This is a genomic window from Neobacillus notoginsengisoli, from assembly GCF_003515685.1.
Lineage (GTDB): Bacteria > Bacillota > Bacilli > Bacillales > Cytobacillaceae > Bacillus_D > Bacillus_D notoginsengisoli.
In genome coordinates this window covers 173,014-260,797 of sequence record NZ_QWEG01000008.1, presented here as the reverse complement: position 1 = coordinate 260,797, position 87,784 = coordinate 173,014, and the positions used below count along the sequence as shown (strand labels likewise).

Here is an 87,784-nt window from a genome sequence, read left to right as displayed (position 1 = left end):
CATACACTTTTATAATCATAATCGATACCAAAAACGATTAAACGGCCTTAGCCCCATGGAATACAGGACTAAAGCCGCTTAGCTTGTTTTTATTATTTCCACTGTCTACTTGACAGGGGGCAGTTCAAAATGGAGTGTTCATCTTCTTTTTTTCTGTAGCTATGTCTGAACTCCTTAGTTTGATCAACCTTGATAATTCACCAAATATAATCCTTATTTTTCTATTATAAGTATAAAATGGATAAAAACGTATTGACTTCTATATTATCAACGTGAGAATATAATCTTAAAGATAATATTAGGAGGTATTATCCAAGTGGACATTAGCATTAAGGAAATAATGGATTGCATAGTTAACCCTGTTAAAAGCCAAATCATTCTTACTATCCAAAAAAAAGGTGAGTGTACTGCAAAAGATATATTATCATCCCAAAATGATATCCCACAGGCCACGCTCTATCGCACATTAAATCGTTTAGTAGATGGTGGGATTTTAAAAATTGTTGCAGAAAATAAAGTCCGCGCCGTAACGGAGAAAGTTTACGCATTGAACGAGAGCTTTTTGAATGTCAACCAATCTATTATTGAGCAAAATGATGGTGAAGCATACTTTAAGTTATTTACGAACTTTATGATTGTATTGATGAAAGAGTTTCAAAATTACGCTGAAAAACCCTCTATAAATATTGTTAAGGACGTATCTGGTTTCAGCGCAACACCTATCTATGCAACCGGTGAAGAAATGATTGAGATCGGAAATAAATTCAAAGAAATAATTGCACCTTATCAAACAAGAAACACATCGGTTAAGGGACAAAATATGCGTATTCTTGCAACGATTATAACACCCCCAAACGATAAATAAATGTGAGGTGATTGGTATGAAAAAAAAGAATAAAAGGAGAAATCTTCGTATGTTAGTCATTAGTATTATTGGAATATTGGTACTTTGCATAGGGATTATAGCCTTACGATTGATCTATTTGTCGAGTGCCACAAAGGGAGATTCTATTGCCAAATATGATAGCCCCAAGAGCGCACTTCTTATATTAGATATCCAAAATGACACCTTAGGAATATCTGAATACGGCAACACGGAACCGTTAATAGCTAACATCAATACAGCTATCGAATACGCCAATGACGCTAACATGGAGATTATTTACACAAAGCAAGAGTTTAAGGGTAACCCTTTGGATTCATTGATTTCTGGTGGTATGTACCAGGCTGATAGTGTTGGCGCTGACTTATATAACGAATTATCCATTCAATCGGATAACATTTTTAGCAAACTCCGCACTGATGCTTTTTCTGAGGAACATTTTGAAAGTTATCTCATAAAAAATAAAATTAATACCCTTTACATTGTTGGCGCAGATGCCAGTGCTTGTGTTTACAAGACAGCTTTGGGGGGCATAAACAGGGGTTATCGAGTTATTGTTTTGGAGGACTCCATATTTTCGGTAAAAAGGGATCTGCTCAATACAATGCTTGAGAAATATCAGACAAAAGGCATCGAGATAACTACTATTAAGAATTTTAATCAAACACAAGCCGTCGATTTGTGATAGTGCCAGGTGATTCATCCCTATCAACTTATGAACAGCTTTACTGCTCATTTATTGGGCGATGAATCACCTACTGCATTTTCACCCCTACTTTCGATCCCAATCATCCAAAGTTTAAAGATGCTTAATCACCTTACACGGAGTTCTCTCTGCCACAACATTGGGTGGAATATCCTTTGTTACTATGGTTCCTGAACCGATACACGTCACCTGTTTGCATTTCCTTAATCCTATCCACTTTTATCATATACCCTTCCGTTGCTTCATTTCACTGTTCTTCTCCATCTCTTCCGCAACTTGCACGGAATTGGCGTTTCCTTCATCCTTCAATTTTTCAATAATGTTCGCATAATCCAGATCATTTCGGTTCTGGCTTAATTTATAAGCTGCTTGGATTTCTTCCACCTTAATCTTAAATCCAACAATGCCTTTTAATTCATTTTGCAAAAGCTCAGTAGAAAGCTTATCCCATAACACTGGATTCTCACGATGCTGTTCATATTTTTGCAAAAGTACTGTTAAATCCTCTATTAGTTCATCTTTTTCTAAAATACTAGCTTTTCCATTCATATGGACAGCCTGATAATTCCATGTCGGAACATTTTCATGAGAATACCAGGAGGACGAAACATATGCGTGCGGCTCCTGAAACATCACAAGCACATTTTCACAGGCTTGCAGCGTTCTCCACTGGGGGTTTCCATAGGCCATATGCCCAGTAATGAAGTAATCGTCCCCTTTTTTGCTAAACCCAAAGGGTAAATGAGTGGCGATTGGTTTCCCTTGTTTTGTTGACACAATCGTCCCAAAAGAGTGCTTTTGCACAAACTCCCAGATTTCCTCGGCATCCGAAACCTTGAAGTATTTAGGAATATACATCTAAAACCCGCCTTTTCAAAAAGTTATGCCAAGGTCTATAAAAAATCAACATTCAATAAGTGTTTATACCTTTCTTTTCTTTCCTTTTCCAGCTTTAATCGTTCGAGTTTCGTTGTTCTTTTGCTTCTCTCTAGAGAAGATAAGCCAGTCGCCTCAAGCACGTTTAGTTCGATATGAAAAAGCCAATCCTTTACTTCTATACCGTTCGGATAATCAATCTGGCCTATATTCTCCTCTGCATCAACTTGAATGAATGTACCATCTTTTAAAAAGAACTTATAGCTTAAACCAATTGTCAGTAGTCCCTGCAAATCTCCCAGTTCACGATGCGTGATCTTGATTATTTCAGCACGCACTTCTTTGTCTTCAGAGGAAATAAGATCATTCACAAATGTTTTTTCATGTTTATCAAGATAAAAGTAATCAATGTCACCTACAATGAGAGGTTGGTCCAGTCCATACCAGTTTGGTTCCCATGTCAAAATCATATGACTCCCCTTTATTTTTCTAGTAAACTAAATTACCACGTTGTCCATAAAGAACTTCCACAAAAAATGGACAAATCCTTCCTGAGTTCACGGCCCATGACTCAAAAAGTTTCACCTCGTTTTGGCAAATTTACCAATAGTAGGAGTATAATTATGCTGAGGTGATTATTATGGTAATAAAACTGTTAGCACTCTCTTCAAAACCTTTGGTTGTTGTTCATTTAGCCATTCTGTACTTTTGGATTTTTGATTGGGAGAAATTAATGACAAAAGTCGGACTAATTAGTTGGGGCGGTTCGATTCTTTTAGGTGTAATCATTTATCTCCTGTATCGAAAATTAGTCATTACAGAAAAAAGGATTGTAGTAAGCAAAATAATAGTATTGGCTACAACTTTAATGACAGTACTATTAGGAGTTTTTACTCTAATCATCGAGTTTATCACCAGATCGATGCCATAGAAGGAGTGATTCACACACCAACTCTAGTCTATTTTAACACGCCCCTAACTGCCCGCTTGGCCCTTATTATTTTTATTGATGAGCTCCTGTACATGCGCTTTTGGGCTCCAGCAGTTAAATTTATAAGCTGGTTTCGTTTCGTACCCGAGCCGGCTGCAGACATACTGCATTCCTTCCGCTTTTTTCACCGCCCGGAAATGCTCGCACGTTGCACAGCAATGAAAATCTTTCATTTTATTATCCACCTATTCTATTCTTCTATTTAAAAGTTAACGTTTTGGTGTCTGTGAGGTCTGCTGTCTGAAGCTCTCGGCAGGTTCAGACAGAGAATGAAGCTGCAGGCCTTCCTTTGTCCGAAGATGCCTCTACTTCGGACAGTTTTTCACCAATAATGCCCGTTACTGTCCGAAGCTGACCTAAGTTCGGACAGAGAATGAAGTTGCAGGCCTTCCTTTGTCCGAAGATGCCTCTACTTCGGACAGTTTTTCACCAATAATGCCCGTTACTGTCCGAAGCTGACCTAGGTTCGGACAGAGATTGAAGACGCAGGCCTTCCTTTGTCCGAATATGCCTCTACTTCGGACAGTTTTTCACCAATAAAGCCCGATACTGTCCGAAGCTGACCTAAGTTCGGACAGAGATTGAAGTTGTAGGTCTTTCTTTGTCCAAAGATGCCTCTACTTCGGACAGTTTTTCACCAATAATGCCCGTTACTGTCCGAAGCTGACCTGGGTTCGGACAGAGAATGAAGATGCAGGCCTTCCTTTGTCCGAAGATGCCTCTACTTCGGACAGTTTTCCACCAATAATGCCCGTTACTGTCCGAAGCTGACCTAGGTTCGGACAGAGAATGAAGTTGCAGGCCTTCCTTTGTCCGAAGATGCCTCTACTTCGGACAGTTTTTCACCAATAATGCCCGATACTGTCCGAAGATGCAGAGCTTTATAGGCACCTGCTTATGTAGTAAATCCTTTCACAAACACATTTTAAAATGATTGTAACACGATACTCGGTCGCTAATGTACGTTACTTAAATAGGACAAGGAAAAATAGCTTACATTATCGGCGACTGCCTTATCTGTCAGAAACTACGATACCATGCTAATTCAATGATTACTTCCTGCCAAGTCGGGTATAACAAACTATTAGAAATCCTATATCATTTTTCTGAGGTAGATAATACATGCAAACGAGAATAAATGAACTGTTGAATGAAAATCGCCGTGAACTTTTGCAAAATTGGTCTAAAGAGTTACAGAATGCTATTCCAAATCCGGATTATTTAGAGGAAGGATTGGCAAATGAGTTATTCAGGATTATTTTTGAAAGCATAAAAAATTTGGATACGGAAACCTCTTCGGAATTGCATTCAGTATATTCGAGGCTGATGAATTTCAATATTTCCTTGAATCATATTGTTTATGGTTTTCAGGCTTTTCGAAGGGTTGCGTTAAAAACGCTGCTTCAGGAGGATTTGACAAAAGAAGACGTCCTTTATGTTTACAACGAGATTGACCGCTGGTTTGATCCAATTTTAGCTGAGATTATCAATGATTGTGCAAACAATTGGGAAGATGCTTTATTGAAGCAGAAGGAAGAAATCCTCGAATTGTCCGCACCCGCTATCCAGCTTTTTGAAAAAATTGTCGTCATGCCGCTCGTCGGGAGCATCAATGAAGAAAGAGCAACGACGATCATGGAAATACTGCTTGAAGGAATCGAAAAGCATAAGGCTGAGATTGTCTTTCTTGATGTTAGCGGGGTTCCGACAGTCGATACCTTTGTCGCTCAAACGCTGATCAACTCCACAAGAGCTGCAAGATTATTGGGAACGGAAAGCATCATTGTCGGGTTGAGGCCTGAAATTGCCCAAACGATTATCGGGTTAGGCATTCATTTAGATGAAATAAAAACATTTGGCTCCTTAAACAGCGGGCTTCAGTATGCGTTAAATAAAATGAATAAGCAGCTATAGGAAACGGGGACATGGAACTTCCCAAGTTAGGTTGCCCTCCAGCAGGCACCCCTGCTTTCTTATGGCTTTTTTCAGCTTTTCATAGATTCTAAAATTCATATCGGCAAAATAAAGACCTGTATTAATGCAAGTAGTTGTTAGAGAACGATAAAGAACAAAAGGATTGTAAGTACCACTAATGAAACAAGTGAAGCTGTCTTCGTATAACGGATGGCGTCTTCGCTTATTTCTGGCTCCTCTTTATACAACCACCTTTTGCCCCATAACATACTTTCTTCCGGATAAAAATAAGTCCATATTAAAGTGGCATACAATGGGATTACAACTAAGATGAAAAACAAAATTGTTTCGGCTACATCCACAGGATCGCCCCCTTTTTTCTTGTTAAATAACATACGTAAATAAGATCAAGTAGGATTCAAGAACTAAAAATATATGCACCTGAAATTAGTTGTTAAACGCAATCATCATGTAATATTCTGACTATTAACATTAGGAAATCCTCCCATAAACATTTATACTATAGCCAAGCATATTATGTGGACAGATCGCTAAAAATTGTTAGAGGAGGTGGTAAACAGTGCAAACATTCCAAAAGGTCACCGTTGAGGCAACAGTTCAAGCACCAGTTGAAAAGGTGTGGAGGTTTTGGACAGAGCCAAATCATATTAAAAAATGGAATAGTGCTTCAGACGAATGGCACACCCCTTTTGCCGAAAATGATCTAAGACCAGGCGGCAAATTCGTGTCAAGAATGGAAGCCAAGGACGGCAGTGCTGGTTTCGATTTTGGCGGAACCTATGATGAAGTAAAATTACATGAGGTTATTGCTTATTCAATGGATGATGGCAGAAAAGTAACCATCGCGTTCAAAGGTCAAGGAAACGAAACCGAAGTAATTGAAACGTTCGATGCGGAAACTACACATCCAATTGAGTTTCAACAACAAGGATGGCAGGCGATTTTGAATAATTTTAAAAAATATGTTGAGGAAACAAGCGATCAATCTTGAATGTGGAGCAAAGGACTTTTTGCAAAAAATGAAGCGTAAATAATGAAGGCTGTCGAGGGTTTCTCGGCAGCCTTCTGATTTGTATTGAATTTAGGTTCTAATCCTCTCCGATGATTCTTACTTCCCGTTCGAGGTCCACACCAAAATTTTCTTTGACCGTTTTTTGAACATGCTCAATCAGCGAAATATAGTCTTTTGCGCTCGCATTTTTCTTATTCACAATGAATCCTGCGTGTTTTTTTGACACTTCGGCATCCCCGATACTTACGCCTTGAAGATGGCTGTCTTGGATCAATTTCCCGGCAAAATACCCCGGCGGCCGCTTAAAAACACTTCCGCATGACGGATATTCCAAAGGCTGTTTCGATTCCCGCTGATGTGTAAGGTCATCCATCTTTTCTTTTATCTCCTCGTACTTCCCAGGTTGAAGAATAAATGTGGCTTCAAGGACGAGCAGGCCCTTTCTTTCGATATTGCTGGTTCTGTACTCCAAATCCAACTCTTCTGTATTCAGCTTGGTGATATTGCCTTCCCTGTCTGCAACAAGCGCGCTTTCAAGGACATTTTTTGTTTCACCGCCATAAGCCCCGGCGTTCATGTAAAGGGCTCCCCCTACAGTCCCCGGTATTCCGCAGGCAAATTCCAGTCCAGTCAGAGAATGCTCCAGAGCCATTCTTGATACATCAATTATTTTTGCGCCGCTTCCAGCCGTGATCTTGTTTCCATCGACTGAAATCTCACAAAGGTTTGTAAGGATTAGTACGATCCCCCTTATCCCTCCGTCTTTTATGATCACATTCGATCCGTTGCCAAGAATGGTAAGTGGGATATTTTCTTTTTTTGCAAAAGAAATCGCCCATGCCGCTTGCTCGTAAGTGTTCGGAAAAAGAGCAATATCGGCGCTGCCGCCCATTTTTGTATACGTATATTCCTTAAGCTCAGTGTTTCGCTTTATTTGTTCAGGTGAAAAAATCGTTTCCAGTATATCCATGATGACACTCCTGTTGTTTGGTTTTCATTTTCATTATACGGATTATTAAACAACAAGCAAAGACCGTAGCTATTACTTTTCCAGAAACCTGTTCCTTTTGCAAAATAAATCGCACATCAAAGTGCGTTCATTCTGAAATTATGCAACAATTAACTAAATGTACCTTGTCATCAGTGTCCTGATGCCGATTTCCAAGTCATTGAGGGTGACTGACATTATTCAGTGTTTAAATCATCCAGAAAAACGGAATTCAGAAAAAGCACAGTGATTGGGAGGAGGAAAACATACTTGAAAATCAGGGAACGGGGAATTAAGATTGGCCGGCTTCCAGTCGGCACGAAAAATTGCATTACCGATGTAGGAGGGGTCAAGGTTGGGCATGTGACGCTTGATTATCCTATTGAAGGCGACGATTATGCCTGCACAGGCGTAACAACGATTTTGCCGCATAACGGAAATCTCTTCAAAGAAAAAGTCACAGGCGCAAGCTATGTGCTCAACGGTTTTGGGAAAACAATCGGGCTTGTACAGGTCCAGGAGCTTGGGGTCATCGAATCACCGATCATGTTGACGAATACGTTTGGCGTGCCTGCCGTCACTCAAGGAACGTTGGAATACATGCTTGCAGAGAACCCCGAAATCGGTGACGAAACGGGTACGATTAATATTGTCGTCGGGGAGTGCAATGACAGCCGTTTGAATTCGATCCGCCGCATGCCCGTTAAACCTGAGCATGCAATGGAAGCAATCAAAAAAGCCTCGGATGACATTGCGGAAGAAGGGGCTATCGGTGCGGGGAAAGGCATGGTCTGCTTTGGCTACAAAGGCGGAATCGGTTCATCTTCACGAATCATCCGCTCCGGTTCGGCTACGTTTACAATCGGGTGCCTCGTCCTTAGCAATTTTGGGAATAAGGAAGAGCTGTTGAACTGGAGGTTTAGTTCGGACCTTGAGCCAAGTGTTCCTTCCCACCCTGAGCCGGCCGATGGCTCGATCATTCTCGTTATGGCAACGGATGCTCCGTTAAGCTCCAGGCAACTGTTAAGAGTGGCCAAAAGGTGCGGGATCGGCCTTGGCCGAACGGGCAGCCATTTCAGCCATGGGAGCGGAGATATTGTCATCGCGTTTTCAACTGCCGATAAGATTTCGCATTCTACTGATGAAATGTTCGAAACCCGAACGCAGCTCCGGGAAGACCATCCGGTCATGAACGAGCTTTTTGCCGGGGCGGCTGAGGCGGCGGAAGAAGCCATCCTCAACTCCCTGTCGCAGGCCGCCACAACAAAAGGCAGGAACGGGAATGTGGTTTATGCTTATCCTTTTGACAGTTAAACACTGAATTTAAGACCCTCCGTGAGAGGGTCTTCTTTTTTTAGGATGTGTTAAGTTTCCACGAAGAGTGGGAGGAGCGGGTCTCCTCGAAAATCAGGATTTATCCTCAATTAATCAAAACAAAGGTTTCAGCAATTATAATATTTCGATATACCCTTCTGTTCCATTCACACGAATTCGTTGCCCATCTTTTATCAGTTTGGTGGCATTCTCCACTCCGACAACTGCGGGCAAGCCATATTCACGCGCGATCACTGCTCCATGTGTCATCAGTCCGCCAACTTCGGTGACTAGGCCTTTGATGGATACAAACAATGCTGTCCAGCTAGGATCCGTAAAGGTGGTGACTAATATGTCACCATTTTCTAAATCAGCATCTTCCATGTTTAAGATGACACGCGCTCTTCCCTCTATCACTCCGGAAGAAACAGGCAGGCCTGCAATCGCTTCGGTTGGGATATTTTCTCGCTTGTACTCACCTGCAATAATTTCACCATCAGACGTGATCACACGCGGGGGAGTCAGTTTTTCATATAATTTGTACTCGTCTTTTCTCTTGCTAATGATCTGGCCATCCAGTTTATTTGTTCGTACGACTTCGTCAAGTTCTTCAAAAGTGAGATAGTATATATCCTCCTTTTCATGAATAACCCCCGCTTGCAAAAGACTTTCGGCTTCTTTCAATAAAGCTTGCTTATAAACGAAGTAGCGATTCACCATGAAGTATTTTGGATATTCCCTATAGCCACTGAAATTTCGAATCAGGTCGATTCTTTCTTTTGTTTCTTTAGCTTTTTGTTCACCATCCGGTAATTGCTTCAATCGAGCTAATAACTCTTTTTCTTTTTGCAACGCTTCCTGGAGTCCTTGTTCAAATTTCTGTTTGCTGGCGTTAGGCTCAAGGTTTTTGATGTTGCGCAGAATTATTGGGACAAGTGTAGTTGGTTTTTCGCTCCAGCGCGTTTTAGTCAGATCGATTTCTCCTGAGCAGCGCATTCCGTATTTCCATAGAAAAGCTAAGATGGCCTCTTTCGCTTCCCGCCCTCCATCAAATTTAACGAGGTCATCTACAAAGTTATCATCTTTTACATGGTGCAAATAATCAATTACTTCCGGATAAGGACGAATTACATCAGCGACATCCAATAGCGACAGACCCATTTCAGAGGTAATATTGTTTGCTACAGATTGAGAAAGCGTGTCTGCGGCGTTTTTTTCACCTAACCACTCCGCCATTTTTTCATTAATCCATGCTGAAGCACCCATAGCCGCCATAATCACAGCCGAACTTTGTGGGTTAAATAAAATCTTCTTTAGTTGCTGAATATCCTCGAGGATAAAGTCAACCAAATCCGGTCCTGATTTCGTTTGGATGTTATGTTTTAACTCTTCTATCGATGTTTGACCAGACTTAATCAAATCAGCAACGATGGCCGGATCGCTTTCAATTTGTGACTGAATACCTAAAGGCGGTGCCGCTTTATTATTTTTACCTTTACTCTGTTCTTCACTTGGTGACGATTTTATAAAGTCTCCTCGCTCGATAATGGTGGTGAGTGCGTCTTTTATGAGCGGATCGGATTTCCCCAGGATATTTAATACCATTTCCCTGCTGACAGGTGAAGAAAGATTAGGGGTAACATCAACAAACAACCGTCCACCAGCTTTACGCATTGGTGCAGGAGTCGTTAATAGATAAAAAGATAATCCCAGTGGTTTCATCGGGTCCGTCATCATTTGTTGATGCCCGACTGATACATAAACGTGGTTTTCTTGGGTCTCACCTGCTTCCGGGATAGGGAAAAGTGTTGTGATTGGCCGACTCTGGACAATATAAAATGTGTCATCACCCAAACACCATTCGATATCTTGCGGGAAACCAAAATAGGCTTCAATCTGTCTTCCGATGCGTGCCAGTTGTAAAATTTGTTGGTCAGTCAGTGTTTGAGTCTTTTGCTGAACGGGGTCGATTTGCCGGGTCTCTGTTCCGCCTTCTTTTCGTCCATAGATAGCCATTTTTTTGGCGGCGATCATTTTATCGGCGATTTCCCCATCCCGAACTTTATAACAATCGGCAGATACTAAGCCAGAGACGAGTGCTTCGCCAAGCCCAAAACTGGCATCGATCGATAGCAGCTTTCGGTTGGAACTAATCGGGTCAGCGGTAAATAAAATCCCTGAGGCCTGTGGAAGAACCATCCTTTGAATAATAACGGCTAAAGAAACTTTGCTGTGTTCAAATCCGTTTTGCATACGGTAGATGACCGCGCGATCCGTAAACAGCGAAGCCCAACATTTACGGATATGCTGCAAGATTGCTTTTTTGCCAATGATATTTAAATAGGTATCGTGCTGGCCCGCAAAAGAGGCATGGGGTAAATCTTCAGCAGTCGCACTTGAACGCACGGCATAAGCATGTTCATCACCAAGCTGGGAGAGATAGTGAGTAACCGCTTTCGCAACATCGGAAGGAATTGCTGCTTCCATAATGACTTGCCGAATCTTTCCGCTGATTTCACCAATTTGATCCCGATCTTCCACTTTTAGCATTGTCAGTTGATCCAACAAAGCCTGAACCGTTTCATTTTGTTCGATTGCTTTTTGAAATCCTACTGTTGTCACACAAAATCCCTCTGGAACTTGTATTCCTTCAATTTTTGATAATTCCCCTAAATTCAACCCTTTTCCGCCAACGAGCATGAGCTGTGTTTTACCCATTTCCTGAAAACCGAGAACCAAAGAGCTCATCCACATCTCTCCTCAATAGTAAGGTTTCTTTGATTTTAACAGCAGTCAATGATAACAAACAGTCTGTAATAACCATTTTTTTCATGCTATAATTAAACTGGGAAGAGCAGTAAGGAATTTTTTAATCCTACAACATTTGTTCCATGGACCCTGATTCACCATCTATCCCCAATAATATATATCAATTCTTAATCTCAAATTATTCAACGATGGATCTAGCAAGTCTAAATCCGATATCATCTATATAAAAATCAGGCATACTCTTTCGACGGCAAGTAGCTCCGCATCCACGTTCTTCTTCTGCCCAACTTCCTCCACGAATTATTCTGTAATTACCAAATGTCTCTTCATCGTATAAGTCCCAACACCACTCCCAAGTATTCCCGATCATATCATATAAGCCCCACTCATTCGGTTTTTTCATACCAACTTCGTGTATTCGTTCGTTAGAATTTTCTTTATACCAAGCAATCTCTTCAATTTCACCATACCGATATCCTTTTGAGTTTGCCTTACATGCATATTGCCATTCAGCTTCTGTAGGTAAACGAAAACCATTTGTATTATTATTACAATTAACTAATTTACCTTTATTATCAAAATCATAAAACTTGTCATAACCCAGTGCATCAGATAGTAAATTACAAAAATTCACTGCATCTATCCATGAAACATTTACAACAGGTTTTCGAGCCTCAGTTGTTGTTAATAGCTTCTCTCCCATAAAAATCGCATAAAGTTCTTCTGTCACCGCATATTTAGCAAGATAAAATGGCTTAATCCCAACATCCCAAATAACTTCCTTTAAATTTTTTCTAATACCCGGCATTCCTAATTTATAGTTTGAACTAATCCATTTTTGCTCGTTCCGAAAATCTCGCAGGCTGATTTCTCCTTCAGGAATATACACCATTAAATCTTTTATATAATCATTTAAGTTAGCTAACATTGTCCTCTCCTAGCCCTTGACTTAATGGTATTATTAAAGCTTTAGTTTTAAACCTTCATGCGTTGTTTTAAAACCTAACCGTTCATAAAACCTTAACGCATCTTGTCTTTTTTTATCAGTTGTTAATTGTACTAAATGGCAGCCACGTTCTTTTGCACGTTGAATTGCCCATTTTATTAGTTCAGTACCTACACCCCTTCCTCTAACAGACGCTGATGTTCTAACTCCTTCGATCGTAGCTCTCCATCCACCTTGATGTGTTATATAAGGGGTAAAAGTTATTTGTTGAACTCCAATCACTTTATTGCCGTCACAAGCGACAACCAACTCGTTATTAGGGTCAGCTGTAATAGCCTCAAATGCTTTTATATAATTATTAGGGAGTGGATGCTCATAACGTTCGCGTTTACTTCCCAAAACATCATCTGCAAGCATTGCAACAATACTTTCTAAATCCTTTTCAGTTGCCATTCTAAAGCTTATTTCTGTCTCCAATTGAATCCTCCCTTTAATTAACATTTTATTTATTTTAAGGTTCATCACCATAACAAGTGGTTTTTATAAGGAGTTGATTTCCGCTCCAAAAAGGAAAGCACCTGGGAATAATCATCGCAGGGACAGGCGGTTTTTGCCTGGCACGAGGCACTTCGCTTTCCGCGGGCGGTTCGGGGAGCCTCCTCGACGCCTTTGGCGCCTGCGGGGTCTCCCCTGACCCTTCCTCCCGCAGGAGTCTTCGCGCCTTCCGCTCCAATCTTTATAAAAAATAATAATGTTTTTATTAACCAGTACTTGTGGTGATGAACCTATTTTAATACTAACTGACTTCACGCTTAAAATTAATGATGTTTATTTTATACTATTCAATAAGTTCCACTTAAAGTTGCCGAATAATCCATCCTCCTAAACGAACTATCAAACTAAAAATAGCTAGATCAAACAGGTATACCAACTGTTATAAATAAAAAACTCCTCCACACTGCATACCTGCAATGGGAGGAGTTTTTAATTGAATTCACCAATGCTTCCCCGTAGCCGATTCATTGGATATGCCATCACGTCTGCTCAAATACAAACACAAACCGTCGAGAACAATGTGAACACTCTGGTCGAACAACGAACTTAACAATTGAATCGATTTTCTGTTATCACCCTCGTCCCCTCTTACAGTCCCTGGCACTACTACCGACATATCCGCGCTGCGAGCCAGATCGGATTCCAAATTGCTCGTAAACGCGAGGACTGTTGCTCCTTTTTCCTTTGCTTTTTTCGCATCGGAGACGACATTTGCACTTTTGCCTGAACCAGAAACGGCGACGACTACATCCTTTTCTTTAATGGCTGGTGTGATTGTTTCACCAACTACATAAACCTCATAGCCCAAATGCATGAGCCTCATCGCAAACCCTTTTGCCATAAGACCTGAGCGGCCTTCACCGACCACAAAGATTCTCTTATCCTTCGCCAAATGCGCCGCGGCCTCTGCGAGCGATTGCTCATCCACTTTTGAAACGACTTCATTTATTTCTTTTAAAATGGAATCTAGCAGGTTCATTTTTCTCCCCCCACTAACGATTTGAACAGTTTTGCAGATTTATGAATACTAGCCGATTTCGTTATACTGCTGCCAACAATCGCTATTTCAAAATTAGCCTTCTTCATTTCAGCGATATTTTCAGGCTTGATTCCCCCGGCTACCGCCAATCTTGGAAAATCATGAATCTGCGCCAACGTATTTTCAATTAAAGCTTGTAAGCCTGTACTTTTATCGGACGGAAGATGCACACAAAGGATCCCGTCTGTAAACTGTTTCAGTTCCAATTGCTTTTCAGCTGACGTTTCAAGCAAGTCAATCATATAATCCTTTTGATATTTTTGGGCAACACGCTGGCAGATTCTGATTGTTTCCAAAGAAGCGGCGCCAAGAACGGTAGCGATATCGGCGCCAGCCTGATAGATCGCTTCAAATTCATATTCAGCTTCGTCAACTGTTTTAATATCAGCCAGTATGGCTTTGTCCGGAAATTCCCGCCTGATTCGCTTGACAGATTCAAGGCCAAAATCCTTGATCAGCGAAGTACCGATTTCGATAATATCAATATATTGTTCGGCCTCATGAATGATTTCGATCGCCTTTTCAATCGTTACCCGATCCACCGCTAATTGAAGCTTCATTATTGATGGCTCCTAATAAATTGGTCTAATTCTTCTCTTGTTGGAAGGCCTTCATTATCACTTACAAATGTGACCTGGATCGCTCCAATCGCATTCGCGCGGGTAATCGTATCCTGAATCGGCAGCCCCTCCAATTTACCTGTAATGACACCTACCGCAAAGCCATCTCCTGCTCCGACTGTATCGATCACTTTTTCGACTTTAAAGCCTTCCTGGTAAAAGCTTTCGGATTCAGTTCTGACATAAGCACCATTGCTTCCAAGCTTGACGATGACTTCTTTGACACCAAGATTCTGATAAAAATCAGCTATTTTCTCAGGATCATCCGTTCCTGTCAAAATCAATCCTTCCGAAACGCCTGGCAAAATCAAATCGGCTTTAGCGGCCAGTTCATTGATCACTTTCACCATGACTTCTTCGCTTTCCCATAAGCTTGGGCGAAGGTTAGGGTCAAAGGTAATCGTGACGCCATGTTCTTTTGCCCGGTCGATTAACCGGAAAGTGGCTTCACGGCAGCTTAATGATAAAGCCGGCGGAATCCCTGTTACATGCACGAGATCAACGCCAGCCAGCTTGATTTGATCAATATCAGCCGCGCTCATATGTGAAAAAGCTGACCCCTTGCGGTAATAAGCGACGTCAGGATCCCCTTCGGAAACCTTGCTCTTTAATTGAGTCGCTGTTTTGTAAATCGGGTCAAAGGTCAGGAACTCAGTGCCAATCCCTTCCCGATTTAAAAAGTTCTTAATATAATGTCCCATTGGATCTTGTCCAAGCTTCGTGACGTAGGACACGTTATGGCCCAACCGGGAAAGTCCTGTACAGACATTCACCTCTGCACCTGCGAGTGATCTCCTGAATAACACGACTTCTTCAAGCGGACCTTCTGTTTCCGCTGTAAACATCGCCATTGGTTCACCAAATAACAATACTTTACTCATTTGATTAACTCCTTGTGATCGTTGTAATTTCACTGAATAACTGATTCGCTGTTCCTTCATGATGAGGAAACAGCATTAACACATCGAAAACGAATGGATTAAAGCCAAGCCCCAGCAGTTCTTTTGCAAATTGCATTGCGGCAATCTCACTAACGGCCGACAGCTGTGATTTATATTGGAATTTCCCGAGTTTCCATAGGGTTATTTTCGCACTTTTTGTGAAAATATCAGCATTATGCTCTTCAATAAAATGAAACAGTTCGTGGGCGATTAAAAGCGCCTCCACATCAACATGATTAAGCAGGTGCTCGAGCTGATGTTCCTGGATCCATTTATTGACATGGTCAATATTATCTTTAAATAACGTAATGCTGTTTGGACTGTTAAACACGGCAAACATTATATAATTTTCTATGCCATATGAATCTTTCACACTTATTTTTGTATTCATCCCCGCTGCTATTTCCTTAACGGAATGAACGGGATAGTTTTGCCTTACTTGAACGGCTTGCTGTTTGCCGCATTCAATTGCTTTTTCGATCAGTTCCTGTTTTTCGTTTTCCGCCACTTTACGGTTGAGAGGGTCTCTGCTAAACGCATACTGACCCCACTCTTGATCCGTTATGTTTGTCAAAAAGTTCACTTTTTCAGCGATCATAGATCATTTTTTGCTCCGACGATAATGATTTCTTCATGTGGCTCCATCGTTGCTAATTCTGTATCAACGACCATGTATAACTGCTCTTTGTCCAGCATGCCCGTATAATCCAAGACTTTCCCGCCAATACATAGATAAATATCGGGGCTTAATTTAATATCACTCTTGAAGATGGCTAATGTTTCCCACATTTGGCCGATCACTTCTTGCGCCTGCGCGACGGTGCATTTTTCAGCGACTGCGTCCCCGCGTTGTACTTTAATGAATCCTTTTTTGTCGATGATTCTGACTTGTTTTGCGCCTTCTTTCTTCCCTTTTGCGGAGAAGACATAAATGACGTCACTTCTCGTAATCAATTCCGCTTCCCCAATCGGAACACCCATTGATTTGGCGGCGATTTCTTTCGCTTCCTCTTCGCTTAATGCCATTAACAAATCTGTTGCTTGAACTTCCGAGGAACCCATTGCAATCGCAGTGACTTTATTCGTCTGAGAATCAATTTCGATTTGTACCTCAACCGAATCTGGGACGGCTCCGTTGGCGATTGCCATGCCTTCCGCTTCTTTTTTGAGATCCGCAATATCTTTTTTCGTCGGTGATGGGATGACCCGTTCGACGACGTCACGAATCATTGCTAGGGCAACGCCAATAGAAGAAATAACCTCGGCATTTTCTGGAATGTTGTATTCCAATTCCATATTTTTGGCGGTGTATGGCATGAGAGATGCACAGCCTCCGCCAACGCCTACGAGGGAAATTTGGTCTTTTTCCAGCTTATATTTCTCCGCGAACTCTTCGATAACCGGCTTAATTTTTTCATACGATTTTTGTAAAATTTCAGCAGCCACTTCTTCGACTGTTTTATTCATATAGTTGGCGAGCGGCTCCATTGCTTTCCTGGCAGCCTCAGCGTTTCCATATGCATAATGTTCAGGATTTACATATCCTAATACGTTCGCTGCACAGCTATTTGTAATCGTAATCTTCTTGCCGTTTTTAAGTTTAATATAGACATAGTCATCTGGGTCGCCCTCTCTAGGCGTGAAAAACTCAACTTGTGGGTCGACGATTTCTTCAATCGGCGTAAAGACAGCGTAAGGCATCCCGCCAATATGGGCACTTCTTGGCCCGACGTCAACAATGCCTTCTCTGGATGCTCGGACCATACTGCCTCCGGCTACCCCCAATACGCGGACGTCCAAGGAGCTAATATACGTTGGATGGCCGCCAACGATGGAATAGTCAACAGCTGGGCGTCCATTTTTGATCACGCCGATGTTCGTACTCGTTCCGCCTACCTCGAAATAAATACCATTTGATGCCCTTAAATACATTAATGCGCCAACAACACTGGCAGCAGGGCCTGACAGCATCGTTAAGACGGGACGCTTTCTCATTTCGTCGATTCCCATTACTCCGCCATCACCACGCATAATCATTAACGGAACCTGAATCCCGGCTTGGCGAACGCTGCCTTCTGTACTGTTTGCCGTTTCAAGCATTTTTGGCAAAATGCTCGCATTAATGGTAGCTGTTCTCGTTCTTCGGGTCAGGCCGTACAGTTTACTGATTTCAGAGGCAACCGATACTGGAATGCCATGCTCATCAGCAAGTTTGTGGATTTCTTTTTCCTCGGTCAAATCATCGACACCAAATGCTTTGGAAGCAACAAAAACCCCTGCGCCTTCATCCCTTAATTCTGTAATTGTTTTTTTGATTGTATCCGGGTTTACTTCTTTTTGCTTCATGTAGCGATGGTGTGTCTTAATGATTCGGCCAGTACCTAAATCAATATCATCAATTTTCGTTTGTTTTTTTGCTAGCCAGCCGCCAAGGCCGCCACTTCCGATTCCAATTACCCCAACCTCGGCAACGTCACCCTCTAACAGCGCGTTTGTTGCTTGAGTTGTACTATGGGCGATAAAAATAACGTCTTCAGGATTAATATTGTTTTTTGTTAAACATAATTTAAACGCTTCGATTACCCCTTGTGCCACCCCGCTTGGATGATCATGGGTAGTCTTGACGGAACCTTTGCCGATGATTTCATGTGTTGCATTATCAATTGCGACGGCTTTTGTATGAGTTCCCCCAACGTCTATACCGACGCGAATAGCTCGTTTAGCCATTGTAACTCCTCCATTTCAAAACGTTATCACTTGCCGAAATCGGCTGTTCCCTCATCGGGGAACAACCGATTTCTTGCTGTGATTTTGCAAAAATTGTCCAGTGGTAATCACCGTGCATCCATTTCTTAGCCGAACATCAAATAGGCAATGGCAATATTCACGATGGCCACACTCCATGCCCATGGTACTCCTGAAAGCAAGAAGCTTTTTGTATCTGTTTTTGTATAGTTAATGGACCATAGGTTCCAAGATTGAGTAGGACAAGCTGAAATATTCATTGTAATTGTAGGAATATACATTAATGGGAATAGGAATGCCAATGGGAAGTCGCCTACTCCTGTTAAAATTCCGATTGTTGCAGCACCGGCACCAAATACGGTCAGTGGACCCCGGAATAAACCAAGCGGTGCAATGACCATGAAGAGAAGTGCAACCGTTAATGTGCTGGTTGGCATAACTCCGCCCAAAATACTTTCAAAGAATGGTGAAACGGCACCTGATACTTTATTGAACATCGGAAGAATGAATAGGAATCCAAGTAGTCCAGCAACGTCGACTACGCCATCATAGAAAGTTTTCGAAATAACTTTTTCAGCATCTTTGTAAGATCTAATTTTGCCAGTAACAAATAGCGCGAATAAAGCCGCTACAATGAACGCCGGAATCGGCTGCCAGTTAAATCCGATCGCAAGGACAACCGGTATTAATGGCGTGATAAGCGCAATTCCTGGTACATTTTGATTGTCACTGCTTGAAGCTGTAGCAGCCCAGGCACGGCTGACTTTTGTTTTGCGAAGTCTGACGGACAACATGAGAATAACAATGAGTAATTGAACTGCCATTGCTGTAAAACCGAATTTCAAATAGTTTCCATCGTACGGGAAATCTGTGAAAATTGCTTGCATTTGCTTAAATAATACGATGTTGACATACATACCGGAACCGACTGACATGATGTAGGAAGAAACAGCCAGGGATTTCGGGACACCGAGTGATAATAGAATTGGTAGAACAATAACCCCAATCGCGACAACTGCGCCCGCACCAAACGTACTTGTGAAAATTAAACCAGTCACGACTGACAATAGTACTGTTGTAATGAGCGGCTTATCCCCGCCGAGCTCAACAGTCATTCGGATAATCTTTGAAGCAACCCCGGTTCTTACTAACACTTGGCCAAACCAGCTACCAAACACAACGACAACGGCCGTCGGTCCCCAGCTTTCCGGTCCGCCCTGGAATATCTCCGTCATTGTTCGTTCCCAGGTAAGTTCTCCGCCAATCATTCCAAGCGTTGACCAAATAACCGCCATAACCAAGAAACCAATCATTAGGTTTCCGCCTCTTACTGCATAAACGATAAATCCGACAAACGTCAGTAATAATAAGATTCCAATTGTTAAGGCCATTCTGTTTTCCCCCCAGTAAATTATTTATCAATCGTTACTCACAGGTTCGTTTCAATCCCGCCACTATTTTTGGGGAATCACCTCCTGCATTTCTACTAGTTTATGAATCTCGGAAACCAGTACTTCTTTTGTGGAAATCGGATACTCTATCGCAACCGGTATTTCTTTTGGCAAAATCTCGATGATTTTCTTCCAATCGACTAGTCCGTCGTTCAACAGTCTGGTATTTTTCTCTTCGTCAATATCTTTGATGTGAATATACGTGACAAACGATTGAAGCAGTTTAGCGTTTTCAACCGGGTCTTCCCCTTGGAACAGCCAATTCCCGATATCGAAGGTAAAAGTAATCGGTCCACCCAACTGTTTCACTTCGGTCAGGAAATCAATGATTTTTTGGGACCTGCCATTGCTTTCCGTTTGATCATTTTCAACGGTGAGCTTAACGTTGTATTGTTCAGCCAACCTCGCAACCGCTTTCAAATCTGCTTCAGAAATTTGGCCATAGTCGCCAATATTCAATTTAATGGCGTGACAATTCATGTCATAGGCTTCCTTGTAATACACTTCAAGCGATTCTACATTTAGTTGCTGATTTTCATAGAGCACGTCAGGTATGGAGTAAAAGACTTTCATTCCATGCTGTTCTGATTTGTTTTTAATATCCTGCAGTTCTTGATGTTCTTTGATAAACTCTCTTCTCACTTCAATGTTTTTTAACCCGAGTTCATGAACCCAGTCGAGCATTTCACTTTGAGGTACGCCAGCTTTTAAATCTTCAAGATAGACAAGTGTATTAATGACAATTTGGTCTTTTTTCAAGTAACCCCACTCCACTCCTACTGTAATGCGTGCAAAATTTTCTCACATCTTTGTTTCAATACGTCCAGATTGCCGGCATGAATGCCTTTCGTTAAATAACCGCCCAGCCCGACCGCGAAGGCGCCGCTTGCAAACCAGTCGTTAATATTCGTATCATCTACTCCCCCGGTCGGCATCATTTCAATAAATGGCATTGGCGCTTTAATTCCTTTGATCATCTTCATCGATACACACTCACCTGGGAATAATTTCACCACATCGCTTCCTGCTTGGTAGGCCCGATATGCCTCGGTCGGTGTAGCAGCCCCTAGTGAGCAAAAAATCTCATGCTCTTTGCAATAGGCACCCACTTCTTCGACAACACAAGGAGAAACAACAAAATCTGCTCCGTTTGTGACCGCTAATTCAGCTTGTTCCATTGTTAATACGGTGCCTGCTCCAATGACCGCCTCCGGAAGTTCCGATTTCAGTGTCCGGATGAGTTCTTCCGCTTTCGGAAGGCTGAAGGTAATTTCCAATGTGGTAATTCCCGACTGTACGATGGTTTTACAGATTTCTCTGGCCTCTTCCAAATCATTTCCGCGAATAACCGCGATGATTTTTCCTTTCAGCTGTTTCTTGACTTCTTGTTTATTCAATTTTATACGCCTCCATTAATAGCTTCGGATTTGTAGAGCCTCGTTTAACAAGCTGTGCCGGCAACTCTATATATTTTGGTTCAAATTCTTCTTGTTCTTTGATGCGCTCGATTAATAGCTTGGCAGATTGAACGCCGCACTCATAGGATTCTTGGGTCAAGGTTGTAATTCCAGGGGGGATCAAGGACGCCCAACCCCAGTCATCAAATCCGCATATTCCCATTTGCGGCGAGATTTCTATATTTAGCCGCTTCATACCATGCAGGACCGTTAACAGGGTCACGCCGTTAACTGTAAAAATCGCAGCAGGTTCCCCCTTTGAAACGTTTACAAATTCCCTTAAACTTTCATCTGAATTTTGCGGATCATCTATATTGATCACATAGGTGGTCAAATTTCCATCCTGATTAAAATACTTTCTCATCGCGTCATTAAACCCTTCATGACGCTTGTAACGGCTGCTTATAACCGACATATCTTGGGTGAAAAATGCTACCCGTTTGTAGCCTTGCTCGGATAAATGTTTCACCAAATCGTAGGTGGCATCATAATTATTAGTCGCTACCGTATCCAGCACATTGGGAGTGCTTAAACTACGGTCAGCCAAAACAATTTTGATACCTTCATTTTTTAGTGATAAAAGATAGTCATCATTTTTGCCTGTAGTGTTAATAATTAAGCCATCTACTTTGTTATCCAATAAGGATTGAATGCTTTCTTTTTCATTTATTGGATCATTATCAATGTTTGCGAATAAGACGCTGTAACCCAATTGCTTGCAGTAATCACTTACTCCTTTTAACACAATAGAAGAAAACGGGCTTCCAATATCGGCAATGATACAACCAATGACACCGGAATTCTTCGCTTTCAAGCTTCTTGCCAGATTACTAGGGCGATAATCCAATTGGTCGATGACGTTTGCTAGTAATTCCTTTGTTTCTTCAGACATGTATTCATATTTTCCATTTAAATATCTGGATACTGTTGTTTTGGATACATTTGCTTTTTGGGCAACCTCATTGATCGTTACCCGGACTTTTTCCCCTTTGGACTTATGACTCATACCATCCACCTACCTCCTTTTATCTTTTGAAATAGGATGTTTACCGATATTTAGTAGTGTATCAATTTAGTTTATCGGTTTAGTGAAACGATTTAGTTAACCGGTTTACAAAAAGACAATGCTTTTTAACTAGCCAGTAGTCATAACTAAGAATGAATTTTATGTAAAGACTTTCATGGCTAAAGCGTTTTTTAGAAACCGGTTTACAAAAAACCAAAAAAATAAATTTAACGCGATTGAATGAGAGTGAAAATTGCCATTTATGACTGTTAACTTAAATCAATGAGGTGTTTAGAAACCGGTTTACAAAGTGCCGTTAATAAAATCCACTTCCATGTTTTGGGTATGATAAGTGAATAATTGTTGGCCTGTATGTAAAGGTACTTTTTAGAAACCGGTTCACAACATTACTAAAAGAAATAATATTCAATCTTGTTATCGCTTTCACATAAAAGTATATACCTTTGAATTTGGAATAGTCAATAAGGGAATCTGAAATTTACTATCTAAAAGTACTTTTTTTATATCCATTAAGTTTCTTTTTTTGTATATACCTTGTAAGTACCTGCCAATTTACTTTAATAGGCTTTCCCTCCTGTTTTCTCCATTAGCTTTTGTACTAGCTCCTTTGGATTCCAGCAATTAAATATGTAAGTTAGTTTCGTTTCGTACCCGAGCCGGCATACTTCATGCCTTTCGTTTCTTTCTCAGCCCGAAAATGCTGGCATGAGCGCAGCAGTGAAAATCTTTCAATTTGATTCACCTATTTCTTTTGCTTAAAATTAATAAGGTTTTTTGAAATTGTATGTAGCCAACTAGGACAATAAAGAATTCAACAAAAAGGGCGGTTAATCCTGTTTGGATCAACGCACCCTTTTTAATATTTTGCGAGCGAACCTAGACTTAGAAGAAGCCTTAGGGGATACTGACTAACTGAGCTTCCCGTGAGTGAATAGTGTATTCATCCTCCCACCCCTTACTTACCAACCTGCCCATGTACTGTATCCATAATCTGCAGTCCTTCCGAAAATATCAGTATTTCGGTTTCCATGACCTTCTTCCGCAGCCATTGCAGCTGCTTTGGTAGGATGAACCGTACCAAATGGATGGTTAGGCGGCGCATAGATCGAGTAAAGCTTCAGCGGAGTTCTGCCTGTATTGATCACATTATGCCATGTTCCAGCAGGTATCATGATCGCTGAATCATCAGAGACTTTTCTTTCAAAGTTTAAATTTTGTTTCGTCTTGCCCATTCTCACAATCCCTTGGCCTTTTTCAATACGTAAGAATTGATCAACGTTTGGGTGGATTTCCAACCCAATATCTTCGCCAACATTGATACTCATCAAAGTTACTTGAAAATGCCTTCCAGTCCATAAAGCCGTACGATACGTCTTGTTTCGCTTCGCTGCTTCATTGATATTAATGACAAACGGGTTCGGTCCATAATCTTTTAGCAAAACACTTCTATTACCGTTGGAAGAAGGCAGCCAGTTCGCATATTGGAACTCATTAGGAAATGGTCTGTAAACAGACTGACTTCCATAGTTATACATCGGCGCATGTGCATAATAAGGATGTTGATATGGATACATTTTTCTCAATCCCTCCACAGTTTATAAAATTATCCTATTCACTTGTGAAGGGAAGGTACTTAGTAGGGGGTTAAAAAGGAGCTGCCGACGCAGCCCCATGATAATTATTTCAATAGCGGAATCAAATTAAAAAAGCCGGAAGCTGTCCGAAGGTGCCCCATGTTCGGACTGAGAAGGAGGTCCCAGCTGGTTTATTGTCCGAAGATGCCTCCGCTTCGGACAGGGAATGAAGTTGCAGACGGTTTGCTGTCCGAAGATGCCTCCGCTTCGGACAGTGATTCACTAAAAATGCCACCAGCTGTCCGAAGGTGACCTTGGTTCGGACAGGGAATGAAGTTGCAGACGGTTTGCTGTCCGAAGATGCCTCCGCTTCGGACAGTGATTCACTAAAAATGCCACCAGCTGTCCGAAGGTGACCTTGGTTCGGACAAGGAATGATGTTACAGACGGTTTGTTGTCCAAAGATGCCTCCGCTTCGGACAAGAATTCACTAAAATTTGCCGCAGGCTGTCCGAAGGTGACCAAAGTTCGGACAGGGAATGAAGTTGCAGACGGTTTGCTGTCCGAAGATGTCTCCGCTTCGGACAGTGATTCACTAAAAATGCCCCCAGCTGTCCGAAGGTGACCCAGGTTCGGACAGAGAATAAGGTTGCAGGCAGTTTGTTGTCCGAAGATGCCTTCGCTTCGGACAGTGATTCACTAAAAATGCCGTCAGCTGTCCGAAGGTGACCCAGGTTCGGACAGAGAATAAGGTTGCAGGCAGTTTGTTGATCCGAAGATGCCTTCGCTTCGGACAGTGATTCACTAAAAATGCCGTCAGCTGTCCGAAGGTGACCCAGGTTCGGACAGAGAACTAGGGTTCAGGCGTTTCCTTGTCCGAAGATGCCTCCGATTCGGACAGTGATTCACTACAAATGCCGTCAGCTGTCCGAAGGTGACCTTGGTTCGGACAAGGAATGATGTTACAGACGGTTTGCTATCCGAAGATGCCTCCGCTTCGGACAGTGATTCACTAATAAAGCCGTCATCTGTCCCTGGCCGGCCTTCTTTCGCTAGAATAGTGACCAACTCCACCGTTTCATGAGCTTCCCTTGATTTTTTTTGCGGAGAAAAAATAAAAAACCCCACCGACCATCCAAAATGGTTCCCAAAAGACCAACCGCCAAAAGGTAGCATATGGGTCTAAATCAAAATCCAGTAGTTGAAGTGCGTGTAGGGAAATGGTGATGAAATTAAAAGCCCCATATAAAAATAAAAAAACTCCGCTAATTTTTGCCGTGTAGTAAAGTGTTCTGGTTATTTTCGGGTTGTTCCAATGAACGAGCAGCATTGCGAGTACGGCTGCTCCGAGAAGTTTAATGAAACCAGTCAGCCAAACGACCGCCAGGAACGAGGGAGACGGGTTTAAGGCAATCTCATAAATAGATCCGCCCAAAGACTTAACTCCCAACATTCCTCCCATGGCCCAATAAAAACTCATTACAGCAAAAATGACTGTCCAAATAATCCCAAGATTGATAAACCAAACATTTAACCTAATCATAAACCCCCCACTCATTTTTCCTCTCCCTTTAATGAATCCGTGTTCAAATTCAGGCTACTTAGTTTTTTTTATAGTAGATTCACTGTTAAACGTTTTTGGTGAAAGTAAAGTTCTTTTGAAGCTCACTTTCTTTCAGCACAATCCTTTCCGATAAATTAACCGTTCTCAAAACAAACTCTTTGACTCCGATAAATTCCGACTCCGCGATCAAGTAAAACCGCGATCCTCTTTTATGACCTTTAAACTTCCTTTTGAGTGTATATACCTTCATTGAAGAACCTACCTAATCTCATAACTTTTGATTTATCATTATATCATTTTGATGATTCCGTTATTGTGCTTTGGATCAACATAATAATATCTCAGAACATCACCATTATTTTCTAAAACAATTTAAAGTTTTAATAGAATTAGTTATTATTGAGAAAGAGGAATGATTTTCCAATCCCTAGAGAAATAATAAATGCATTTGAACGGTGGGAATGGTGTGGGAGAACAATTATTAAAAGCCGGCATATATGCCATCATTAACAAAACATTGAACCTAGTATATATTGGCGAAACTGAAGAAAATTTTATAGTACGTTGGATTGAGCATATTAGAAGAATACCTAAATTTTTTGACAATCATGACAGAACCATGTTGTACCTACATAAAGATACAAAATTTATCATCCTCAAAGAGCTTGACCCTCAATTTCATAACAGAAAATCCTTTTATCACTTTGAATCTGAAGCTGGCAGATTCTATAAACAAAAAGGTTGGATTATAATCTCTAACCATACTCCAGCAGATTACCTGGATGATACCACAAGAGAAAAAATTCCCAATTTGGAGAGGTATCGTAAAAACATTAAACAAATGATTAAAATACTAGGCCTTATCAATACAAAAAATAATAATATAGCAAGACTGTACAGTGGTTTATATAAAAAAGTTAATAAACAATTTAATACCGACTTATCTCAAAGAGATGGTAAAAATATTTTGGCTACACTAAAAAAAGGTGAACTGTTGTTTGTTATGATGGACCTATATCCTCGTTATGCAGTAAAGCACCTTGAAGTACACAGAACTGCCTTTAAAGAAATGGACAATAAACAGTTAAGTCTATTTAATTAAAGTTTTTTATAACAGTATTGCTAATTATACAGCCATATACTAATCTTCTTTTGATAAGAAAATGAAAACCCAAAATGGGGACTGTACTCGGTCATAATACCCGCTTGCTGTCCCGAATAACAAAGAATCGGGACTGCACTCGGTCATAATACCGCTCGCCTGTCCCGAATAACAAAGAATCGGGACTGCATTCGGTCATAATACCGCTCGCCTGTCCCGAATAACAAAGAATCGGGACTGCACTCGGTCATAATACCGCTCGCCTGTCCCGAATAACAAAGAATCGGGACTGCACTCGGTCATAATACCCGCCTGCTGTCCCGAATAACAAAGAATCGGGACTGCACTCGGTCATAATACCCGCCTGCTGTCCCGAATAACAAAGAATCGGGACTGCACTCGGTCATAATACCGCTCGCCTGTCCCGAAAGATTACCTAATTTTCATCCACCCGACTCATCTCAGGACTCAAACTATAGACTTCCTTCAGCACAAACTTCCCCTCGCCGCTGCGACTGGCTATTTCGTTCATGGCCTCGAGGTCGTTGAAGTGCCACCATTCCGAAGCCAGTGGGGTCAGTCCGGCGGTTGTGCAATAGGTTTGCAGTTTCCTGGCAGCCTCATTCTCTTTCATCGAATCTGTAAATTTAGCATTCTTCCAGGCTGTTGGAGACCTTGATGTGACGGGTGCAGTAAAAATAGCAGCTGCCACGCTCAGCTCATGCATGGGTGTGGGCATGTCGTACTCTGTATAATCGGTCACCGTTGTAACTGTGTAATCGCCAGTTGGCATCTCTTTTTTTGCATTTACCTTCACTAAACTAACATCGATGGCGTAGCCCATTTGATGATTGGAGACACCTTTTGTAATGAACCAGGCGATTCCCCATGGACCGGAATTGATTCCCGCCAAAACATCGCGGTCTCTCTTTGCCAAAGCACTCAGGTTGTTGACAACTGCCTGTTGCACTTCAAAAGGCCTGAAAGCTTCATAAATTTTAAGAGAGTTGCCTTCAGATAAGGCGTGCTGTTGCGCCTTGTGAATTTTTTTGGACATCTTATACAGAACCGGCATGATATATTCTTCTTTGCCAAGCCGCTCGTTAACTGCCTTTCCCTGATACAAAGCCCGGTTCGAAATATTAGGAATGCCCTTGCCTGATGATACAAATTTTGAAGAATACGTATTGGTATTGTCATAGATAATAGACGGAATCACATCAGGCAGGTTAATAAAGCAATATTGATGCGGCAGCCAGCCGGTCCGCGATCCCTGCCTGATCAACCACCATTCCCCAACTTCCTTCAAAATTTCAAAACCTGTGCCGGCCTTCATAGTTTCAACGGTTTCTGAATCGGATTTTGCCAAAGCCTTCAATTCCAATGGTACGGATGTATAGCCTGTCGCACCGACCACAGGCAGTTCCAGCTCACCCGCATACCGATTTCTTTCCTTCGCCTTTTTTTCGACGGGTTCCTTTTTTGATTTTGAATGCTGGGCCTCATGATTTGCAGCAGACGGTGTATTAACGCGTTCAGAACGCTTTCCACTTGGTTCCGCTGTACATGCAACAAGAAAAATGACAAGGATAATCCAGCATTTTTGCAAAAGAATCTTGCCTTTAAACATCGATTTTCCCCTCAACTTCGACTAGTTAAAAAATTATATATCTCAAAATATACAACAGGACCAGGTGAACCGGGTAGAAAAGGTAGAATCCCCATTTGATTAAATTGGATTTCCTGCCACGTTCCCCATTGTATAATAGCAGTAATGGAATGACCAAAAAGATGCCAAAGCGGAAGAAAGAGTCCAATCCCATCGAAAGGATGCCGGGGATAATATAGAAAACCGTGCCAATGGTTACATAGCTAAGCATTTGCATTTTGAAATTGCCCCGGAAGATGCCGAAAAACAAAATCCATAGCACCGCGATATAATTCCAGTCGGCTGTCCAGGCGAGCGCACAGCATAACCCGATCAACATGGCTTTTGCCGCTAGGGGAATTTTCGACTTCTGGCTAATATTCAGCGCAAAAAGCCCCATCAACAAGGACCAGAGGACACTTGTCGCCTGCCACCATTCTAGCCCTAAATACATGACAAAAGGAAAGTGTGAAATGACGGCAAAATAAAAAAGGCGGCTCGAATACTTCTTGAAATTGGACGTATAAAAATATCCTTCGGCAATGAAGTAACACATAATAGGTGCGGCGAGTCTCCCAGCAGTACGTACGATGCTGTCCAAAGTTGAGCCATCGGCAAGCAGCCAAATCGCTGTGTGGTCAAGTATCATTGCAATGATTGCAATCACTTTAATGGTGTTTGAGTTCAAAACTCGCATACTAATCGCATTCGATCTTAATGTACCAACGTTATGTATTTCCAACCCCTACACTCCTATTCTGTCGTTTTGCTTAATCGGTCCCCAACAGTTACTATTCCTTTCTAGGATGCTCGCTAAACATATTTTTCGACATGAAAAACTTCACTATGTTGGAAATACATAGAATAAGTCGTTTTATATCCTTTCTTGTGGAATTTGAAACCCGGCAGTTCACTAGAATGCTGCCGGGTTTTCGTTCAGTATTTTCGTAAAGACGCGGGTTCGTTCCCAAACCATTCGTTCCTGATTAGACGATGGCATTTGTTAAAAGCCTGTTCGATGATTTGCGTATTATTTGATAGAATCCGGATGGTGAAGCCAGGAACGGCCAGTCTCGAAATCCCCATTCTGTATTCATCGGATGACGGACAGAGCGACTCATATATTTTGTCAATCAATTCATCGGTCGTTTGTTCCCCAACGACGATCATGGAACCGAGATGCGTAGTTCCTTCCATGAATCCGAGCGAGTTCATATCCTGCTTGCCGGGCTGCAATTTCACATGATCATAGAGAAGCAGCTTTTCGTCCACATACACTTCATTGATTAGCTGCAGCGTGTCATAGCTGAAATCCTCGCCCTCCGGACTCCACCCAGGAGTAAGAATGTCGGAATACAACAGGGCGGAACTGCCATCAAGGTGGAAAACATTTTTTTGTTTGTATTTTGCATCTTTGTAAGCGATGAGTGGATCTGGCAAAAACTCCAGATAGCTCTTGTCTTTCAAAAACACCTCGGTCACTTGGTATGCATGGTCCTTCGGAGTTTTATAGACTTTTGTCGAAGATTGTGTTGTCAACGTCGCCTGGGCTTGGTCTTTCAATGAGACCCGGATGTGGTAGCGGTCGCCATCCAGGTATCCGCCACCAGGATTTAAAATGTAATAACAGACATGGCCGTTATCTTCTAGATAGAAGGGGCGCATAACTTTCAAGGCTCCTTTAAAAAAAGCCCGATTGGCAATCGTCCGCCCTTTCTTCTCTATCAGTTCCATGTCGAGAACGCCTGTCATTTGATCCATTCTAGGCCAATCCTTTAAGCAATGCGTTTTGCTGAATCCACTCAATGACTTGATCTAGTCCTTCGTCATTTTTCAAGTTCGTAAAGACAAACGGCTTGTCGCCACGGAACTGTTTCGTATCCTTTTCCATGACCTCAAGGCTTGCACCGACATGTGGAGCCAAATCCGTTTTATTAATTATGAATAAATCCGATTTGATCATTCCTTGGCCGCCCTTGCGAGGAATCTTTTCGCCTTGTGCGACGTCAATGATATAGATAGAGAAATCGACCAATTCAGGACTGAACGTAGCCGCGAGGTTGTCTCCGCCGCTTTCTACAAAAATCAGTTCCAGATCCGGATAGTTTCTCTTCAATTCCTCAATCGCTGCGGAGTTCATTGAAGTATCCTCACGAATCGCTGTATGCGGGCATCCGCCTGTTTCCACACCGATAATGCGGCCGTCCGGCAATACACCGTTCTCGGTTAAAAATTTTGCATCTTCTTTTGTATAAATGTCGTTCGTCACGGCAGCCATGCTCACTTCTCCATCCAAATGACGGGTGAGTTTTTCGACAAGCATTGTTTTTCCTGCCCCGACGGGTCCCCCTACTCCAATAATCACTGGTTCCATAAAAATACACTTCCTTTTCTATACCTATGACATAAAAATTCGTACATTTACGCGCTCATGTTGCATTTGCGATAACTCAAGCGCCGGGCAGACGACTCCAAAGTCAGATTCGTCCAGTGAATTGATTTTCTCCGTCGCTTCGATCAAAATATCTTGAAATTCCTTGATCGCTTTCTGGCCGTCCGTTTGTCCAAGCGGGATGGCCCGTACTGCATTTTGCACAAGGCTTGAAACGACGGAATATAAATAGAACAAAATGGTTGAGTCGGACCTGACCTTTAAGTGATGCCCGACAATGGTGAACACGATGGCCGGGTGTCCGTACGACACTCGGTCCCGAATCCGGCTTTTGTACGTGGCCAGCAGAGGAATCTCATATAAGGTTTCCACTAAAGACAGCATCCGTTCTCCGACTCTTTGGGTTCCGTCCCGTGTTTCTCTTGCTGCGTTTTGGGCAAACAGCATCTGATCAAGCTCCCAGATTTTCTCAAGGTCGTTTTCTTCAAGCGCTTCATAGACGAGCTTTGCGGCGAAGCCGTCCGAATAGACAAGCTGTTCGTTGAGATACACGCGAAGCCATTCCATGAACGTTTGTTTGTCATGGACTTTGTCTTCCTGAATATACGTTTCCAAGCCATATGAATGACTGAATGCTCCGGTTGGCAGGGTCGAATCACAAAGCTGGAAAAGTGAAAGTGTACTTTTATGCATGGCTATGCCCTATATGGCGGAATGCCTCTTTCACTTTCCGTTCTTCGCGTGTATATGGAATGTCTAACTGCTGAAGCAATTCCTCAACTAGATAGTCATATTGAACGAGCATGTCATTTTCTTCGAACTGCGCGGGGAGGTGGCGATTCCCCAGCTGATGGGCGATTACACCCATTTCCCGGATGCCGCGCGGGGAAATCACCAATAAATCATCGGAGAGCACATCAATGATGATGAGATTGTTGTCATCCATGTACAACACATCGCCAGCCAACAAGTCACGTGGTTCTTTCAGCCTAATCCCGATATCTGTTCCATGATCGCTTTTAACCCTTTGAATTCTTTTCACCAAGTCCGCGCTCTCGAGGTACACCTTTTCGATATGGCGCGCCTCAAGCTCGTCTTTATTTAAATCCTTAATATTCGTTACAATCTCTTCAACCAACAAGCCTCTCACCTCAAAATAGGAAATAGCGTTGCCCCATCGGCACTGTATCGATCGGTTTGGAAGTGATTAGTTCACCGTTCACCCGAACCTCGTATGTCTGTGGATCCACCTTCAACTCCGGTGTTTCGCCATTTAACTTCATATCCTTTTTAGTCAAATTCCGGATTCCTTTGACTGGCGCAATTTTCTTTTGCAATTGGAGTTTTTCATGCACTTTGTCGTCATAAGCAGCCTGAGAGATGAATGTGAATGCCGTACTTGTCAGAGCCCTGCCGAATGCTCCGTACATTGGGCGATAAATGTATGGCTGAGGTGTCGGTATCGATCCATTTGGATCTCCGATGACGCCTTGGACAGCGAAGCCGCTTTTGATCGTCATCTCCGGTTTTACGCCAAAGAATGCCGGGTCCCAGAGGATGATGTCAGCGACTTTTCCTACTTCGATGGAGCCTACATAGTCCGAAATTCCGTGCGTAATCGCTGGATTGATTGTATATTTTGCGACATACCGTTTCACCCGGTTGTTGTCAGAACGCTCGGAGTCTCCTTCTAAAGGTCCCCGTTCCTTCTTCATCTTGTCGGCGACTTGCCAAGTACGGAGGACGACTTCACCAACCCGGCCCATCGCTTGGGAATCTGAACTTGTCATACTGAAAATTCCCATGTCTTGCAGCACATCTTCAGCAGCAATGGTTTCCCGTCTGATCCGGGAATCGGCAAACGCGATATCCTCCGGTACGGATGGATTCAGGTGATGGGCAACCATCAACATATCCAAATGCTCATCAAGTGTACTGTCCGTGTATGGCAAGGTAGGTGTTGTCGAAGATGGCAATACATTCATGTAGCTCGCCGACTCGATCAAATCCGGTGCGTGCCCGCCGCCAGCTCCTTCCGTATGATACATATGGATGACCCGATCCTTTAAGACGGACATCGTATTCTCAACAAATCCGCTCTCATTCAAAGTGTCTGCATGAAGCGCGACTTGGACGTCGTATTTGTCGGCCACTCGCAATGCATGGTCAAGGGCGGACGGAGTTGCACCCCAATCCTCATGTATTTTCAAGCCAATGACGCCTGCACGTACTTGTTCAATCAGTGGTTCCTCTGACGCTGCCTGTCCTTTCCCTGTCAGTCCAATATTGATTGGCAGCCCGTCAATCGCTTCGAGCATGCGATGGATATTCCATGCTCCCGGGGTTGAGGTTGTCGCTTTCGATCCAGTTGCAGGGCCTGTTCCTCCTCCGATCAGCGTTGTCAATCCGGACGCAAGCGCTACCGGTACTTGATCAGGGTTGACGAAGTGGACATGTGTATCAATTCCGCCCGCCGTGACGATTTTCCCTTCCCCCGCAATGATCTCTGTTCCGGATCCGATGACAATATCAACTTTATCCATCGTCAACGGATTGCCCGCTTTGCCGATTCCGGAAATTTTCCCATCGCGAATCCCGATATCCGCTTTGTAAATACCTGTATAATCCAAGACGATCGCATTGGTGATGACCGTATCCGCTATTCCGTCCTCGCGTGTGGCCAGCGGATTTTGTCCCATCCCGTCCCGGATGACTTTCCCGCCGCCAAAAACGGCTTCGTCCCCATATGATGTGAAGTCTTTCTCAATTTTGATATATAAATCTGTATCAGCTAGACGGACGGAGTCTCCTGTTGTCGGCCCGTACAGATCGGCATATTGTTTTCTTGACATTCTGTAACTCACTTATTCTTACACCCCTTTTCGACTGATCCTTCGACTGCATTATGGAACCCGTACACCCGGCGTTCCCCCGCATAGCAAACCAACTCAATCGTTTTCTGATCTCCCGGCTCAAAGCGAACCGCAGCTCCTGCCGGAACGTTCAATCGCTTCCCGAAAGCTTCCTCCCGCTCAAATTCAAGGGCCTCATTCGCTTCGTAAAAATGATAGTGAGAACCGACTTGAATCGGGCGGTCTCCCGTATTCTTTACGGTAATATGGGTTACTTCCCTTCCTTCATTTGCGATGATGTCTTCATCGGCCAAAAAGTATTCGCCTGGTATCATGATGGTTCCCTCCTGCCGTTTATTTAATTGGGTTATGAACCGTGACTAACTTTGTGCCATCAGGGAATGTCGCTTCCACCTGGACATCCTTTATCATTTCAGGAACTCCCTCCATCACATCTTCACTTGTCAGGATGGTGGCTCCGTATTGCATCAATTCCGCAACCGTCTTGCCGTCGCGGGCTCCTTCAATCAACTCATAAGTAATCAAGGCGACAGCCTCTGGATAATTTAATTTCAGCCCGCGGCCCTGCCTTCTTCTGGCTAAATCAGCGGCAACGACGATCTGGAGCTTATCTATTTCTCTCGGTGATAAATACATCCTAAAACCCCTCCCTTACTCGTTCTATCACCCACTACCTTGAGATACCCTGTCTGAAATTAGCGAAACTTGTCGAACTTTAGATTAGACAGAAGTGCCTATTTTCCTATGGAAAGAAGTTCTTTTTTCTTGGGAGGTTAGAATGAAAAAGGGGAATCCGATGTATTTTTAGGTTAAAACGGTTTATTTTGCGGGTAGAATAGTAGGTCATTTGACCATCGTTTTACATAAGACGAAAGCTGCAGCAGAGAGTGAAAAAAGAGGAAGGGTGATTTTGCAAAAGGCACCTGGAGGATTGCGGAGACCGGGAAATCTTTGGTGGAATTTTTAGACCTCATAAACGGAAGATTATCCAACTCTGTTAACGGGTAACGAGGGAATGTTGGCACGATATCTCATCAGGAGGGATGACAGATGATTGAAGACTTTAAAGTAAACAAATTGTTTGAGGGACAAATCCACAACCACCATCAATTTAAATTGAACGTACACGGAAAAGATTATTTAGGGCTGGTCAAAGAGGAGAGTAACGAGATTCTCTGGTTTCACCCTTATCCCACCCGCCACTTGGAAGACGAACTCGTCGAACAGATCGAGTCGCACGTGCACAAAAAACTCAAACAACACATGGAAGAATAAAATGACGATCTGTATTTGTGGATGACAACTAAGATCAGGAAAAAGCATTTTTTGTCCGAACCTTGGGCAAAAAAATCCGATAGAAAAAGAGCTTGAAAATTTTCAAGCTCTTTCCTGTTGTGTGTATAAAAGCGTGGGTAAATTTGGATAAAGATGTCAAATAATGATTCCTGCAAAATTCCCTTTTAGTACTTCTTTCCCGTTTTGTTTTTACAAAAAAGATGCCTCAATCGCTGTTCCATTCTTTTCTGTCCTTTCATATTTTTCAATTTTCACTTCACACATGATGAGGACTTTTTTCGTTAGTGCAGTTCAAACTGCCTTTTTGCCAATAATTAGCGTTTGGAATGGCATGATTTAGGCTATTATTCAGTAATGTCTCCTGGTATTTGAGTGGGGCCTTTTTCGTTGCAACGCAGCTGGACATGAGATGAATGAATAAAGAAGGAGATGGATCATCATGGAACAAACCCTTTATGAGAAAATAGGCGGGGAAGAAGGGATTTCAAAGGTAGTAGATTACTTTTACTCTAAGTTAGTCTTAAAGGATCCAACCGTTCAGCAATTTTTCGAAAACACTGATATGGAGGAACAAAAACGTCATCAAACCAAATTTATTAGTTTTGCGCTCGGTGGACCTAACCAATATTCGGGCAATTCCATGGCAAAAGCACATGAAGGGATGAACCTAAAACCCGCTCATTTTAATGCCATTATGAAACATCTTCACACCGCCCTCGCACACTTTGGAGTCAATGAAGCCGATATCGATTCCGCGTTAAGCAAGGTAGCTTCACTAAAGGATGATATTGTTTACAAATAGAAATGAAGATCTCCTTTATACTTTTTTTGCTGAAGAGCAGCTGCCTTAGGGCAGTTTTTTCATGACCCTGCTCCCATTCGTTTATGAATTAATTTCTTTTATATTCAATTGTTATTAAACCTGTGCTGTCTTCACTTCTTTGAATGAGAATATCAACCTTATTTCCCGGTGAAATTTCCACCTCAAACCCTATCTCATCCTTATTTTCAACGTAAGAATAACTCAGAACTTCTCCTCTATTTTTCATTGAATCAAGCTCCGTTTTATAAAAATCCAAAAAATATGTATCACTTACATAAGTCGAATAGATAGGAGAACAAGCTTCCTCTTTTCCAAGAAACACAGTTCTTTTAGGGAGTGGAATGGCTATTTCCTTTACCTCAACTCCATAGTCTTCACACACAAAGTCTCTACTTGGAAACACATAGCTTTTGACAAAATTATTAAACTCCAGGTTCCAAAAATAAAGCTGAATGATTATAAAAATCGGAAGTGAGATAGATAAGAATATTTTAGTCATTCTCTTATTTGATTTAAATCTAACTATAAGCCACGTAATGATGATTACAGCTAACATTATGATTGAATAAGGTATGTACAATAGATTTCCCGCCATGATCCCTGTTCCACCCCAATGACAAACACTTTTGCCTTATCCTTTTCGATTATTTTTGCAAAAGTCCTCCTTCTGACCTTTAGCAAAATAAAAAAGAGCTACCGCAGTAGCCCTTATTGACTCATTGTTATTTGACGATTACTGTTCCAACCATTCCCTCTTGAAAATGGTACCGGCAAATCAGCTCGTATGTACCTGGCTGATTCGCTTTCACGGTAATGGTTTTTTCTTGTCCCGCCGGAACGACAGCATCAATTCCGAGCTTTTGCACTGTAAAGGTGTGCTCTTTCGTCCCATTGTTTTTCAATACAACCTTTGTCGTTCTTCCTTGGCGAAGATTAATCACTTTCGGGTTGAAGAAATCATCCCTCAACTCGACCCCAACCGTTTCCCTTGATTCAATTGGCTGAGTCGTGATAACGATTTCGGCAAAAGCACTCAGTGGGCCTGCAGTTGTGATAGCCAGGATCAGCGCGAACAAAACGGCAAATCCAGCGACTCTTTTTTGCAAAAACATTGGCAATCCCTCCTTTTATACGACTATTTTTTCCAAACTGCGAGATATTATCAAAAAAAATTGGGTTTCTAAAATAGCGAAATTACTTGTTATTTGCCGTTTTTGTTCATCGTCCTAGCAGTTTTTTATTTCTGTGCACGAAAATTGTTAAAAAAGCAATTGAAAACGCCGGCCAACCTTGTTTTATCGGGTTGGTCGGCGTTTTTTTGCTAATTTAAGGAAAAATATATCTGGTGGGAGGGGTAAAAACAAGGTGAAGCTCTCTTTCTATGGGGGGCCATTATTTTTATCGGTCACTTTTTTAGTTTTATCAAAAAATTTTCGGCGGATATCAATAAAATTTTCATTATATCAATAAATTTCACAGGGATATCCGAGTCTGTCAAAATTTCGTCACAATTAGCGCTCCTACTCTGAGGGTTTTCATGTCTGCCAATTAGGTCAGTGTCTGGAACGGGGTACAGCTTCTCCTGTACCTAGCTTTATAAATATGTTAATCACTGTCCGAACACCAGACTTCCTCCAAATGAGAAACGATTGAAACTTGCTTCCCTGTCCAAATTCAGTATGTCTCCGGACAGCCCGGGTGTTACAAAAACAAAACCTACCAAAAGTAGTGGCTTCTAAACGAAAAAAATGCGTTAATCCATTCGGACAACGCATTTCGTAGTTTATTCCAGTTCCTCAAAAATACTTTTCCACCAGATTAACTTTAACACCTCACATACTTACGTTTAAAACCAACTCTTCCCTTGTCGACTTCTTTTTGAATGCTCTCGTAAGCATTAAGGAGACTGCTCTTTTTGTTCGGCCGTTTGACTTCTACAGTCCCTATTTCCTTCGCGGTCTCAACTGCCTTTTCATGTAGCGGCAAATACGAAATCCCCACGGTGAATACAAAATTATTCATAGCGGATTTCGTTCGTTCCGGCGCATCATGGATTGTATTTTTGACAAGATCAAGCATGTTGGAAATTTTCTCATCTGAAAATTCAACGTCTGGCCGATTCCCTAAAAGCCAGCAGTAGCAGCTCCAGCCCGCTGACATTCTCAGCTCTTCACCGCTTGCGATCCATTTATCAGCCACTTCCTGAGCAATATCTGACTCTGATAGAGTAACGGCCACGACATAATCGGAAAGCATATAAAAATACGCCCCACCCATCCAACGATCATAATCAGACTCCGTCATGGCCTTAGGGTCAGCAATAATGCCCGCAAAATACATCGCATCGTAATTCCCCGTTGCGTAAAGCTCATCAGCTAACTGCTGGTTTATTTTTATTTTCCTGGCAATTGGTTTCATAGCGCCAGTAGCCACGCCAAAAAGCGGCTCATGCGCACCATTCGATATGTACATTTTCTTCGTCCGTTCCTTGCCAAGAGCCTCAAGCTCCTGCATAACCATCTCTACATTCATTTATTTGGCACATCCTTTAAGTTTGGGATTCCCCACTAATTTGCTCATAAATCCATCATCTACATCTTATAACAAACAGCTATTCGTCAGCAATGAAGCAGGGGACGGTTCCAGTGCCTCACTCATCCAGGAAGGCTTGGGTTGTTTTAGCAACTAATAATAATGCATCAAAAATTTTTTTTTGAAGAAGTATAAAAATAGTTTATACCGCAATATAATTTAGTAATTTAAATTTTATTTTAACTTTTGTTTAACTTCATTTTAATATTGTTTTAATTTCATTTGAACTTGGGTATTGAACCTTATATAATGGAGGGACAAGAGGTGATATATATGCTATTGCAAACAGAAATTGAGCGAGTAAATCAAATTACGAAGGAAATGGAAGTGACATTGCCCAGTGCATTTCATACGTTTCAAGCTGAAGATTTATTATCTATTTATAAGTCACTTGCAAATGTCCAAACTGTTGTTGGTGCTTCCAATGATAAGATTTCCCCATTTATTTATCGAGAAAAAACAGAGGATTTATCAAGAGAACAATTAGAAAATGCAGTTGCATCATTACTTACACAAGTAATTTTAGCAGGTGCCAAAACAGACTTCGCGATCGACGAGGCCAGATGGTATCGTACGAGTGACTTTGCAGATGCAATGGGAGTAACGCTTGCGACTGTAAGTAATTGGATTAAAGATGGCCGCTTAATTGGGGTAGAAAAAAAGGGGAAGGGAAAGCATGCCCAAATTCCTGAAACAGCAACTTATTTTAGTGTTACCCGTGAGAAATTTAAAGTACAAGAAATCATGGAGAATTTTTATAAGACAATAAATAATTATAACGAATTACCAGCAGCAGATGAGAATGAGGAGTATGAACGTATAAACGCTCATTTTATTAAAAAATACAAAGGCACATTTGAAGAGACATTAGGAATAAAAGAGCAATTAGACCGTCAAGAGGCAAGGGATCGAGCAGAGTGGGAATTTGTGCTAAAGGAAATGGGCAAATTGGATGGCTAATAATCAACGAGGGAAAAGAAAGAAACAGAATTTAAAGTTGCCTCTGACGAATTACGAGCAAATTCGTAGCGAGTTTCCATTTGTACTGGATATACGGGATGGTGACCAAAGCGGAATGGCATCATCCCAGTCAGTTATTAGAAAAACAATTTTACTTGATGACGGAACAAAGATTTTAGCTACAGAACACATTAAGGATGAAAAAATTGCCTGGTTTTATTACGATTACATTGATTCTAATGGACTGACATTAGTAAAATTCCATTCCGAAAGCCATGACGATGGCAAAAAGGAGTCAAAGAAATATCAAACGAGAACAGAACCTTATCACATCCATCCCTCCGAATTAAAAAGCTTGTCTAACTTATCCAGGTTCCCAAATTTTGACCACCGGAGCCTGCGAAGTGTAGTTGAGAGCCTTTTAATCTATCGCCTCATTAATGAGTCTAAAAAATCATAAACTAAATTCTCCTCCTGTCCTGCAAAATGCTATTAGGCGGTATTTTTTTTGGCATTAATTTTGCAGAAATAAAATACATCAATAAAATGATTGTTGCGACGATACAGGGATAGCCAATGATTAGAACCGGGTTCATATGCGCCGCTAGGCTGACCTCTCCCCATTCGAGCCACAAGCGCCAGCCCATTCCTACGGCACTCAATATGAAGCTGGTCGTGAATACCAATAAAAACCGTCGTTTAAACAATCCTGCAAAAATAGTTCCCATGAAAAAATAATAAAATAGGGTAATTGCAAAGAATGTCCAGTCGAAACCTTTTAACCCCGGGATGACAAAAGTAAATGAGGTGCCAGTATGAATCACAATTGCTATGATGTTGATCATCAAAAAGGTGAATCGATTTTTTTGGAACAGTTCGTTCATTTTTTTCTCATCTATCATAGCTTCGGCCTCCTTTTTCCCATTTAAAGGATACTATACGGTTAGTTTAGTTCTTCTTCAGATCACGGCCTTTTCCTGCCAACAGCTGCACTTCTTAATTGATTATTGCTATATACATTTCGAGATAAAGGGATGTGTTTGCACATTTTCACGCAGCCGGGATTACCTCAATCTCTGTCCGAACCCGGAACAGATTCGGACAGCTGACGGCTATCTTGGTGAATCACTGTCCGAAGGGAAGCCATCTTCGGACAGCTAGCCCGCATTTACATCAATCTCTGTCCGAACCTGGGGGAACTTCGGACAGCTTACGGCTATCTTTGCGAATCACTGTCCGAAGGGAAGCCATCTTCGGACAGATAGCCCGCATTTACATCAATCTTTGTCCGAACCTGGGGGAACTTCGGACAGCTTACGGCTTTTTTAGTGAATCACTGTCCGAAGGGAAGCCATCTTCGGACAGATAGCCCGCATTTACCTCAATCTCTGTCCGAACCCGGAGCAGATTCGGACAGCTTACGGCTATCTTTGCGAATCACTGTCCGAAGGGAAGCCATCTTCGGACAGATAGCCCGCATTTACCTCAATCTCTGTCCGAACCCGGAGCAAATTCGGACAGCTGACGGCTATCTTGGTGAATCACTGTCCGAAGGGAAGCCATCTTCGGACAGAAAGCCGGCATTTACATCAATCTCTGTCCGAACTTAGGCAACGTTTCGCTAAAACGCCCCCTCTTTATCTACATTAATAAAAACAAGATGACATTAATCATTACAATCGTTAGGATGAATCCCAAAATTAGTTTTTTGGCAGAAAATTTCATGCTGCCGTTTTGCCTGCCTTTATAAATTAAAATTGATATGATCATTAGCATAAGAAATATAGGGATTTCCACTTTTTCACCTCTTTAGATCAACTTGTGATTTAATTATAAGGGTCTTTAACTTCCTTTTCATAGCAAATTTTGTATTAAGTTAGGGAAAAACAGAATATGAGTGGTACCATACTCATAAAAAATGCGTTCCCACTTCACAGCGGAAACGCATCCCAACGTACAAATTATGTTCTTTTGCCAAAAAGCCCTTAAGCGGACTTAATCAAGTCAATGAATACTTCAATTTTACTATCAAGGAAACCGAGGGTTGTTTCATCAACCAGCTTGCCTGTTTGCAGGTCGAATTTCTGGTTGGCGAGGCCGATGAGCACTTCGTTTCCTGCTGGCGGGACCTGTTTTGCCTGGAGGGCCGTCAGAATTTCACGCAGGTGCAGTTGTGCGCGGATCGTGCCGAGCGTTCCCATTGTGACGCCCATCGGGAAAACGGGTTTGCCGATGAATACTTTTTCCACGCGGGAAGCCCAGTCGAGTGCGTTTTTCAGAACGCCCGGTATGGACCAGTTGTATTCCGGGGTCAGGATGATCACCCCGTCCGCATTCGCGATTTGTTGTTTGAACTCTTTCACTGCCTGCGGCGGATTGTTTTCTTCGTCCTGGTCGTAGTGAGGCAAAGAACGGATGTCGGCGATTTCGATGTCCAGCTTGTCCTGGTAGCGCTCCTGCATTGTTTTTGCCAAGTACATATTCAGTGATTCTTCTCGGATGCTTCCCACGATTGCTACGATTTTCATGTTGACATGCCTCCTGATAGGTTATGGATGATTTTTTTCAAAATTTCTTGCAGCTCCGTTACTTGTTCCGGGCTGATTCCGTTCGTGACGGTTCGGGTTGCCTCTTGAAGAATCGGTTCAACGACTCCTTCAAGCCGCTTGCCTTCTTCGGTTAAGTGAATTTTGAACGTGCGTTTGTCGCTCGGGTCGTCAATTCGCTGGATGTAGCCCTTTTTCTCCAGGCTCGCGATCATGCGGGCGATATTGCCTTTGTCCTTTTTCAGGCACGAGACGAGCTCATTCGGCGAGATCCCGTCCTTTTCCCAAAGCATCATCATGATGAGATTCTGCTCAGGCGCAAGGTTGAACGGCGCCAATTGCTTCTTCACATAATTGGCAATCGTCAAATCGGCGTCGCGGATTAAGAGTCCAATATGCTGATTCACATCCAATGGCTCCGCCTCCTCTTTAACGTTGCCTAAATAACGTTGATATATCAACAATAGTATCGAAGGTTTTTTGCACGGTCAATCTTGATGCTTGAGTGGACGGAATCGTTTAAAGTTCAACAACTCCAACAAACGGTCTGTATTCCCTTTAAACGTGAAGACGAGGAGCCTGTTTTTATCATCTAGAAACATTAAATACGGTTCTTCCTGGCCGGAAAATATGATAATAACTTCATTGACGGGCCCACGGAACAATTGCGTGTTCACGATAACAGCGGGTTCGAGAGGAACTCGAATCATAAATCCTTCGCTTGGAATCGGGTTTATTTTTGGAAAAACGCCTGTTATCCCTTCGATGTACTTCTTTACTTCCCTCTGCACATTCGGGGTAGATTTTGTTGTCAAAATTACTTTGCCTTTCATCACATCGAAGATTTCGATTGGCCGTTCGGTTTGGGCAGCAGCGTTTGTGGTGGGAATTAACCCAGCTAGCAAAACGGTTATTATGAACTTCTTCATCACGGGATTCACCTCAAAAGTAGGTTTCCCTAAAAGTTTTGAAAAAGACAAAAAAAGGGCGTTTAGCCCTCTTGAATTAACGTGCTACTCTTAATTTCCGGAGCGCTTCTGCTTCCTTTATGCTGTCAATTAGCCAAATCGGAGCTTCGGGGTGGGCAGCGATTTCCCCTGCCGTCATCCAATAGACAGCATCAACTTCATCAACGCTTTTGGCAAAAGGCTCTCCCTCATCGAATTCACACATGAACACAATATCGACCACCGGACTGCCATCCGCGATCGTGAAGGAAGTGCTTCTCACATAATCCATTCCTTCCTTCACCTTCACGCCCACCTCTTCGAACAGCTCTCTATGTAGGGTTCTTTCGAGAATTTTCGTGGACTGGCCCTCATCTTCCACCTTCCCGCCAACTAGTGACAGAAGTCCGCCGGCGTGTTCTTCTTTCGCACTCCGTCCAACGACGAGCCACTTATCTTCCTTATAAACCGCACCTTCCACATTCACATAAAACATGTCTTCGAAGCTCCCCCCTTTTATTTTGTAAAAAGGCTATTCCGCCTTATTTTCAAAAGGAAGATCGATCTGCCACGAAACGCCGAACCGGTCATTCACCCAGCCAAACTTCTTACTGAAACCATAATTGCCAAGCGGCATAAGGGCTTGTCCGCCATCAATCAGGTTCTCGTAAAGCCTGTCCAGTTCCTCCTCATTTTCACAAGCGACATAGATCGAGAATGATGGCGTAAATGTAAACTTATGCCTCACATTGCTGTCGATGCACATAAATTCCTGTCCGTTCACGGAAAAAACCGCCTGCATCACGGTGCCTTCATCTCCAGGTTCATTCGCTCCATACCGAACAATCCGTTTGATTTCGGAATTCTTCATCAAAGATGTGTAAAAATTCATCGCCTCTTCTGCTTTTCCATCTTGGAACATTAAAAACGGTAGTACCTTACCCATAAAAAACAACTCCTTAAATCATTATTTAGTCCTCATTAGCATGTCCAATTGAAGCAGGGGACGGTTCCAGTGCTTCACTTTTTGATACAGGGAACACATTTTATGTATCTACAATGGGATTATCGTATCCCATACGAAAGAATTATATATTAAATTATCGCAAACATCGCAAAAAATGATGCTAAAACATTAACAATACCATGAAGCAGCCAACTTGAGATAATGGAACCATCTGACTCTTTTTCATTGATCCACCCCATTAACCATCCAGCCATACCTGTGATTAAAATAATGATAATTGCTCCCAACATCCCTGCACTCGACACAAACAGCACCCCATGCATCAGCCCGAACAGCAGACCTTGCAACCCATTTCCAACCATAAAACCAAATTTACGAATGAGTCTTTTCGTTAAAAAGCCTCTAAATAATATTTCTTCTGATAGGCCAGTTTGCAAAAAAGCATAAATCAAAGCAGGCGCTAACATTAATGCGCCTTGTCCGTAAAATTGAGTGGTAGCCAATACCGATTGATCGACAAACAATGGGATAATGAACAATGACGGAATCGATAATAAAATAATTGTTGCCGCAAAGATAATCAAATATCTCGCTTTATTTTGAATAACCGGCCTTTTAAAACCCAGCCTTTTAAAAAATGTCGCTTCTTTTCTCCAAAAAATCACCCACCAGAGAAAAGGAATAATAGAGAAAAAAATCACTTGCAAAATGGCGCTAATCAATAAATTAATCGTTTGCATGATTCCCCCCCCCTTTTTTTAACTTCTTTCAGTATTTATTCAGCAACCGAGACAAATATCTTCCAACTCCCCTTATCATCATAACGCTCTAAAAAATGTATGAATAGTCTTAATTTTATTAAAAAACAAAAAACATGGGAATTCTTTTGGGAATCACCCATGCTTTTCATATGGTACTTTATATGCGTTTACTTTCAAAACTACTCTCGGAACAGTGACGTAGAAAACAATCATTTTTTCTTTTTGTACCGGCCAGGGATATATTTTTCGCTCGCTTTAAAGTTATAGACTGGTTTTATAATTGTGGAAATTCCAACGGTTTCCTCGGCTTTTTCTAAAATCTCGTTCATTGACTTGTACGCCATTGGTGCTTCGTCGAGGGTCTCTTCGGAAACGGAGGTCGACCAAATCCCTTTCATGGTATCGTAAAATTCAGTGATGTTAAGTGTATTTCTGGCTTTCGTCCGGCTAAGGAGTCGGCCGGCTCCATGTGGCGCGGAGTAATTCCACTCTTCGTTTCCTTTTCCAACCGCAAGGATTGATCCGTCCCGCATGTTGATTGGAATAATGAGACGTTCTCCTTTTTGAGCGGAAACGGCCCCTTTTCGCAAAATTAAATTCTCGGTATCAATATAATTGTGCACCGTATCGAAACGGTCCATTTCTTCAAAACCTATATTGTCAATCAAAACACGCGCAATTTCTTCGCGGTTTGCTTTTGCATAGGCTTGGGCCAATTTCATATCATGGATATAATTTTGAAAATCGTTTCCTTCCAAGAAAGCCAAAGCATCCGGGATGACCGGGTTCGTTTCCTTATAGCTTTGAATGACCCTTTGGATTTCCTTTTGGCGTCCTTCAGCTTTCAATTTTTCAATAGTTTCTATTAAATCTTGTTTGCGTAATTTTGAAATGGCCACTTTTTGATAATACGTGGCGATTCTTGACCCGACGTAACGGCTGCCCGTATGGATGGTCAGGTAATGGTTTCCATCAGCGTCAACCGACACTTCAATGAAATGATTGCCCCCGCCAAGCGTGCCCAACGACTCGAGGCTTTTCTTTTCACTAAGGATATGCTCGGCTTTAAACTCAGTTATCGCCGGAAAATCTGTTTTAATGAGCTCCGCGCTCTCAACCGTGTGCACATCCATCCCACTTGGGACTCTCGTTCGGACAACCTGGTCCAGTTTCTCGAAATCAACCTTTTTGTCCTGAAGCTTCACTGTAAGGACGCCGCAGCCAACATCCACCCCGACGAGGTTCGGCACGACTTTGTCCTTCAACTGAATGGTCGTGCCAATGACACAGCCCTTCCCGGCATGATAGTCAGGCATAATCCGAATCTTTGTATCCTTCAAAAAAGATTGATTGCACAATTCCTGAATCTGTTCCAGAGCCGTTCCCTGAGGATAATTGGAAAAAACCGTTGCTTCTGAATGTGAGCCTTTTATCTTGATCACCTGCACTCCCCCCTTTAAAGCAGCTTTTTATTAACTATTTTATTAACTTTTCACGCAAAAAAGCACTAACCTCCAAGCAGCAGCCTGCTCAATCAAACAAAACACGTTCCCCAGGGTTATGTAAATGTTTAAAAGCCATTTGAATTTGGGATTCCGTATTCCTGTCGACCGACAACGGCGGTAGTTCATTTTCGGAAAAAAAACCGACGCCGCTTGTTTCGATTCCTTCTTCAGGCTGCCCTCCTACGATCTCGCATTGGATAAATAGTTTGTAAGAGTAAAAGGGAGAAGGTGGATGGGGGTGGCACTTTTTATCAAGAACAGCAATCAATTTGACCGTTTTGACATCAAAGCCGGATTCTTCTTTCACTTCTTTGACCGCCACTTCGCTCGGAGTTGATCCGATGTCGGCCCAGCCGCCTGGTAAAGCCCACTTGCCGTCTGCTTTTTCTTTGACCATCAAGATTTTGTTATCCCTAAACACAACCGCCCGGATATCAACTTTCGGAGTCGCATAGCCTGTTTCATTCGCAAACAAGTCCGTTATCGTTTTTTTATCCACACCGGTTTGCTCCGCCATCATCTCAATGCTTATTTTTCGTATTTCTTCAAATCGTTCCAAGTCATACACATCCTTGGAATACGTCAGTCCAGTCTGTGCAATCGCTTGAAGTTGTCTTGCCCAATCGAGCCATTTCAGTTCCATTTGCAAAATACCCCCTTCAAAACTAAATGTAAATTTAAGAAAGACATGGGTTCTGATCGCTTCAAAGCGTCACCGAGTGAGGCAGGGGACGGTTCCAGCGCTTCATTCGAGACACGAAAGAAGCAGTGGAACCGTCCCGGTGCATCACCGGTGCATCAATCGTAATCCACCTTAAGTAAACTCATAAGCACCCTAAACAAGGAATACACATTAAGAGGACAAACGATTTTTTAGGGAGGGACCATAATGGCGGTTGATTTTGAAAAAACAACTAGGGATGAGCATTTGTTTTGGCTCCAAATATTAGGTGATCACTCGCGGTTTATTCATGAAGCGCTTGCCCCCGTGCAAAAAAGGGAAATTGAAATGGCCGAAAAATTTATCCGGGAATTTGATACGCTGCTCGCTCAGGCAAGAACAGCCGATCCAAGACAACTGGCGACCAGAGCTGAAGCCGAGGTACTTAGGCTGCGGGAATTCAAACTGTCACTGTTGCGCGAACACCTTGTTGGAAAAATAAAAATTCACCTTTCCCCTACCTTTATCAACCATATGCTGAACGAACTGGATGAGTACGTCCGAGTTTTGGAGCATGTTAAGGCCGGCCAAGTCCCTCCCCTATATCATGAGGTGCATCACCATCTTCTCTGGCTGCTGGATGCGGCCGGCCACTCCGGTGCGATTTCCACTAATTTAGACCAAGTCGAGAAGAGGTTAAAAGAGAAAAGTGATACCTTCACGAAGCATTTTGAACAGTTTTACTTGAAGGCCGTTGAAATGGCTGGCTATTTAAGAACGAGTCTAGCAGAATTTCCAGCCCTGTCCAAGTTTAACTCCGATGCGCAGCTGGAAATCGTCCTATTCCAACAGTTTTTGGAGGAAATCGAGGAACTCCGGTTAAGCAAGGAAGCGCTTGGGACATTCGCCCCGCTCATGGCGGACCACATGTTCCGTGAAGAATGCTACTATCTCAAAAAACTCAGCGAATCCGCAAACCTCCCAAAGCCCAACTGCGACCCGGCAAAACCGCGGCTGAAAGAGTGAGGCAGGGGACGGTTCTACTGCTTCATTCGGGTCCCGAATGAAGCGCTGGAACCGTCCCCTTGCTTCATCTTTATGCGTCTGGCTTTGTTAATGTGAAATATATTAAGTTGTCCTTGAGCTCTGCATCCTTTTTAAATCCTACCTTCCTCATTAAATGAATGGATTGTTCATTTTCCGGTTCCACTGTGGCATCAATGATGTCCAGCCCCATTTTGGCAAAACCAAATTGAATGACTTCCTCCATGGCCTCGGTCATATAGCCTTTGCCCCAGTAAGCTTTAGCCAAATCAAACCCCATTTCCGCTATCAATTTCTCATTATTTCTTAAATAATGAAATCCAACCGTTCCAATGAACCTTCAGCTAATTTTATCGTACAACCCCCACCTGCAGCCCGCGTCCTCTAAATGGTATGTAATGATTTCTTCAGCTTCCTCCGTATTTTGCGAGGCTCAATATCCATAAACCTCGTAATCTCGGAATCCGCGAAATGATTAAACACATCCTCAGCATCATCAAGAGTCAGGATTCGTAGATTCATTCTTTCAGTTTCCAGAGCAGGAAATTCAGGTTTTTTGCTAATTGGCACGTTCGTTCACCCCGATAATGTTAGTGGATTGGCTTTTAAAAAATGAATGATTTTTTCATCTGTCTGGTTCGCTGTTTTGCCAAGCCAAATTAAATGCCCCCAGGAGCCCACTACACATAGCTAGGAAAAAACGATATTTTCATGTGCAAAATTGGCATGATCTAAAGGGACTGAAGCTCACTAACAAGTATATTGCATGCAGGTTCTTCTTTTGGCAAAATTAGCCTGCTTTAATTTAACGGAAAGTTTACGATATTGGTTACTGCACTAGAAGAGGAGAATTTCTTTTATTCTTCCATCACAAGTCCACAAAAAAAGATGCCTTAATCCTCTTGGACCAAAGCACCTCATAAAACAACATGGACCAATTTTCATTCATTCGTATTGATCCATATAATTATCGGTGATTGTTACATTATTTTCGTTTAGCTTATCCATCAGTCTATACTCATTGTGCCTGATATCGCCTTCGTATGGAATCGCGATTTCCAAATCATCTTTCAAAATAAATATGTATTCCTTCAGATATGTCGTGTTTTGCCGTTTCGCATAGTTCTTTTTCACTTCTTTAAAACTTTCCCATTCATACGTTTCGAGTTGATTGAACGATTCGAGGCGATTATAGTGCAAGCCGTTATCATCGAAATAATAGTACGTTGTAGCCGAAAAGATCATTACGGGAATGCTTAAGGAAGCGATAAGCAGGGAGAACATTTTCAGGAACTTGAGCTCATATTTGTAGTTCATGATTAAATACACGATCATAACGATCGGAATCCACGCCATGCCAATCATAAAGGCAACATAAGCAGATTGGGGCGCGACAAAAAACCAATGAGATTTTGAGTAGAATAATAGATCTTGAATCCAGGAAATGAACACAATCGGCATAAAGAGGCTGCTTATGAAAAGGATGATGGCCCATACAAAGACAAGCGGCCCTTTCTCTGTTTTCACTGCTAGATTGCTCATGTAATCCCCCCATTCTTATTGAAGCAATCAACCCTTACACCTTATTTTACCATATTAAATATTTTTTTACTTAATTGCATTCGTGTAACAAGTGCGTGACTTGCTAAAGAAACAGCGCACTTCGGAATGATTTCTCTTTGCTCAAAATAGAGTAAGGCTGTCCTATGGGGGCGTCTTCTTCGGACAGCGAAACGCCTAGTACCTCATTCTCTGTCCGAACATGGAGCACACAAATAAAAAAAGCCAACCAAACTCAAGGTTTGGTTAGCTCAAATAATTTATTGATTAGCTTTTTTGACCCATTCCGCAACGGTTACGGTGCGTTTCGCTTGATGCTTGACGGCTGCTTCGACGTCATCGATCATTTTGCCGTCTTCGCCGACTGTCACGCTTGTCCCATACGGGTTGCCGCCTGCCCCGAATAAAACAGGATCTGTGTAACCTGGTGGGACGATGATGGCACCCCAGTGCATCATCGATGTATAAAGGGAAAGAATCGTTGCTTCTTGTCCGCCATGCGGATTTTGCGCGGATGTCATGGCGCTGACCACTTTGTTGACTGTTTTGCCAGTTGCCCACAAGCCGCCTTGCATATCAAGGAATTGCTTCATTTGGGAAGGCATGTTCCCGAACCTTGTTGGAACGCTGAAGATGATCGCGTCTGCCCACTCGAGATCTTCTGAAGTAGCGACCGGAACATCTTTGGTAGCTTCAGTCGTGCGCTTCCAAACTTCGTTCCCTTCCACAACGGATTGAGGAGCCAATTCCTCTACTTTCAATACTCTTACCTCGGCGCCCGCTTCCTTCGCGCCTTCTTCAGCCCATTTTGACAGTTGGAAGTTCGTTCCGCCCATGCTGTAAAAAATAACTGCTAATTTAACGTTCGTCATTTCTTCTGCCTCCCGTTGTTGTGATTTTCCAAATAACCTAGCCCAAAAACCCATTCCATGCACCACCCAGTTTTATATATTACCCTTTCTATCTGTTTACATACCTATAAGGTTTCGATACCAACTCGCCGCGGCTTGCACCTCTTCAATCGTTAATTGATGGCCTTTATTCTCCCAATGCAGTTCAACGCTCGCATTCGCCTTCTCAAGCAAGGATTTCAGGTCCTCTGATTCTGCCGCAGGACAAATCGGATCGTTTGTCCCAGCTGCGATGAATACAGACTTTCCTGCAAGATCAGGGAGTTCAATCCCTCTTCTTGGAACCATCGGATGATGTAGAATCGCTCCCTTTAAAGCATCCTTGTAATGAAACAGCAGACTCGCTGCGATATTCGCTCCATTTGAGTACCCAAGTGCCATGATGTTGCCCCGGTCAAATCCATACTTTTCGGAAGCTTCATCAAGGAACTCATTCAGTTCTTTTGTCCGGAAGATAAGATCTTCTTCGTCAAAAACTCCTTCCGCTAGACGGCGGAAGAAACGCGGCATTCCGTTTTCCAGCACATTCCCGCGTACACTTAACACGGACGCCGTCTCATCAATCATTCCTGCGAGCGGAAGCAGGTCCAATTCATTGCCCCCTGTTCCGTGCAGCAATAATAACGTCGGCCTAGTGCTATCCTGGCCTTTATTGAATATATGCTTCATTCTATATCCTCCTCCAGAATACGAACCTCTATACGAGGTCCAGCTATTCTTTTGCAAAAATCTTCTGTTTTTAATCTAGTTCTCTTACCTCAAACGAAAGCAGATGTTGTTCAATCCTGCCTCTGAATTGTTCATACTGTGCAGGCAGCATCAATTTTTCACCCATTGTTGCTTGTGACTCGTCATGGGCAAATCCTGGAGGGTCGGTTGCAATCTCAAATAAGATTTCGCCATGCTCCCTGAAATAAATGGAGTTAAAGTAATTTCTGTCCTGAACCGGGGTGACGCCGTACCCATTTGCCGAAACATGCTTTTGCCAATCCAATTGTTCCTCATCATCAACTGCCCGCCACGCGATGTGGTGCACCGTGCCGACGCCCATTTGGCCACGGCCCGACCGCGATGCCTTCAGATCGATGACATTTCCGATAGCAGCTGATGAGCGGAACCGGATAAGGTCTCCTTCTTCTCCAACAAGCTCAAGACCCATGACCTTTTGCAAAAGTTCTGCCGTTTTCTCTGGCTGGGCTGAAAACAGGGTCGCCCCACCAAACCCTTTGATGGCGACTTCAGGAGTTACTTCGCCAAACTTCCAGCCATTCATCTCTCCTGCTTCCCTTTCAACAATCTCTAGGCGAAGCCCGTGCGGATCGGTAAATTGGAGGTATTGTTCGCCAAATCGCTCACTTTTCGTGAACGGAATCGTGAATTTCTCGAGCCTTTTTTCCCAAAACTCCATGGCGCCTGCGGGAACGACATAAGAGGTAACCCCTACTTGCCCATCGCCGATTTTCCCTTGATAGGCACCCGCCCACGGGAAGAATGTAATGATCGTTCCCGGGTTTCCGCCTTCATCACCGAAATAAAGATGGTACGTGCCTGGATCGTCAAAATTGACCGTTTGCTTCACAAGCCGCAACCCCAAAACCCCTGCGTAAAAATCCACGTTTTCCTGCGGATGCCCTACAATCGCAGTGATATGATGGATTCCCGTTGTTTTCTTTGTCATCTTGCCACACTTCCTTTTTATTAGCGTCCCTTATTATTAATTTCCTTAATAAAAATTAAAAAACTTATTTTAAGTCAAGAATCCTTATTTCAAGATATTCACTTAAAAAATGGTCCGAACTTATCCTTAATTAAATTATCTCGAACTAAATATAATTATAACAGTTATTGCGTTGTTTTTCAAATAAGACACTTTTGCAAAAAAAAAACGCCGACTTCTGATGAACAGAAATCGGCGCTTCGTTTAGCGTGACGCTTTTGGCGGTTGGCACGCCTCGCATTTTCGCTGATGGTTATTTTTAAATTTCGTGAAGGTTTTTTCAAAATTGTTGCCGCATGCGCATTTAAAAAGCAACTTTTGCGAAAAGCCGTGGTATTCCGTCGATAACAGCGCGCTTTCCGAATTTTTTTCAACAAACTCTTTTATTTTGCCAATCGTCCATCGTTTATTCATTATCTAACTCCATTTCCCGTCGGTCCGTTATTATTCCTGGTCAAACCAAAGCAGCTCTTTGTCATCCTCGTCGCCATTGTAATTAATGAGAATTTCTTCGCCTGCTTTAATATCTTTGTAAGCATAGAAGTCAAACGTGTGATTGTCAAAGTTAATCTCATACGTCGCATTCGGTTCATACGAATGGTTAAACAGCATGCCATAGCCTAGCACAAACGCGGTGTGGTTTTTCCCATACTCAAATGCGTAATCCGCAAGCAACGTTTTCTCAATGTGGGGATGCTGGTCGTTCGGATAAGAAATGACTGGCGCCTCATGCAAAAGCTGCCCTTTTTTGATATCGCATGTTGCAAAAACGCCTCTATTGAATTCTCCATCACTCAGTGGAGATGTTTTGATCTCGATCATATTGTTCGCCTACTATCTTTTGAAATATTCTTCAACTGTACCATAAATTTGGGCATTCGGCTTCCTTTTTTTGAAAAAGAGGCTCGTCGTTCGGCAAAAAAAGGCGCAATCCTCCTTAGAATCAACGCCTTTGTTATTGATTATTCGTGACTACCTTCATCCGGCCTGTATTCTAAAATATCCCCCGGCTGACAGTCCAAAGCCTTGCAAATCGCCTCCAAAGTCGATAGCCGAATTGCTTTGGCCTTGCCATTTTTCAAAATGGACAGATTCGCCATCGTGATTCCAACCCGCTCCGAAAGCTCGGTTACGCTCATTTTCCTTTTTGCCAACATCACATCAATATTTATAATAATCGCCATTGCTTTCACCTCAGACCGTTAAATCATTTTCAGATTTGATATTGATCGCCTCTTGCAAAAGCCTTTGGAGAACAGCGGCAAAGACTGCGATGACGAGTGAAGCAAAAACAGGAACCATTCCAATGATGATGAGTCCTGGTGCATCGTCCAGTTCTGCCACGACATATACAAATGGCAGAATTGCCACGAACAAACCACTGAATATCAGCGCACACATTTTAATGTTTTTCAGAGCTTTCACAGACAATTCCGAGAAAGCCTCGTTCCTGTCAATATAGCTCAACAGTTTAAATGCTTGAACCAATGCTCCGAAAAATGGAATCACAGCTAGATACATGCCAATGACAATCGGATAAAGGATGTGGGCATAATCCGGGTTCGCCGGATTTCTTATCAACCAATACAACCCAAATATGCCTATAGCAAGAACGGGAATCCCCATAATTATCACAGCCATCTTTAAAAAAAGTGTCGAACCTCGTTTCATAAAAAGCACCTCTCACAGTAAGTATGAATTGAGTATAAACAAAAATTTATTGAATTACAATAAAATATTATTGATTTATGTAAAAACCTTTTTTCTTTTGCAAAATAAAAATCAACGCTTATGAAAAAGAAATGCTTTATATCATGAATCGAGTTACACTTTATGAGCGTCATTCATTATTATTTTTTGCCAAGGTGATACTATATAAAATGAACTTAACTTTTGAACGTTGTCGTTGATTTGCGCTCCAGGCACTTCGCTTTCCGCGGGGCGTCCCTGGAGCCTCCTCGGCGCTTGGGCGCCTGTGGGGTCTCCACCTTGCCGCTACATCCCGCAGGAGTCTACGTGCCTTCCACTCCAATCAACTATGTACAATTCTTTAGTTCAGCCTTCATATAGTAAAAAACAGCGAGGAGTGTGCGGCTTGAAATATTTAGTGCAAATTGATTTTAAATCGGATGGCCCATTCGGTGAGGAAAAGTTTAAGGAGAAAGAGGATTTAGCAAAAAGCATCAACAATGAGCCTGGCGTCATCTGGAAGATTTGGACAGAAAATGCGGAAACGAAAGAATCCGGCGGGGTCTATTTATTCGAGTCCAAAGAAACTGCCCAAAAATTCCTGGAGATGCACTCAGCCCGTCTAAAAAGCTACGGCTTCGATAACATACGCGCGAAAATCTTTGAAGTACACGAAAAGCTATCGCTTATTAACAAAGCGCCAATTACTGTTTGCCAAAAGAAGCACAGTCAAAAAAACGATTGAGAAATAATCTAATTGGGAGGGAACGACATGGTTTAGAGGTGATGAAACAAATGAGCTTTAGGGATAAATGGGCGCTCCATACATGGATGAAGCAGCATTATAAATTGAAAGGGTTTCTTCCTGTGACAGAAATTTTGAAAAAAGAGTCATTGGAACGGATGGTCGGCCGCTATGAACGTGTGATGGTGAAACCAACCAATGGCGCTTTCGGAAGAGGGATTGTCCAAATTTCACGGCTAGGTAAGGACTCGTTTGAACTTCATCACGAAAATTTCAAAACGGTGATAAAGGATAGGAAGAAAGTTTTCGAACTCCTCACGAAGTGGTTCCTGGAAAAAAACACGCCTTACATGATTCAAAACCGGATCCCCCTGGCTACCATCGGGACGAATCCATTTGATATCCGTGTCATGGTTCAGAAAAAGAATGATTCGGACAAGTGGGCCGTTACCGCTGCATGCGCGAAACTAGCGGAGGATGGTTTCGTCATCACAAATGCTTCAAAAGCCATTCTCCCCGTTAAAACAGCTCTGAATAAATCCTCTTTACAACATCCAAATACGAAAGAAATCATCGAGAAGCTTCGGATCCTATCCCTCATGATTGTTGAGCATCTATCAAATTGGGTCGAAACAACGAGGGCGTTCGGAATCGATTTAGGCGTCGACCAACAAGGCCTGATTTGGATTATTGAAGCGAATCTCCGGCCGACGATTGACATGTTTCAACAGCTGAATGATCACTCGTATGAAAGGATTCAATCGTACTTATAAGGTTCACTTTTTGCAAAAAGGTTATAGTTATTTGGTCTTGATAACATGCGTTTTTGCAAGAAGGTCGTATAAGGATTGCTTCTTTTTTGTGAAGATGGCTGTCAGGATATAGCAAAAGAGCGAAGGAAGCAACCATGATTTTCACCTCGTTTTCTTTTTCTTGAGGAGGACAGCCCAGTATATTAGCAGATAAAATAATCCCATCGCAACATAAATGGCCCAGAGTGACCCTAGCTGCAGCTGGGCAACGAGATGCTCGAATTCATTCATCCCATCCTCCCTGCCAATACTATTGATGAGACCAATGATTGGAATGGTGATCGTGAGGGCTATGGCGAAAACGGACAGCACCGCCAGTCTATTCCTGAAAACATTTACGATTCCTGCTGCTAATGTGACCAATAAAAATAAATAATACATAATCCAAAACCAGCTTGGAAGGGTCTCCCAAGGCATCGTCTTCACCCCTTTTTATTTGTGATTCTATTTAACTATCTCAACATCGGTCTAACTTTACAATAAATAATCGTCTATTAAGACATTTTTGCAAAAAAAAGGGGAAGGGCTCCATTATCGACATTTTTATCACTCCACTCCTTTTTGTTTTTGGGACTTCTGTAAAAAAGCAATTTACAAAGTTAATAATAAGATAACAAATATTCAAACATTTTCACGGACATAAATCCCGCTTTAGGCATTTCCTCCTGCATTTTATCCTTTATAGCCTTACCTTAGGCCCCTCTAAAACTAAAAGGAAGCAATAGAACCGTCCCCAATCCGCCAACATCGAGACCTTTTTCCTGTTTTATACGGGTTAACGTTTTTTTACATGCCGTCAACATCCACTTCATATCCCATTGCTACGATTGATTCGTATTACATAATTCAAAGTTGGGAGATGAGTTGAATGGATGTTAAGAAGGTATTGAAGAGCACGAAGGGAAGGACCTTATTATTGTCGGCCTTGCTGGTTGGCGCAGTTCCTACAATGAATGTGGTTCTTGCCGACCTCGCCGCAACAAAGTATCCGGCTGCCGAGACGTACAAGCCTACCCCTGTTCCTGATCGGGTAGTCCTGACCTGGAAAGGTGACACTGCCACCACGCAAGCAGTTACCTGGCGCACCGATACAAGCGTTGTCACTCCTCAAGCTCAAATCGCAATTGCCGAAGATGGCCCGGCCTTCAAAGCCAAAGCGACAACCGTTAATGCTGAAAGTACGAGCGAAGTAAAAGGAAACCAGGAATACACGGCAAAGTTCCATACGGTTAACTTCAAAAGTCTCCAGCCGGAAACGAAGTACCTGTACAGGGTTGGTGACGGCATAAACTGGAGTGGTGGTTTGAATTTGAAACAGCTTCTGACAAGGAGGAGCCATTCTCCTTTGTTTACGTTGGCGACGCGCAGAATGACATTAAAGAACACTGGTCCCGGGTTATCCGCAATGCCTATTCCGACCTTCCTGAAGCCGACTTCATCATCCATGCCGGCGACCTGATCAACCACGGTGATGCAGATGAGCAATGGGGCGAATGGTTCCATGCTGGCGGCTGGATTAACGGCATGGTCCCTAGCATTGTTGCCGCCGGGAACCATGAATATTCCAAAATTGTACAAGGTGCGCCACGAGGCCTATCCCAATACTGGCAGCCGCAATTTGCTTTCCCGGAAAACGGTCCTGCCGAGTTTAAGGAAAACGTCTATTACACTGATTATCAGGGGATGCGCATTGTCACGCTTGATACCAACCTCCGCGGTACAGAATTGGACAAGCAAATTACATGGCTTGATGGGGTTTTGGCGAACAACCCGAACAAGTGGACAGTTTTGACATTCCATCACCCAATTTTCGCGACATCTCCTGGCCGCGACAACAAGGAAGTCCGTGACAAGCTGATGCCTTTAGTTGAAAAATACAGCGTAGACCTCGTCCTGCAAGGGCATGATCACAACTACGCCCGCGGTATGGTCACTAATGTTTCAGAAGGAACCAATGCAATGAGTGAAAAGAGCGACACCGTCTTCGTCGTCTCAGTATCCGGTCCTAAAATGTACGATTTTACTACGAAAAACTGGGATGACAATGGGGCTGAAGTAAAGAAGTCAACCAAGAATACACAGTTGTACCAGCTAGTAAGGGTAAATGGAAACAAGCTTTCCTATGAAGCTCGTACCGCTACTGGAGAACTGTTCGACGGCTTTGAAATCAACAAAACCCCAAGTGGCGAAAAGCAAATCAAAGAAACGAAACCAGCCAATCAATAAACTGAATTGACCCGGCTAGTTTCTAGCTGTGTTTAAACCTGTATACGCGGGTGTGAATGGAGATGAGTCTCATTGACTCCATCTCCATTTCATTGTTTACTCAAAAAAGGAAGGAGCCCACTTGGCCTTATGAAACGTATCCTAAAATTGAATTCTTTTATTCTCTTATTATCACTGATCCTGACGAGCTTCCTTCCAGCAAACGCAAGTGCCCATGCCAACAGCTATGGCTACATGGACGTTCAGGACGGAGCTGAAAAGGTCATTGTCGACCTTAGTCTCGATTTTTCCGAGCTTGCCGAAGCATTCGAGTTCATTCCTGAATTTGAAGCTGCGGACGACATGATGAAGCTTGAACATGTTTTATCGGAAAATGAAAAAACCATTACAAACTACATAACCTCGGGAATGAACGTATATCGTGACGAGCTGATTTGTGAGCCGGAACTCACAAGAACAAGCGTCAGCATGACTACCGACAATTATCCGCTTGCCCATTTTCAATTCAAGTATCCATGCGCCGGTGAATCCACCCGGGTTGCCTATAATCTTTTTGTCGATGATATCAACCGCTCCCACATCAACTTCGCTACGGTCGATGGTGAAAAAGGGACACAAGAATTCACTTTTACGATTGCTGAGCGCGAAATGGTAATCGGCGAGCGCAACTGGCTCCGCCAGGCCACCAACTTTTTCATCCTTGGCATCGAGCATATTGTAACTGGCTATGATCACATCCTGTTCGTCTTATGCTTGATCCTTCCGGCTGCTATTTCACTCGGTCGGGTTGTCGAGATCGTTACTGCCTTTACGCTCGGGCACAGCATAACCCTTGGGCTTGCTACACTTGGCATCGTCACACTACCAAGCCAACTCGTCGAAGCTGGAATCGCCCTTAGCATCGTCTATGTCGCCATCGAAAACATATTGAAATGGGAAACGAAAAAGCGCTGGCTCATCACCCTTTTCTTCGGCCTAATCCACGGATTCGGATTCGCCGGCATCTTGCAGGAAATGCAGCTGTCCACAAGCACAGTCGCCTCATCCCTGCTCTTTTTCAACCTTGGAGTGGAAATCGGCCAAATCACCATTGTCGCACTCGTCTTCCCTGTGCTTGCCTACTTACGAAGATACAAACGCTTCCCCGCCTTCGTCACAACCAGCTCCTCCCTCATCATGGGCATGGGCCTCATCTGGTTCGTTCAGCGACTTGGCTAAATGGGGACGGTTCTGAGTTTGCCAGCCGCACCAGCTTTAATTTCATTTCAACGGCCGGATCTATTTCCCCCGAGGGTATTTTGGGGCAAAATATCACTCGAATTACATAAAAAATTTCCGGATATTGCCGGATAGATTTACGCAACACAGAACGAGAAATGTAAAAACCACTAATAACAAGAAATCCGCTGGCTTTGTTGCCATGCGGATTTCGAGTTTCTTTTTTGGATATGAGGTTTTTATTTTGCGCGAAGTAGCCTTAAATAGATTACTGCACTTGCCTGTTCCAAAAACGGTGGGCAGCGATGGCCTGGACAAATTGCCCTGCAAAATCAGCCGGTTCGCCACCTGTGACAACGCCTGGCGCACCGATGATCCCGGCTTGTTGCGCGATTTCGGCCCCGGCGTGGGTTGCTCCAATCGGCTTGTGATGCTCGAATGCTTCTTGGAGGAAGGTCATTGCGGCCTTCTTGAATTTCGGGGTGTTCTCTGTCCCGCCGACCACATAGATGGCATCAAAAAGGACTGAATCGGCTGTCAGGAACGTGTGCTGGACAGGGAGCTCGAAATTGTCCGTTCCTCTTACGGCGCCCAGTTTTTCGCTTATGATTTCAGGAATCACGCCTTCTGCCTTTAGCGTATCCAGAATTGTTTTCACTTCGTTGCCGCTGAAACCGTCAGCAATGAGCACCCCAATTTTGCGTGTCCTAGGGGTTTTCACTGTGTTTGCCATGCTAAGTGCTGGCGATGATTTCGTGGACGCAGGCTCTCTCGGCTCCGGAACTCGCGCCCCAATCCCTTCAGCAACCGGGGTAACCAGCTCCATGCTCACATTGGCGAACATATCGACAACCTGCTGGCGCACATCCGGTGATTTCACCTTGCCGAGTTCGAAGGTCAACGCATCAATGATGTGCTGCTTTTCAGGCGGGGTCATGCTATTCCAGAACATTGTCGCCTGGGAGAAATGATCCTTGAAGCTGTCACTGCGCGCCTGAATTTTACGGCCATCGACCTTCTCCTGGTAATGGACATACCCGCCTTCCTCGGGCGCTGCTGGTTCAGGTGTATTTTGCGCAAGGGAATTCTTATGGTAGTTCACCTGGCCGATATTAATTGTCTGGCGCCCAAACCCGTCGCGCTGGTTGTTGTGGAACGGGCAGACAGGGCGGTTGATTGGCAGCTCGTGGAAGTTCGGCCCGCCAAGGCGCAGCAACTGTGTATCGGTGTAAGAAAACAGCCGGCCCTGCAAAAGCGGATCATTCGTGAAATCGATACCTGGCACAACATGGCCAGGATGGAAGGCGACTTGTTCCGTCTCGGCGAACACGTTGTCGACATTGCGGTTCAAGGTCATCTTCCCGATAATCTTGACGGGCACCTCTTCCTCAGGCCACAGCTTCGTTGGATCGAGGATGTCAAAATCAAACCTGAACTCCTCTTCCTCAGGAATCAATTGGACGCCCAGCTCAAACTCCGGATATTGGCCACTTTCGATTGACTCATACAAATCGCGGCGATGAAAGTCCGGATCCTTGCCGGAAATCTTTTGGGCCTCGTCCCACACAAGCGAGTGGACGCCAAGCACCGGTTTCCAGTGAAATTTGACAAAATGGGCCTTTCCTTGCTCGTTCACGAACCTGAACGTATGTACGCCAAAGCCTTCCATCATCCGGAAACTGCGGGGAATCGCCCGGTCAGACATTTGCCACATCACCATATGCGCCGACTCCTGGTTGTTGGCAACGAAGTCATAGAACGTATCATGGGCGGACGCACCCTGCGGCATTTCGTTATGCGGCTCCGGCTTTACCGCGTGGATTAGGTCAGGAAACTTGATCGCATCCTGGATGAAGAAAACCGGCATATTATTGCCAACGAGGTCATAGTTCCCTTCCTCTGTATAAAACTTCGTCGCAAATCCGCGCACATCGCGGACCGTTTCCGCCGAACCCCTCGAACCTTGTACCGTCGAAAAGCGGACAAATACCGGCGTCTTCTTTGATGGGTCGTTTAGGAACTTCGCCATCGTGAACTCCTTCATCGACTCATACACCTGAAACTCGCCATGAGCCGCAAACCCGCGGGCATGCACAACCCTTTCCGGAATCCGCTCATGGTCGAAGTGCGTCATCTTCTCCCGGAAATGAAAATCTTCCATCAACGTCGGCCCGCGCACGCCGGCTTTCAAGGAAAACTCATCCTCCGACACCTTCAACCCTTGATTAGTTGTCATCTTCTTCCCATGATCATCCACCTTGAACTGATCCAACTGCTCCTGTTTTTTATTCACGTTCGAATCATTGCGATTTTCTTTAACCATCCATCGTCCTCCTCACATGAAATTAATACCCCACTCCCCTTCTACCCCATCCTTTTGCAAAAAAACGTCGGAATTTGGTGAGGCATGGGGACGGTTTCAGTGCCTCACTATTAAAAAAACCGCTAAGCCTTGTCCTTTTGGAAAAAGCCTAGCGGTTTCTTTTGATGAAAAGCATATTTTAAGGAAGGGAAGCACGGGGACGGTTCTACTGCTTCATTCGGAACCCGAAAGAAGCGCTGGAACCGGGCCGCATCTTCCACCGCGCACGTTTCGACCCGCACACCCACCTGACACTTCAAAACATACTTAACGAATACTTTTTTGCCAGAAGCTCCAGCAGCTTGATGCCTCCGATGCTATTTCCCTTCTCATCCAGTGCCGGCCCGAAAATCCCAATACCGACTTTGCCTGGCACCGACCCCATAATACCGCCGGAAACGCCGCTTTTTGCCGGAATGCCGATTTTAATGGCGAACTCACCGGATGCATTGTACATGCCGCACGTCACCATGAACGTTTTGCAAATACGCGCTACATCGAACGGGATGATTTGCTTGCCCGTCCGCGGGTGCACACCGTCCATCGCAAACACTAGCCCAATATCGGCCAAATCCCGACAATCCATCTCAATCGCGCACTGCTTCGAATACAGATCAATCAACTGATCGACATCCTCGTTGATGACTCCATGCTGCTTCAAAAAGTAGCACAAAGCTCGGTTTAAATGGGCGGTTTCGAACTCGGAATGAGCCACTTCCTCATTAAACGCCACCTTCTCACTGTCCGCCAGCTCCTGAATGAAGGCTACCAACCGCTGGACCCTCTCCTCGATCGAGTTTCCGGGAATCATATGTGTCACAACGAGTGCACCAGCATTGATCATCGGATTCAATGGCTTTGTCACGCCCCTTGATTCCAATTTTGCTATCGAATTGAACGGGTCGCCCGTCGGCTCCATCCCGACCCGCTCAAACACATAGTCGCACCCTCGGTCCATCAACACCAGCGCTAGACTAATCACCTTCGAAATGCTTTGCAGCGTAATCTTCCTATCGACATCCCCCGCCGCAACACAATCCCCATTCGGATAATGAATCGCAATCGACAAATCATTCGCGTTCGCTTTCCCAAGCGCCGGAATATAATCCGCAACCTTCCCCAGCTTCGTAAAAGGCCGCGCCTCCTCCACCAGCGCAATCAACTCCTCATTTGACTCACACAACATCTACATCACCCGTATTAGTATGAACCGAACATCAATAAAACACTCTTACTTGGTGAGGCACGGGTGAGGCACGGGGACGGTTCTACTGCTTCATTCGGGACACGAAAGAAGCACTGGAACCGTCCCGCTGCTTCCCGCTGCTTCCCCCTGGAGATATCCGATCAGACGCCAGTTTGCTTTTTCATTGAATACAGGATGAGGGTTATAACAAACAAATATCCCAAAATAGCGACAATGGATACTTCCACCCCAAATTTTCCGCCTGTTAGCAAGGTTGATTCTGAGGATAATATATACGAAAAAATGGAGTTTTCATTATTCGAGGGACCAATAGTAAGAACGTTGCCAATCATCATACAGTTCCATACTCCATGCACGATCGCACTATTCCAGACGGACCCACTTTGATACACAATTAAAGAGAACATAATCCCAACGCTGGTGCCTCCGACAAACAACATCAATAAGTCCAATGCGTGTAGATTTGAACCTATCGCATGCAGCAGGCCGAAAATAACAGATGGCACGACTATCGCAACCCCTTTGCCCCAGCGCATTTCAAGCGTTTTCATTATTACCCCTCTAAAAGCCATCTCTTCAACGACTCCTGCAGCAAATCCAGCTACAAAGATTGCTGCAATAACGTTTTTAATGGCTTCTCCGGCTTTTATATCGTTATAAACAAATTCACCTGGGGTAGATACTAAAAGTGCAATGACAGCAATCGGCAAAACAAATGCGCAGACCAGCCATTTTACTTCAATCTTTGGTTTGTCAATCCGGCACTCACGAAGAGTTAGTTTTAATACCTTTTTACATAATTGATTTACAGCCCAATATGCCAAAACAACACACAAAGCAGCATAAAAAATGGGCAAAATCACTCCTGGAAATGGAATTAAATAGATGAGCCCTGCTAACCCTTGAGCGAATACTAAAACCACTATCGATAAAAACAAAATGAGCAACGCTTTGCCAGTACCAATCCGATCCTCCATACGCTCCCCCTTACGATGAAGCAGGGGGACGGTTCTGCTGCTTCATTCGGGACCCGAAAGAAGCGTTGGAACCGTCCCTATGCTTCATTCTTCAATTCTTTCCACCCAGCTTCTTCTTTCGCTTTTAGTATGTCGAGGTCCAGGATTAGATTTTCGTAGTCGTTTGTCGTTGTCATTTAATCTTATGAGGATTTCAATCATTAAACCACCTAATATTCCAAACCCAACCGCAAATCCAAATATGTCCAAAGCAAACAAGCCAAACCCTACAATGACCATTCCCAATATCAATGCAAATGTGCGCATTTTCACCACTCCCGTTCCATCTCTTACGAAGAGACGCAAAATAGACTTTTTACTTCGCAGAAATTAACACAAAGCTGTTGAGGAACTGGCTGCTCCGGGGGAACCCAAGAACTCCTCGCCCGGCTAACCTCCTACCTTCTTATACTTATTGCGTGAAGTACGGGTGAAGCACGGGGACGGTTCTGCTGCTTCTTTCGGGAGCCGAATGATGCACTGGAACCGTCCCCTGCCTCACTATAATCGTTTGACGATGAGTGCGCCTATTCCGATGATTAGGTATAGGGCCATCATGTAGACTATGATTAAGCCTGTTTCTATGTGGGTGATGCCCATAGCGTAGAGGGCGATTAGGATGGCGCCGCTTCCGAAGAGGACGAAGTAGAGGACGATGTTGAAGTAGCGCTTCATGAGGACCAGGCTTCTTTCGTCGACTTCGGGGACTTTGCCATTCCTTTTTTTCTTCCATTTTGCCAGAACGATATTGAGGATGACTGCTCCGGCCAATCCGGCTAACATAGGAGTCGCTAATCCGAAGTCGTATTCACCTGTTTCCTTGCCGATTAAATAGATGCCCAGGAATCCCCCTATCATCATTGTGACAATGATGACGACCCAGGTAATGATTGAGAGTTTCTTTTTGTCCATCGTGCTACTTCCCCTCTTTCTTCAAGTAAAATAATTCTTCAAAAGGCATATTAAAGTATTCCGCCAACTTCAGCGCCAGCTCAAGGCTCGGATTGTATTTGTTTTTTTCAATCGCATTGATTGTTTGGCGCGTCACCTGCAAGTCCTCCGCCATTTGGATCTGCGTAATGCCCTTTTGTAGGCGAATCTCCCTGATATGGTTAATAACAGTCACTAAATCACCTCTTTACGAGTGTAAAGATTTCTTTACACTTATCATAATAAAAAACGATAAAACTGTAAAGAGAACTTTACATTCAGATTGAAGCAAAGGGACGGTTCTACTGCTTCATTCGGGAGCCGAATGATGCACTGGAACCGTCCCCTGCCTCACTTGAACCAGTAGTCTTCCTCGAGTTCTTCGGTGCTGTGGAGGAAGTTAATTTTTCCATTTGAAGGGTCTTCGTGGATTTTTATTAATCCTTTTTCTAGGAGGGTGTTTATTTTTGACTTGAGTTCCTTCCTTGGCAGGATGATGCAGTGGCGTGTCAAGAAATCTTCAACGTGAGCGATTGTGCGTTCTTTGTGGGTGAATACTTTTAAAATGAGTTGTTCTATCTTCATAGCGATCCGTTCCTTTAATTGATGAACAGCAGCATAGCTTCGTTGTTAGTGGCTGCGATTTCGTAGTAGCGAAGCAGGAAGTCGTAGTTTTCGATAAGGTACTCTTTGTCGTTTTCGCTCCAGCGTTTGTTCATAGGGTAGATTTCATGGCGGTTCAGCTCGTTCACATCAAAGCGGTTTGCGAGTTCTTCTGGAGCGACCCGCTTTAGTTCATTGTAAATTTCGTGGACTTCATTTGGTTTGAAGTAGCGAAGCGGCCCGTATCCTTGATCCCCACCGAGCTCATGGCCGCCGAGAATGGCACGGCCGATATGCGCGTCAGCTGGCGCATCGAGGTCCGCCTCCCCGCTTAACAGAAAATAGATGCCGTGCCACGATTTATCGATATCGAGCTCAATTTCTCCAATTTCTTCTGATTCATATACCAGGTCAGTTGCTTCATTCGGGTTTAATATCAGTTGCTGCAGTTTATCGCTAGAAATTCTGAAAAAGCTTGCAATCATGCCCATTTGGAACACTCCTTTTATTGTTGTGTATCTTTACTATCTGCACATATGTTTGGCCTTTTAAGCCACTTTATGGATTGCTCATTGCAGGGTGGAAGTCTTCCTAGTGAATCTCATTTAAGATACACAGTTCATTGTAAAGCATCTCACTTAAACCTTGCAGATGTCTTTAAAAATTTTTCCAAATCAACCTGCTTTCTTTTCATTTAAATAACCATGGTATTAAAGGTGGGGTTCCCGCCTCCGGGAGTAAAAAAACAAAAACCAAAAAACCGATCACCGGAATGCTGATACAGAAGAGAAAAAAAACCAACATCCCCGCTCTAATTACTTTGTCCGTTGATTTCGTCACCTTAAACGCCCCCCTACTCTCGAACAAACAACTTCGACAAAATTTACAAAATAACCCTAACCTAATCTAACCATATCAAAGCTTTGGAGTGAAGCACGGGGACGGTTCTGCTGCTTCATTCGGAACTCGAAGGAAACGCTAGGAAGGTGCGGAAATCCCTCTCTGTCCGAAGTTACCCATGTTCGGACAGTGATTTGAGGTTTTTCTTTTGCCTAAAAGAAATAAATCCATTGTCTAGAACTTTTTGGATTGACTTTCGTCTATTTTAATATGAGATGAGTTAAGCAGTGGAACTATCCGCTGCTTATTTAGTGGGAAGAGGAGGATGTTTGACATGCGGAGGGTGTTTCGTTTTCCACTGCTTTTTTGTGTGAGTTTCATAGTGTTTATGATGTTGGGGCCTTCTGTTGGCTATGCTTGTAAATGCATCGAAAAGCCTTCTGTGGAGAAGGAATTGAAGTCGTCACGGGCGGTTTTTTCCGGGAAGGTTATAGAAATTAAGGAAGGCAAGCAGGCGGGGATTGTAGTTGAAAAAGTATTGTTCGAGGTGGATCAAACCTGGAAAGGTTCGGTCAATTCGCAGGTAAATCTCGCAACTGAACACAACTCATGTAGCTTTCAGTTTAGAGAAGGTGAGAATTATATCGTTTATGCCAAGCCTAGTCCGAAGTTTAAGGATGAATCTTTGCTAACAACGGGGGTTTGTGACAGAACAGCTCTAGTAGGTCAAGCGAATGAAGATTTATCGATTCTCGGTACTGGAACAGCACCGGCAAAAGCAGTCAACCTTGAAGATGAAATAAACAATTCGGGGCTTTCACTATATATATGGATTCCTGTTTTAGGAGTCGTTGCGGGTTTTGGATATTGGACGTGGAAGCGGAAGGTGTAGCTTTCGTTGGGAGGGTGGTGTTCGGGTGAAGAAAGCATCGGTAAAGCACGGGGACGGTTCTACTGCTTCTTTCGGGACTCGAATGAAGCGCTGGAACCGTCCCCGTGCCTCAAAGGGGTTGGTGATTTATGAAGAGGAAGAATGTTATGATTTGGAGTATTGTTGCTGTTTTGTTGATTGTTAGTTATTATCCGTTGAAGCTTCGGGGGGCGTTAGGTCAAGAAAAAGAGCCGATGAAGCATTTTCTTGCGATTGTTAAGGTTGATTTTACGACTAGTGAGTATGAGAAAATTTCCGAGACGGAGTATGGCTATGTTTATGTTTCTGATTCCTCCTTTGCGACTGTGAAGAAATTTATGAGTGAGAAGGGGTGGAAATTTACGGAGCAGTACGGTTCCGGGCTTGAATTCAAGAAGGATGGAAAAACAACTATTGTCGGGGTGAAGAATTATTCTAGTTTCTATAGTTTGTGGTATGTTCCTTTTGAAGTATTCGACTAGGGGGCGCTTTTGCAAAAATTAGCCGACCGGAGTATGTATGGATGGCATGAATTCGACCATAACAGAGGTGGTTAACGTTGCGAAGGTTGTTTGTTTTAGCACTGTTTGTATGTGTTAGTTTAATAGCTTTTATGGCTGCTCCTTCGGTAAGCTATGCGTGCAAGTGTGATCGGCAGTTGACTGTGGCGGAGAACTTGGAGAAGTCGAGTACTGTTTTTGCCGGGAAGGTTATTGAAATCAAGGAAAAGAAACAAGCTGGGGTTGTAGTTGAAATGGCGTTGTTCGAGGTAGAGCGGATTTGGAAGGGCCCGACCGACTCACAGATAATCCTGGAATCCATTCAGAGTTCATGCAGCTTTGATTTTAGAAAAGGCGAGGACTATATTGTGTATGCCAAGCCCAATGCGGAGTTGAAGAATGAAGCTGCACTAACAACCGGGGTTTGCGACAGGACTGCTGCGCTGGAAAAAGCGGATGAGGATTTGGAGTTGCTCGGGAAAGGCTCGACCCCCGAGAAGATCGTTGATTTATCGGGAGAATTGAATGGACCAGGGCTGATAATGAAATTTGTGTGGATTCCTATTGTTGGTGTAGCAGCAGCTTTCGGATATTGGATTTGGAGACCACGTACATAGGCTTGCCTGGCGCGGGCTAGGTTTAGGGTGATGCACGAGGACGGTTCCTACTGCTTCATTCGCGACTCGAATGAAGCGCTGGAACCATCCCCTGCGTCACTCATTTTGCTTTGCTTTCTTTCGTTTTTCATAACAAACGAGGGCGTAGTATACGGCCCAGAATGCAAAGGCTGCATAGATGGCGTTGTGCTTTTGGCCGTCGGGGAGTATTCGTAGAAGGATGAAGGTTAAGAGTAGGAATGGCGGGAGTAGCAGAAAGTATTTTTTCCATTGCATGGGGCTCGCTCCTTTCGGTTTGGCGGGAAGACGCGGATTAGTTGAAGATAGTTTATCTCTGCTTACTAAACCATTCGGCAAAAGTTGGAAAAAACCTTTTTTATGAAGGCCCATTCTTCTCCCACGAGAGGTTTTTTTGGAAAATGAGCATAGATTTCGGATTTTGCATCGGTTACTACTTTTTATTTGTGTCATTATGAACCACAATTGTGACAATATGCACCCTTTTTCCAGGTTATGAACCTCTTCCGTGACAATATGAACTCTTCTTGAAAAATATGAACCTTAAGTGAGGCACAGGGACGGTTCTACCGCTTCTTTCGGGACTCGAATGAAGCGCTGGAACCGTCCCCTGCCTCACTTCCGCTTCATTTCAGTTTTATTTTTATTTTTTTGTTGATGTATTGGGTTTGGGTGTAGCCTTCGATTTGGAGGGCTTCAGGGATAAAGGATTGGTTTTTTTCGGATTCGGTTAGCTCGATTCGGTGCTGGGTGGAGAAGAATTTGGGTTCTTTGAGCTCGTCTGTCCGAAGCATATAGTCGCTGACTTTGTATTTTGTTCCGTGTTTGTCGATGAAATAGCCGTCGATTTGGGCGCCGGCCGATACATTTCCATTGTTGCCTAAAAAGTCATAACGCAGCATTTCGTACGTTCTATCTGCAGGCAGTTCTTCGGTCATGACAATCTTGGTCTGCGCGCCGATTTCCATCTTTTCAATTGTGATATTGTTGTTTTGGTACGTAAAGGTCAACGGGAGCTGCATATTTTCACCAAGCGAAATCTTTTTCTCGTCTTCAATCGCATAGTGAAGGGAGCCGATGTTTATTTTGACAGCGGTCGGATTTTCAAGGTACAGTGAACCAAATGATGCCTGTTCAGTTACCCAGCCCGCCCCTTCGCTTCCAGAATACGTAATGCCTCCGAACAAATCGCTTTTTGCCAGTTTGCCGTTCGCTTCAATGCTGTCAATGAGGATATTTTCAAGCGTTTTCGCTGACTGATTATCCCGATAACGGTATTTTAGTAACGTCGCCGTCGGGGCAATTGTCAGTTTTTCAAAAACGATCGGATTGCCGTCGACTTCTGCCTTCACGTTGAGCTTATGCTCAATGGCAGGGTACTTTTTGACAGGGATTTTAAAGCTCCAGCTGCCTTCTATCTGTTCCGGCTCATGCGCTTCTTCCCCGACTTCCGAGAAAGTAGACGGGTCAGTGACCACTTCTTCAAGCTGGCCTACTGTTATATCAAGCGTGCCCTGGTCATTTTTTAGTGGCGCCAATGCTAGTTTCCCTTTATAAACACCTTCCTGATTCGAATAAAGATTCAGCTGGCTTCTCACCGGGGATTCCATTGTCCCATCTTCGTCCCGCCAATGTCTCTCCATATCCCCAAAGGTAATTCCATCGCTGTATTTAATCTGAAATTTTTTGCTGCTGGCCGCATTTTCGACCTCGTAATAAATGAGTGTCTGAATGTCGTCCGCCGCGACGCTTTTGATTTTTATTTTGACACCGTTCTGTTCTTCCGTTAAATTCAGTTCCTCGCCAAGCCCTTCTTCGATGATCCCCTTCATTTGCTCGTCTTCGTTTTGGCTAAGGTTTTTCCACCAATCGGTTAACGTGGCAAAACCGCCATTCGCCACGGCCGTGCCGACAAAAAACGTCAGGAATAACGCCGCAGCCCCCGCCAACAGGGAATTGAGCTTGAGAATTTTTTTCTTTTTCCTATGGGTCATGTTCACCTTGTTGCGCACATTACTCATGAAATTTTTAGGCATTACGATAGTTTCAGCTTCTTTTTTAAGTGCCACGTCGATTTTTTCCAGTTCGGCCATTTCCGCCTGGCAGTCCGGGCATTTTGCAAAATGGGCCTCAAGAAGGGTTTGCGTGATTGAGTCCAGTGTCCCGTCTAGATAATCGAAGAATAAATCCTTTGCGTCGTTACAAATCATGGTTTTCGTCACCTCCGATTTCTTTCCTAAGGATGAGAAGGCCCCGGTAAAGCCTTGATTTCACAGTTCCGACCGGCAAGTTGAGCGCGGCAGCAATCTCGTCCTGAGCATAGCCTTTTAAGTATTTCAGGATGATGACTTCCTTATATTTTTCCTCTAAGCGGTTTAACGCGCCGAACATGTCCATGTTGGACTCCTGGTCGATTGCGCTCGCTTGTTCAGCAGCCATTTGCTGTTCGGCCGCCTCTTGTTGCTTGTGGCTATTTTTGCGATAAAAATCCCGGCATTCATTGATGAAAATCGAGGTCACCCATGTTTCAAAATAGCGATCCTCACGCAGCTGGTGGATTTTATCGTGCACCTTGATAATCGTATTGTGAAAAACGTCCTCAATATCGTGATGGTTCTTTAAATAAGCCCACCCGATTCGATAATACTTCTCCCTCCGCGCCTCAAACCAATCGAGCACAGCATCCATATCTCTCTTTTTAATCTTTTTCAAAATAAACGTATCCTTAATAACTGTAATCACAACCGTCCACTGCCCCCTTCCCCAACCGCTTTCATAAATTAGAGCGTAAATAGCGGAAAAAAGTTCCCTCGAATAAAAAAAAATTGAAGCACAGGGACGGTTCCAGTGCATCATTCGGGTCCCGAATGATGCAGTAGAACCGTCCCCTGCCTCATGATATCAACTTCAGGCCGATGGCGGCGCCGAGGATGAGGGCGATGAAGAAGATTCTTTTCCAGTCTTTTGACTCGCCGTAGAGGAGCATGCCGAGGATGGCTCCGCCGGATGCGCCGATACCGGTCCAGATGGCGTAGGCTGTCCCCATGGGGAGGGTTTTCATGGCCTGCGCGAGAAGGAGGAAGCTGGCTGTGAAACCGAGAACGAGCAGGGCGGCTGATTGCCAATTCTTTTTTTGATGGAGTCGATTAATCATCAATACACCGAACATTTCAAACAGGCCTGCCGCTACTAGCGAAATCCATGCCATTAGGCTTCAGCTCCTTCTTCGGCGTTTTCGTTTGTGACTAGTTTTAATCCAATGACCCCTGCGAGCAACATCAAAATCAGCAGGATTTTTGCAACTTTGAACGGTTCCCCGAAGAAAACGATATCGGTAAAAACAGTCCCTGCCGTTCCGAGCCCTACAAATACCGCATAAACCGTTCCGACCGGCAGCTTGCGGCTCGCATCGATCATATAATAGAAGCTGACAATGATTGCAATAGCGGTCCCCACCCACTCCAATACGCTATCAGCGTGTTTTAATCCAATGACCCAGAATACTTCGAAAAATGCAGCAACGAACACTTTTACCCAGTTCAAATTCATCTAGTTGTACCTCCAAAATATTTTTTTGCATCAAGGGGAACTTCAATTAGTTGGAGTTCCCTCATCTCCATTGATTCCGCACAAGACGTACGAGGACGAAAAACAAAAAAGCCCGAAAGATCACTGTAAACAGTATCTCCCAGGCTTTTATCCTTCCGTGGCACAGCAAACAAACGCTGCGAGTTTTCTCTCGGACCAGACCAACAAAAACCGCTGCGGAACCCTAGAAAACATTCATATAAAATTCAACACTACCCATTATACAAAAAAAAACAGTTTTTTTCAAGAGTGAGGCACGGGGACGGTTCCAGTGCCTCACTCAAATTGGATCAAGAATGGCCGGTCCATGGTCGTAACGGCACAGGAACCTCCTAATGAATGTAAATATTACGACGCTGTTTAAAATTGATCATAAAGTTTAATCTCACAGTAATATTTTCCTCATATTAGGGAAGTATAATAAATGTGTGGAAAGTAACCAACTTTTTCATACCCCCCTTTAATATTCCCTTTTTTGTCCGGCCTCGTGCCGGACCTTTTTTTGTTCTCTCGGAAATGAAAATAGTGGAACACACTTCTCTACTTTGGTCATAACCGAACCGCGTCACTCAATCCCCATTTTGCCCTGTCACTCTGAACAAGAAATACTTCGACTCCCGAATGAAGCAGCAGAACCGTCCCCCTGCTTCTTTCGACTCCCGAATGAAGCATTAGAACCGTCCCCCTGCCCCAAAAAAAGTGTTGGGGTAAAGTGTCCGGTCTGTTAAAATTAGGAAAACTATCTTTTTTTGATGCCGGGTTGCTTCGGGTGATGGAGCTAGTCAGGAGAAGAGGAAATTTTAGTGGGGGAAATGATTAGATGGTTAAGAGGATTTCTTTTTGGACGGCGGTAGTGATTGTTGTTTTTGGAATGCATTTTTTTCTTAATGCCAGTGTAGGCAAGGTTTTAAAAGAGGTTAAACAAGTGCGTTATTCAAAGCCGCTTGTGGAAGAGGAGAAAGGTGAAAAGAAAGTTATTGGTAACCTCACTTTCAAGTACACCAAGAACGATAAACATCCCCGGACCATTGGGATTGAAGGGGCGATAGATGCGGCCATAAGCTCCATACACGCAAACAAGAAACTACTCAGCGAACTTTTCGGGAATGAACTCATGGATGAACCAGTTTCCATTGTCTTAGTAGAGGATCCTTCCAAATTAAAAGATGTATTTGGCCCCACTCTTGATGATGGCCATATTGAAGGGGCATATGTTTTTGAAAAGAAATCAATCTATATCCGATTTCCCGAGGACGATAGTAAACTCAGCCAATATACACAAACAATTGTACACGAATACACTCATCACTTGATTAACCGCGCCTTAATCAATGCCGGACTCCATTTTTCCGATTTGCCAGTATGGTTTCATGAAGGGGTGGCCGCCTATGTGCAAAAGAAAAATTCCGGGACTTTTTCCGAAGAAATCAAGGAGATGGAAAAGGTCAGTTTTAAGGAATTGAAAACAAATAAGCAGTGGGAAAATTATTTGCGCGCACCATATGACCCCTATCTCCAAAGCAATGTCATGGCAGGGCTTTTGGTCAAAAATGAAGGTCCGGATGCGGTTAATAAGATTATTGAAGGCACCAAGAAAAACAGTTTTAATGAATCCTTTGCAAAAACAACCGGCAAATCAGTAGCTTCATATGAATCGGAAACTTTTAAAATACTGAAAGATTTTCCTTCGATGATTGTTAAGGCGAGAGGCAAGCTTAATTTCGATCATAATCCGGCAAACGCCCTGCAATCGGCGCTTGAGCTAAACGATTTGATTCCTAATGTCGATGAAGTCATCATTTTAATCTCAGAAATATATGCCGAAAAGGGCGATTATGAAAATTCAATTGCTTATGCTGAGCAGGTAGCACATTTTTTCCCCAACAGCTCTTATTATCTGCAATTAGCCAATCTTTATTTGGTTATAGACCTGGATAAAGCGGTTGAAGCCTCAAAACTGGCTGTAAATCTGGCAAATAGCGAAGACAAGCCCTTTTACCAGAAACACATGAATAATTTGAACACTTTACACGAAAGCGTCCATAGCGGCAATCCTTTTAAAGGGTTCATGACTTACTTGAATACGGAGAACTTATTAACCGACAAAAATAAAGCCGATTTAATCAACAGGATACTAGAGAACTACCCACTCGAATCAAATGGAAGGGAAGCACTCCTTTCTTTTAAGCAAAACCTGCCTTAAGCAGGGATGCCGGCAAAAAAGCTCGTCCCAGCTGGGTAACGGGTTCGGCTTTCAAGTACAAAAACCAGATTAGCACACCAACTAGCAGTCCAATTCGCACGTAAATTGGACTATCTTTTTTTATTGATTTATAAGGGTTTTTAACCAAATTAGAACGGATTAGCACCTTATTTAATAGATCTATTGGATTTTTTACTAATGCAGGGGGACGGTTCTACTGCTTCTTTCGACTCCCGAATGAAGCACTGGAACCGTCCCCCTGCTTCTTTTTGGAAAAATATTCAACCAAAACGCTATGAGTTTCGTCTAATTAGTAAAGCAGGAAATGTTCGAGGGGGGTGCAAGTTGGAAAAGGATGAGTTTTTGAATGATTTGATGGACCGGTATGGGACTGCGATTCTTCATTTGGCTTATTCTTTTGCGAGGAATCGTCAGACTGCCGAGGACCTCTCCCAGGAGATTTTCATTAAATGCTATGAGAACTTGGACCGGTTTCGGAGGGATTCAGGCGTTCAAACCTGGCTGTATCGGATAGCGGTTAACCATTGCAAGGATTATGTAAAAAGCTGGCATTATCGGAAAGTCCACGCCAGCGAGTTTATTGCCTCGCTGCTAAAGGGGCAGCAGGATTGTGCGGAAACGCAATATTTTTTGAAAGAGGAACAGGATGAGCTGATTGAAGCGGTTTTCCAACTTCCAGTGAAATACAAGGAGGTAATTATCCTCGCTTATTTCCATGACCTGACGATGAAGGAAATCAGTGAAGTGTGCGGTGTGAATATAAATACGGTCAAGTCGAGGGCCGCGAAATCAAAGGTTTTGTTAAAACAAATCCTTTTGGAGAGGAGTGCGATGAATGGAGGAACGGTTACGGGAAGCAAAGACAAGGATGCTCAAGGGCGAATTGTCTGACCTCACTTTTACAAATGAGATGAAGGAAAATGTCCTGAATACCACCCAGGGTAAAAGGAGGAAGTTTTCTTTTGGCAAAAAAACCATGCCTTCCCTCATCAGTGCGGCGCTGGTTATGCTTTTCTTTGCCGGGATATACGAATTCGTTCTTGTCCCGAATTTAGGAGAAAACCAGCATGGGCCGGGCGCTAATTCCGGCAACCAGGAAGGCGTGCCAGTTGGGCAGGATCAAACGGATGAAGAACCTGACGGGCAGAACAGTTCGGATGAACAACCGGATGGAGAAGCAATTTTGCCATGGGAAACAGAACATGAAGCCAAACAACCTAACTCAACTATCGAGCAGCCAGTGAATGACGATGCTGGCGGCGATAAAACGGACGGAATTGACACGGTTATCGAGGAACCTGTGGCAGACGTTGTTCATTCCACGCCTGAAGCGCCTGATGTGATGGGGTTGATTGTAACTTTCAGGAATGAAATCAGCGCGCTTTTCCAATTGGAAAACTTTACCCCTCATCCGGAATATAAGGCAAAAAATGCTTCAACCAAGAAAGAGTTTTTCCGCCCGCTTGAAAAAATGGCCGATCCTGGGTTCTTTTACTATCTGCTTTACCGATTCTTAGAGGAGACCGACGATGGAGTCTACTTCCTTGCCCAAGATGGACCGTTTCATTTTGAAACAGATAAACCATACGAAACGAAAAAACTGGCCGACACGAAGTACCAGCTTGTCCAAAAGCTTTATACGGATATGTATGGGCCGAATTATACTCTGACCGTCACAGTCGAATATATTGATGGAAAATGGATCATTAAAGATATTAAGAAGGATTACTAACCTGTTTACTTCGAAGCCGCAAAGGACCTCTTTTGAAAAAGGTCCTTTGTGGTTTTTCTTTTACAAAAGTACTGTCATTTGAGAAATATTAAAATGGCTACCCTAGTTGTGGTCCCTTTATATCTCACTTTCGAACTCCGTTTGTTAGATTTTATTGCGCAGTTTCGTCCTTTAGCGACCGAAGGACAGGCCACCAACCACTCTTCGGGCTCTAAACCTTCCTTTAGCGACCGAAGGACCAGCCACCTATCACTCTTCGGGCACTAAATCGTCCTACTGTCCAAGTTTTAACATAGTACTAGAGCGGAATTTTCAGGTGCACTTTTTCCCCCAATTGCGTACTTAGAATTGACATCAATGCTATCTAACATTACTCCGCGATAGTCATCCATGAATCGCAAAACCGGCGATTCACCACAGAGAATGAAAATTAAGAATTTGAAGAACCATCTAATGTATGATTTTTTACAAAACATCAATTGTTTCCTTCCTGAAACATTTTTGGAATTTTGCGGATTTTAGTTTTCAACCTGAAGCTGTTCCTGTATACTTTTCCCAAACAAGGTTTGCTTAGGGGGCTGGTAGAAGAGTGAATAAACTTCTGAACGCATTTTTTGAAAAAAGAGAACCGGGAAATAAATTTCAAACTTTTATCATGATTTGGGTTTATGTGACTATGGCCATCGTACTCCTTCGTTGGCTTGGTTTCCTACCGGATATTGCGGCCCATATCGCTATGGCGATCATGGCTGTTGTGGTGCTCGGAACATCAGCCGCACAATCATTCGCGCGAAGGAGAAGGAAATAGGCTGTTCATGAAATCTTTCCAGAAATATTAAAGGTTTGTTCATACATTGTTAACATTTACACCTTATTATAATTGTGTAGAAAGGAATCCCACCTTTCACACTCACTCCCCCTTTTACAATATAGATCCCTTAAAAATCCGGCCACGTGCCGGATTTTTTTGTAAACCAACCGCCCAACCTTAGTTCCGGATCTTCACAATGAAGCAGGGGGACGGTTCTACTGCTTCTTTCGGGAGTCGAATGAAGCGCTGGAACCGTCCCCCTGCCTCACTATCCGAAACTTTAGACATTTTTTACATTAAGTTCATATTGCGTTCATATTCGATGGGTAGGATGAAGGTATGAAAAGAACCCCACTTTTCATACCCCCCTTTCAATATTGTTAACCACCTCTTATTGATCCGGCCTGCGTGCCGGGATTTTTTTTGCCAAAAATAAATTTTCCGCTTTAAAATATTATGGATTTATATGGTAAAATCATATTAGAGGAGGTTGGGAGTATGGAATTGAATTGGGCTAAATGCTCTCATTGGTCCTTTTGGCGTGTTTTTCCTCTCATGTTTGTTTTGATTAGCATCAATAATATACTTTACAATTGGGAACTGCCGCTATTCGGTTTTTATGAATTTGAAGATTTGGGAAGGCTGTTATTTGTCGTCAGCCTAAGTGCCTGTGAAAGTGCATTTTTAACCCATGTTCTTATCTGGGTTTTTAAAAAGATAAAAGGAACGGCAGCGAAACATAATGGTTGAACCCTTTCAATGGATCCCACGCGGGTCGTTTTTTGCTATGCTTTATAAGCGGAGATATCCCCCTTGGACTACGTTTCCCATAAGAAGAGTTGGGCCCATGTCGGAGTGTAGCATCCTCAGCGAAGAACTGTTTGAGCTTTCCCCGCATCACCTTCTTTTCTTGTACTTCTTTCGAGTGCCAAATGAAGCGTCGGAACCGTCCCCCTGCCTCATCAGAAAAGTTGATAAGCGACAATGAAGAAGCCAATGGCTATCGCAAGGCTTAGGACTTTTGTTACCCAGTATGGAAAAATGTCGAGCACGAAAAGAAAGGCTGTGAAAATCAGCTCAAAGATGAGTGAATCGCTGGATCCACCCGTCCCGGAAGCCAGATGTCCATGATGTTTTTTCGTCTGATACTCCCACGGCTTAAAGCTGTGGGGTTCTGAATCCATTGCCTTCTTCCAAGCCGACAGCCACAGTACGCATTTTCATACGCTCGGCATCTAGGGCCAGGATACTGGGACAATTTCCTTCAGGACTTTCACGGCCAAAGCAGCCCCTGCTGCCATTAACGGCCGTATCTTTTGGCTTTCGCAAGCCCGGTGGCATCACACCGCTTATGAGTGGATTTTCATCACAGGGTGATTCCTGAATTAAGGATTTTCCTTTTCTCTTTTTTTATTGTATTGATTTCCTGATCGTGGAGGCTCTTGAATAGCGGAAAGATCTTCACGCATGTATCCCTCTTCGCTTTTGTTCCTAAAGAATTTGCGTTCATCAACAAAAAAGCAGAATACAGGTCCCTTTGGACCATTGTATCAGCATCTATTACATGCCATCGTTCTGACAGTGGTTTTTTCGTGAAGTCGTCCCGGACATGGCAGTACTGGCTTGCCTTGAAGGTTTGGGTATTCACTCTTTTGAAACTCCCGCCAAGGCTCTTCGCCTTCTTTTCGAGTATGCTTACAAACATGGAGGGCGCCCTATGGCCGATTGTCTTGCCGAACCGTTTCTTCCTGGCAACTTTACCGGTTTTTTCGGAGATCTTTGTTTCCTTTGCCTTTTTTTGCAGCGCTTTGAAGTACATGGTTTCAATAAAGTACGCATCCCCGAGCGGAAGCAGGGTGTTCGCAAGCCTCCGGTGTGAGAGTTTCCGGATGGCGGCCTGCTTGCGGTTCAGTTCCCTTAGCTTTGCCCGTTGTTTTCGGTAGCGGTTTGAAAACTGCCACTCTTTTCTTCCTTTTTTCACCGTGCCGTTCTCGTGATAGTTACCGGGGGTCATTGCACGTTTGGAACGGTCCATCCTTCTCTGAGCCAGTCTAATGACTTTCGCCAGGTCCTTCACCTCTTCTGCCAGGTTGAAGAGGGCCACTTTTTTCAGAGAGGAAACAGCGAGGGTCGCCGTGCCGATATCAAGCCCTACTCCTCCTTTCCCAAGCTTCCTGTCTTTTGGCGGGGGAAAGCCTGCGATGATAAGGTCGGCAAAAAAACGCACGTTCCCACGGATGACTTTCCTCACAATTCGGACATATTTGACATGAAAAAAATCGGTGATGGTTTGGGTTTCCCCTTTTTCTTGATGGTATGGGTGAATGGGGTTTTCTTCTCAAGATGGGAGAGGATTTCGGATACATAGTGATCATTCCCCTTCCGTTTCAACGGGGTGGACATATCCTTATAGACGAGATGCTGATTGTGATACCGCCAGCCTGTGGTGTTGGTTTTTCCTTCGAAACTCGCCATTTCCCCTTTTCGGAGGAACATGACCTTCTTTGCCTGCCCGAACAGTTTCTTCCTGAAGGCAAGCCAGGCGCGGGAAGCGGTTTTTTGGGCGACAGCCGCGTTTACCTTGTCCCCGAAATGCTTGCGGATGCTTTTTACCCAAGTGTGGGAGGCATATTCGGTCAGCTGATATTGATCCCTTAAGCCCTTGAGCTTTTCCCTGAGGCATTTCAACTCGTTTTGCAGGAAGGGATTTTCCTCGTCACGTGCCAGTTTCCTTTTGATTCCCTTCAGTTGCCGGATCCATTTTTTATATTCCTTCAGCCGCTTCATCTGGTTTTCCAGCTTCAGATAGTTGCCAAGGACGGTGTTGTAGAGGACACGGAGGATTTCCAATTCTTTGTCGGCAACGGAAAACATCCTCGGATGGCTGTTAAGCTCCAGGGTGAGAACAAAGCTAGGTGAGCGTGGAATGGCCATTTCAAACACCCCTAAACAAACGTATGTTCTTACTTTAATTATACTATAGCTGAAGCAAAGAGACAATAAATAGTCTGTTTGATGATAAGAGATTATGATGCCACATCCTGGCTTCCGGATGCTTGTGGTCCCGAAAAGCTATGGATAACAAATTCCCATACCCGGCCTCACTCCCATCCCACCCCTGAAGGAGTGGGCTTTCCCGTTCGGAGAGTCGGTAAAAAATTCCTATCAGGAGAAAAATCAAGCCAAAAATGCCTGGTATAGCCCACATGTCTATGCACTCTTTTCTGTGATTATTGGTTGTAAACTGATAAATGTTTCCTTCATGGCAGTCTTCTCTAAATAGTAACCTAAGAAAAAGTTCACCGTAGAACCTAATTATGAATTCTTTCCAAAAACCACTATGAAGCACCGGGACGGTTCTACTGCTTCTTTCGGGACCCGAATGATGCAGTAGAACCGTCCCCTGCCTCACTTTTTTTCTACAAAATGGGCATGTTATGAGGAGGGGTGATGTTATGGCGAGGTTGAAGAAGGATCCTTCGGAGGCTGGGGTTAGTGCGGCTAGTGTGAAGGGGAATGCTGGGCCGCATAATATTCGGCACCAGAAGAATAAGGTGAACAGCCAGAATAACCAGTTTAAGAAGCAGTAAGGTGAAGGCGCCCTGGATGGGTGCCTTTCTTATTTGTTGGGACATTTTTTCCTTCTGGGCAACTCTATTCCAAGAAGGTTACAATGAAGAAAAGGTTACTAGGAGGTCTTGTCATGTCCGCTAAAATTTGTCCGCTTTGCGGGGAGAAAAATGGCTGTATGTCCGAAAAAACCGGGACTTGCTGGTGCACAGCCGAGGAGTTTCCGAAGGGAATTTTTGAGACTGTTCCAGCAGAAAGCTTGTACAAGGATTGTATTTGCAAAAAATGCTTGGATCAGTATATAAAGGAAGCCGGGACGGGCAGTGTTTAACCACTACAAATGCATCCGTCCGTAATCGTGGTAAATTCAATTTCTTTTTGCAAAAATTCACTTTCGACTTCGAAGCTGTTCAAATCCAGCCTCCTTTTTTACAAATAATCTCACTTTCACCTCATAAATCTTGAATTGAAGCTAACTTTTGCAAAAAAAGCGGTGAGAAATATCTCGCTATTCCCCCTTAACCAAGCTTTCAATCGTTTTTAGATGGTCTGACTCACTTATAATTTTATAATGATCCAGGTAATCATTACCCAACTCCAACAAAACCCGCTCTGTGCTCGTATGGTTCTTTTTGATTTGCGTCGTCACGATCATTTCGACGTGATACCCCTTTTCATGAAAGGTGATATCATTCTCTTTTTTCAGTTTGATTCCTGAAAGGTCCCCTAAAATCCTTTCGATGTCTTCCTTATTCTCAATCGTAATTGTCTGTGAGTTTTCCGGCATTTTCGCCCTAATGGTGACACTTTTGACAACAGAATTTTCATTCAGCTCGTCTGAATAAAGCTTCGAAAACGTTGTGTATTGCGTCATACTGACGAGAATAACCGCCGCCATCACCAAGACACCAATCGAATTAATTAAAACAATCCTATTTTTGATAAACATACTGGCAACAAACGCGACGAGGCCAATCAACGTACAAAAAAGAATCACATTGAAGTACATCATCGCAAAATCCAATAACACATCCATCCCCCCTTACCCTCTCACCTTTACAATACAACTTCTTCCAATCGTATGTAAATAAAAATTTCCAATGATGCAGGGGACGGTTCCACTGCTTCTTTCGGGACCCGAATGAAGCAGTGGAACCGTCCCCATGCTTCGTTGCATAATCCGTCCGCGTTGGTGGGAAGTTAATTGTGCAGGAATATTTTGCACAGGAGGTTTGGATATGCAAGAGCAGCAGAATCAGGGTATGCAGAACCAGCAGGGGGTTATGCAGCAGCCGCCGAATGTTTTGTCGGGCAAGGATGAGTTGTATTTGACGGATATGTTGACGTGGAATCTGATGGCGGCAAAAAAGGCGCATTTCTATGCGCAGCATTGCCAAATCGAGGCGATGCGGGCCGAGGCCGAGAAGGTCGGACAGATGCACCAGCTCCATTACGAGAAAATCCTTGGCCACTTGAGCGCCCACGAGAACCAAAACGCACAGCAGTATATGCAGCAGTAGGAGGAACGGACGATGAACAATAATTCGATTTCAAACCCGGCAACACAGGTTGAGAAAAATCCATCAATGAACGACCGGGATTTCATCAATGATTTGCTGGCGACGGAGAAGTATATGACACATGGCTATGATGTGTTTTTAAACGAAGCGAGCCACATGGGCCTATACAATGATGTGCTCAATATGTACAAGGAAACGCAGGATTTGCAGCGCCACTTGTACAACGTCATGTTCCAGGAAGGCTGGTACAAAGTCGAACCGGCCCAAGCGCAATCTTTGCAAAAGAAAGCCCAGCAGTTCTCCGGCTACCGCGAGCAGCTTCCGTATGGCGGGAATGTGCAGTAACTTGCATTGGCTTAACTTGGGTATTCATTTGCGGATGCCAGGTTGATTGAGTATGTGCGGTAAATTTTTCGCGCAGTGTCACAAGAAGCGCTCCGGAGTTCAGGCGAACCTCGGTCTCAGGAGTCAAGCGCTGAGGTCAAAGCTGAATTTTTGCAGAAGTTGAGCCTCCCGGCTGTGGGAGGCTTATTTTACTCCTATTCAATCCCGTACGTTTTTAGCTGAATTAAGATATTGTTGTTGCTAAGTTTATTTGCCAGCAGCTGTTTAAATCTCACCGTGCGCGATTTATCTTGGGCTCGGAGTTTCTCTAATTCCTTCTCGATCTCAAGCTGCTGTGACTGGATGGCTTCATAAAAATTTTCGAACCCTGCAAGCTTGTCGATCGCTTCCCCGGTGTAGCCGCCAAGTGCTGGCTGGATGGCTGACTCCTCCACTGTGTAACTCTTATTTTTAGAAGGCGTTGTTAGTCTTTTCATAAATTAAGCTCCCTTCCTCTAACTTTGGTCCCGCTGCGGGCGGAGATGTTGGGTGGCGTTGTCTTGGTGACCTTTTAATAGAAAAACACTTTGAAAGGTCACCAATAGCCCTTCTTGGTGACTTTTCAGCAAAAAAATTCTCCGAAAGGTAACTAAGAGCCTGTCTTGGTTACTTTTAAATAAAATATATCTTCGAAAGGTATCCAATAATCTTTCTTGGCCAACTTATAGCGAAAAAACACTTCGCAAACCTGCTGATAGCACTTCTTTAACTTATAATACTCCAGGTTACCTTTACTTTTTCAAAGACGCTTCTTTCCCTAGCTTAAACTTTTTCCAACTCACGTATGAAAACCCACACGTGATCAGTAAAAATACGCCTCCGCCTACCCACATTCGAGTATCAGGGGGAATTTTTGCAAAAGGAGACTTGAAGGTGAGTTTTTCAACCAGATAGCTTTTCAACAGTAAATAGATGACGATAAAAACACTCATCGTCAACAACTCTTTCAAAAATTCCTTTGGCCGGAAAGGCCCTTTGTTCAAATGTATGAACAGCATACAGATCGCCATCACGAACAGCAGCATCCAATCCATCTTCGCCAACCTCCTGAAACTTACTTATGTCAAAAATCCTATTGCGCCCTGTAAACAATCGCATCCTGAACGGCCTTGTACACCTGCTCAAGGTCTTCGAATATGTACGTCTTTTCACCGGTATTCAACGTGATAATGATCGCATCCCGCTTGTGGGATTCATTATAAAAATACGCAAACCCGCCAAACATCGCGAACAGAACGCCAAGCCCGATGCCATGGTAACCAGTTAACTCGGAAGGCGGCAGCGCAAGCATACTTAACGCGGCCAGCCCGAGCAGCACCCATGGCCGGTCAATTTTCTCTGTCCCTTTTGCAACCATGGCAACAGAGTTTACTAGAATCAATTTCTTTTTCGTCTCAATCCTTACATTTGTCACAAGCACATGATCTGTTTTCAAAAAAGTCGTTTCCGCCATTCCCACTCCCCCTGCACCCTTTTTCAAAATATTACCACAGTTTACAAGGCACTCCATAACAAATTCCGCTAGAATCCCTTGCCAACCCAGTTCCCCTCTCCTTTTCTTTCATAGAATAAAGAAATTGGGTAAAGGAGACGAAATTATGGATTTTTTTGATTATATCGTTGTTGGGACGGGGCCGGCGGGGGCCGTTATTGCGAAGACGCTGACAGATGATTACAAAACGTCAGTCCTCGTTTTGGAGGCTGGCGATAACAATGACCGGGACGAACCAATCCGGGATTCGCGTTTTGCGCCCGAATTGGAGGAACATTTTTTTCCGGAGTATTTTTGGCAAGGGGAAGGCGTGCCACAGGAAGGAGTTGAGGACCGTTCGTTCGAATGGACAACTGGCAGGCTGTCAGGTGGCGGGTCTTCGATTAATGGCGAGCAGTACGTTCGCCCGACACCGGCTGTGTTAAAGAAATGGGAGCGGCTCTTGGCCCGATGTGGTCACCGGATCGGGCAATCGAGAGCTTTAAACAGCTGGAGCGTTTTTTCGGTGAAGTGTACAATCCGAAATTCCACGGATTCAGAGGCAGGCTGTCCATCCGGCAAGCGCCGGCAAATCCGCCTGCTGTGGCAAAAAAACTTACCACTGCCTTCGCCGAAGCGACAGGCATCAAAATCCTTGATGATTACAACAATCCGCTGACGCCAATTGGCGCCTTCACGAGATGGCAATTGTACCAAAAACCGACCGGCGAGCGGGAAAGCGCATCGACCGCCTTTTTATCCCCAGATATCGTCGGTCCGAATGGACACGGGGTTCACGGCCGGAAATTAACGGTTTCTTACAGGACCACCGCGCTTCGGATTCTGTTCAAAGGCAGAAACGCGGTCGGTGTGGAAATGCTGAAGGAAGGAAAGAAAGTCCGCGTTTTTGCAAGAAAACGAGTCATTGTTTCAGCTGGTATCAATAGCGCGCAACTCCTGATGCTGTCCGGAATCGGCCCGGCAGATAACCTTCAGGAGGCTGGGATTCCAGTCGTATTCCACAATCCCAATGTAGGTAAGTTTCTAACCAATCATACGTTAAACAATGCGGTATTCTCGCTGAATCAGCGGGATGCGGCCGAGATACGAAGGGATCCGTTCGCTCTCTACACTGGCGGCGCCTTCTTGCCGAATCCGCTCGAAGGCGATGCCAGCCGGCGCGGTGTTCAGCTGATCGGCTCCGTTTCGGAAGGAAATCTCGTGATCACGATCCTTTTCCTTCAGCCGAGAAGCCACGGAACAATCCGGATCCAGAACAACGATCCTTTGAAAATTGTTCTTGCAGATGAAGCATTCTTGCGTCACCCTTATGATTTGGAGGCAGTAAAGAGCATTTTCAGAAACTATATCAAACCGACCGCGTTGAAACTATCGGAAATCGACCCTTCCTACCAGCTAATGGCGCCGAGAATGGAAACCATTGACGATGACGACGCACTTGAAGAGTACATTAAGGAAAACTTCGGCCACAACCATCACCAGCAAAGCTCCCTCCGCATGGCCCCTCTTCGTGAAGGCGGCGTTGTCGACACGACTGGCAAGGTGCACGGGGTAAACAATTTAATCGTGGCAGATGCGCAGATTATCCCGTTCACCGTGGATGGAAACACGTCAGCAGCCGCCTTCTTAATAGGAACCACCATTGCGAAAAACCTGACTGAGGAGGATGATTCTTAGGGATTGAAATTCCCGCGAAGATGCCAAGGAGTGCCTGGCACCATGGTGGGACACTTTTTGTCCAAGATGGGTGCCAGGCACTCTGGTGAAAAAATAAGCCGTTCCCTTATGGGCGCGGCTTGGTGTTTCGATGGGCTTCATTGAGCTGTTTGATTTCGGTCATGAGGCCCATGATTTCGCCCTTGGCCTCGGGGTAGAGGGCGTTCCAGTGCTTGGCGAGGGCGGGCATGGTTTTGGCGATGTGGGTATAGAGGGCGTACATTTTCACTTTGTCGGTGATGTTTTTTTCGCTCGTGCCGGTGAGGAGCTCGGCGTATTTCTCAAGTAAGGCTTCGAACTGCATCGCAAGGGTTTTCTCGTTCATTTGAGCATTTGCCCTCCATTTCCAGCTTTCGGCACGGGCACGTCTTGCAGCGCGCGGCCTTTTCGCCGGTCAGATACGAAAAGCAGCATGTCTGGCGGATCCGGATCATTTCGTCCAGGTCGTCGACATACGTTTTTTCGGTGTAAAACTTTTTCATCGGGTTGCGGTGGTAGTTACCGAACAGGGCGCCGGCAGCATTGTTGAAGAAGTCGAAGTCGCCCGCCGCATTCCGTTCGTCCGCGAGCACCGTTTCGTACAGCCACATAATGTAAGTGGCGACGTTTTCCCAGAGGATCAGCTTGGAAACGCCGGTAATCTTGGCGAGCTGGCTCACCAGCGGGAAAATGTGATCCGCGAACAATTCGGATAGGGCTTGCTCACGGAATGCGTCGCGGCTGTCGTCTCCTCTTTCTTTTGGCAAAAATGCCTTCCGGCGGCCCTCGAGTCCAATCGAATTGGCGGATTGCCGCGCGGGATTCTGCTCCGTACGGGTCCACTCTTCTGCTCCGGTTTGCGTATCTGCGTTTGGTCCAGTCCGGCTTTCCGTTTCGATCCACTCTTCCACTTCAGCGTTGGCAAAATAAAACTTCGGCAGCCACTTCGAATCGCCGTTCGGCGGTTCCATGAAAACATTTTCCGGATTGAGGTCGAGCTTTTTGTTCCAGGCCGTCATGCTGTACAGGGCGGGTACGGCGATGAAGGCGTATTTCTTCATGAATACCGAGGCGACCACTTTATTCAAGTCCGTTTGCAACATCGGCTTCAGCTCATCGAGGAATTTTTCGAGCTGCTGTCGGTCAAGCAGCGAAGCGACGGACATCATCCCGTCCATTGGCTGATTGGATAAACGGTAACGACTCAAAATGTCCCTTTCCTGTTCAGATAACGTGCTTATTTTCAGGTGTTCCATCGAATCTCACCGTCCTTTCCTTGGAAATGCTGCTCTCTACATTACTTTTGAAAATTTAAATATGCCGATTGTTTTACCGAAATAGGCAGCGTAGCTTTTCATAGATATTTATTTTTCACAGCCAATGTTTATTGACGGGCCAGCCGATTTAGGAGTGAAGCTTCGTTCCCATTGCCGCTTTCCATTTTTCGTAGCCGAAAAGAGTACAAGTTTGATAAGCGGCCGGGGGAGCGGAACGGTCGTTCATTTTGCAAAGAGTCCTGTTATTCTAGTTGTTCACAGCGACTGGTTCCTTCAGAATGCAGCGCCCTTTTCCGTAAGGGATGCAAAGCGGTGTGCCGAAAAGCGGGTCGATCGTGACTTCGCAGTCCATGCCGAAGACGTTTTTGACAAGAGAGCAGTTGACGACGACCTCGGGACGGCCCTGCGCATGGATTTTCTGATCCTTGATGGCGACGATGTTGTGCGCGTAGCGGCAGGCCAGGTTCAGGTCGTGCAGGACCATGACGATTGTGCGGTTTTCGCGCTCGTTCAAATCGTAGAGCAGGTCGAGAATTTCGATTTGGTGCGTCATGTCAAGATACGTTGTCGGCTCGTCGAGGAGCAGGATGTCTGTGTCCTGGGCGAGTGTCATCGCAATCCAGGCGCGCTGGCGCTGGCCGCCGGACAGGGAATCGACGGGCCGGTCCTTCAGTTCCTCGAGGCTGGTCGCTTTTAGGGCTTCGTTCACTTTGCGCTCGTCTTCCTCCGACCATTGCTTGAGCCACGACTGGTATGGGTAGCGGCCTTGCTTGACGAGTTGGAGAACGGTCAGGCCTTCCGGCGCGACGGGGGTCTGCGGAAGAATCGCCATGTTGCGGGCAACCTCCCTTGTCGACAGCTTCGAGATCGCTTTTCCTTCGAGCATCACTGTACCGGATTTCGGCTTCAACAGGCGCGCGATTGAGCGGAGAAGCGTCGACTTCCCGCAGCCGTTCCCTCCGATGAACACAGTGATTTCACCTTTAGGAATTTTCAGGTCGAGTTCGTTGATGATTAATGTATCTCCGTAGGAAAGGGACAGCTTTTTCGTTTCAATCGCTTGCGCATGCGTCAATTCAGACAGCTCCTTTACACGTTTTGCTTTGGATTCCAGTGGCTGGTTTGCGGTATTTGTAAACTATGCGATTTGTATGATGGACTCGCTGTTTCAGTGTGTACTAGTGATTTTATGAAGGCCGGAGATGTATTAGTATTTTTGCTAGTGACCTCATGAAGACGGGAGATGTACTAGTGATTCTTTCCTAGTAATTTCACTAGAAATGGGCTATTTTTTTATAAATTCCTAGTAAAATCACTAGTTCATTTTTGCGAAAAGTACTATTTGAACTAGTAGGGGTCTGACGCCTACTATATGCTTATAGCCACCGCACCACACTTATTCACTACAAGGGTGAGTATTGAATAGTAAATATTCACTATCCTCTTCCTCAAAAAAACCACCCTAGTTCACTAATCCTCCTCCGCCACCAAACCCTATTTTACGAAAAGCCAGCCTAACCGGTCACCGATCGCACCACTTGAGTACCTGGCACCCATCCGGGACCCAAAACGTCCCACCACGGTGCCAGGCACTCACCTTAAACTCGGCCCCTTACTGATTCCGCGTTTTGAACAGAAGGTAGATAAAATATGGTGCGCCGATGCCGGCGGTGAAGACGCCGGCTGGGATTTCGAGTGGTGAGAACATCGTTCGGCCAATCAAATCGGCGGCCATGACGAGGATTCCTCCTAAAACAGCGGCTGTTGGGAGCAGTGCCCCGAATGATGATCCGACGAGCCGGCGGGCCATATGCGGCGCCATGAGGCCGACGAAGCCGATGCCGCCTGCGAATGCGACGGATGTACCGATCAGGCCGGTTGAGATGGCGAGCAGGGCAAAGCGCTGCTTTTGCACGTGCGTTCCTAAGCCGGTTGCGACGTCATCGCCGAGTTCCTGGATGTTCAGGTTCCGTGCGGCAATTAGGGCCAGCACGATTAATACGACTGTTACCGGGAGGGCGATCGAGACGTTCGCCCAGGTGGAGCCGTAAACAGTTCCGGTGAGCCAGATGTTGGCCTGGCTTGCCTGGAAGATCGGGC

Annotated in this window: 108 protein-coding genes, 1 pseudogene and 1 riboswitch (1 of these 110 cut by a window edge); of the genes and pseudogenes, 32 read left to right on the top strand and 77 right to left on the bottom strand. The window is 44.0% G+C overall.

Features of this window, described 5'->3' with window-relative positions; genetic code table 11:
* From D1B31_RS25190 to D1B31_RS14265, 3 genes are all read left to right on the top strand, one after another.
* Nucleotides 1-82 (top strand): IS3 family transposase (locus tag D1B31_RS25190; protein WP_142922562.1); only part of this gene is annotated, 82 nt, incomplete at its 5' end.
* A gap of 234 nt (nt 83-316) precedes the next feature.
* Nucleotides 317-865 carry a helix-turn-helix domain-containing protein gene (locus D1B31_RS14270; RefSeq protein ID WP_118921477.1) on the top strand — a complete coding sequence of 183 codons (549 nt, stop codon included), beginning with the start codon at nt 317-319 and terminating at the stop codon, nt 863-865.
* A 16-nt stretch (nt 866-881) separates the two neighbouring features.
* Nucleotides 882-1,568 carry a cysteine hydrolase family protein gene (locus tag D1B31_RS14265; protein ID WP_118921475.1) on the top strand — a complete coding sequence of 229 codons (687 nt, stop codon included), beginning with the start codon at nt 882-884 and terminating at the stop codon, nt 1,566-1,568.
* 243 nt (nt 1,569-1,811) lie between these two features.
* Here the strand turns inward: D1B31_RS14265 and D1B31_RS14260 are convergent, their stop codons facing one another.
* Both D1B31_RS14260 and D1B31_RS14255 read right to left on the bottom strand, forming a co-directional pair.
* Nucleotides 1,812-2,447, bottom strand: a complete 636-nt coding sequence (locus D1B31_RS14260; protein WP_118921473.1) for an FMN-binding negative transcriptional regulator — start codon at nt 2,445-2,447, stop codon at nt 1,812-1,814.
* Between the two features lie 35 nt (nt 2,448-2,482).
* Nucleotides 2,483-2,935 (bottom strand): hypothetical protein, encoded by a 453-nt coding sequence (locus D1B31_RS14255; RefSeq protein WP_118921471.1) that lies wholly within the window; start codon nt 2,933-2,935, stop codon nt 2,483-2,485.
* A 170-nt stretch (nt 2,936-3,105) separates the two neighbouring features.
* On the opposite strand from D1B31_RS14255, the gene D1B31_RS24725 reads away from it, so the two are divergent.
* A complete protein-coding gene (locus tag D1B31_RS24725) occupies nt 3,106-3,396 on the top strand; it encodes a hypothetical protein (RefSeq protein ID WP_118921469.1) in 291 nt (96 codons plus the stop codon).
* Nucleotides 3,397-3,440: 44 nt separating this feature from the next.
* Here D1B31_RS24725 and D1B31_RS14245 read toward each other — a convergent pair whose 3' ends face one another.
* Nucleotides 3,441-3,629, bottom strand: a complete 189-nt coding sequence (locus D1B31_RS14245) for a hypothetical protein (protein ID WP_118921467.1) — start codon at nt 3,627-3,629, stop codon at nt 3,441-3,443.
* Nucleotides 3,630-4,578: 949 nt separating this feature from the next.
* Between D1B31_RS14245 and D1B31_RS14240 the strand changes: the two genes are divergently transcribed.
* On the top strand, nt 4,579-5,370 hold the full coding sequence (locus tag D1B31_RS14240) for an STAS domain-containing protein (protein ID WP_118921465.1): 792 nt from the start codon (nt 4,579-4,581) through the stop codon (nt 5,368-5,370).
* A gap of 137 nt (nt 5,371-5,507) precedes the next feature.
* On the opposite strand, the gene D1B31_RS14235 is transcribed toward D1B31_RS14240, so the two are convergent.
* Entirely contained in the window at nt 5,508-5,732 is a 225-nt protein-coding gene (locus tag D1B31_RS14235) for a hypothetical protein (RefSeq protein WP_240035271.1), read from the bottom strand.
* A 218-nt stretch (nt 5,733-5,950) separates the two neighbouring features.
* Here D1B31_RS14235 and D1B31_RS14230 point away from each other — a divergent pair, with 218 nt between their 5' ends.
* Nucleotides 5,951-6,382: an SRPBCC family protein gene (locus D1B31_RS14230; RefSeq protein ID WP_118921461.1), complete on the top strand. Its 432-nt coding sequence runs from the start codon at nt 5,951-5,953 to the stop codon at nt 6,380-6,382.
* A gap of 97 nt (nt 6,383-6,479) precedes the next feature.
* On the opposite strand, the gene murB is transcribed toward D1B31_RS14230, so the two are convergent.
* Nucleotides 6,480-7,373, bottom strand: coding sequence for a UDP-N-acetylmuramate dehydrogenase (murB, locus tag D1B31_RS14225; RefSeq protein WP_118921459.1), 894 nt, complete (start codon nt 7,371-7,373; stop codon nt 6,480-6,482).
* A gap of 288 nt (nt 7,374-7,661) precedes the next feature.
* Between murB and D1B31_RS14220 the strand changes: the two genes are divergently transcribed.
* A complete protein-coding gene (locus D1B31_RS14220; protein WP_118921457.1) occupies nt 7,662-8,705 on the top strand; it encodes a P1 family peptidase in 1,044 nt (347 codons plus the stop codon).
* 135 nt (nt 8,706-8,840) lie between these two features.
* Here the strand turns inward: D1B31_RS14220 and ppsA are convergent, their stop codons facing one another.
* The 13 genes from ppsA to D1B31_RS14155 form a co-directional block, all read right to left on the bottom strand.
* The gene (ppsA, locus tag D1B31_RS14215; protein ID WP_118921455.1) at nt 8,841-11,453 is read right to left on the bottom strand and encodes a phosphoenolpyruvate synthase; all 2,613 of its coding nucleotides are present in this window, start codon (nt 11,451-11,453) and stop codon (nt 8,841-8,843) included.
* Between the two features lie 199 nt (nt 11,454-11,652).
* Nucleotides 11,653-12,402 (bottom strand): formylglycine-generating enzyme family protein, encoded by a 750-nt coding sequence (locus D1B31_RS14210; RefSeq protein ID WP_118921453.1) that lies wholly within the window; start codon nt 12,400-12,402, stop codon nt 11,653-11,655.
* Nucleotides 12,403-12,435: 33 nt separating this feature from the next.
* Nucleotides 12,436-12,921, bottom strand: coding sequence for a GNAT family N-acetyltransferase (locus D1B31_RS14205; protein WP_420846109.1), 486 nt, complete (start codon nt 12,919-12,921; stop codon nt 12,436-12,438).
* Between the two features lie 493 nt (nt 12,922-13,414).
* Complete coding sequence (gene hxlB, locus D1B31_RS14200) at nt 13,415-13,954, bottom strand: 6-phospho-3-hexuloisomerase (protein ID WP_118921451.1); 540 nt, start codon at nt 13,952-13,954, stop codon at nt 13,415-13,417.
* Complete coding sequence (locus D1B31_RS14195) at nt 13,951-14,574, bottom strand: orotidine 5'-phosphate decarboxylase / HUMPS family protein (protein ID WP_118921449.1); 624 nt, start codon at nt 14,572-14,574, stop codon at nt 13,951-13,953. Before D1B31_RS14195 ends, hxlB begins: the two co-directional genes overlap by 4 nt.
* On the bottom strand, nt 14,574-15,515 hold the full coding sequence (locus D1B31_RS14190) for a sugar kinase (protein ID WP_118921447.1): 942 nt from the start codon (nt 15,513-15,515) through the stop codon (nt 14,574-14,576). Before D1B31_RS14190 ends, D1B31_RS14195 begins: the two co-directional genes overlap by 1 nt.
* A gap of 4 nt (nt 15,516-15,519) precedes the next feature.
* Nucleotides 15,520-16,173 carry a hypothetical protein gene (locus D1B31_RS14185; RefSeq protein ID WP_118921445.1) on the bottom strand — a complete coding sequence of 218 codons (654 nt, stop codon included), beginning with the start codon at nt 16,171-16,173 and terminating at the stop codon, nt 15,520-15,522.
* On the bottom strand, nt 16,170-18,302 hold the full coding sequence (locus tag D1B31_RS14180) for a hydantoinase/oxoprolinase family protein (protein WP_118921443.1): 2,133 nt from the start codon (nt 18,300-18,302) through the stop codon (nt 16,170-16,172). The genes D1B31_RS14185 and D1B31_RS14180 overlap by 4 nt, the downstream gene beginning before the upstream one ends.
* 125 nt (nt 18,303-18,427) lie before the next feature.
* Nucleotides 18,428-19,711, bottom strand: coding sequence for a citrate transporter (locus D1B31_RS14175; RefSeq protein ID WP_118921441.1), 1,284 nt, complete (start codon nt 19,709-19,711; stop codon nt 18,428-18,430).
* Nucleotides 19,712-19,774: 63 nt separating this feature from the next.
* On the bottom strand, nt 19,775-20,530 hold the full coding sequence (locus D1B31_RS14170) for a sugar phosphate isomerase/epimerase family protein (RefSeq protein WP_118921439.1): 756 nt from the start codon (nt 20,528-20,530) through the stop codon (nt 19,775-19,777).
* A gap of 17 nt (nt 20,531-20,547) precedes the next feature.
* Nucleotides 20,548-21,168 carry a bifunctional 4-hydroxy-2-oxoglutarate aldolase/2-dehydro-3-deoxy-phosphogluconate aldolase gene (locus tag D1B31_RS14165; protein ID WP_118921437.1) on the bottom strand — a complete coding sequence of 207 codons (621 nt, stop codon included), beginning with the start codon at nt 21,166-21,168 and terminating at the stop codon, nt 20,548-20,550.
* Nucleotides 21,161-22,234, bottom strand: a complete 1,074-nt coding sequence (locus D1B31_RS14160; protein WP_118921435.1) for a LacI family DNA-binding transcriptional regulator — start codon at nt 22,232-22,234, stop codon at nt 21,161-21,163. Before D1B31_RS14160 ends, D1B31_RS14165 begins: the two co-directional genes overlap by 8 nt.
* Before the next feature lie 980 nt (nt 22,235-23,214).
* Nucleotides 23,215-23,829: a cupin domain-containing protein gene (locus tag D1B31_RS14155; protein ID WP_118921433.1), complete on the bottom strand. Its 615-nt coding sequence runs from the start codon at nt 23,827-23,829 to the stop codon at nt 23,215-23,217.
* A 412-nt stretch (nt 23,830-24,241) separates the two neighbouring features.
* Here D1B31_RS14155 and D1B31_RS14150 point away from each other — a divergent pair, with 412 nt between their 5' ends.
* On the top strand, nt 24,242-24,454 hold the full coding sequence (locus tag D1B31_RS14150; RefSeq protein WP_158587551.1) for a hypothetical protein: 213 nt from the start codon (nt 24,242-24,244) through the stop codon (nt 24,452-24,454).
* Between the two features lie 191 nt (nt 24,455-24,645).
* On the opposite strand, the gene D1B31_RS23895 is transcribed toward D1B31_RS14150, so the two are convergent.
* Both D1B31_RS23895 and D1B31_RS14145 read right to left on the bottom strand, forming a co-directional pair.
* The gene (locus D1B31_RS23895; protein WP_142922595.1) at nt 24,646-24,903 is read right to left on the bottom strand and encodes a hypothetical protein; all 258 of its coding nucleotides are present in this window, start codon (nt 24,901-24,903) and stop codon (nt 24,646-24,648) included.
* A 4-nt stretch (nt 24,904-24,907) separates the two neighbouring features.
* Nucleotides 24,908-25,372: a DUF3995 domain-containing protein gene (locus D1B31_RS14145; protein ID WP_240035270.1), complete on the bottom strand. Its 465-nt coding sequence runs from the start codon at nt 25,370-25,372 to the stop codon at nt 24,908-24,910.
* Between the two features lie 469 nt (nt 25,373-25,841).
* Here D1B31_RS14145 and D1B31_RS14135 point away from each other — a divergent pair, with 469 nt between their 5' ends.
* The gene (locus D1B31_RS14135; RefSeq protein WP_240035269.1) at nt 25,842-26,495 is read left to right on the top strand and encodes a GIY-YIG nuclease family protein; all 654 of its coding nucleotides are present in this window, start codon (nt 25,842-25,844) and stop codon (nt 26,493-26,495) included.
* Nucleotides 26,496-26,931: 436 nt separating this feature from the next.
* Here D1B31_RS14135 and D1B31_RS14130 read toward each other — a convergent pair whose 3' ends face one another.
* The 9 genes from D1B31_RS14130 to D1B31_RS14090 all read right to left on the bottom strand — a co-directional run bounded on the left by D1B31_RS14130 (nt 26,932) and on the right by D1B31_RS14090 (nt 34,044).
* The gene (locus D1B31_RS14130) at nt 26,932-28,125 is read right to left on the bottom strand and encodes a D-alanyl-D-alanine carboxypeptidase family protein (RefSeq protein WP_118921424.1); all 1,194 of its coding nucleotides are present in this window, start codon (nt 28,123-28,125) and stop codon (nt 26,932-26,934) included.
* A 25-nt stretch (nt 28,126-28,150) separates the two neighbouring features.
* The gene (locus tag D1B31_RS14125) at nt 28,151-28,885 is read right to left on the bottom strand and encodes a TraX family protein (RefSeq protein ID WP_240035268.1); all 735 of its coding nucleotides are present in this window, start codon (nt 28,883-28,885) and stop codon (nt 28,151-28,153) included.
* A 194-nt stretch (nt 28,886-29,079) separates the two neighbouring features.
* Nucleotides 29,080-29,904: an urease accessory protein UreD gene (locus D1B31_RS14120; RefSeq protein WP_118921423.1), complete on the bottom strand. Its 825-nt coding sequence runs from the start codon at nt 29,902-29,904 to the stop codon at nt 29,080-29,082.
* A 1-nt stretch (nt 29,905) separates the two neighbouring features.
* Nucleotides 29,906-30,517, bottom strand: a complete 612-nt coding sequence (gene ureG / locus D1B31_RS14115; RefSeq protein WP_118921422.1) for an urease accessory protein UreG — start codon at nt 30,515-30,517, stop codon at nt 29,906-29,908.
* Between the two features lie 24 nt (nt 30,518-30,541).
* Nucleotides 30,542-31,228 carry an urease accessory protein UreF gene (locus D1B31_RS14110; protein WP_118921421.1) on the bottom strand — a complete coding sequence of 229 codons (687 nt, stop codon included), beginning with the start codon at nt 31,226-31,228 and terminating at the stop codon, nt 30,542-30,544.
* Entirely contained in the window at nt 31,221-31,676 is a 456-nt protein-coding gene (gene ureE, locus D1B31_RS14105) for an urease accessory protein UreE (protein WP_118921420.1), read from the bottom strand. The genes D1B31_RS14110 and ureE overlap by 8 nt, the downstream gene beginning before the upstream one ends.
* 10 nt (nt 31,677-31,686) lie before the next feature.
* A complete protein-coding gene (gene ureC, locus D1B31_RS14100; protein WP_118921419.1) occupies nt 31,687-33,399 on the bottom strand; it encodes an urease subunit alpha in 1,713 nt (570 codons plus the stop codon).
* A complete protein-coding gene (gene ureB / locus D1B31_RS14095; RefSeq protein WP_118921418.1) occupies nt 33,396-33,722 on the bottom strand; it encodes an urease subunit beta in 327 nt (108 codons plus the stop codon). The genes ureC and ureB overlap by 4 nt, the downstream gene beginning before the upstream one ends.
* Before the next feature lie 19 nt (nt 33,723-33,741).
* A complete protein-coding gene (locus tag D1B31_RS14090; RefSeq protein ID WP_118921417.1) occupies nt 33,742-34,044 on the bottom strand; it encodes an urease subunit gamma in 303 nt (100 codons plus the stop codon).
* Between the two features lie 414 nt (nt 34,045-34,458).
* On the opposite strand from D1B31_RS14090, the gene D1B31_RS14085 reads away from it, so the two are divergent.
* Together D1B31_RS14085 and D1B31_RS14075 are read left to right on the top strand one after the other, a co-directional pair.
* The gene (locus D1B31_RS14085; RefSeq protein WP_118921416.1) at nt 34,459-34,683 is read left to right on the top strand and encodes a hypothetical protein; all 225 of its coding nucleotides are present in this window, start codon (nt 34,459-34,461) and stop codon (nt 34,681-34,683) included.
* 460 nt (nt 34,684-35,143) lie between these two features.
* Complete coding sequence (locus D1B31_RS14075) at nt 35,144-35,506, top strand: group I truncated hemoglobin (RefSeq protein ID WP_118921415.1); 363 nt, start codon at nt 35,144-35,146, stop codon at nt 35,504-35,506.
* An 88-nt stretch (nt 35,507-35,594) separates the two neighbouring features.
* Here D1B31_RS14075 and D1B31_RS14070 read toward each other — a convergent pair whose 3' ends face one another.
* From D1B31_RS14070 to D1B31_RS14060, 3 genes are all read right to left on the bottom strand, one after another.
* On the bottom strand, nt 35,595-36,083 hold the full coding sequence (locus tag D1B31_RS14070; RefSeq protein WP_158587550.1) for a hypothetical protein: 489 nt from the start codon (nt 36,081-36,083) through the stop codon (nt 35,595-35,597).
* Nucleotides 36,084-36,249: 166 nt separating this feature from the next.
* Nucleotides 36,250-36,639, bottom strand: coding sequence for a cupredoxin domain-containing protein (locus D1B31_RS14065; RefSeq protein ID WP_118921413.1), 390 nt, complete (start codon nt 36,637-36,639; stop codon nt 36,250-36,252).
* Nucleotides 36,640-37,351: 712 nt separating this feature from the next.
* Nucleotides 37,352-38,059, bottom strand: coding sequence for a DNA alkylation repair protein (locus D1B31_RS14060; protein ID WP_118921412.1), 708 nt, complete (start codon nt 38,057-38,059; stop codon nt 37,352-37,354).
* Between the two features lie 333 nt (nt 38,060-38,392).
* Between D1B31_RS14060 and D1B31_RS14055 the strand changes: the two genes are divergently transcribed.
* Nucleotides 38,393-39,079 carry a helix-turn-helix domain-containing protein gene (locus D1B31_RS14055; RefSeq protein ID WP_118921411.1) on the top strand — a complete coding sequence of 229 codons (687 nt, stop codon included), beginning with the start codon at nt 38,393-38,395 and terminating at the stop codon, nt 39,077-39,079.
* Nucleotides 39,072-39,539, top strand: a complete 468-nt coding sequence (locus D1B31_RS14050; RefSeq protein WP_118921410.1) for a DUF6516 family protein — start codon at nt 39,072-39,074, stop codon at nt 39,537-39,539. The genes D1B31_RS14055 and D1B31_RS14050 overlap by 8 nt, the downstream gene beginning before the upstream one ends.
* 1 nt (nt 39,540) lies before the next feature.
* On the opposite strand, the gene D1B31_RS14045 is transcribed toward D1B31_RS14050, so the two are convergent.
* From D1B31_RS14045 to D1B31_RS14005, 9 genes are all read right to left on the bottom strand, one after another.
* On the bottom strand, nt 39,541-39,981 hold the full coding sequence (locus D1B31_RS14045) for an ABC transporter permease (RefSeq protein ID WP_118921409.1): 441 nt from the start codon (nt 39,979-39,981) through the stop codon (nt 39,541-39,543).
* Between the two features lie 1,083 nt (nt 39,982-41,064).
* Nucleotides 41,065-41,607 (bottom strand): NADPH-dependent FMN reductase, encoded by a 543-nt coding sequence (locus D1B31_RS14040; protein WP_118921408.1) that lies wholly within the window; start codon nt 41,605-41,607, stop codon nt 41,065-41,067.
* Nucleotides 41,604-42,032 (bottom strand): MarR family winged helix-turn-helix transcriptional regulator, encoded by a 429-nt coding sequence (locus tag D1B31_RS14035; RefSeq protein WP_240035275.1) that lies wholly within the window; start codon nt 42,030-42,032, stop codon nt 41,604-41,606. Before D1B31_RS14035 ends, D1B31_RS14040 begins: the two co-directional genes overlap by 4 nt.
* Before the next feature lie 81 nt (nt 42,033-42,113).
* Entirely contained in the window at nt 42,114-42,554 is a 441-nt protein-coding gene (locus D1B31_RS14030; RefSeq protein ID WP_118921407.1) for a hypothetical protein, read from the bottom strand.
* A gap of 76 nt (nt 42,555-42,630) precedes the next feature.
* The gene (locus tag D1B31_RS14025; protein WP_118921406.1) at nt 42,631-43,068 is read right to left on the bottom strand and encodes an NUDIX hydrolase; all 438 of its coding nucleotides are present in this window, start codon (nt 43,066-43,068) and stop codon (nt 42,631-42,633) included.
* A 36-nt stretch (nt 43,069-43,104) separates the two neighbouring features.
* Nucleotides 43,105-43,518 (bottom strand): VOC family protein, encoded by a 414-nt coding sequence (locus D1B31_RS14020; protein ID WP_118921405.1) that lies wholly within the window; start codon nt 43,516-43,518, stop codon nt 43,105-43,107.
* 149 nt (nt 43,519-43,667) lie between these two features.
* A complete protein-coding gene (locus D1B31_RS14015; RefSeq protein ID WP_204563022.1) occupies nt 43,668-44,279 on the bottom strand; it encodes a CPBP family intramembrane glutamic endopeptidase in 612 nt (203 codons plus the stop codon).
* A gap of 230 nt (nt 44,280-44,509) precedes the next feature.
* Nucleotides 44,510-45,742, bottom strand: a complete 1,233-nt coding sequence (locus tag D1B31_RS14010) for an RtcB family protein (protein WP_118921404.1) — start codon at nt 45,740-45,742, stop codon at nt 44,510-44,512.
* A gap of 88 nt (nt 45,743-45,830) precedes the next feature.
* Entirely contained in the window at nt 45,831-46,448 is a 618-nt protein-coding gene (locus D1B31_RS14005; protein WP_118921403.1) for an NUDIX hydrolase, read from the bottom strand.
* A 246-nt stretch (nt 46,449-46,694) separates the two neighbouring features.
* Between D1B31_RS14005 and D1B31_RS14000 the strand changes: the two genes are divergently transcribed.
* Nucleotides 46,695-47,492, top strand: coding sequence for a DUF2935 domain-containing protein (locus D1B31_RS14000; protein ID WP_118921402.1), 798 nt, complete (start codon nt 46,695-46,697; stop codon nt 47,490-47,492).
* Between the two features lie 70 nt (nt 47,493-47,562).
* Here D1B31_RS14000 and D1B31_RS25135 read toward each other — a convergent pair whose 3' ends face one another.
* The 10 genes from D1B31_RS25135 to D1B31_RS13955 all read right to left on the bottom strand — a co-directional run bounded on the left by D1B31_RS25135 (nt 47,563) and on the right by D1B31_RS13955 (nt 53,369).
* Nucleotides 47,563-47,790 carry a GNAT family N-acetyltransferase gene (locus D1B31_RS25135; RefSeq protein WP_338036477.1) on the bottom strand — a complete coding sequence of 76 codons (228 nt, stop codon included), beginning with the start codon at nt 47,788-47,790 and terminating at the stop codon, nt 47,563-47,565.
* A 104-nt stretch (nt 47,791-47,894) separates the two neighbouring features.
* Complete coding sequence (locus D1B31_RS25130) at nt 47,895-48,032, bottom strand: hypothetical protein (RefSeq protein ID WP_338036476.1); 138 nt, start codon at nt 48,030-48,032, stop codon at nt 47,895-47,897.
* A gap of 423 nt (nt 48,033-48,455) precedes the next feature.
* A complete protein-coding gene (locus tag D1B31_RS13990; RefSeq protein ID WP_118921401.1) occupies nt 48,456-49,052 on the bottom strand; it encodes a hypothetical protein in 597 nt (198 codons plus the stop codon).
* Between the two features lie 278 nt (nt 49,053-49,330).
* Nucleotides 49,331-49,942, bottom strand: a complete 612-nt coding sequence (wrbA, locus tag D1B31_RS13985; protein ID WP_118921519.1) for an NAD(P)H:quinone oxidoreductase — start codon at nt 49,940-49,942, stop codon at nt 49,331-49,333.
* 96 nt (nt 49,943-50,038) lie between these two features.
* On the bottom strand, nt 50,039-50,650 hold the full coding sequence (locus D1B31_RS13980) for an alpha/beta hydrolase (protein ID WP_118921400.1): 612 nt from the start codon (nt 50,648-50,650) through the stop codon (nt 50,039-50,041).
* Nucleotides 50,651-50,720: 70 nt separating this feature from the next.
* Nucleotides 50,721-51,659 carry a ring-cleaving dioxygenase gene (locus tag D1B31_RS13975; RefSeq protein ID WP_118921399.1) on the bottom strand — a complete coding sequence of 313 codons (939 nt, stop codon included), beginning with the start codon at nt 51,657-51,659 and terminating at the stop codon, nt 50,721-50,723.
* Nucleotides 51,660-51,902: 243 nt separating this feature from the next.
* On the bottom strand, nt 51,903-52,112 hold the full coding sequence (locus tag D1B31_RS13970) for a hypothetical protein (protein ID WP_118921398.1): 210 nt from the start codon (nt 52,110-52,112) through the stop codon (nt 51,903-51,905).
* A gap of 30 nt (nt 52,113-52,142) precedes the next feature.
* The gene (locus D1B31_RS13965; protein WP_118921397.1) at nt 52,143-52,520 is read right to left on the bottom strand and encodes an SET domain-containing protein; all 378 of its coding nucleotides are present in this window, start codon (nt 52,518-52,520) and stop codon (nt 52,143-52,145) included.
* 140 nt (nt 52,521-52,660) lie between these two features.
* A complete protein-coding gene (locus D1B31_RS13960) occupies nt 52,661-52,882 on the bottom strand; it encodes a helix-turn-helix domain-containing protein (protein ID WP_118921396.1) in 222 nt (73 codons plus the stop codon).
* A 10-nt stretch (nt 52,883-52,892) separates the two neighbouring features.
* On the bottom strand, nt 52,893-53,369 hold the full coding sequence (locus D1B31_RS13955; RefSeq protein ID WP_118921395.1) for a DUF2975 domain-containing protein: 477 nt from the start codon (nt 53,367-53,369) through the stop codon (nt 52,893-52,895).
* Between the two features lie 424 nt (nt 53,370-53,793).
* Here D1B31_RS13955 and D1B31_RS13950 point away from each other — a divergent pair, with 424 nt between their 5' ends.
* Together D1B31_RS13950 and D1B31_RS13945 are read left to right on the top strand one after the other, a co-directional pair.
* Nucleotides 53,794-54,132, top strand: coding sequence for a monooxygenase (locus tag D1B31_RS13950; protein WP_118921394.1), 339 nt, complete (start codon nt 53,794-53,796; stop codon nt 54,130-54,132).
* A gap of 41 nt (nt 54,133-54,173) precedes the next feature.
* Nucleotides 54,174-54,905, top strand: a complete 732-nt coding sequence (locus D1B31_RS13945) for a YheC/YheD family protein (protein ID WP_118921393.1) — start codon at nt 54,174-54,176, stop codon at nt 54,903-54,905.
* Between the two features lie 141 nt (nt 54,906-55,046).
* On the opposite strand, the gene D1B31_RS13940 is transcribed toward D1B31_RS13945, so the two are convergent.
* Nucleotides 55,047-55,361, bottom strand: coding sequence for a hypothetical protein (locus D1B31_RS13940; RefSeq protein ID WP_118921392.1), 315 nt, complete (start codon nt 55,359-55,361; stop codon nt 55,047-55,049).
* A 451-nt stretch (nt 55,362-55,812) separates the two neighbouring features.
* Here D1B31_RS13940 and D1B31_RS13935 point away from each other — a divergent pair, with 451 nt between their 5' ends.
* The 3 genes from D1B31_RS13935 to D1B31_RS13925 all read left to right on the top strand — a co-directional run bounded on the left by D1B31_RS13935 (nt 55,813) and on the right by D1B31_RS13925 (nt 58,388).
* Complete coding sequence (locus tag D1B31_RS13935) at nt 55,813-56,403, top strand: fibronectin type III domain-containing protein (RefSeq protein ID WP_118921391.1); 591 nt, start codon at nt 55,813-55,815, stop codon at nt 56,401-56,403.
* Nucleotides 56,319-57,170, top strand: coding sequence for a metallophosphoesterase family protein (locus tag D1B31_RS13930; RefSeq protein ID WP_338036478.1), 852 nt, complete (start codon nt 56,319-56,321; stop codon nt 57,168-57,170). Before D1B31_RS13935 ends, D1B31_RS13930 begins: the two co-directional genes overlap by 85 nt.
* 129 nt (nt 57,171-57,299) lie before the next feature.
* Nucleotides 57,300-58,388, top strand: coding sequence for a HupE/UreJ family protein (locus D1B31_RS13925; RefSeq protein ID WP_118921389.1), 1,089 nt, complete (start codon nt 57,300-57,302; stop codon nt 58,386-58,388).
* 268 nt (nt 58,389-58,656) lie between these two features.
* Here D1B31_RS13925 and D1B31_RS13920 read toward each other — a convergent pair whose 3' ends face one another.
* The 8 genes from D1B31_RS13920 to D1B31_RS13885 form a co-directional block, all read right to left on the bottom strand.
* Nucleotides 58,657-60,711, bottom strand: a complete 2,055-nt coding sequence (locus D1B31_RS13920; RefSeq protein WP_118921388.1) for a catalase — start codon at nt 60,709-60,711, stop codon at nt 58,657-58,659.
* Between the two features lie 295 nt (nt 60,712-61,006).
* Nucleotides 61,007-61,936: a glutaminase A gene (gene glsA, locus D1B31_RS13915; RefSeq protein ID WP_118921387.1), complete on the bottom strand. Its 930-nt coding sequence runs from the start codon at nt 61,934-61,936 to the stop codon at nt 61,007-61,009.
* A 161-nt stretch (nt 61,937-62,097) separates the two neighbouring features.
* A complete protein-coding gene (locus tag D1B31_RS13910; RefSeq protein WP_118921386.1) occupies nt 62,098-62,934 on the bottom strand; it encodes a CPBP family intramembrane glutamic endopeptidase in 837 nt (278 codons plus the stop codon).
* An 84-nt stretch (nt 62,935-63,018) separates the two neighbouring features.
* Nucleotides 63,019-63,240 (bottom strand): hypothetical protein, encoded by a 222-nt coding sequence (locus D1B31_RS13905; protein ID WP_118921385.1) that lies wholly within the window; start codon nt 63,238-63,240, stop codon nt 63,019-63,021.
* A 234-nt stretch (nt 63,241-63,474) separates the two neighbouring features.
* On the bottom strand, nt 63,475-63,885 hold the full coding sequence (locus D1B31_RS13900; protein ID WP_118921384.1) for a hypothetical protein: 411 nt from the start codon (nt 63,883-63,885) through the stop codon (nt 63,475-63,477).
* 4 nt (nt 63,886-63,889) lie between these two features.
* Entirely contained in the window at nt 63,890-64,099 is a 210-nt protein-coding gene (locus tag D1B31_RS13895) for a helix-turn-helix transcriptional regulator (RefSeq protein WP_118921383.1), read from the bottom strand.
* A gap of 155 nt (nt 64,100-64,254) precedes the next feature.
* Complete coding sequence (locus tag D1B31_RS13890; RefSeq protein ID WP_118921382.1) at nt 64,255-64,488, bottom strand: hypothetical protein; 234 nt, start codon at nt 64,486-64,488, stop codon at nt 64,255-64,257.
* 14 nt (nt 64,489-64,502) lie between these two features.
* Nucleotides 64,503-64,997: a YfbM family protein gene (locus D1B31_RS13885; RefSeq protein ID WP_118921381.1), complete on the bottom strand. Its 495-nt coding sequence runs from the start codon at nt 64,995-64,997 to the stop codon at nt 64,503-64,505.
* 719 nt (nt 64,998-65,716) lie between these two features.
* On the opposite strand from D1B31_RS13885, the gene D1B31_RS13880 reads away from it, so the two are divergent.
* From D1B31_RS13880 to D1B31_RS13870, 3 genes are all read left to right on the top strand, one after another.
* A complete protein-coding gene (locus D1B31_RS13880; protein ID WP_204563021.1) occupies nt 65,717-66,238 on the top strand; it encodes a hypothetical protein in 522 nt (173 codons plus the stop codon).
* Between the two features lie 128 nt (nt 66,239-66,366).
* Nucleotides 66,367-66,738, top strand: coding sequence for a hypothetical protein (locus tag D1B31_RS13875; protein WP_118921379.1), 372 nt, complete (start codon nt 66,367-66,369; stop codon nt 66,736-66,738).
* A gap of 131 nt (nt 66,739-66,869) precedes the next feature.
* Nucleotides 66,870-67,373, top strand: a complete 504-nt coding sequence (locus D1B31_RS13870) for a hypothetical protein (protein ID WP_158587546.1) — start codon at nt 66,870-66,872, stop codon at nt 67,371-67,373.
* A gap of 644 nt (nt 67,374-68,017) precedes the next feature.
* On the opposite strand, the gene D1B31_RS13860 is transcribed toward D1B31_RS13870, so the two are convergent.
* The 5 genes from D1B31_RS13860 to D1B31_RS25045 form a co-directional block, all read right to left on the bottom strand.
* Nucleotides 68,018-69,601, bottom strand: coding sequence for a DUF4179 domain-containing protein (locus D1B31_RS13860; RefSeq protein WP_118921517.1), 1,584 nt, complete (start codon nt 69,599-69,601; stop codon nt 68,018-68,020).
* Nucleotides 69,591-70,133: an RNA polymerase sigma factor gene (locus D1B31_RS13855; protein WP_118921515.1), complete on the bottom strand. Its 543-nt coding sequence runs from the start codon at nt 70,131-70,133 to the stop codon at nt 69,591-69,593. The genes D1B31_RS13860 and D1B31_RS13855 overlap by 11 nt, the downstream gene beginning before the upstream one ends.
* A 151-nt stretch (nt 70,134-70,284) precedes the next feature.
* Nucleotides 70,285-70,599, bottom strand: coding sequence for a DMT family transporter (locus D1B31_RS13850; protein WP_118921376.1), 315 nt, complete (start codon nt 70,597-70,599; stop codon nt 70,285-70,287).
* Nucleotides 70,599-70,940, bottom strand: coding sequence for a DMT family transporter (locus D1B31_RS13845; RefSeq protein WP_118921375.1), 342 nt, complete (start codon nt 70,938-70,940; stop codon nt 70,599-70,601). Before D1B31_RS13845 ends, D1B31_RS13850 begins: the two co-directional genes overlap by 1 nt.
* A gap of 134 nt (nt 70,941-71,074) precedes the next feature.
* A riboswitch (guanidine-I (ykkC/yxkD leader) is annotated at nt 71,075-71,178 on the bottom strand.
* A 350-nt stretch (nt 71,179-71,528) separates the two neighbouring features.
* Entirely contained in the window at nt 71,529-71,651 is a 123-nt protein-coding gene (locus D1B31_RS25045; RefSeq protein ID WP_275670722.1) for a hypothetical protein, read from the bottom strand.
* A gap of 148 nt (nt 71,652-71,799) precedes the next feature.
* Here D1B31_RS25045 and D1B31_RS13840 point away from each other — a divergent pair, with 148 nt between their 5' ends.
* The 5 genes from D1B31_RS13840 (at nt 71,800) to D1B31_RS13815 (ending at nt 76,496) form a co-directional block, all read left to right on the top strand.
* Nucleotides 71,800-73,182 (top strand): hypothetical protein, encoded by a 1,383-nt coding sequence (locus D1B31_RS13840; protein ID WP_118921374.1) that lies wholly within the window; start codon nt 71,800-71,802, stop codon nt 73,180-73,182.
* A 345-nt stretch (nt 73,183-73,527) separates the two neighbouring features.
* Nucleotides 73,528-74,094: a sigma-70 family RNA polymerase sigma factor gene (locus D1B31_RS13835; protein WP_118921373.1), complete on the top strand. Its 567-nt coding sequence runs from the start codon at nt 73,528-73,530 to the stop codon at nt 74,092-74,094.
* A complete protein-coding gene (locus tag D1B31_RS13830) occupies nt 74,039-74,935 on the top strand; it encodes a hypothetical protein (protein WP_118921372.1) in 897 nt (298 codons plus the stop codon). Before D1B31_RS13835 ends, D1B31_RS13830 begins: the two co-directional genes overlap by 56 nt.
* A gap of 589 nt (nt 74,936-75,524) precedes the next feature.
* A complete protein-coding gene (locus D1B31_RS13820) occupies nt 75,525-75,743 on the top strand; it encodes a hypothetical protein (RefSeq protein ID WP_118921370.1) in 219 nt (72 codons plus the stop codon).
* Nucleotides 75,744-76,202: 459 nt separating this feature from the next.
* Entirely contained in the window at nt 76,203-76,496 is a 294-nt protein-coding gene (locus tag D1B31_RS13815) for a hypothetical protein (protein WP_204563019.1), read from the top strand.
* A gap of 212 nt (nt 76,497-76,708) precedes the next feature.
* Here the strand turns inward: D1B31_RS13815 and D1B31_RS13810 are convergent, their stop codons facing one another.
* From D1B31_RS13810 to D1B31_RS13795, 4 genes are read right to left on the bottom strand one after another with little or no spacing between them, the layout of a single operon-like run.
* Complete coding sequence (locus D1B31_RS13810) at nt 76,709-76,930, bottom strand: hypothetical protein (RefSeq protein WP_118921368.1); 222 nt, start codon at nt 76,928-76,930, stop codon at nt 76,709-76,711.
* Nucleotides 76,905-77,075 (bottom strand): hypothetical protein, encoded by a 171-nt coding sequence (locus D1B31_RS24295; RefSeq protein ID WP_158587545.1) that lies wholly within the window; start codon nt 77,073-77,075, stop codon nt 76,905-76,907. The genes D1B31_RS13810 and D1B31_RS24295 overlap by 26 nt, the downstream gene beginning before the upstream one ends.
* A 37-nt stretch (nt 77,076-77,112) precedes the next feature.
* Nucleotides 77,113-77,997 (bottom strand): hypothetical protein, encoded by an 885-nt coding sequence (locus tag D1B31_RS13800; RefSeq protein ID WP_142922593.1) that lies wholly within the window; start codon nt 77,995-77,997, stop codon nt 77,113-77,115.
* Nucleotides 77,994-78,680 (bottom strand): hypothetical protein, encoded by a 687-nt coding sequence (locus D1B31_RS13795; RefSeq protein WP_118921365.1) that lies wholly within the window; start codon nt 78,678-78,680, stop codon nt 77,994-77,996. Before D1B31_RS13795 ends, D1B31_RS13800 begins: the two co-directional genes overlap by 4 nt.
* A gap of 521 nt (nt 78,681-79,201) precedes the next feature.
* Between D1B31_RS13795 and D1B31_RS13785 the strand changes: the two genes are divergently transcribed.
* Nucleotides 79,202-79,336 (top strand): YuzL family protein, encoded by a 135-nt coding sequence (locus tag D1B31_RS13785; RefSeq protein WP_082036296.1) that lies wholly within the window; start codon nt 79,202-79,204, stop codon nt 79,334-79,336.
* A 113-nt stretch (nt 79,337-79,449) separates the two neighbouring features.
* On the top strand, nt 79,450-79,647 hold the full coding sequence (locus D1B31_RS13780; RefSeq protein ID WP_118921363.1) for a cysteine-rich CWC family protein: 198 nt from the start codon (nt 79,450-79,452) through the stop codon (nt 79,645-79,647).
* A 177-nt stretch (nt 79,648-79,824) separates the two neighbouring features.
* Here the strand turns inward: D1B31_RS13780 and D1B31_RS13775 are convergent, their stop codons facing one another.
* Nucleotides 79,825-80,346, bottom strand: a complete 522-nt coding sequence (locus D1B31_RS13775; RefSeq protein WP_118921362.1) for a hypothetical protein — start codon at nt 80,344-80,346, stop codon at nt 79,825-79,827.
* A 208-nt stretch (nt 80,347-80,554) separates the two neighbouring features.
* On the opposite strand from D1B31_RS13775, the gene D1B31_RS13770 reads away from it, so the two are divergent.
* Nucleotides 80,555-80,836 (top strand): hypothetical protein, encoded by a 282-nt coding sequence (locus D1B31_RS13770; RefSeq protein WP_118921361.1) that lies wholly within the window; start codon nt 80,555-80,557, stop codon nt 80,834-80,836.
* A 12-nt stretch (nt 80,837-80,848) separates the two neighbouring features.
* On the top strand, nt 80,849-81,181 hold the full coding sequence (locus tag D1B31_RS13765; protein ID WP_118921360.1) for a spore coat protein: 333 nt from the start codon (nt 80,849-80,851) through the stop codon (nt 81,179-81,181).
* A 194-nt stretch (nt 81,182-81,375) separates the two neighbouring features.
* On the opposite strand, the gene D1B31_RS13760 is transcribed toward D1B31_RS13765, so the two are convergent.
* From D1B31_RS13760 to D1B31_RS13750, 3 genes are all read right to left on the bottom strand, one after another.
* Nucleotides 81,376-81,657: a hypothetical protein gene (locus D1B31_RS13760; protein ID WP_118921359.1), complete on the bottom strand. Its 282-nt coding sequence runs from the start codon at nt 81,655-81,657 to the stop codon at nt 81,376-81,378.
* Nucleotides 81,658-81,951: 294 nt separating this feature from the next.
* Nucleotides 81,952-82,254 (bottom strand): hypothetical protein, encoded by a 303-nt coding sequence (locus D1B31_RS13755; RefSeq protein WP_118921358.1) that lies wholly within the window; start codon nt 82,252-82,254, stop codon nt 81,952-81,954.
* Between the two features lie 38 nt (nt 82,255-82,292).
* The gene (locus tag D1B31_RS13750) at nt 82,293-82,673 is read right to left on the bottom strand and encodes a hypothetical protein (RefSeq protein WP_118921357.1); all 381 of its coding nucleotides are present in this window, start codon (nt 82,671-82,673) and stop codon (nt 82,293-82,295) included.
* A 145-nt stretch (nt 82,674-82,818) separates the two neighbouring features.
* Between D1B31_RS13750 and D1B31_RS13745 the strand changes: the two are divergent.
* Nucleotides 82,819-84,389, top strand: a pseudogene (locus tag D1B31_RS13745) (GMC family oxidoreductase).
* Nucleotides 84,390-84,495: 106 nt separating this feature from the next.
* Here the strand turns inward: D1B31_RS13745 and D1B31_RS13740 are convergent.
* From D1B31_RS13740 to D1B31_RS13725, 4 genes are all read right to left on the bottom strand, one after another.
* The gene (locus tag D1B31_RS13740; RefSeq protein ID WP_118921356.1) at nt 84,496-84,753 is read right to left on the bottom strand and encodes a DUF2573 family protein; all 258 of its coding nucleotides are present in this window, start codon (nt 84,751-84,753) and stop codon (nt 84,496-84,498) included.
* Nucleotides 84,710-85,585, bottom strand: coding sequence for an IucA/IucC family C-terminal-domain containing protein (locus tag D1B31_RS13735; RefSeq protein ID WP_158587543.1), 876 nt, complete (start codon nt 85,583-85,585; stop codon nt 84,710-84,712). The genes D1B31_RS13740 and D1B31_RS13735 overlap by 44 nt, the downstream gene beginning before the upstream one ends.
* Nucleotides 85,586-85,931: 346 nt before the next feature.
* Nucleotides 85,932-86,759, bottom strand: coding sequence for an ABC transporter ATP-binding protein (locus tag D1B31_RS13730; RefSeq protein ID WP_118921354.1), 828 nt, complete (start codon nt 86,757-86,759; stop codon nt 85,932-85,934).
* Nucleotides 86,760-87,296: 537 nt separating this feature from the next.
* Nucleotides 87,297-87,784, bottom strand: partial view of a FecCD family ABC transporter permease gene (locus tag D1B31_RS13725; RefSeq protein WP_118921353.1) — the 3' end only. Its footprint extends 568 nt past the window's final position; the window shows 488 of its 1,056 coding nt (coding positions 569-1,056); its start codon lies off the right edge, out of view; it ends in the stop codon at nt 87,297-87,299.

Bases quoted from the DNA above. Each gene is read 5' to 3' on its own strand.
- D1B31_RS14265 (WP_118921475.1), top strand. From the start codon at position 882: ATGAAAAAAAAGAATAAAAGGAGAAATCTTCGTATGTTAGTCATTAGT.
- D1B31_RS14260 (WP_118921473.1), bottom strand. From the start codon at position 2,447: ATGTATATTCCTAAATACTTCAAGGTTTCGGATGCCGAGGAAATCTGG.
- D1B31_RS14255 (WP_118921471.1), bottom strand. From the start codon at position 2,935: ATGATTTTGACATGGGAACCAAACTGGTATGGACTGGACCAACCTCTC.
- D1B31_RS24725 (WP_118921469.1), top strand. From the start codon at position 3,106: ATGGTAATAAAACTGTTAGCACTCTCTTCAAAACCTTTGGTTGTTGTT.
- D1B31_RS14245 (WP_118921467.1), bottom strand. From the start codon at position 3,629: ATGAAAGATTTTCATTGCTGTGCAACGTGCGAGCATTTCCGGGCGGTG.
- D1B31_RS14240 (WP_118921465.1), top strand. From the start codon at position 4,579: ATGCAAACGAGAATAAATGAACTGTTGAATGAAAATCGCCGTGAACTT.
- murB (WP_118921459.1), bottom strand. From the start codon at position 7,373: ATGGATATACTGGAAACGATTTTTTCACCTGAACAAATAAAGCGAAAC.
- ppsA (WP_118921455.1), bottom strand. From the start codon at position 11,453: ATGAGCTCTTTGGTTCTCGGTTTTCAGGAAATGGGTAAAACACAGCTC.
- D1B31_RS14210 (WP_118921453.1), bottom strand. From the start codon at position 12,402: ATGTTAGCTAACTTAAATGATTATATAAAAGATTTAATGGTGTATATT.
- D1B31_RS14205 (WP_420846109.1), bottom strand. From the start codon at position 12,921: ATGTTAATTAAAGGGAGGATTCAATTGGAGACAGAAATAAGCTTTAGA.
- hxlB (WP_118921451.1), bottom strand. From the start codon at position 13,954: ATGAACCTGCTAGATTCCATTTTAAAAGAAATAAATGAAGTCGTTTCA.
- D1B31_RS14195 (WP_118921449.1), bottom strand. From the start codon at position 14,574: ATGAAGCTTCAATTAGCGGTGGATCGGGTAACGATTGAAAAGGCGATC.
- D1B31_RS14190 (WP_118921447.1), bottom strand. From the start codon at position 15,515: ATGAGTAAAGTATTGTTATTTGGTGAACCAATGGCGATGTTTACAGCG.
- D1B31_RS14185 (WP_118921445.1), bottom strand. From the start codon at position 16,173: ATGATCGCTGAAAAAGTGAACTTTTTGACAAACATAACGGATCAAGAG.
- D1B31_RS14180 (WP_118921443.1), bottom strand. From the start codon at position 18,302: ATGGCTAAACGAGCTATTCGCGTCGGTATAGACGTTGGGGGAACTCAT.
- D1B31_RS14175 (WP_118921441.1), bottom strand. From the start codon at position 19,711: ATGGCCTTAACAATTGGAATCTTATTATTACTGACGTTTGTCGGATTT.
- D1B31_RS14160 (WP_118921435.1), bottom strand. From the start codon at position 22,234: ATGAGTCATAAGTCCAAAGGGGAAAAAGTCCGGGTAACGATCAATGAG.
- D1B31_RS14155 (WP_118921433.1), bottom strand. From the start codon at position 23,829: ATGTATCCATATCAACATCCTTATTATGCACATGCGCCGATGTATAAC.
- D1B31_RS14145 (WP_240035270.1), bottom strand. From the start codon at position 25,372: ATGATTAGGTTAAATGTTTGGTTTATCAATCTTGGGATTATTTGGACA.
- D1B31_RS14130 (WP_118921424.1), bottom strand. From the start codon at position 28,125: ATGTTTAAAGGCAAGATTCTTTTGCAAAAATGCTGGATTATCCTTGTC.
- D1B31_RS14120 (WP_118921423.1), bottom strand. From the start codon at position 29,904: ATGGATCAAATGACAGGCGTTCTCGACATGGAACTGATAGAGAAGAAA.
- ureG (WP_118921422.1), bottom strand. From the start codon at position 30,517: ATGGAACCAGTGATTATTGGAGTAGGGGGACCCGTCGGGGCAGGAAAA.
- D1B31_RS14110 (WP_118921421.1), bottom strand. From the start codon at position 31,228: ATGCATAAAAGTACACTTTCACTTTTCCAGCTTTGTGATTCGACCCTG.
- ureB (WP_118921418.1), bottom strand. From the start codon at position 33,722: ATGATACCAGGCGAATACTTTTTGGCCGATGAAGACATCATCGCAAAT.
- D1B31_RS14090 (WP_118921417.1), bottom strand. From the start codon at position 34,044: ATGTATTTATCACCGAGAGAAATAGATAAGCTCCAGATCGTCGTTGCC.
- D1B31_RS14085 (WP_118921416.1), top strand. From the start codon at position 34,459: ATGATTGAAGACTTTAAAGTAAACAAATTGTTTGAGGGACAAATCCAC.
- D1B31_RS14075 (WP_118921415.1), top strand. From the start codon at position 35,144: ATGGAACAAACCCTTTATGAGAAAATAGGCGGGGAAGAAGGGATTTCA.
- D1B31_RS14070 (WP_158587550.1), bottom strand. From the start codon at position 36,083: ATGTTAGCTGTAATCATCATTACGTGGCTTATAGTTAGATTTAAATCA.
- D1B31_RS14065 (WP_118921413.1), bottom strand. From the start codon at position 36,639: ATGTTTTTGCAAAAAAGAGTCGCTGGATTTGCCGTTTTGTTCGCGCTG.
- D1B31_RS14060 (WP_118921412.1), bottom strand. From the start codon at position 38,059: ATGAATGTAGAGATGGTTATGCAGGAGCTTGAGGCTCTTGGCAAGGAA.
- D1B31_RS14055 (WP_118921411.1), top strand. From the start codon at position 38,393: ATGCTATTGCAAACAGAAATTGAGCGAGTAAATCAAATTACGAAGGAA.
- D1B31_RS14050 (WP_118921410.1), top strand. From the start codon at position 39,072: ATGGCTAATAATCAACGAGGGAAAAGAAAGAAACAGAATTTAAAGTTG.
- D1B31_RS14045 (WP_118921409.1), bottom strand. From the start codon at position 39,981: ATGATAGATGAGAAAAAAATGAACGAACTGTTCCAAAAAAATCGATTC.
- D1B31_RS14040 (WP_118921408.1), bottom strand. From the start codon at position 41,607: ATGAAAATCGTAGCAATCGTGGGAAGCATCCGAGAAGAATCACTGAAT.
- D1B31_RS14030 (WP_118921407.1), bottom strand. From the start codon at position 42,554: ATGAAGAAGTTCATAATAACCGTTTTGCTAGCTGGGTTAATTCCCACC.
- D1B31_RS14025 (WP_118921406.1), bottom strand. From the start codon at position 43,068: ATGTTTTATGTGAATGTGGAAGGTGCGGTTTATAAGGAAGATAAGTGG.
- D1B31_RS14020 (WP_118921405.1), bottom strand. From the start codon at position 43,518: ATGGGTAAGGTACTACCGTTTTTAATGTTCCAAGATGGAAAAGCAGAA.
- D1B31_RS14015 (WP_204563022.1), bottom strand. From the start codon at position 44,279: ATGCAAACGATTAATTTATTGATTAGCGCCATTTTGCAAGTGATTTTT.
- D1B31_RS14005 (WP_118921403.1), bottom strand. From the start codon at position 46,448: ATGGAACTGAAATGGCTCGATTGGGCAAGACAACTTCAAGCGATTGCA.
- D1B31_RS14000 (WP_118921402.1), top strand. From the start codon at position 46,695: ATGGCGGTTGATTTTGAAAAAACAACTAGGGATGAGCATTTGTTTTGG.
- D1B31_RS25135 (WP_338036477.1), bottom strand. From the start codon at position 47,790: ATGGGGTTTGATTTGGCTAAAGCTTACTGGGGCAAAGGCTATATGACC.
- D1B31_RS25130 (WP_338036476.1), bottom strand. From the start codon at position 48,032: ATGAATCTACGAATCCTGACTCTTGATGATGCTGAGGATGTGTTTAAT.
- D1B31_RS13990 (WP_118921401.1), bottom strand. From the start codon at position 49,052: ATGAGCAATCTAGCAGTGAAAACAGAGAAAGGGCCGCTTGTCTTTGTA.
- wrbA (WP_118921519.1), bottom strand. From the start codon at position 49,942: ATGACGAACGTTAAATTAGCAGTTATTTTTTACAGCATGGGCGGAACG.
- D1B31_RS13980 (WP_118921400.1), bottom strand. From the start codon at position 50,650: ATGAAGCATATATTCAATAAAGGCCAGGATAGCACTAGGCCGACGTTA.
- D1B31_RS13975 (WP_118921399.1), bottom strand. From the start codon at position 51,659: ATGACAAAGAAAACAACGGGAATCCATCATATCACTGCGATTGTAGGG.
- D1B31_RS13970 (WP_118921398.1), bottom strand. From the start codon at position 52,112: ATGAATAAACGATGGACGATTGGCAAAATAAAAGAGTTTGTTGAAAAA.
- D1B31_RS13965 (WP_118921397.1), bottom strand. From the start codon at position 52,520: ATGATCGAGATCAAAACATCTCCACTGAGTGATGGAGAATTCAATAGA.
- D1B31_RS13960 (WP_118921396.1), bottom strand. From the start codon at position 52,882: ATGGCGATTATTATAAATATTGATGTGATGTTGGCAAAAAGGAAAATG.
- D1B31_RS13955 (WP_118921395.1), bottom strand. From the start codon at position 53,369: ATGAAACGAGGTTCGACACTTTTTTTAAAGATGGCTGTGATAATTATG.
- D1B31_RS13945 (WP_118921393.1), top strand. From the start codon at position 54,174: ATGAAACAAATGAGCTTTAGGGATAAATGGGCGCTCCATACATGGATG.
- D1B31_RS13940 (WP_118921392.1), bottom strand. From the start codon at position 55,361: ATGCCTTGGGAGACCCTTCCAAGCTGGTTTTGGATTATGTATTATTTA.
- D1B31_RS13935 (WP_118921391.1), top strand. From the start codon at position 55,813: ATGGATGTTAAGAAGGTATTGAAGAGCACGAAGGGAAGGACCTTATTA.
- D1B31_RS13925 (WP_118921389.1), top strand. From the start codon at position 57,300: ATGAAACGTATCCTAAAATTGAATTCTTTTATTCTCTTATTATCACTG.
- D1B31_RS13920 (WP_118921388.1), bottom strand. From the start codon at position 60,711: ATGGTTAAAGAAAATCGCAATGATTCGAACGTGAATAAAAAACAGGAG.
- glsA (WP_118921387.1), bottom strand. From the start codon at position 61,936: ATGTTGTGTGAGTCAAATGAGGAGTTGATTGCGCTGGTGGAGGAGGCG.
- D1B31_RS13910 (WP_118921386.1), bottom strand. From the start codon at position 62,934: ATGGAGGATCGGATTGGTACTGGCAAAGCGTTGCTCATTTTGTTTTTA.
- D1B31_RS13905 (WP_118921385.1), bottom strand. From the start codon at position 63,240: ATGCGCACATTTGCATTGATATTGGGAATGGTCATTGTAGGGTTTGGC.
- D1B31_RS13900 (WP_118921384.1), bottom strand. From the start codon at position 63,885: ATGGACAAAAAGAAACTCTCAATCATTACCTGGGTCGTCATCATTGTC.
- D1B31_RS13890 (WP_118921382.1), bottom strand. From the start codon at position 64,488: ATGAAGATAGAACAACTCATTTTAAAAGTATTCACCCACAAAGAACGC.
- D1B31_RS13885 (WP_118921381.1), bottom strand. From the start codon at position 64,997: ATGGGCATGATTGCAAGCTTTTTCAGAATTTCTAGCGATAAACTGCAG.
- D1B31_RS13875 (WP_118921379.1), top strand. From the start codon at position 66,367: ATGAAGAGGAAGAATGTTATGATTTGGAGTATTGTTGCTGTTTTGTTG.
- D1B31_RS13870 (WP_158587546.1), top strand. From the start codon at position 66,870: ATGGCTGCTCCTTCGGTAAGCTATGCGTGCAAGTGTGATCGGCAGTTG.
- D1B31_RS13860 (WP_118921517.1), bottom strand. From the start codon at position 69,601: ATGATTTGTAACGACGCAAAGGATTTATTCTTCGATTATCTAGACGGG.
- D1B31_RS13850 (WP_118921376.1), bottom strand. From the start codon at position 70,599: ATGGCATGGATTTCGCTAGTAGCGGCAGGCCTGTTTGAAATGTTCGGT.
- D1B31_RS13845 (WP_118921375.1), bottom strand. From the start codon at position 70,940: ATGAATTTGAACTGGGTAAAAGTGTTCGTTGCTGCATTTTTCGAAGTA.
- D1B31_RS25045 (WP_275670722.1), bottom strand. From the start codon at position 71,651: ATGCTTCATTCGGGAGTCGAAAGAAGCAGGGGGACGGTTCTGCTGCTT.
- D1B31_RS13840 (WP_118921374.1), top strand. From the start codon at position 71,800: ATGGTTAAGAGGATTTCTTTTTGGACGGCGGTAGTGATTGTTGTTTTT.
- D1B31_RS13830 (WP_118921372.1), top strand. From the start codon at position 74,039: ATGGAGGAACGGTTACGGGAAGCAAAGACAAGGATGCTCAAGGGCGAA.
- D1B31_RS13815 (WP_204563019.1), top strand. From the start codon at position 76,203: ATGGATTTATATGGTAAAATCATATTAGAGGAGGTTGGGAGTATGGAA.
- D1B31_RS13810 (WP_118921368.1), bottom strand. From the start codon at position 76,930: ATGGATTCAGAACCCCACAGCTTTAAGCCGTGGGAGTATCAGACGAAA.
- D1B31_RS13795 (WP_118921365.1), bottom strand. From the start codon at position 78,680: ATGGCCATTCCACGCTCACCTAGCTTTGTTCTCACCCTGGAGCTTAAC.
- D1B31_RS13785 (WP_082036296.1), top strand. From the start codon at position 79,202: ATGGCGAGGTTGAAGAAGGATCCTTCGGAGGCTGGGGTTAGTGCGGCT.
- D1B31_RS13780 (WP_118921363.1), top strand. From the start codon at position 79,450: ATGTCCGCTAAAATTTGTCCGCTTTGCGGGGAGAAAAATGGCTGTATG.
- D1B31_RS13770 (WP_118921361.1), top strand. From the start codon at position 80,555: ATGCAAGAGCAGCAGAATCAGGGTATGCAGAACCAGCAGGGGGTTATG.
- D1B31_RS13765 (WP_118921360.1), top strand. From the start codon at position 80,849: ATGAACAATAATTCGATTTCAAACCCGGCAACACAGGTTGAGAAAAAT.
- D1B31_RS13760 (WP_118921359.1), bottom strand. From the start codon at position 81,657: ATGAAAAGACTAACAACGCCTTCTAAAAATAAGAGTTACACAGTGGAG.
- D1B31_RS13755 (WP_118921358.1), bottom strand. From the start codon at position 82,254: ATGGATTGGATGCTGCTGTTCGTGATGGCGATCTGTATGCTGTTCATA.
- D1B31_RS13750 (WP_118921357.1), bottom strand. From the start codon at position 82,673: ATGGCGGAAACGACTTTTTTGAAAACAGATCATGTGCTTGTGACAAAT.
- D1B31_RS13740 (WP_118921356.1), bottom strand. From the start codon at position 84,753: ATGAACGAGAAAACCCTTGCGATGCAGTTCGAAGCCTTACTTGAGAAA.
- D1B31_RS13735 (WP_158587543.1), bottom strand. From the start codon at position 85,585: ATGGACGGGATGATGTCCGTCGCTTCGCTGCTTGACCGACAGCAGCTC.